At 70.1% G+C, this 113259-nt stretch carries 110 protein-coding genes and 1 riboswitch; of the genes, 52 read left to right on the top strand and 58 right to left on the bottom strand.

The features are described from left to right. Positions 1-774: 774 nt before the first annotated feature. Positions 775-1524: a DNA-methyltransferase gene (locus tag NGF19_RS07670; RefSeq protein WP_252423322.1), complete on the bottom strand. Its 750-nt coding sequence runs from the start codon at positions 1522-1524 to the stop codon at positions 775-777. Between the two features lie 641 nt (positions 1525-2165). Between NGF19_RS07670 and NGF19_RS07675 the strand changes: the two genes are divergently transcribed. The 29 genes from NGF19_RS07675 to NGF19_RS07815 all read left to right on the top strand — a co-directional run bounded on the left by NGF19_RS07675 (position 2166) and on the right by NGF19_RS07815 (position 28571). Continuing rightward, positions 2166-3287, top strand: coding sequence for a C40 family peptidase (locus tag NGF19_RS07675; protein ID WP_252423332.1), 1122 nt, complete (start codon positions 2166-2168; stop codon positions 3285-3287). Positions 3288-3359: 72 nt separating this feature from the next. Next, positions 3360-3668, top strand: a complete 309-nt coding sequence (locus tag NGF19_RS07680; RefSeq protein WP_252423334.1) for a DUF6112 family protein — start codon at positions 3360-3362, stop codon at positions 3666-3668. Beyond that, positions 3668-4354, top strand: coding sequence for a hypothetical protein (locus NGF19_RS07685; protein WP_252423336.1), 687 nt, complete (start codon positions 3668-3670; stop codon positions 4352-4354). Before NGF19_RS07680 ends, NGF19_RS07685 begins: the two co-directional genes overlap by 1 nt. 31 nt (positions 4355-4385) lie before the next feature. Next, positions 4386-5837, top strand: coding sequence for an SCO6881 family protein (locus tag NGF19_RS07690; RefSeq protein ID WP_252423338.1), 1452 nt, complete (start codon positions 4386-4388; stop codon positions 5835-5837). 90 nt (positions 5838-5927) lie between these two features. Next, positions 5928-7397: an SCO6880 family protein gene (locus NGF19_RS07695; protein ID WP_252423341.1), complete on the top strand. Its 1470-nt coding sequence runs from the start codon at positions 5928-5930 to the stop codon at positions 7395-7397. A gap of 43 nt (positions 7398-7440) precedes the next feature. Then, complete coding sequence (locus NGF19_RS07700; RefSeq protein ID WP_252423343.1) at positions 7441-7896, top strand: DUF6238 family protein; 456 nt, start codon at positions 7441-7443, stop codon at positions 7894-7896. A gap of 19 nt (positions 7897-7915) precedes the next feature. Next, positions 7916-9421 carry a putative type IV secretion/conjugal transfer ATPase gene (locus tag NGF19_RS07705; RefSeq protein WP_252423346.1) on the top strand — a complete coding sequence of 502 codons (1506 nt, stop codon included), beginning with the start codon at positions 7916-7918 and terminating at the stop codon, positions 9419-9421. A 329-nt stretch (positions 9422-9750) separates the two neighbouring features. Then, positions 9751-10527, top strand: a complete 777-nt coding sequence (locus NGF19_RS07710; protein ID WP_252423348.1) for a hypothetical protein — start codon at positions 9751-9753, stop codon at positions 10525-10527. A 40-nt stretch (positions 10528-10567) separates the two neighbouring features. Further along, positions 10568-10726 carry a hypothetical protein gene (locus NGF19_RS07715; protein WP_252423350.1) on the top strand — a complete coding sequence of 53 codons (159 nt, stop codon included), beginning with the start codon at positions 10568-10570 and terminating at the stop codon, positions 10724-10726. A 24-nt stretch (positions 10727-10750) separates the two neighbouring features. Beyond that, positions 10751-11947: a tyrosine-type recombinase/integrase gene (locus tag NGF19_RS07720; RefSeq protein ID WP_252423352.1), complete on the top strand. Its 1197-nt coding sequence runs from the start codon at positions 10751-10753 to the stop codon at positions 11945-11947. After that, complete coding sequence (locus NGF19_RS07725; protein ID WP_252423354.1) at positions 11940-14390, top strand: tyrosine-type recombinase/integrase; 2451 nt, start codon at positions 11940-11942, stop codon at positions 14388-14390. Before NGF19_RS07720 ends, NGF19_RS07725 begins: the two co-directional genes overlap by 8 nt. 50 nt (positions 14391-14440) lie before the next feature. Continuing rightward, positions 14441-14974 carry a GNAT family N-acetyltransferase gene (locus NGF19_RS07730; protein WP_252423356.1) on the top strand — a complete coding sequence of 178 codons (534 nt, stop codon included), beginning with the start codon at positions 14441-14443 and terminating at the stop codon, positions 14972-14974. A 204-nt stretch (positions 14975-15178) separates the two neighbouring features. Next, a complete protein-coding gene (locus NGF19_RS07735; RefSeq protein WP_252423358.1) occupies positions 15179-15598 on the top strand; it encodes a hypothetical protein in 420 nt (139 codons plus the stop codon). Positions 15599-15612: 14 nt separating this feature from the next. Beyond that, positions 15613-16320: a hypothetical protein gene (locus tag NGF19_RS07740; protein WP_252423360.1), complete on the top strand. Its 708-nt coding sequence runs from the start codon at positions 15613-15615 to the stop codon at positions 16318-16320. A 165-nt stretch (positions 16321-16485) separates the two neighbouring features. Next, entirely contained in the window at positions 16486-18279 is a 1794-nt protein-coding gene (locus NGF19_RS07745; protein ID WP_252423371.1) for a type IV secretory system conjugative DNA transfer family protein, read from the top strand. Between the two features lie 100 nt (positions 18280-18379). After that, positions 18380-18610 carry a hypothetical protein gene (locus tag NGF19_RS07750; protein WP_252423373.1) on the top strand — a complete coding sequence of 77 codons (231 nt, stop codon included), beginning with the start codon at positions 18380-18382 and terminating at the stop codon, positions 18608-18610. After that, positions 18607-19785 carry a DnaB-like helicase N-terminal domain-containing protein gene (locus tag NGF19_RS07755; RefSeq protein WP_252423376.1) on the top strand — a complete coding sequence of 393 codons (1179 nt, stop codon included), beginning with the start codon at positions 18607-18609 and terminating at the stop codon, positions 19783-19785. The genes NGF19_RS07750 and NGF19_RS07755 overlap by 4 nt, the downstream gene beginning before the upstream one ends. After that, the gene (locus NGF19_RS07760; protein ID WP_252423378.1) at positions 19782-20237 is read left to right on the top strand and encodes a DNA cytosine methyltransferase; all 456 of its coding nucleotides are present in this window, start codon (positions 19782-19784) and stop codon (positions 20235-20237) included. Before NGF19_RS07755 ends, NGF19_RS07760 begins: the two co-directional genes overlap by 4 nt. After that, positions 20230-21138, top strand: a complete 909-nt coding sequence (locus NGF19_RS07765) for a DNA cytosine methyltransferase (RefSeq protein ID WP_252423856.1) — start codon at positions 20230-20232, stop codon at positions 21136-21138. The genes NGF19_RS07760 and NGF19_RS07765 overlap by 8 nt, the downstream gene beginning before the upstream one ends. Before the next feature lie 94 nt (positions 21139-21232). After that, the gene (locus NGF19_RS07770) at positions 21233-21841 is read left to right on the top strand and encodes a DUF4913 domain-containing protein (RefSeq protein WP_252423380.1); all 609 of its coding nucleotides are present in this window, start codon (positions 21233-21235) and stop codon (positions 21839-21841) included. Position 21842: 1 nt separating this feature from the next. Next, the gene (locus NGF19_RS07775; protein WP_252423382.1) at positions 21843-22040 is read left to right on the top strand and encodes a hypothetical protein; all 198 of its coding nucleotides are present in this window, start codon (positions 21843-21845) and stop codon (positions 22038-22040) included. Beyond that, positions 22037-22510, top strand: a complete 474-nt coding sequence (locus NGF19_RS07780) for a type II toxin-antitoxin system RelE family toxin (protein WP_252423384.1) — start codon at positions 22037-22039, stop codon at positions 22508-22510. The genes NGF19_RS07775 and NGF19_RS07780 overlap by 4 nt, the downstream gene beginning before the upstream one ends. Positions 22511-22551: 41 nt before the next feature. Then, the gene (locus NGF19_RS07785; RefSeq protein WP_252423386.1) at positions 22552-23412 is read left to right on the top strand and encodes an SPDY domain-containing protein; all 861 of its coding nucleotides are present in this window, start codon (positions 22552-22554) and stop codon (positions 23410-23412) included. Between the two features lie 30 nt (positions 23413-23442). After that, positions 23443-24318, top strand: coding sequence for an SPDY domain-containing protein (locus tag NGF19_RS07790; RefSeq protein ID WP_252423388.1), 876 nt, complete (start codon positions 23443-23445; stop codon positions 24316-24318). A 395-nt stretch (positions 24319-24713) separates the two neighbouring features. Beyond that, complete coding sequence (locus NGF19_RS07795) at positions 24714-25088, top strand: SPDY domain-containing protein (RefSeq protein WP_252423390.1); 375 nt, start codon at positions 24714-24716, stop codon at positions 25086-25088. A gap of 42 nt (positions 25089-25130) precedes the next feature. Then, the gene (locus NGF19_RS07800; protein ID WP_252423391.1) at positions 25131-25355 is read left to right on the top strand and encodes a hypothetical protein; all 225 of its coding nucleotides are present in this window, start codon (positions 25131-25133) and stop codon (positions 25353-25355) included. 122 nt (positions 25356-25477) lie between these two features. After that, on the top strand, positions 25478-25777 hold the full coding sequence (locus NGF19_RS07805) for an esterase (RefSeq protein ID WP_252423393.1): 300 nt from the start codon (positions 25478-25480) through the stop codon (positions 25775-25777). Positions 25778-26535: 758 nt separating this feature from the next. Then, the gene (locus tag NGF19_RS07810) at positions 26536-27312 is read left to right on the top strand and encodes a RodZ family helix-turn-helix domain-containing protein (RefSeq protein ID WP_252423395.1); all 777 of its coding nucleotides are present in this window, start codon (positions 26536-26538) and stop codon (positions 27310-27312) included. After that, positions 27309-28571 carry a hypothetical protein gene (locus NGF19_RS07815; RefSeq protein WP_252423397.1) on the top strand — a complete coding sequence of 421 codons (1263 nt, stop codon included), beginning with the start codon at positions 27309-27311 and terminating at the stop codon, positions 28569-28571. Before NGF19_RS07810 ends, NGF19_RS07815 begins: the two co-directional genes overlap by 4 nt. Positions 28572-28647: 76 nt before the next feature. On the opposite strand, the gene NGF19_RS07820 is transcribed toward NGF19_RS07815, so the two are convergent. The 10 genes from NGF19_RS07820 to NGF19_RS07865 form a co-directional block, all read right to left on the bottom strand. Beyond that, the gene (locus NGF19_RS07820) at positions 28648-29589 is read right to left on the bottom strand and encodes an SMI1/KNR4 family protein (RefSeq protein WP_252423408.1); all 942 of its coding nucleotides are present in this window, start codon (positions 29587-29589) and stop codon (positions 28648-28650) included. A 253-nt stretch (positions 29590-29842) separates the two neighbouring features. Beyond that, entirely contained in the window at positions 29843-30241 is a 399-nt protein-coding gene (locus tag NGF19_RS07825) for a hypothetical protein (RefSeq protein ID WP_252423409.1), read from the bottom strand. A 77-nt stretch (positions 30242-30318) separates the two neighbouring features. After that, complete coding sequence (locus tag NGF19_RS07830) at positions 30319-32067, bottom strand: relaxase/mobilization nuclease domain-containing protein (protein WP_252423411.1); 1749 nt, start codon at positions 32065-32067, stop codon at positions 30319-30321. Positions 32068-32071: 4 nt separating this feature from the next. Then, positions 32072-32524, bottom strand: coding sequence for a plasmid mobilization protein (locus NGF19_RS07835; protein ID WP_252423413.1), 453 nt, complete (start codon positions 32522-32524; stop codon positions 32072-32074). A gap of 167 nt (positions 32525-32691) precedes the next feature. Beyond that, positions 32692-32916: a hypothetical protein gene (locus NGF19_RS07840; RefSeq protein ID WP_252423415.1), complete on the bottom strand. Its 225-nt coding sequence runs from the start codon at positions 32914-32916 to the stop codon at positions 32692-32694. A 103-nt stretch (positions 32917-33019) separates the two neighbouring features. Beyond that, positions 33020-34057, bottom strand: coding sequence for a DUF2637 domain-containing protein (locus tag NGF19_RS07845; RefSeq protein WP_252423417.1), 1038 nt, complete (start codon positions 34055-34057; stop codon positions 33020-33022). Next, complete coding sequence (locus NGF19_RS07850; protein ID WP_252423419.1) at positions 34054-34638, bottom strand: WhiB family transcriptional regulator; 585 nt, start codon at positions 34636-34638, stop codon at positions 34054-34056. Before NGF19_RS07850 ends, NGF19_RS07845 begins: the two co-directional genes overlap by 4 nt. Positions 34639-34737: 99 nt before the next feature. Next, entirely contained in the window at positions 34738-35451 is a 714-nt protein-coding gene (locus tag NGF19_RS07855) for an ATP-binding protein (protein WP_252423422.1), read from the bottom strand. Next, positions 35451-36389: a hypothetical protein gene (locus tag NGF19_RS07860; protein WP_252423425.1), complete on the bottom strand. Its 939-nt coding sequence runs from the start codon at positions 36387-36389 to the stop codon at positions 35451-35453. Before NGF19_RS07860 ends, NGF19_RS07855 begins: the two co-directional genes overlap by 1 nt. Before the next feature lie 2 nt (positions 36390-36391). After that, entirely contained in the window at positions 36392-36751 is a 360-nt protein-coding gene (locus tag NGF19_RS07865; RefSeq protein WP_252423427.1) for a hypothetical protein, read from the bottom strand. A 382-nt stretch (positions 36752-37133) separates the two neighbouring features. Between NGF19_RS07865 and NGF19_RS07870 the strand changes: the two genes are divergently transcribed. The 4 genes from NGF19_RS07870 (at position 37134) to NGF19_RS30925 (ending at position 40186) form a co-directional block, all read left to right on the top strand. Then, positions 37134-37574: a helix-turn-helix domain-containing protein gene (locus NGF19_RS07870; RefSeq protein ID WP_252423435.1), complete on the top strand. Its 441-nt coding sequence runs from the start codon at positions 37134-37136 to the stop codon at positions 37572-37574. Between the two features lie 294 nt (positions 37575-37868). Then, positions 37869-38405: a hypothetical protein gene (locus NGF19_RS07875; RefSeq protein WP_252423437.1), complete on the top strand. Its 537-nt coding sequence runs from the start codon at positions 37869-37871 to the stop codon at positions 38403-38405. Between the two features lie 12 nt (positions 38406-38417). Continuing rightward, positions 38418-39611 (top strand): MAB_1171c family putative transporter, encoded by a 1194-nt coding sequence (locus NGF19_RS07880; RefSeq protein WP_252423439.1) that lies wholly within the window; start codon positions 38418-38420, stop codon positions 39609-39611. Next, entirely contained in the window at positions 39608-40186 is a 579-nt protein-coding gene (locus NGF19_RS30925) for a phosphatase PAP2 family protein (RefSeq protein ID WP_252423441.1), read from the top strand. The genes NGF19_RS07880 and NGF19_RS30925 overlap by 4 nt, the downstream gene beginning before the upstream one ends. A 102-nt stretch (positions 40187-40288) precedes the next feature. Here the strand turns inward: NGF19_RS30925 and NGF19_RS07890 are convergent, their stop codons facing one another. Both NGF19_RS07890 and NGF19_RS07895 read right to left on the bottom strand, forming a co-directional pair. Then, positions 40289-40552, bottom strand: coding sequence for a DUF397 domain-containing protein (locus NGF19_RS07890; protein ID WP_252423443.1), 264 nt, complete (start codon positions 40550-40552; stop codon positions 40289-40291). Continuing rightward, positions 40549-41376, bottom strand: a complete 828-nt coding sequence (locus tag NGF19_RS07895; protein ID WP_289734507.1) for a helix-turn-helix domain-containing protein — start codon at positions 41374-41376, stop codon at positions 40549-40551. Before NGF19_RS07895 ends, NGF19_RS07890 begins: the two co-directional genes overlap by 4 nt. Positions 41377-41789: 413 nt before the next feature. On the opposite strand from NGF19_RS07895, the gene NGF19_RS07900 reads away from it, so the two are divergent. Both NGF19_RS07900 and NGF19_RS07905 read left to right on the top strand, forming a co-directional pair. Continuing rightward, a complete protein-coding gene (locus tag NGF19_RS07900) occupies positions 41790-42239 on the top strand; it encodes an ATP-binding protein (RefSeq protein ID WP_252423447.1) in 450 nt (149 codons plus the stop codon). Further along, entirely contained in the window at positions 42236-42721 is a 486-nt protein-coding gene (locus NGF19_RS07905) for a DUF6415 family natural product biosynthesis protein (RefSeq protein WP_252423448.1), read from the top strand. The genes NGF19_RS07900 and NGF19_RS07905 overlap by 4 nt, the downstream gene beginning before the upstream one ends. 115 nt (positions 42722-42836) lie before the next feature. Here the strand turns inward: NGF19_RS07905 and NGF19_RS07910 are convergent, their stop codons facing one another. Both NGF19_RS07910 and NGF19_RS07915 read right to left on the bottom strand, forming a co-directional pair. Next, entirely contained in the window at positions 42837-43994 is a 1158-nt protein-coding gene (locus NGF19_RS07910; protein ID WP_252423449.1) for a helix-turn-helix domain-containing protein, read from the bottom strand. A gap of 12 nt (positions 43995-44006) precedes the next feature. Further along, positions 44007-44480 (bottom strand): NUDIX hydrolase, encoded by a 474-nt coding sequence (locus NGF19_RS07915; RefSeq protein WP_252423450.1) that lies wholly within the window; start codon positions 44478-44480, stop codon positions 44007-44009. A 168-nt stretch (positions 44481-44648) separates the two neighbouring features. Between NGF19_RS07915 and NGF19_RS07920 the strand changes: the two genes are divergently transcribed. The 7 genes from NGF19_RS07920 to NGF19_RS30930 all read left to right on the top strand — a co-directional run bounded on the left by NGF19_RS07920 (position 44649) and on the right by NGF19_RS30930 (position 54419). Beyond that, positions 44649-45446 carry a TauD/TfdA family dioxygenase gene (locus NGF19_RS07920; protein ID WP_252423451.1) on the top strand — a complete coding sequence of 266 codons (798 nt, stop codon included), beginning with the start codon at positions 44649-44651 and terminating at the stop codon, positions 45444-45446. A 468-nt stretch (positions 45447-45914) separates the two neighbouring features. Next, positions 45915-46208 (top strand): hypothetical protein, encoded by a 294-nt coding sequence (locus tag NGF19_RS07925; protein ID WP_252423452.1) that lies wholly within the window; start codon positions 45915-45917, stop codon positions 46206-46208. A 139-nt stretch (positions 46209-46347) separates the two neighbouring features. After that, positions 46348-47571: a methyltransferase, FxLD system gene (fxlM, locus tag NGF19_RS07930; protein WP_252423453.1), complete on the top strand. Its 1224-nt coding sequence runs from the start codon at positions 46348-46350 to the stop codon at positions 47569-47571. Positions 47572-47625: 54 nt separating this feature from the next. Next, positions 47626-47814: an FxLD family lanthipeptide gene (locus NGF19_RS07935; RefSeq protein ID WP_252423455.1), complete on the top strand. Its 189-nt coding sequence runs from the start codon at positions 47626-47628 to the stop codon at positions 47812-47814. 96 nt (positions 47815-47910) lie between these two features. Further along, positions 47911-50988 carry a lantibiotic dehydratase gene (locus tag NGF19_RS07940; RefSeq protein WP_252423457.1) on the top strand — a complete coding sequence of 1026 codons (3078 nt, stop codon included), beginning with the start codon at positions 47911-47913 and terminating at the stop codon, positions 50986-50988. A gap of 3 nt (positions 50989-50991) precedes the next feature. Then, positions 50992-52227 carry a lanthionine synthetase C family protein gene (locus NGF19_RS07945; protein WP_252423459.1) on the top strand — a complete coding sequence of 412 codons (1236 nt, stop codon included), beginning with the start codon at positions 50992-50994 and terminating at the stop codon, positions 52225-52227. Then, the gene (locus NGF19_RS30930) at positions 52209-54419 is read left to right on the top strand and encodes a thiopeptide-type bacteriocin biosynthesis protein (protein WP_308288460.1); all 2211 of its coding nucleotides are present in this window, start codon (positions 52209-52211) and stop codon (positions 54417-54419) included. Before NGF19_RS07945 ends, NGF19_RS30930 begins: the two co-directional genes overlap by 19 nt. A gap of 193 nt (positions 54420-54612) precedes the next feature. On the opposite strand, the gene NGF19_RS07955 is transcribed toward NGF19_RS30930, so the two are convergent. Beyond that, positions 54613-55344, bottom strand: a complete 732-nt coding sequence (locus tag NGF19_RS07955) for a PA0049 C-terminal domain-containing protein (protein WP_252423461.1) — start codon at positions 55342-55344, stop codon at positions 54613-54615. 108 nt (positions 55345-55452) lie between these two features. Between NGF19_RS07955 and NGF19_RS07960 the strand changes: the two genes are divergently transcribed. Next, a complete protein-coding gene (locus NGF19_RS07960; protein WP_252423463.1) occupies positions 55453-56595 on the top strand; it encodes a tyrosine-type recombinase/integrase in 1143 nt (380 codons plus the stop codon). Here the strand turns inward: NGF19_RS07960 and NGF19_RS07965 are convergent. Continuing rightward, on the bottom strand, positions 56543-57919 hold the full coding sequence (locus NGF19_RS07965; RefSeq protein WP_252423466.1) for a C39 family peptidase: 1377 nt from the start codon (positions 57917-57919) through the stop codon (positions 56543-56545). The genes NGF19_RS07960 and NGF19_RS07965 overlap by 53 nt on opposite strands. Positions 57920-58125: 206 nt before the next feature. Here NGF19_RS07965 and NGF19_RS07970 point away from each other — a divergent pair, with 206 nt between their 5' ends. Both NGF19_RS07970 and NGF19_RS07975 read left to right on the top strand, forming a co-directional pair. Continuing rightward, positions 58126-58746 (top strand): uridine kinase family protein, encoded by a 621-nt coding sequence (locus NGF19_RS07970; protein WP_252423858.1) that lies wholly within the window; start codon positions 58126-58128, stop codon positions 58744-58746. A gap of 432 nt (positions 58747-59178) precedes the next feature. Continuing rightward, the gene (locus NGF19_RS07975; protein WP_252423477.1) at positions 59179-61044 is read left to right on the top strand and encodes an AAA family ATPase; all 1866 of its coding nucleotides are present in this window, start codon (positions 59179-59181) and stop codon (positions 61042-61044) included. A gap of 126 nt (positions 61045-61170) precedes the next feature. Here NGF19_RS07975 and NGF19_RS07980 read toward each other — a convergent pair whose 3' ends face one another. The 9 genes from NGF19_RS07980 to NGF19_RS08020 form a co-directional block, all read right to left on the bottom strand. Continuing rightward, positions 61171-62289, bottom strand: a complete 1119-nt coding sequence (locus NGF19_RS07980) for a hemolysin family protein (RefSeq protein WP_252423487.1) — start codon at positions 62287-62289, stop codon at positions 61171-61173. Continuing rightward, positions 62286-63623 carry a hemolysin family protein gene (locus NGF19_RS07985; RefSeq protein ID WP_252423489.1) on the bottom strand — a complete coding sequence of 446 codons (1338 nt, stop codon included), beginning with the start codon at positions 63621-63623 and terminating at the stop codon, positions 62286-62288. Before NGF19_RS07985 ends, NGF19_RS07980 begins: the two co-directional genes overlap by 4 nt. A 243-nt stretch (positions 63624-63866) precedes the next feature. Next, positions 63867-64322, bottom strand: coding sequence for a PH domain-containing protein (locus NGF19_RS07990; protein WP_252423492.1), 456 nt, complete (start codon positions 64320-64322; stop codon positions 63867-63869). Positions 64323-64344: 22 nt separating this feature from the next. Then, positions 64345-65193, bottom strand: coding sequence for an ATP phosphoribosyltransferase (gene hisG / locus NGF19_RS07995; protein WP_252423493.1), 849 nt, complete (start codon positions 65191-65193; stop codon positions 64345-64347). A 56-nt stretch (positions 65194-65249) separates the two neighbouring features. Beyond that, a complete protein-coding gene (locus NGF19_RS08000) occupies positions 65250-65522 on the bottom strand; it encodes a phosphoribosyl-ATP diphosphatase (protein WP_252423494.1) in 273 nt (90 codons plus the stop codon). 33 nt (positions 65523-65555) lie between these two features. Next, positions 65556-66041 carry a 6,7-dimethyl-8-ribityllumazine synthase gene (ribH, locus tag NGF19_RS08005; protein ID WP_252423498.1) on the bottom strand — a complete coding sequence of 162 codons (486 nt, stop codon included), beginning with the start codon at positions 66039-66041 and terminating at the stop codon, positions 65556-65558. A 60-nt stretch (positions 66042-66101) separates the two neighbouring features. Next, on the bottom strand, positions 66102-67391 hold the full coding sequence (locus tag NGF19_RS08010; protein ID WP_252423499.1) for a bifunctional 3,4-dihydroxy-2-butanone-4-phosphate synthase/GTP cyclohydrolase II: 1290 nt from the start codon (positions 67389-67391) through the stop codon (positions 66102-66104). Further along, positions 67388-68035, bottom strand: a complete 648-nt coding sequence (locus NGF19_RS08015; protein WP_252423500.1) for a nicotinamide mononucleotide transporter family protein — start codon at positions 68033-68035, stop codon at positions 67388-67390. The genes NGF19_RS08010 and NGF19_RS08015 overlap by 4 nt, the downstream gene beginning before the upstream one ends. Then, positions 68032-68634 (bottom strand): riboflavin synthase, encoded by a 603-nt coding sequence (locus tag NGF19_RS08020; RefSeq protein ID WP_252423502.1) that lies wholly within the window; start codon positions 68632-68634, stop codon positions 68032-68034. Before NGF19_RS08020 ends, NGF19_RS08015 begins: the two co-directional genes overlap by 4 nt. Positions 68635-68779: 145 nt before the next feature. Next, positions 68780-68910, bottom strand: a riboswitch (FMN riboswitch). Positions 68911-69180: 270 nt separating this feature from the next. Here NGF19_RS08020 and NGF19_RS08025 point away from each other — a divergent pair. The 4 genes from NGF19_RS08025 (at position 69181) to NGF19_RS08040 (ending at position 73961) form a co-directional block, all read left to right on the top strand. Continuing rightward, positions 69181-70395, top strand: a complete 1215-nt coding sequence (locus tag NGF19_RS08025) for an MFS transporter (protein WP_252423507.1) — start codon at positions 69181-69183, stop codon at positions 70393-70395. Positions 70396-70594: 199 nt separating this feature from the next. Further along, complete coding sequence (locus NGF19_RS08030; RefSeq protein ID WP_252423510.1) at positions 70595-72052, top strand: uracil-xanthine permease family protein; 1458 nt, start codon at positions 70595-70597, stop codon at positions 72050-72052. Between the two features lie 135 nt (positions 72053-72187). Beyond that, complete coding sequence (locus NGF19_RS08035; protein WP_252423511.1) at positions 72188-72889, top strand: DUF5995 family protein; 702 nt, start codon at positions 72188-72190, stop codon at positions 72887-72889. Between the two features lie 142 nt (positions 72890-73031). Continuing rightward, positions 73032-73961, top strand: a complete 930-nt coding sequence (locus NGF19_RS08040) for an LLM class F420-dependent oxidoreductase (RefSeq protein ID WP_252423512.1) — start codon at positions 73032-73034, stop codon at positions 73959-73961. 19 nt (positions 73962-73980) lie between these two features. Here NGF19_RS08040 and NGF19_RS08045 read toward each other — a convergent pair whose 3' ends face one another. From NGF19_RS08045 to NGF19_RS08060, 4 genes are all read right to left on the bottom strand, one after another. Further along, positions 73981-75678 (bottom strand): flavin monoamine oxidase family protein, encoded by a 1698-nt coding sequence (locus NGF19_RS08045; RefSeq protein WP_252423514.1) that lies wholly within the window; start codon positions 75676-75678, stop codon positions 73981-73983. A gap of 110 nt (positions 75679-75788) precedes the next feature. Beyond that, entirely contained in the window at positions 75789-76577 is a 789-nt protein-coding gene (locus NGF19_RS08050; RefSeq protein WP_252423515.1) for a carbon-nitrogen hydrolase family protein, read from the bottom strand. 157 nt (positions 76578-76734) lie between these two features. Then, positions 76735-77172, bottom strand: a complete 438-nt coding sequence (locus NGF19_RS08055; protein ID WP_252423516.1) for an Lrp/AsnC family transcriptional regulator — start codon at positions 77170-77172, stop codon at positions 76735-76737. Between the two features lie 208 nt (positions 77173-77380). Further along, complete coding sequence (locus NGF19_RS08060; protein ID WP_252423517.1) at positions 77381-78823, bottom strand: GuaB1 family IMP dehydrogenase-related protein; 1443 nt, start codon at positions 78821-78823, stop codon at positions 77381-77383. 227 nt (positions 78824-79050) lie between these two features. On the opposite strand from NGF19_RS08060, the gene NGF19_RS08065 reads away from it, so the two are divergent. Continuing rightward, the gene (locus tag NGF19_RS08065) at positions 79051-80034 is read left to right on the top strand and encodes an SDR family oxidoreductase (protein ID WP_252423519.1); all 984 of its coding nucleotides are present in this window, start codon (positions 79051-79053) and stop codon (positions 80032-80034) included. Here the strand turns inward: NGF19_RS08065 and NGF19_RS08070 are convergent. The 5 genes from NGF19_RS08070 to fmt all read right to left on the bottom strand — a co-directional run bounded on the left by NGF19_RS08070 (position 80025) and on the right by fmt (position 85678). After that, a complete protein-coding gene (locus NGF19_RS08070) occupies positions 80025-81083 on the bottom strand; it encodes a helix-turn-helix transcriptional regulator (RefSeq protein WP_252423520.1) in 1059 nt (352 codons plus the stop codon). The two genes, NGF19_RS08065 and NGF19_RS08070, sit on opposite strands and share 10 nt — an antisense overlap. A 204-nt stretch (positions 81084-81287) precedes the next feature. Beyond that, positions 81288-82331: a sugar-binding transcriptional regulator gene (locus tag NGF19_RS08075; protein ID WP_252423860.1), complete on the bottom strand. Its 1044-nt coding sequence runs from the start codon at positions 82329-82331 to the stop codon at positions 81288-81290. A 78-nt stretch (positions 82332-82409) separates the two neighbouring features. After that, positions 82410-83096, bottom strand: a complete 687-nt coding sequence (gene rpe, locus NGF19_RS08080) for a ribulose-phosphate 3-epimerase (protein ID WP_252423521.1) — start codon at positions 83094-83096, stop codon at positions 82410-82412. Positions 83097-83227: 131 nt separating this feature from the next. Next, complete coding sequence (locus NGF19_RS08085) at positions 83228-84646, bottom strand: RsmB/NOP family class I SAM-dependent RNA methyltransferase (RefSeq protein WP_252423522.1); 1419 nt, start codon at positions 84644-84646, stop codon at positions 83228-83230. A 99-nt stretch (positions 84647-84745) separates the two neighbouring features. After that, entirely contained in the window at positions 84746-85678 is a 933-nt protein-coding gene (fmt, locus tag NGF19_RS08090) for a methionyl-tRNA formyltransferase (protein ID WP_252423523.1), read from the bottom strand. A gap of 298 nt (positions 85679-85976) precedes the next feature. On the opposite strand from fmt, the gene NGF19_RS08095 reads away from it, so the two are divergent. Further along, positions 85977-86510 (top strand): hypothetical protein, encoded by a 534-nt coding sequence (locus NGF19_RS08095; protein WP_252423527.1) that lies wholly within the window; start codon positions 85977-85979, stop codon positions 86508-86510. Between the two features lie 81 nt (positions 86511-86591). Here the strand turns inward: NGF19_RS08095 and NGF19_RS08100 are convergent, their stop codons facing one another. The 14 genes from NGF19_RS08100 to pyrR all read right to left on the bottom strand — a co-directional run bounded on the left by NGF19_RS08100 (position 86592) and on the right by pyrR (position 103329). Further along, a complete protein-coding gene (locus NGF19_RS08100) occupies positions 86592-88751 on the bottom strand; it encodes a primosomal protein N' (RefSeq protein ID WP_252423529.1) in 2160 nt (719 codons plus the stop codon). Between the two features lie 118 nt (positions 88752-88869). After that, positions 88870-90078, bottom strand: coding sequence for a methionine adenosyltransferase (gene metK / locus NGF19_RS08105; protein ID WP_252423530.1), 1209 nt, complete (start codon positions 90076-90078; stop codon positions 88870-88872). Between the two features lie 242 nt (positions 90079-90320). Next, positions 90321-91523 carry a bifunctional phosphopantothenoylcysteine decarboxylase/phosphopantothenate--cysteine ligase CoaBC gene (gene coaBC / locus NGF19_RS08110; RefSeq protein ID WP_252423532.1) on the bottom strand — a complete coding sequence of 401 codons (1203 nt, stop codon included), beginning with the start codon at positions 91521-91523 and terminating at the stop codon, positions 90321-90323. Between the two features lie 224 nt (positions 91524-91747). Then, positions 91748-92020, bottom strand: a complete 273-nt coding sequence (gene rpoZ, locus NGF19_RS08115) for a DNA-directed RNA polymerase subunit omega (RefSeq protein ID WP_003970369.1) — start codon at positions 92018-92020, stop codon at positions 91748-91750. Positions 92021-92071: 51 nt separating this feature from the next. Further along, on the bottom strand, positions 92072-92629 hold the full coding sequence (gmk, locus tag NGF19_RS08120; protein WP_252423534.1) for a guanylate kinase: 558 nt from the start codon (positions 92627-92629) through the stop codon (positions 92072-92074). A gap of 37 nt (positions 92630-92666) precedes the next feature. Next, positions 92667-92990 (bottom strand): integration host factor, encoded by a 324-nt coding sequence (locus NGF19_RS08125; RefSeq protein WP_055492888.1) that lies wholly within the window; start codon positions 92988-92990, stop codon positions 92667-92669. A gap of 310 nt (positions 92991-93300) precedes the next feature. Continuing rightward, on the bottom strand, positions 93301-94158 hold the full coding sequence (gene pyrF, locus NGF19_RS08130) for an orotidine-5'-phosphate decarboxylase (protein WP_252423539.1): 858 nt from the start codon (positions 94156-94158) through the stop codon (positions 93301-93303). Next, entirely contained in the window at positions 94155-95261 is a 1107-nt protein-coding gene (locus NGF19_RS08135; protein WP_252423541.1) for a quinone-dependent dihydroorotate dehydrogenase, read from the bottom strand. The genes pyrF and NGF19_RS08135 overlap by 4 nt, the downstream gene beginning before the upstream one ends. A 55-nt stretch (positions 95262-95316) precedes the next feature. Next, positions 95317-98625: a carbamoyl-phosphate synthase large subunit gene (gene carB, locus NGF19_RS08140; RefSeq protein WP_252423549.1), complete on the bottom strand. Its 3309-nt coding sequence runs from the start codon at positions 98623-98625 to the stop codon at positions 95317-95319. Next, positions 98618-99760 (bottom strand): glutamine-hydrolyzing carbamoyl-phosphate synthase small subunit, encoded by a 1143-nt coding sequence (gene carA / locus NGF19_RS08145; RefSeq protein WP_252423550.1) that lies wholly within the window; start codon positions 99758-99760, stop codon positions 98618-98620. Before carA ends, carB begins: the two co-directional genes overlap by 8 nt. Beyond that, the gene (locus tag NGF19_RS08150) at positions 99757-100317 is read right to left on the bottom strand and encodes a PH-like domain-containing protein (protein WP_252423552.1); all 561 of its coding nucleotides are present in this window, start codon (positions 100315-100317) and stop codon (positions 99757-99759) included. The genes carA and NGF19_RS08150 overlap by 4 nt, the downstream gene beginning before the upstream one ends. Continuing rightward, complete coding sequence (locus NGF19_RS08155) at positions 100314-101600, bottom strand: dihydroorotase (protein ID WP_252423554.1); 1287 nt, start codon at positions 101598-101600, stop codon at positions 100314-100316. The genes NGF19_RS08150 and NGF19_RS08155 overlap by 4 nt, the downstream gene beginning before the upstream one ends. A gap of 5 nt (positions 101601-101605) precedes the next feature. Continuing rightward, entirely contained in the window at positions 101606-102619 is a 1014-nt protein-coding gene (locus NGF19_RS08160) for an aspartate carbamoyltransferase catalytic subunit (RefSeq protein ID WP_252423556.1), read from the bottom strand. A 137-nt stretch (positions 102620-102756) separates the two neighbouring features. After that, complete coding sequence (gene pyrR / locus NGF19_RS08165) at positions 102757-103329, bottom strand: bifunctional pyr operon transcriptional regulator/uracil phosphoribosyltransferase PyrR (protein WP_252423558.1); 573 nt, start codon at positions 103327-103329, stop codon at positions 102757-102759. A 267-nt stretch (positions 103330-103596) separates the two neighbouring features. Here pyrR and bldD point away from each other — a divergent pair, with 267 nt between their 5' ends. Beyond that, on the top strand, positions 103597-104097 hold the full coding sequence (gene bldD / locus NGF19_RS08170; RefSeq protein WP_071364425.1) for a transcriptional regulator BldD: 501 nt from the start codon (positions 103597-103599) through the stop codon (positions 104095-104097). A 177-nt stretch (positions 104098-104274) separates the two neighbouring features. Here bldD and nusB read toward each other — a convergent pair whose 3' ends face one another. From nusB to mltG, 9 genes are all read right to left on the bottom strand, one after another. Then, a complete protein-coding gene (nusB, locus tag NGF19_RS08175) occupies positions 104275-104709 on the bottom strand; it encodes a transcription antitermination factor NusB (RefSeq protein ID WP_252423560.1) in 435 nt (144 codons plus the stop codon). Between the two features lie 2 nt (positions 104710-104711). Further along, complete coding sequence (gene efp / locus NGF19_RS08180; RefSeq protein ID WP_252423562.1) at positions 104712-105278, bottom strand: elongation factor P; 567 nt, start codon at positions 105276-105278, stop codon at positions 104712-104714. Positions 105279-105322: 44 nt separating this feature from the next. Then, positions 105323-106429 carry an aminopeptidase P family protein gene (locus NGF19_RS08185; protein WP_252423564.1) on the bottom strand — a complete coding sequence of 369 codons (1107 nt, stop codon included), beginning with the start codon at positions 106427-106429 and terminating at the stop codon, positions 105323-105325. 136 nt (positions 106430-106565) lie between these two features. After that, complete coding sequence (locus NGF19_RS08190) at positions 106566-107423, bottom strand: Pro-rich N-terminal domain-containing protein (RefSeq protein WP_252423566.1); 858 nt, start codon at positions 107421-107423, stop codon at positions 106566-106568. A gap of 206 nt (positions 107424-107629) precedes the next feature. Then, positions 107630-108721 (bottom strand): 3-dehydroquinate synthase, encoded by a 1092-nt coding sequence (gene aroB, locus NGF19_RS08195; protein WP_252423567.1) that lies wholly within the window; start codon positions 108719-108721, stop codon positions 107630-107632. Then, a complete protein-coding gene (locus NGF19_RS08200; RefSeq protein ID WP_252423862.1) occupies positions 108718-109200 on the bottom strand; it encodes a shikimate kinase in 483 nt (160 codons plus the stop codon). Before NGF19_RS08200 ends, aroB begins: the two co-directional genes overlap by 4 nt. A 29-nt stretch (positions 109201-109229) precedes the next feature. After that, positions 109230-110414, bottom strand: coding sequence for a chorismate synthase (gene aroC, locus NGF19_RS08205; RefSeq protein WP_252423569.1), 1185 nt, complete (start codon positions 110412-110414; stop codon positions 109230-109232). A 176-nt stretch (positions 110415-110590) separates the two neighbouring features. Continuing rightward, positions 110591-111427, bottom strand: coding sequence for a shikimate dehydrogenase (locus NGF19_RS08210; protein ID WP_252423570.1), 837 nt, complete (start codon positions 111425-111427; stop codon positions 110591-110593). Further along, a complete protein-coding gene (gene mltG, locus NGF19_RS08215; RefSeq protein WP_252423572.1) occupies positions 111424-113184 on the bottom strand; it encodes an endolytic transglycosylase MltG in 1761 nt (586 codons plus the stop codon). The genes NGF19_RS08210 and mltG overlap by 4 nt, the downstream gene beginning before the upstream one ends. Positions 113185-113259: the final 75 nt, after the last annotated feature.

Raw genomic sequence — 113259 nt, forward strand, 5'->3', positions numbered from 1 at the left:
AGGCCACCAAGGCGTCGGCGGCCACCAGTACATCTCCCACGTACTGCCAGCTCGAATCCCCGATTGACAGGCACACTCAGTAGCCTTGTGCCAGCTCGGGGACCTGCCGCATGGAAGGGGTTGCGATCGCGACACGTACCTGGCTGGCTGTCGTTCCGAGCCGTCCTTCCAGAACTGCTGGTCTTCGAGGTCCTTGAAGCGCGGGGAGAAGCGGTAGCGTCAGCTCACCTGTCTCGTACCGCCACAACGAATCGAGTGACCGGGCAGGCGGGCAGCCCGGAAGTACTTGCGTATCGGCTGCTCCCCGCGCCCGCGGGGATGGTCCCGCCTCGGGGTCGGCGTCTCCCTCGAACCACTCCTGTTCCCCGCGCCGCGGGGATGGTCCTTGGATCGACGGACGCTTCTCCTCGGTCAACGGCTGCTCCCCGCGCCCGCGGGGATGGTCCCCAGCGGGTGACCACGGCGTCCATGCCCGCAGGGGACGGACGGTCCCTGAGCAACGCACCCGAATTCTCGCCGACAACCGGGGGCTACCGTCAGCGTCCGCCCTGGGCTTTGTTCGACGTCACTGAGAGCGTGGTGGTGAACCGTGCTTTGGTTCTGCCTCGGAGGTGTGCGGTGCCGTCGTGAGGACCTCGTGCGGGTTACCGATCTCATTCAGCGAAGCATCGATGCTGGGTAACTTCCCGTACGTGAGAAGGGCGGTTGTTCCACACTGTGGTGGAACAACCGCCCTTCTCTGCGTTCTGCGCCCGCTGTGCGGGGTGCTCGCCCTCACTCCTCAGGTCCGGCGAGTTCGAAGTCGTCCTGGGTCAGCGCGCTTCGCAGCCGCTGCTCGGCGATGTCGGCGTAGTGCTCGGAGAGTTCGACGCCGATGAACCTGCGGCCTTCGCGCAGGGCGGCGACGCCGGTCGTGCCGGAGCCGGCGAAGGGGTCGAGGACCGTGCCGCCCGGTGGGCAGATCTTCACCAGCTCCTGCATCACTTCCACGGGCTTCTGCGTGATGTGCATGCGGCCCTTCCTCGGCTGGCTCGCGGTGTAGAGACCAGGCAGGTAGACGGGGTTCCGGTCGGAGTCGACCAGGCCCTTGGTGCCCCAGACGATGTACTCGCAGGACTGCTTGAGCCGTCCCTTCTGCGGTCGTGAGACCGGCTTGTGCCACGCTGCGACACCGCGCCAGGTCCAGCCTGCGGCCTGCAATGCGTCTGTTGTGGTGGGCAGTTGCCTCCAGTCGGTGAAGACGAGCGCTGCGCCCGACTCGACGGTTGCCCGGTAGGACTCCGTGAGAAGGAGGGTCAGCCAGTAGCCGTACGAACGCTGGTCACGGTTCTCGCCGGGGAAGTTGGCGAGGTCGTGTTCGGTGTCGCCCGAGGTGTACTTCGCGCGGGCGCTGCGGCCTGTTCGTTCGCTGCTGGTTCGGCCGCCGCTGTTGTAGGGCGGGTCGGTGATGACGGCATCCACGCTGTTGTCGGGTATGTCGGCGAGGGCGGTCAGCGCGTCGCCTCGGTGAAGGGTGAACGGCATTGTGCGGTTCTCTCTTTCCGCGGGGATGGTCGTGCGCCTTATTCCGTACTCGCGGAATTCTGCACACGTCGGCGTGAGTCGCTCCCGGAGGCCGCAGAAGCAACCTCCTGGGGAGAGCGACGGGTTGGAGGGTAACCGCCTTTTCCGGCCGCACCTACTGATGCACGGCCTCCATGTGACGGGGCCCGACTGTCAGGCAAGGTGTCGTTTGGTGTGGCCGGAGTTCGTCTCTACAGTCTCGCCGTGTTCGACGGACGGGACTCAGCTCCTGCGCTGTTGAGCTGTGCTGATGCGCGTTGCCTCGTCCAAGTGGCGGCGCGGGCAGCACTCGTGAAGCTGCCTGACATTTCGGCCGGTGAGATTTTCTGTGTGGCGTGTGAGATTACGAGCGCGGCTGGCTGCCGTTCTCCGTTAACGGGGTTCTCAGAGGTCGGGAGTTAGTCGCTCCCGACCTCTGGACCCTCCATTCCGTGATCTCGGGTGATGTGAATTCCCGACCAATGCGGTTCCAGTGACCTTTTCGACGAGAACGCTGGTGCTGCACTGCCTACGAGTAAGGAGCTGCTGATGCAGCATGCCCAGGCGCGCCCTTCCCCGGAGTCCGGCTCCTGCACCCGCCGCACGGCGGACGGCTCGCGACCGTGAAGGTGGGGGCGGCGATAGTCGGCGCCGTGGCTCTAGGCCCGCTGCTGCTGATCGCCCCACTGGCAGTAGCTCTGGCTGGTGCGAGCAGCGCCCAGGCTGCCTGCACGGGCAGCGAGGCGGTGGATTACGCAGCGGTCGCCGAGCAGGTCGAGTCGATCTTCGAGGGCGGCAGCAAAGCCACGGTGTCGGTCCCAGAGCTGGGCGATCCCGCGGAACAGATCCCGAACGCCATGACGATCCAGGCCACCGGCGTCGCGATGAAGGTGCCGGCTCGGGGACAGATCGTTGCTCTGGCCACGGCCCTGCAGGAGTCGGGGCTGCGGAATCTGGACTACGGCGACCGGGACTCGCTCGGTCTCTTCCAGCAGCGACCCAGCCAGGGCTGGGGAACGTCCCAGCAAATCCGTGATCCGGTGCACGCCTCGACGACGTTCTACGAGGCGCTGCTGAAGGTATCGGGCTGGCAGTCCATGACCGTCGCGCAGGCCGCGCAGGCGGTCCAGAAGAGCGGCTTCCCCGACGCCTACGCCAAGTGGGAGTCGCTGGCCACAGCTCTCCAGAAGGCCCTCGCCGAGTCACTGTCACCGGAGTCGAGTTTCAGCAAGAGCGACAAGGGTGAGCAGACGGATTCGTCGCCTGGCGGGTGTGCCACGGGTGAGGACGGGGCCAAGTTCGGTCCGATTCCCGTCGGCTCCGTCCCCAGGGGCTACGAGATCCCGGTCGATGCGCCCAAGTCGATCCGTACGGCGATCCGTTGGGGTCTCGGTCAGCTCGGCACTCCGTATCAGTGGGGTGGCGCGTGCGCCGATCCGCACGGCCAGGACCCGATGGGCCGCTGTGACTGCTCGTCGCTGATGCAGGCGTCGTACAAGGCTGGTGGCATCTCGATCTCCCGGACCACGTACACGCAGGTCAAGGAGGGCAAGGCAGTCAGTGTCGATGCTCTCAAGCCGGGCGATCTCCTCTTCACTCGCGGCACGGCCGAAGTCCCGGAGCACGTCGGGATGTTCATCGGTGACGGCCTGATCCTGCATGCGCCGCGTACCGGTGACGTGGTCAAGATCTCGACCCTCGCCGAGTGGCGTCCGAACGTCGTCGCCGCCCGCCGGATCGTCTGACCGGCTTTTCCGCTCCCCTACCGCTCCGCCTCTTCCGGGCCTTCACTGGCCCAAAATCACACAGGAGTCCCAGTGAAACTCGTTCAGCACGCCCAGATCCTGGCGTACAACCCCGGCATCACGCCGAGCGAGGGCGGCCTGCCCGGCCTCGACGTCCTCAAGAAGGTCATGGGCAGCATCAACCTGTTCGGCATCATCGCCGCGGTCGGTGCCCTCGCCGTCTCCGCCCTCGTTTGGGCCTGGGGCCACCACAGCGGCGGCCACCAGGCGGAGGCGAACGGTAAGAAGGGCACGGTCGTCGCCGCTGGCTGCGCTCTGTTGCTCGGCGCGGCCAACGGCATCGTCGCGTTCTTCTCGGCGATGGGGACGCAGGTTCACTGATGCCGAAACAACGTTTCCCTTCCGCCAGGGAGCGGACGTACCGGGCCCCGTCCTCTGTTCTGCGTCGCGCCTTGATCGGGGGCATCGTCCTCGCTGTTCTGCTGGCCGTCGCCGGTCTGGTCGCGTATTTCACTCGTACGGAGAACCCGGCCCCGGCGAAGGCCGCCCCCGCGCCAGCGTCCTCCTCGGCGTCTCCCTCCCCGGCTGCTGAAGCTCACGCCAGGGAGGCCGTGGCCGCGCCGCCCAGGACGTCCGATCCGATCGAGTTCGCCAAGGCCGCCACCAAGGTCCTGTGGACCTACGACACCCGGTCCTTCTCACAGGCCGAGCACCTGGCCGGCCTCAAGCGATGGATGACCGAGGAGAAGAAGTACGCCGACTGGAAGTCGGTCACGGACCAGGTGCCCAGCGCGGTGCTGTGGTCACGGATGCGCGACAACGGGCAGCACGCCAGCGCCACAGTCGGTGAGGGCCACTTCCCACAGGCGTTCAAGACCGCCCTGGCCCAGGACCCCGGCGCGATCACCGAGGCATACGCCTACGCCGTCACGGTCACCGGCAAGCAGTCCATCACCTGGAAGGGCTCGGGCGCCGGAGCAGAGTCGCGCTCCACGACCCTCGCCGTCCAGTGCCGCCCCCACCGCGACTGCGCCCTCGTCGGCGTGCTGCCGAACGTGGCGCCGTGATCACCACCAACTCCCGAAAGGAGGTGCCCTCATGGGGGCTTGCGACCTGCCTGTGATGCAGACGGTCTGTAACACCATCGGTGGCGTCGTCGGGTCCACCGGCGAGGCGGTCACCGACGGCATCGGCGCCTGGATCGCCAAATCGATGGGCGAGTTGGCCCAGGCCGCGGCGGATCTGGCCTCGAAGGCCGTCGACAAGACCACGGCCATCGACCTGAACGCCGAATGGTTCCGGAGCAACTACGAACTGATCCTGCCCATCGGACTCGTCCTCACCGTCGGCACCTTCTGTCTGCAGCTCACCCGCGCCGCTTGGCGCCGGGACGAACGCGCTCTCGTTCAGGCGCTGTACGGCACCGTGGCCGGGGTCCTGTTCGCCTTCGCCGCCATCGCCTGCACCACCGTCGCGCTGACCGTGGTCGACGCGCTCAGTGCCGGCTTGTTCAAGGCGGCGAACAGTTCGGTGGACGACGCCGTCCGCCGCATCATCGAGGTCAACAGCCTGGGTCCGATGTACGCGTTGGGCTGGACGATCCCCGCCATGGTCGGCCTCGGCTGCGCTGTCGGGGCGTTCCTGTACTGGGCTGTGATGGTCGCCCGCAAGGTCGGCATCCTGATCCTGGTGACGCTGGCCGTGTTCGCCGGGGCCGGTGGCGGCTGGGAGGTTGCCCGGCGCTGGCGGCGTGGCTGGATCGAGGCGACTGCGACCCTGGTCGTCAGCAAGCTGTTGATGACGATCGTGTTCCTGCTGGGCGTTTCGGCCATGGGCAAGACCGACGCTTCCGACGGGCTCAGCGCTCTGGCGGATGCCATGGCGGGCATCGTCGTGATGGTGCTGGTGATGCTGTGCCCGTACGCGACCTACCGGTTCGTGCACTGGGCTGCCGACGGATCGGGCCATGGCGACCTGCACCGTACGGGCGTTGCGGGGATGGCGGTGACGGCCGGTGCGGCGAAGACAGCGGGACAGCTGGCGGTCCAGGCCGGCACGGGGATGCGGGCTCCGCAGGGGCCGGCGAAGGTGCCGGGCCAGGGCTGGGGCGGCGTCGCCTCCGGGATCGATCCGACCGGCGGATCCGGCGGTGATGCCAAGCCGAAGCAGACCCACTTCCGCTTCGGCGAGGACCCGGGCGCGACCGGTGACAAGGGGCGGGCGTTGATCCGTCGTCCTCCGACAGACGGCGACCGCGGAGTCCCGCTCATCCGACGCCCCAGCGAGAGCCAGGGGGCCGACTCGGCGCCGGCGGTCTCCGAGCCGACGTCACAGGGCGCCTCGGTCGCGCCGCCGCAGGTCACGCACCTGGACCCGCCGGCACCGCGGCGGAGCGGTCCGCCTCCACAGGGCAAGGGCGCCTCGGTCTCACCCCCGCAGGCAACGCACCTGGGGCCGCCGACACGACAGCGCAGCGGTCCGCCTCCACAGGGCGGTGCCACCCCGCAGCGGTTGGTCTATCCCGGAACAGCGGATCGATCGGGCTCGTAGCCCGCAGCTGACGGGGCGGGCCGAGACCCCGCCCGACCTGCCCCGTCTATCTCTTCTTCCTTCTCTTCACGCTCCAAGGACGGCTTCGCCATGCTCTCCGACACTCCGCACCCCGATGGTCCGCCCACCGTCAGGTTCCCTCACCGCTCGCGCCGGGGCGTGCTGCTCGGTCTCTCGACCCCTCAACTGATCGTCGTCGCTGTCTGCGGCCTGCTCCTGCTCGGGGTGTTGCTCACCTCCGGCGTGAGCGGAGCGCTCAAGCTCGTACCGTTGTGGGCCCTTGTCCTCGCGGCTGTCCTCGTCCGTCACCGCGGGCGCGCGCTGGCCGACTGGGCGCCGATCGCAGCCCGATACGCGCTCCGGCGCTTCCGGGGCCAGCTGATCTGGCTCGCCCGGCCGTCCACCCGGCCGCAGCGGGAGGGCCTGCTCCACTTGCCCGGCACGGGCGCGTCCCTGCGGGTGATCACCTCGCCGGACGGCCGCCTCGGCGCGGTACACGATCCGCACCACGGCACCCTCACCGCCGTGGTGAAGGTCTCCTCGCGTGCCTTCGCCCTGCTCGACCCCGTCACCCAGAGCGGCAACGTCTCCGGCTGGGGTCGCACCCTGGCCGCGCTCTCGCGCACCGGGCACATCGCCCGCGTCCAGGTCCTGGAGCGCACCATCCCCGACTCCGGCGACGCTCTCAACCGCTACTGGCACGAGCACGGCAACACCCAGACCGCGCTCGCCGGACCGCTCTACAGCGATCTGCTGGCAGCCGCCGGACCGGCCGCCGCACCCCACGAGGCGTACGTCGCCCTCGCTCTCGATCTCAAGGCGGCCCGGCGCCTGATCAACCAGGCGGGCGGCGGGCTCACGGGAGCCTTCGCCGTCCTGGCCCAGCTCGCCTCGACCTTCGACCAGTCCGCCCGTACTTCCGGCCTCATGCCTGGTGGTTGGCTGTCCGCGCGTGAGATCGCCGCCGTGGTCCGCACCGCCTACGACCCCAAGGCGTCGGCCGCCCTCGACCGGTGGTCCGACTCGGACCGTCCGCAGGCCGATCCCGCTGCCGCCGGGCCGGTCGTCCTGGTCGAGAAGGCGGACCGTATCCAGACCGACTCGGCCCATCACGCCACGTTCTGGATCGAGAACTGGCCGCGCATCGAGACCAACCCCGGCTTCCTCCACCAGCTCCTGTTCACCGCCGGCGTGCGCCGCACCCTCTCGCTGACCTACGAACCCAAGGGACTGGACGCCGCCCTCAAGGACGTACAGCGCAAGAAGGCCACCGTGATCGCGGACGCCACCGAGCGGGCCCGCAAGGGCCAGGTCGACTCCGAGGAGGACTCGGTCGAGTACGCCGACATCAAGCAGCGCGAGCGCCAGCTCATCGCCGGGCACTCCGACGTCGCACTCACCGGACTGCTCACCGTGAGCGCGGACACCAGCGAGGACCTCAACGCCGCCTGCGCCGCCATCGAGACCGCGGCCGTCGCCGCCCTCGTCGACCTGCGTCTGCTGACCTGGCAGCAGGCCGAAGCCTTCACCAACGCCGCTCTGCCGCTCGCCCGCCCGTAGCGCAGCCCAGCACCACCGACCGCGCTCTACCGAAGGGCACCCCATGCCAACCGAGCCCCTTCCCGAACTGGCCACGGACTTCGTCCCGTTCGCCACCGCCGCGCTCGACTTCCACCGGGCCATCAACATGCCCGTCGCCCCGGTCGCCGCGAGCCGCACCGAACTGGACACCCTGCACGCCCACCTGGTCGCCCTGTACGGGCTGCTGGACGCGCACACCGCGCGTACCTCCCCCGTGGCCACCGTCGAAGGCGACCGCCTGAGGGCCTGCCGCGTCCGGCTGTGGCAGGCAGCCGAGCAACTCCACGCCGCGTACCACGCCGCCCCGCAGCGACTCACCGGCCGCCTCCCTTCCCGTGAGGAGTGCCGGGCCCGTCTTCCCGAGGGCGCCCCCGACCTCACCGTGTGCCAGCGCCACCTCGCCACCGCCGCCCGCGTCCGCCGTGACCACACCCCGGCCGACCTGCGCGACCCCTTCACCGGCCTCACCCGCCACTGACCACCGGAGCACCACCGCCATGCCCACCCGAACCACCCGCGCCAGCGCCAGCCCGCTGTTCGTCCCCCGCAAGACCGACCACCGCACCGCCCGCACCGCACGCGACCAGTTCGCCGCCGCCCGCAACAAGGCCCGCCACGCGGCCCGGCCAGAAGCCCGCGGTGCCGAGACCGGCATCGACCGCGAGTTGCGCGCCACCTACCCGTCCACCGGGCGCCCCGGTCCTGCCTCCGCCCGTGGCGGCCGTCTCAAGCTCCCCGCCCACCGGATGACCACCGCCACCGCGTCCGGCGCCTACCCCTTCCTCGCCGAGGGCGGCCTGGGCGCCCAGGGCATCTACGTGGGCCGCGACGTGCACGCGGAGGCCGCCTTCACCTACGACCCGTTCGCGCTGTACGGGCGGCTCGACGGCTTCACGAACCCGAACATCCTGCTCGCCGGGATCATCGGCATGGGCAAGTCCGCCCTGGCCAAGTCGCTCGCCGTGCGCGCCGTGGCCTTCGGCTACCGCATCTACGTGCCCTGCGACCCCAAGGGCGAATGGACCGTCGTAGCCCAGGCGTTGGGCGGGCAGACCATCGCCCTCGGTCCCGGCCTTCCCGGTCGGTTGAACCCTCTGGATGCCCCCGCCAGGCCGTTCGGCGTCAGCGAGGAGGACTGGGCGGGCGAGGTCCGCAAGCGGCGCCTGCTTCTGCTCGGCTCGCTCGCGAAGACGGTTCTGCGGCGTGACCTGCACCCGATGGAGCACACCGCCCTGGACGTGGCACTCGACCAGGCAGTCGTACGCGCCGAAGCAGCCGGGACCACCCCGCTGCTCGGTGACGTGGCGTACGTGCTGGGCTCCCCCGAGCGGCTCGACGCCGCACTCGGTGACCTGTCCGGACGCCTGGGCCTTGCGGCCGAGGACCTGGCCCACGCGCTGCGGCGCCTCGTGCACGGCGACCTGGCTGACATGTTCGACGCTTCGAGCACCGTGGCCTTCGATCCGGCCGCGCCGATGCTCTCCATCGACCTGTCCAGGCTCGGCGGTGCCGGCGACGACACCGCACTCGTCCTTGCGATGACCTGCGCCTCCGCGTGGATGGAGTCCGCGCTCGCCGACCCCACCGGCGGACGGCGCTGGGTGATCTACGACGAGGCATGGCGCGTGATGCGGCACGTCGCTCTGCTGGAACGCATGCAGAGCCAGTGGAAGCTCAGCCGAGGGCTCGGCATCGCCAACATGATGGTCATCCACCGCCTCAGCGACCTGCTCACCGCGGGCGACGCCGGCTCCCGGGGCCGCGCACTGGCCGAGGGCCTGCTCACCGACTGCTCCACCCGCATCATCTACCGCCAGGAAGCCGACCAACTCGCTTCCGCGACTGCCCTGCTGGGCCTCACCGGAGTCGAGACCCAGGCCGTCTCCGCCCTCACCAAGGGGCGCGGTCTGTGGAAGGTCGCAGGCCGGTCGTTCATCACTCAACATCTGCTCCACCCGGACGAGCACGAGCTGTTCGATACCGACGCCCGGATGCATGCCTGAGTGGTCCGTTCGCGATCAAGGCCCTCCTGGGGAGCCGACGCATCGTCTCGACTCCCCGTCTCCGCCCCCATACAGGAAGTCACGTCCATGCACATGAAGCGCATGATCCGCCGCAGCCTGCGCCGCCTCGCCCAGCTCTATGCCGACACCGCCCAGGCCAACACCGCACACGGCCAAACCCACATGGTTACAGACCCGTTCGGTACACCGGAGGCGAGCCGACGAGTGTCGGCGCGACATCCCGCCGCCGCAGTCGAGTACCGCCCAGTTCCCACCACCCCGCAGCCGGTCCACGCCTGCTCAACCGCACACACCAAGGAGCCCTCGCGATGACTCTGCAAGTCGAACCGGACGTCACCTTCGGAATGCACCCCGACTTCGGGGTGGCCGCCGCCGTCGCGGACGACCGCCCGTTCCTGGACGAAGTCCTGCGCAAGCACCACTTCCGCCACAGCCGGCACCTCGACGTCTACCTGCTGCCAGTCGGCACTCCTCACAACACGGCGGTGCGTACCGTGGCCAGCGCGACCCGCGAATTCCACGATGCCGGTTACTCCGTCGCAGCCGATCCCAGGATCATGATTCCGCCACCGGTCCCGACTCCGAACGGAGTCCCGGCGCGGGCGCCCCAACCCGGCCAGTCTTTGACCGCGTTGACCGGGCAACTGCACGATCTGCGCCGCGCGGCGGACGTCTCCGAGGTCCTGGGCGAGATCCTCGACGAACACCACGGTGTCGTGCCCGACCTGGAGGAGTTCATCGACACGGCCGCCGCCTGGTGCGAGCAGCTTGGCACGTCCAATGGTCACGAGCTGGGCCTTCACCTGCGCAACATCGCTCATCACGTCGCCTTTCTCGGTGACCAACTCGACGGCGCCCAGGTCGAACTGGCCGTAATGCCGGAGGCGACTCCCGAGAACGCCCCGCCCCTGGCCGAGGTGTCGTTGCGGGATCGGCAGGAGTGGCTCCGGGTCACGAACACCGCACGAGCGCGCGTCGCCGTGGCGTCGTCCCCCAACCGCCCGGCTACCTCCCCGAAGCATCAGGGCAACGACGCAGTGCCGCGTCCCCAGGACGCCTCAGCCAGCCCAAGTCGCACCCGCTGATCCCCCTTTCCTCGACGCTCAAGGAGTCCGTCGCATCGCTGTGAAGAAGCTCTGGACCATCGACCACGCCTGTGGCCACACCAACGAAGCCGACCTCTCCGACCGTCCCGCCGACCGGCGTGCCGGGTACGCCCGCTGGCTCGCCGACCGTGACTGCTCTGTTAACTGCACCATCCTCGCCTCGTTGGTCACTGCGTAACAGGCCGCGATCAAGGAGCAAGTGATGGGTGTACGCGATGAGTTGATGGAGGGCCGCGGGGCCATCCCTCGCCTTGGACGAGTGGTGGAGGTGAACCGGGCACATCCGCCGTACGCGATGCTCGATGCGACGGGGGCCGAGGTCGAGCCGGTCACCGCGTTTCTGCGGGACCTGGCGCTTGGGGATTCCAGCCCGCTGACCTGCCGCAGCTACGGCTACGGGATGCTGCGGTGGTTCCGCCTGCTGTGGCTGCTGGGCACCGGGTGGGAGCGGGCGACGGAGTCGGAGGTCGCGGTGCTGACGGGTTGGCTGCGCTCGGCCGCCAACCCGCAGCGTCAGCGGCACCGGGCCGATGCTCCGGTGGCCGGGACGGTCAATCTCCGCACGGGCAAGGCATCCCTGGGCGCCGGGTACGCGCCACGCACCATCAATCACGCTCTGACGGTGATCAGCGGGTTCTACGAGTTCCACGCGCATCAGGGCCGCGGCCCGGTCGTCAACCCGGTGCCGCACTCGGCTCAGCGGCGCCGCGCGCTGGGGCACCGCAGTCCGCTGGAACCTACGCCGGTGGTGGGCCGGGCCCGGCTGCGGCAGCGAGTGTCCGACCGGTCGCCGCGGTCGATTCCCGACCGGCTGTGGGACGAACTGTTCACCGCGATGAACTGCGACCGGGACCGGGCACTGCTGGAGATCTTCGTCGCCAGCGGCGCACGCGCCAAGGAACTCCTCGGCATCACCGTCGGCGACATCGACTGGTCCGGCCAGCGGATCTATGTGATCACCAAGGGCACCCGGGCCAGGGAAGCGGTCCCGGTCTCCCCGCAGGGCCTGTTCCGCCTGGCCCTCTACCTCGACGCGGCCGGCACACCCGCCGATGGCGGACCCCTCTGGAGGGCCCGCCGAGGCCCCGACCGTCCGCTGACCTACTGGGCCATGCGCCGAGTCATGCAGCGGGCGAACACCCTGCTGGGAACGAACTGGTCCCTGCACGATCTACGGCACACCGCCGCCTACCGCATGGCCAACGGCGGGAAACTCACGCTCCCCGAGGTCCAGACGATCATGCGGCACGCCGACATCCAGACCACCAACCGCTATCTGTCCGTCCACATCGAGGAACTCTTCGACAAACTCACCGAGCACTACGCCACGCCCCGACCGGCCCGGCACTACCCCGCGGACTACGCCGCAGCGGACATCGAGGCGGTGTTCGGTGCCTGACCTCGCCCGTCCCACCACCGGAGTCAGCCGCCGCCACACCCACACCGGCGACGAACCGGCCTCCGCCTCCAGCCAGATCGAGGCCCAACCGGCCTTGGCGACCACCGTGCCGCGCCCCTTCGGGGATCTGTCCACCGCCACGCCACTGCTCATCGGCCAGCTCGCGCACGACGCCTCGCCGGCAGCCTCCGCGCGGACCGCCGAACAGCACCGGGCCTCCACCCGGCGCGTCCTGGCCTACCTGGGCGGGTTCGAGGGCAACACCTGGCAACAGCGCTGGGATGCCAGCCCGCTGGGCCGCGGCGAGATCACCGCCGCTGACCTGGGCACCAACCGGACCGGGCAGAAGTACAGCGTCGGCGTCAGGGCTCTGTTCTGCCTCCGCATCGTCCAGCCGACGCTGTTGGTGATGAAGAAGCACAACTTCAACGGATTCCCCGCCCAGTTCATCGCTGCCCAGAACGACCCCCTGCTGGAGAAGTACGCCGCCCAGGTCGCTCACCATGACTTCTCCTGGCCCCACAAGCGCGAAGCGCTCTTCGACGTGTGTTGCCTGCTCGCGGTCCAGGGCATCGGCTTCGCCGACCTCACCCCGGCGGCCCTGCTCCACCACGCCCACGCCTCACGCACGGCAAAGGCTGTTCTGCGGCCCGGCAAGAAGGACGCCAACGTGTTCGCCGGGCATGCTGCCTGGAACGTCCTGCACGCCATGGGCCACTTCGCACCCAGCACACCCGCCACCCTGCGTCAGGCCCTACACCGCGGCCAGCTCACTCTCGAGGAACTCGTCGACCGCCACACCATCCGCAACCAGAGCGTCCGCCGGCTCCTGCTCGACTACTTCCACCGCCGCAAGTCCGACACCGACTACGCCTCCCTGGTCCACCTCGTCCGCAACGTCGCCCACCACTTCTGGGTCCGCATCGAGGAGATCAACCCCGGGCAAGCCGACCTGCACATTCCGGCCGACCTCTACAGCGCCTGGCGCCGGCAGATCGCCGTCCGCCTCGACGGCAAGCCCCGTATCGGTGTCGACACCATCGTCATCGCCGTCCGCAGCTTCTACTACGACCTGCACACCTGGGCCGCCGACGAACCCGAACGCTGGGCTCCCTGGGTCGCCTCATGCCCTGTCCCGCCCAGCGAACTACGCGGACTGGCCAAGCGCCGCCGCCGGATCAACGAGCGGTCCGCCGACCGAACCCGTCTGCGCCAACCACTCCTACCTATCCTCGTCCGACACGTCGAGGAGCGCTACGACCACACCCGCACCCTCCTGGAACACGCCTCAGCAGCCGCCACCGACACGCCCTTCACCCACGGAGGCCGCACCTACCGCCGCGTCCTGACCGAAGAAGACCGCACACTCGCCCGCGGCGGCCACCGCACACCCGTCCGCGTCCGGGACGACACCGGGCAGCTGGTCCAGATCGAAGCAGAAGAAGAGACAGCCTTCTGGGACTGGGCCGCAGTCGAAACCCTGCGTCACTCAGGTGCCCGCATCGAGGAGATGTGCGAGGTCAGCCACCTCAGCATCCGCCACTACCAGCGCAACAACGGCGAGATGGTCGCCCTCCTGGTCATCAGCCCGTCCAAGACCGACCGCGAGCGCGTCATCCCGATGTCCGCCGAACTGTTCCACGTCATCGCGTCCGTCATCCGACGGCACACTCGCGACGGCAGCCCGGTCCCGATCCTGCGGCGCTTCGACCCGCACGACAAGGTCTGGAGCCCGCCGATGCCGTTCCTGTTCCAGCGCAAGATCGGCTCCACCCGCAGCGTGATCAGTCCCGTGACGGTCCTCCACATACTCGCACGACGCTGCACGGACCTCGCTGAACACCATCGCGCGTTCCGCTCAGTCAAGTTCACCCCGCACGACTTCCGCCGCATCTTCACCACCGAGCTCGTCAACAGCGGACTGCCCATCCACATCGGCGCCACCCTGCTCGGCCACCTCAACATCCAGACCACCCGCGGCTACGTCGCTGTGTTCGACGAAGACGTCATCCGCCACTACCTCGCCCACCTCAACGAACGCCGCCAGCTCCGCCCCGACCACGAATACCGCGACGTCACCAGCGACGAGTGGGACGAGTTCGAAGAGCACTTCGACAAGCGCAAGGTCGAACTCGGCGCATGCGGGCGCCCTTACGGCACCCCCTGCCAGCATGAACACGCGTGCATCCGCTGTCCGATGCTCCAGGTCAGCCCGAAGATGATCAGCCGGCTTGACGACCTGGAAGCCGACCTCATCACCCGCAGAGCCCGCGCCCAAGCCGAGGGCTGGGCCGGTGAGCTCGAAGGGCTCGACCTCACCCTCCAGCTCCTCCGCGCCAAGCGCGACGACACCCAACGCCGAACCCAACGCCCCACCGTCGACCTCGGGATCCCCACCCCACGCACCGCAGGAGCCCTGGCCGACAAGGCCGTCACCAACTGAACCAGGGCGCCGCACAGGAGGGGCCACCCGACGACCAGCATGATGTCGTCATGGACACGCATCCCCTCCGGCTCTTCACTGACGGCCTGTTGCTTCGTGAATGGACAAGTGACGATCTCGCCGTCATGCAAGAGCTGTTTGACGACCCCGATGTCGCATACCGGACCCCTTTAGAGTCACCGTTCGACCAGGCCGCCGCAGTGCGATACCTGCACAGCGCACAACGAGCTCGGCGGGACAACAACCGGATCCACCTGGCCATCACCACCGATGGACGCCAGGCACTGGGAGAAATCCTGCTCAATCGGACTACCGGCGGCATCGGCTACATCGTCGGCGCCACTCACCGCGGTCAAGGGCTCGCAGCACGCTCTCTCCGAATGATGACCGACTTCGCCCACACAACTGCCGGTCTGCCGAGAGTGACCCTGGAGATCGAACTGGACAATCACCCCAGCATCGCCGTCGCACGATCTGCTGGCTTCCGCCAATCTAACTCGCCCCACGAGACCGTCACTGACAAGGGCCGGACCTACGACCTGCTCACCTGGGAACACAACCTGATCCCAGCCGACCGAGATTGAGACCGGCTCTCATCATGCTCGGGCCCGCGGACCCGACCGATGCGCATGCTCGCGTCCCCTCGCGCTGCGGCAGCCCTGACGGGCTGCCGCAGCCGCCCAGTGACATCAATTCTTATCGACGTTGATCACGACAAGGCGCCTTGAGTGACTCCCGAACTCACGTCGAAACGACATCCGCGGAGACTGACGCAGCCAGGGAGCCCCATGACCACGCCGATACGCACCCATCCGAGTGAAGTGCAGATAAGCACCGACTGCTGGCGGGCCTCCCGTGAGGAAGACACCGAGGCCAAGGCTGAATGGCTCGCGAAGCAGAGGGCGACCGAGCAGGCCGAGGCCGAGGCGTGGTCCGAGCAGTACCGCATGCCCCCGCTGGACGGCGCCGACCGCGCGGTCGCCTGGGCCACGCGCTGTCGCCACCAGCTCGTCTCCGCCGCATACACCGCGCTCGTCGTCGAAGGAACGACGAGCGAGGCGGAGTGGGCGGCCGTCGAAGACTCCGCCCGGCCCCTGACCCGTGCCGGCTGGTGGATCGACCAGCGCGACGCCGACCCAGCGGACCTGCCCGAACTGCTGGAGGCCGCATCCGCGGGCGACCGGCCGACCGAGAACCCCCACTTCTGAACGGAACCCCCACGATGCCCACCCCGCCCGACGTCGTCATCACACGCCACCCGACCGGCGATGTCACCGCCGAAGGCGGAGACGAACTCGCCGTCGCTCTCCTCAAGCGGGCGGGCTTCGTCATCGAGACGACGCCCCTATCCTTCTGGTACCGCCTGCCCTGGGACATGGGCGAGGTCTGCGAAAACCAGATGGCCAGTCAGGCAGCCCATATGCTCACCACCGCCGGCTACCGCGTCGGCCTCGGCCCCGATCTGCGCGTCGGCGCTCTCACCACGCCCTCCGACCCCCAGGGCAAGCACGCCCAGGGCCAGCAGATCCTGCAGCTGACCGACGAACTCAACGGCGCCGAGACGTATGAGACCGCCGCCGATCTCACCCAGCACGTCCTCGATCCCAACGACGGCGTGCTCGTCCGCCTCAGCGAGTTCTTCGAAGCCGCCGCCGAGCAGGCCAAGGCATCCGAGACCGACGCCGGTTGGGACCTTTCGTACGACTTCGCGGAAGCCGCCGCTACGCTCACCTCCCTCGGCGAGGACCTCCGCGAAGCCTCCGGCCAGCTACGGGAACTCGATCGGCCGACGAAGCCGAGCTGGCAAACACAGGTCGCCAACTACTACGCGACCGCCCCAGCCACCAGGCGCACGGGAACGACCACCACCACGCCCGAGGCGTCCACTGCCGTTCCGCCGCCCACGCCCAGGCCGAACCGGACGCGCTGACCACCACCCCACCCCCACCGGCGTACCCGGACAACGCGGCCCGGCCGTGCCCTCAGCTCCCCTCCTCTTCCACCCGCCACAGCCGCCAGGAGGCCCACTCGTGATCGCCAGAAGAACCCGCCCTCAGCACACCGTCCAGCTCGCACCATGTAACGGGACCGCGCTTTGTCTCCTGCACGTACCAGCACACCCTCGACCACCACCGGCACCGACTTCCTGCTGTACCTGATGCTGTCCGTCGCCGCCCTCGGCATGGGTGCCGGGACTTTGGCTTGGCTGTTTGCCAACAGCGCCAACGCCCTCATCAACTCCGGCCCTTGGGCCCCATACGGGCCGACCACGGCGCTGCAGCATCCCCGTGAAGTCTGGCCGCACCTCCCGCAGCCCGTCCTCGTCGGCGCCTGCTACGTCCTGCCCGCACTCGTCCTTCTGGCCGCCGCGCTGATCGGTGTGAAGGTGTGGCTGCGTCTGCGCGGCAACCTCAAGGGGCTGGCCGACCAGCGCGATCTGGCCGACCTGATGCCGAAGAAGATCGCGGCCAAGGCGACCGACCTGCGCCCCAGCCTCAAGGGCACCAAGCCCAAGAACGTCGCACCCGACGACCGCGGCGTTCTGCTCGGCACGCTCTCGCCCGGCGCACGCGAGGTCCGCTCCTCGTGGGAGGACGTGATCCTGGCGATCATGGCGCCCCGGTCCGGCAAGACCTCCGGTCTGGCGATCCCGGCGATCCTGCGCGCGCCCGGACCCGTGCTGCTGACCTCCAACAAGGCTGCGCGTGACGCCTACACCGCCACGCTCGCAGCCCGCGGCGAGGCCGGCACGGTGTGGACGCTCGATCCGCAGCAGATCGCCCACGCACCCCGGACGATGTGGTGGGACATCCTGGCCGACGCCCGCGATCTCGCCGGGGCCCGCCGCTTGGCCGGGCACTTCGTGACCGCCTCCGTGGACGTGTCGAACGCGGGCGACTTCTGGTCCACCGCCGCCGCGAATACACTCACCGCACTGTTCCTCGCCGCCGCCCGCGACCGGCGGCCGATCACCGACGTCCTGGCCTGGCTCGCCTCCCCGGCCGACCGCACTCCCATCGACGTGCTCCAGGACGCCGGACTCGACGCGGTTGCCGCCCAGCTCCAGGGCACCGTGGCCGGCGCTGTCGAGACCCGCGACGGCATCTTCGAGACCGCCCGCCAGTACGCCAGCTGCCTGCTCGATCCGGCGATCGCCGCCTGGGTCACGCCGCCCAGCGGCCTCGGCAAGATCCGCGAGTTCAAGCCGGAGACGTTCGCCACCAGCAAGGACACCCTGTTCCTGCTGTCGAAGGATGGTGGAGGCTCGGCCTCGGCGATCATCGCCGCCGCTGCTGACGCGGTGATGCGCGCGGCTGTCATCCAGGCGGAGCGCGACGGCGGGCGGCTCGACGCTCCGCTGCTCGCGATCCTCGACGAGGCCGCCAACGTGTGCAAGATCGCCGATCTGCCGGATCTGTACTCGCACCTCGGCTCCCGGGGCGTCATCCCGATCACGATCCTGCAGTCCTACCGCCAGGGCGTCCGGGTCTGGGGCGAGGCCGGGATGGACGCCCTGTGGTCCGCCGCGACGATCAAGCTCATCGGCTCGGGCATCGACGACGCCGACTTCGCGGACAAGCTCAGCCGCCTGGTGGGCGATCACGACGTCCGCACGGTCTCGGTGTCCACCAGCGAGTCAGGCAAGTCCACGTCGGTCTCCATGCGTCAGGAACGCGTGCTGCCGGCTGACGCGATCCGCGCTCTGCCCAAGGGCTCCGCCCTCCTGTTGGCCACCGGCATCCGCCCCGCACTCCTCGACCTCAAGCCCTGGTACAAGGAGCCGGACGCCGACCGGCATGCTGCCGCGTCCGCCAAGGAGACCGCGGCGATCACCAAGCGAGCGCTAGCCAAGAACCTGTGTCGCGACGACTTCGGTCCGGCCGCATGACCCAGGTGCCGCCAGACCCCCGGCTGACGAGACGCGATAAAGCACGCCCCATCCGCCTCGTATTCCCGGGCCTTCGCCCTCGTCTTCTTGAGGTACTCCCATGTCCCACCCCGCCCCGTCCTGGGCCTTGGTCCGCCGTTCCGAACGCCTCGCCGACGCACCCGTCGTACGGCGCGGCACCGACTGGTGGCTCGTGTCCGCATCCGGGTCCGTGCCCGCCTCGGACCCCGTCTTCACAGATGAGCTGGACCGCTTCGCAACCGACCTGGCCGCAGCCGACCGTGTCGTCGCCGAGATCCGCGCCCAGAGCAAGGCCGAGGCACGACAGTGAACCCACTCGTCCACGCCGAGCAGGCCGTACTGGGCGCGATCTTCCTGGAGCCCCGCCAGCTCGACCGGCTCTCACCCTGGCTGCGACCTGAGCACTTCTCCGGTCCCGCGCACGCGGCGATCTACGCCACGATGCTCAAGCTCAAAGCCGACGGTCACCCAGCGGCGGCCACGACGGCCGGCGACCCGGTCCCGCTCGCCTGGGTGAACGACACCCTGCGGGAGGCAAGTACGCGGACCCGCGGGCTCACCGCCTCGCATCTGCACACCCTCGTATCGGCGTGCCCGCGCCCCGACCACGCCCCGGTGTACGGACGGATGGTGCTGGAAGGGGCAATCCACCGCAGCGTCGCCCAACACGCCGCCCGCCTCCACCAGGCCGCGCTCAACGACGGCCGGACCGGCGCGGCGGAAGAGACGCTGCACCACGCTCAAGTCCTGACGGACGTACTCGCCGAACTGGCCCGCGGCTGGGGCGCCGACGCTCGGCCCGTGAAGCCGCCTGCCGCGTACGCGCCCCAGGCCGAGCACCCTCAGCCGGTGGGCGAGCAGGTCCACGCCGACGAGGAACTCCTGCTCGGCCGTCTCGCTTCCCGCCCCGAGCAGTTGCTCGACCTGGTGCGATGGCTTCGCCCCGGTGACTTCGCCGACCCGGGCCACCAGCAGATCTACCGTGCGCTGGGGTCCCTGCACCATCGCGGCGAGCCGATCGACGAGCTGACCGTGCTCTGGGAAGTCCAGCGTCGCGGTGCTCTGGTCGACGGGACGCTCGACGCCGAGCGCGTACGACGGGTGTGCGATCCGCTCGTGGGCCTGGCCGCCGATCACTTCGGCGAGCAGGTCGTCCAAGCCTCTCTCGTCCGGACGGCCGCCCAGGCGGCCCGACAGGTAGAAGCCCTGGCCGACCGCGACGCGCTCGCACCCGGCCAGCTCATCGGCTACGCCCTACACGCGCTCGGCCCGCTGGACGACGTACGCCGCCGCCTGCGCCTCGCCCACGAAACAGAACCCACGCCGCGGCAGCCGACCAGCCGATCCGGTGCGACACCACCCGCCGCCCGCATCGACGCCGCCCGAGCCCGCAGCCGCCTCGCGGCCACAGCGACCCCCTCGGCACCGGTCCCGGCCTCCTGCGCCCCACTTCCCGACCGACACAACCATCGGAGTCCTTCATGACCGACCACACCGGCCACGCGGTCCCGGAGAAGGACGAGCTGTACGCAGAAGCCCGAGAGTTCGAGAAGCCCCGCTCCGACATGGACCGTCTCGGCGGCACCCCACCTCGCGTCCTCGCCGCACTGAGCCACTCGGCACGCCCATCGAATTCGATCTACGACGTCCCGGCCAAGGCCAGGCTCCCCGCGCCCGAGCCGTCGATCGGGAGTCTGTGCTCCGGGTACGGCGGTCTGGATCTCGGTGTCCAGGCCGTCCTCGGCGGAACGGTCACCTGGCATGCCGAGGTCGATCCGGGTCCGGCCCGGATCCTGTCCCGACACTGGCCGGGCGTGCCGAACCTCGGCGACATCACGGCCGTGAACTGGGCCGATGTCCCGGAGGTGTGTGTCTTGACGGCCGGGTTCCCCTGTCAAAGACGTCTCGGTCGCCGGTCGTCGCGCCGGACTGGCTGATGGCACCCAGTCCGGCCTGTGGTTGCACATCGTCCGCGCCATCGAATCCCTCAATCCATGCATGGTGGTCATCGAGAATGTCCGAGGACTCCTCACCTCCCCCGCCGGTTCCCCTGGCGACGTGGAACCCTGCCCGTGGTGTCTGGGAGACACCGCAGGCCAGCCTGCTGTGCGCGCACTCGGTGCCGTACTCGGCTCCCTGGCCGACCTCGGGTTCGATGCGCGCTGGTGTGTGCTTCGCGCCTCTGATGTCGGAGCCCCGCACCGCCGCGAGCGGGTCTTCCTCGCCGCCTGGCCCTCCTGGCGGACCGCCGCTGCTGAAAACGCCGACGAGCAACCTGGCGACGAACGGCGGCAGTCAGCATCCGGTCAAGCGGAAGGCTGGCGGGCACGGCCCGAACCTGGCGGACGAGGTGGAGTGGCTGCTGCCGACGCCGAAGGCGTCCGACGGGCCCAAGGGATCCCCGAACCAACGCCACGGCAACGGGGACTTGACCTTGCCCTCGGCGGCAGCCCGCTTGCGGCATGCCCCGGACACGGAGTCCGCGCCCACGACCGGACGGCACACGGTGGCCCGCTCCAGGACGCGTACGACGCCGGCACCGGCGCTGTTCGAGGCGGACGGCCCCAGACGTGGGGTCCTTACGCGGCGGCCATCTCCCGGTGGGAGCGGGTCACGGGCCCGGCACCCCTGCCCACCGACGAGGCGGGGCGTCTCAGTCCGCTGTTCGTGGAGTGGATGCAGGGACTTGATCCCGGCTGGGTGACGGCGACGCCGGGACTGGGTCGTCCCGCCCAACTGGCTGCTTTGGGCAACGGTGTTGTGCCGCAGCAGGCCGCTCAAGCACTGGAGATCCTCGCTCCTCCCGTCCCGCTCTGCTGCCATCACCGTTCGCGGTGAACGGCGGTTCCTACACCGGATTCCCGGCCGGGCCAAACCCGGATTTCTCCGGATCCTCGCCACCCCAACCACCCGATCCTGCGAAGGGGCAGCGATGACCGAATCAGCTCAGGGGAGCGAGCCGATACGCGTGCCGGACCACGATCTGGACGACCTGGTCTCCACGGTCGCGAGGCTGGTCACGGAGAGCCGCAAACAGGGCGAGACGCTCGCCCGGCTCACCGACGATCTCCCGCCTTCGGATGAGGACGAGGGTACCGGGGTCGAGCACGGTGACGACGAGGGCTCGGTCGCCGCATCGGCGGAGGCCGAGCCGGACGGCTCGCCGCAAGGTCCCGCTTCGATCTTCATCCTGGCGCTCGCCGGCAAGGCATACGTCGAGGAGGTTGCGGCGCTGACGGGTTGGGTGCACGACCTGCTGCTTCCGGTCTACGGGCGGGAGATCACCACCGGACGCCCCTGGTGCCGGCAGTGGCAAGAGCACCCCGAGGCCGTCGCCCGCCTGCATGCCCTGTGGCTGGCCTGGCAACAGCTCACCGACGTCGAGGCCGGGCTCACCGGCCCCTCGACGTGGCACCGCGACCACCTCGACCCGACCCTGCTCCAACTCCGATCTCCCGACGGCCCCTTCGGCGCATGCACCACCAGCCCGACCCGCCCCAGCCACCGGCTCCTGGCCTCGCCCGAGCCCGCGGGAGCCTGACATGGCCGACACGTACGAACCTCCGATGCCGGACTACCGGCTCGACGGCTTCGAAGCAGCCACCGAGGCGGTCGAGCGGCGCTCAGGCTGCCCGCACCCGCTCGCCGGAACCACCGGCCTCGCGGTCCCCGCAGCGCCTGTCGTCGCTCCTCGCCCCGTACTCCTCGCCGTACCGCGCCCTCGCCTGGGTGCGCGGTGAGCCGGGCGCGCTACGCCTTCGCGGCGCACCCCGAGGCCCTGGCCGACCTGCGCTCGGTCCCGGAGAGCATCCGCGACCTGGCCCTGCTGGAGCTGCAGCACCTGGTCCACGGCAACGAACGCGGCGCGGCGCTGACCCGCGAGCTCGCGGGTTGCCACAAGATCTACGTCGATCCGGAGACCTGCTGGCGCATGGTCGTCCAGTACCGCGACGCTCCGTCATCCTCACAGCACCGCCGGGAGATCTATCTCCTGGCGGTCGGCGAACGCCAGGACCAGAGCGCGTACCGCACCGCGGCTCGTCGGCTGGACCGCGAACGCGAGGCATCCGCCAAGACCACGCCGCTGCACGGCCGTCGCGCCCAGACGGCACGGTCCCGGTCCCCGCACGGGAGCGCAGCTCCGGCACACACCAGTTCGCCCGCCCCCGCCACCTCCACGGCTCCGCCACGAGCACGCCGCCGGCCGTGACGCCCAGCCCCTCATCCGCCACCGCCCGGAGGTACCTCCCCATGCCACCTCTCGACCTCGGCGAACTCACCCCGACCACCGAGGTCCTCGTTGCACCAGTTCACCTCGCAGGTCCCGGAACGAGGGAGGCCGTCTTCAGCATCCTCGACAACGCTGCCGGGTGGTCGAAGGCCGTCGCCTTCGGCGTGGACGCGTACTACGCCAGCCCGTGCCAGCGAGTCCGTATCGCCAACCCCGTGGAGAGCCAGTACGGCGGATGGACGATCACCTACGCCGAGGACCCGCTCGGCGTACCGGACTGGATCACCACCTTCGACCGCAATACGCCCCAGGAGATCGTCGCGGCCTTCACCGAGACGCTCGTCCACAGCCTGCCCAACCACTTCCGGGACTATCTCAGCGGCGGCAAGCACCACACCGACCTCAGCCCTGAAGGCGTACTGCGTCGCAGCAACTGGCAGCCGGCTCACGGAAGTCGGCCGCATCGGATCGTCTCGCCCGACAACCGCGCAGTCCTACGCACGCGCAGTGGGTGGCTCCACGAGTACACCGAGCTGCTGACGCCGGAGAAGTCCATGTGGCGGCTGTCCGGAGGCGTCGATCCCGTCCACGTGCCGAGTTGGAGGGCTTTCTTCAGCGGCAGCACCCCACAGCACCTGCGCACCGCTGCTGCGGTTGCTCTCACCAGCTCGGACCCCGTGCCGCGTCTCGTCGGCGACATCCCCGACCGCCACCGCGACTTGGTGCACGTGCGCCTCGCCAAGCCGACCGACGTCGTCCCCAGGGCCCAGGCGGCCCTGGCGCGTCGGCCGCGCGCCGCCCACGTGCCCGTTCCCAGGGCGGAGGCGACAACCCCGCCCGCATCACTTGTCACACACGGTCGTTCACGCCGTCAGCGCTGACGGCCCGCCGCTCGCCCCAGGAGATCCCGCATGCCCTCGCACACGCACGACGGCGACGTCTACATAACCCCCCTGCACCTCGCCGGTTCCACCGCCATCGGCGACCCGGCGCTACAACCACTCGTCGACCACGGTTTCACGCTGCAGAGCGACGAACTGGCGAACGCCTACGTCACCTCCCCCGACCAGCATGTACGACTCGGATTCCTCCCCGAAGGCGTGGACAGCACCTTGTGGAAGGTCGCCGCCCACAGCGACCCGTTCGGGCCGCCCGACTGGCTGGCGACCTTCGACGCCAACACGCCAACAGAGTTGGTGACCGCCTTCACCTCCGCCCTCGCCACCAGCTACGCCAAGGATCCGGACGCCGTCCCGACCGGCCCTCGCGGCCCAGCCGAGGAAGGCTTTCGTCCCCTGGACGACGCCGGATGGAAGCGGGGGAACTGGCAGCTCACCACCCTCTTCACCGCGCCCGACGGACTCGCCGGCCTCACCTACAGTGGCCGAGCCCTGAACCAACAGGCCGAACTCCGCGGCGACCAGTACCGCTGGCTCCTCTGGGGTGGCCAGGACGGCTTCAGCTCACGCTGGTACGCCACGTTCACCTCCGCAGTCCCCGTCGATCTGATCGCGGCAACCACCGCCCGCTTGGCCGACCCCAACCCTGTGCTCCGCTACGAGCTCGAGGTTCCGGAGCGAAACCGCAGTGCCGCACGCATACGCCCTGTGTCTCCCCCAGTGCCGACTCCGCTGGACGTCCGGCGTGCCGCAGCCGCACGCGCGCGTTCCCACGGAGGTCGCCTCGTCAGCCGCGCCCCCGCAGCGTCCGCGACCTCGGGCAGTCCCAGTGCCGTCCTGCCGGTCCGCCCCGCCAACAACAGGCGTGTTGCGGCGGCACGCTCATGACGAGAGTCGCCGTAGGCTTCCGTCCGCCCTATGACGCTCCTGGCTGGGTTCCCGCGCGGCGCCCACCGCCAAGGCCAGCTCCTCCACGCTCAGCTCGATCCGTCTGCCATCTGCCATGCGGGATCGGCCCAGGGCCGCCGCCACGTCGTCCACGGCCTCGTCGTACGCACGCATCGCCCTGTCCAGCACGCCGTCCTTCCCTCTCCTATCGGTTGCCCCGGGAACAGCTCTCGGGGTGACCGATCCATTCCCCTGCGGCTCGCCAGCGGTAGCCGCCGCAGCCAGTTCGCCCACGGCAGACGCTCATCCCCGGAAAGGACTGGAGACCTGTCCGCCGACCATGTCAACGTACGACCGCTTCGAAAAACCCCAGGTCAACGAAGGGTCTTCTACTCGTGACGCTTACCGCCACCACGCCGCTCCAGGTCCCCGCCGAACCTCTGCACGGCCCGCTCGGCAACCGCGAGTGGCTGCTCGACTGCCACTGCGCGGGCCCGGTCGTCGACCTCCTCCAAGGTCAGGGTTGGGACGTCATCTCCGACCCGTACGCCAACGTCCACTGCTCCAGCCCCGACCAGCGTGTGTACGTCGGGTTCCTCCCCGAGACCGAGGAGGCCGCGCGCGGCGAACTGTGGCGCATCGAGGTCAGAAATGCAGAGGGCGAAGTGGCGTGGAGCCAGACCTTCGGGTTCGGTGTCCCGGCCCAAGCCGTGGCCGGATTCCTCGCCGCGCTCATCGCCTTCCCCAACCGCTACTGCGCCTGCGTCTGACCCATGCCGACCGCCTTGCTCCACCAGCTAAGGAGTTCTCTCTTGTCACACGAGACCACTGTTCGCCAGCTGATCCACCAGCTCCAGGCAGTCGATCCGAATCTGCCCGCGTACTTCGCCGTCAACCCGGACTGGCCCCAGGCCCACCGCGTCGGCCGCGTCATCGAGATAAGCGGCCCGGACGGCGCCGTCTACCTCGCTGAGAACGGCCAAGAGGGCGTACTGCCGCCCGAGGTCCGCGCTCAGCTCGACTGGGCCGACGTGTGAACCGCCGGTCACGCTCGCCACTCGCGACGGACACGAAACCCCCTCCGTACCCGCCTCTGATCCTCGGCGATCTGGCCCAACACCCCATGCCTCGTGGCGTACGTGGTACGGTCGTCCGCTCCGTGCTCCGGTACGCCACCGAGCCGATTTCCACGACCTGGGTGTCCGTCCAAGACCGCACTCCCCTTTCTCCGGGCTCCGTTCTGCTGCGCTGGGAAAAAACCGCCGCTTCCGGCGGGATGGACGTCACCGCCCGCCTCAGCCTGGCTTCGACGGACGTCACCCTCGCCACATGGCCGAATCTCCACGGAGACTGGACGCCGGTCGTCCACCCCACGCTGCTGGAGACCATCGGTCTGCACGCCGCGCTGTCCGTGGCCGTCGACGCACTTCACCTCGCCAACCACCTCGCCAACGTCTGACGCCACGACGAGTCTCGAACAACACCAAGGGCTGTCCCAACCGGGACAGCCCCTTGGTGTGTGCTCCCACAGGCCGGAAGCAGCAGCCGCATAGGCCGCCACTTGCGAGATCGGCTAACACCTCACCATCAAGGCGAGAAAGGGATCGCAGAGGTTCGCGCCAGACGGTATGGCCTCCCCTGAACTGACAATGAATGGCTGACATATCTCCTTACGGAGAGACCTCAATGCGATTGAACCCATTCGGACAACCCTCACCCATTCGACCCAGATACAAGACTTCACAAAGTCGACAGATTACTGAAAGGCTCATATTTGACGACGTCTTCCGAAGGTCGTGCCGCGCAGACCCGTCGGCGACTTCCCGATCGACTTCACCGTCTTGCCCACCCAGAGAACTTCCTCAAACCGACACTCTTCGCGATTCCATCCGAATAAGGAAAGAACATGAAGGAGCGTGAAGGTGCTGTCGTTTGAGGGTTGTTTGGCGACCTTCACAGGGCCTCCACCAGGGCGTTATTGAACCGCCGCCTGCCGCGTACAACCCTGACTAAACCGTGTTGATCACCACTTCCCTATTGGCCTGGTTAACTAATTTGCCCGATTGGTCCCGTGTTCTTTAATGCTCGGTCGACGTAGGAATACCTACAGCGACATCGCATGCATGTCGCAATCGATAACCAACCAGCCAAGCCCGCCCTGCAGAACACGGGTGGGCTGGGGCGAGAGGACCAATCAGCTTGTCTGCAAGAACAAGAATGAAACGCATCCTCTCCCGTATTGCCATCGGAACGGCGCTGCTTACCGCGGCCCCATTCGCCATGGTGAGCGGGGCCGCCGCACAAGACGCCACGATGAACTCTTTAGCCGTGCCGCTGAACACCGAGGCAGCTACCGCATCACATGCAGCCTTCACCCCGAACCCTGACCCGAACGCCGCGCCGTCGGCGAGGCCCGCGGCTGGTCCGGAGAAGACAACCCTGGCGGCGGCAAGCCGCCCGGTGTCGGGCAAGAACCCGTCAGCCGGCCCGCAGTTCGTCAAGAGCGGCAGCACCTGGAACGTCGTCTCCCCCGATGTCGTGCTGCAAAATACGGTCACTGACGCCGACGGCAACAAGAGCACTCTGACCTTCGAGGTCTGGACGACCAACGCCGACGGCACGCCGAAGGCTCAGGTCAACGTCAACGACAACAACGCCTACGGGGTCATCGTCTCCGAGTTCGTGCCCTCCGGCGGGCTCGCCAAAGTCTCCGTCCCGTACGGAAAGCTGAAGCTCGGCGTCACCTACACCTTCCACACCTCCGGCTTCAATGGCAGCCTGTATGAGACCACTTGGTCCCCGTGGGCGAACTTCAAGATCAACCCCTACGTGACCTTCCCAGCCCCGCAGGCGTCGTCGACCATCGACCCGGTGGCGCAGAAGGAGACGGAGTTCTCCCGCAGCAACCCGGGCGCATCCTTGGCCCGCGACGCGGACGGCACACAAAACTGTCCAAGGTCGATACGCAGGGGCGCAAGCTGTGCATCAGGGTGAGGCCGCCGACCGACGAGGAGAAGAAGCAGGCTGCCTCCTCTGCCTCGATCCATGCGGCCGGGGACGACCTGGTGCCCTGGTGCCAAACCAAGGCCAGCGGACATGGCTACATGAACCGCACCGAGGCGTGCCTGAAGGACCTCGGCAGCGCCGATCTGATCTTCCTGTCCGCTGACCCGGACGACCCACCGCTTGGCATCGCCACGTTCTACTTCGAGCAGCGGATCAAGGCGTACCCGACGAAGGCCGAAAGCGGCAGCGATTTCGCCGAGTTCGACCAGCAGTTGATCGTCACCCCGAGTCACATCGACTCGGCTCTACAGGGCGTCAACCTCTACTGGAAACTTGGCACCAGTTGCTCCACGACCTGCGACGTCAGCCCGGTGCGCTGGGAGCACTTCGGTGGTGGCATCGACGATGGGCGGTGGGCGTCGGGCGAGGAAGGCGCCACGGCCACACAGACCGCGAACTCCACCGTCAGGTGGACGGGGACCGGCAAGGAGACAATCGACCTGAGCTGGTCCGTCACCGGCGAGGTGGACGTCAGTGAGCTGAGGGCAAGCGCCGACTTCGGCAACAGCGGCGTGGAGTCCGTCCGCGAACTCGCCCCTCGCTGCGACAACATCGTCAAGGGCTCGGCGCCGGGCTGTGTACTGCCGTTCTTCAAGCCGGACTATACGGTGGACACCAACCTGTACCCGGCCGCTGGGGCGTACTACTGGTACATGCAGCAGGTGATGCCCGATCACGCTGGCTCAAAGCGGTGGGACTCACTGATGCACTACCTGGGCCCAGACACCCCGCTGAAGAACAGCTCCGGCGGTACGTGGACGTCGACAAACAGCCGTGATCGCGTGTGTGACAGCACCTGGAGCGTGCACCCCTCCGATGCGTCGGTGGGGTCGGTCGACTGCGACGAGTACGCAATGGCCTCGACGCACGAGTCCGGCGGCTACCCGAACAGCGTGAACCTGGTGACGTCAGGCAGCGAGTGTGCCCAGTTGCTCACCGACAAGATGGGCGACGGCTCAGCGAACTTCGGCATCCTCGCGGATACGCGCACGGCGACGAAGGGGCCGAGCGGTAAGGAGCGGTGCGGGCGTGCCGCGATCCCGAGCACTCAGAACCAGGAAGCGTTCCACCTGTTCCCAGCCCCGAGGTGGCGGATGCTGGACGGTGACGGATTCTTCGTTACCCTTCCGGGATTCGAGCATTGCACGTCGACCGCGACGACCTGCGCGTGGCGCAAGATCGGCTGACGTGACCTGAACGGCAGCAGGTGAAGCAGGAAGGGGGGCCAGCCCAAGTGTTGGCCCCCCTCTCTCTTGTGTACGGTCAGCTGACCAGGGGCCGCCACCGATCTTCCTGCGAGGGGTCGAGCCTGCTGAGCCACACCAACGCCCCACCGACCAGGCCGGGCTTGTCCCGCGTGGCCAGGGCTGGGGCTTCGAGCATGTCGGCAGCCTCTTCCAGGTAGGTGACCAGGGTGTCGAGTTCGTCGCTGGGGCCTTCGTGGTAACGGGACCAGCGGCCCAGGTAGCCGGTCGTGGCGTCCAGGTACAGGCCCGAGGTGCGATCAGCCGCGCCGTGCGAGACCACCGGAATCCAGGTGGGCTTCCATACGGTGATCCGGTCGTATTCGGGGCGGTGGGCGTTGAGGGTGTCCTGGCGGGCTTGGGAGTCCATCCGCTGCCGGTAAAAGGCGGCTACGGCGTCCAGTGTCATCAGAGCCTCATTACCCGGAAGGCATCCCCAGCCCCAGCCGTTGACCCCGTCGTCGCCCGCGGCCAGAAACCACAGGGCACGCAGGTCGGCGGGTATCTGGATGCTGAGGTCCTGTTCCAGGGCCGTGATGGTCTCGGGGCTCGCACCAGCGTGGAGCGCAGCGTGGGAGTGGGGGGCGTTGTGCTGAAGCCAGAGGGTGATGCGATGCCAGGCGTCCGTGATCTCCCGTCCAGTGACCGCATCGGCGGCACGGTCGGCAGGCTGGTCCCGCTTCCGGTCCCGGGTGTCTGCGGCAGGCTCGGCGGAAAAGGCCAGGTTCACGTACCGGATCTCGATCCGGTCGGCCTCGTGGATGTAGCCGATGACCAGGGCGGGGCAGTCCTCGAACAGGTCACCATCTACCGTCACGGTGAGGATGCCGGGCACCCCCGAGGGCCGGCCCATGTCCGGGTCGTCAGCCAGTCGACCAGCCAGGGCCTTCAGAGCGTATGGAACGCCGGCCCCGAGCAGGGTGGCGGTGTCGCGTACATGCGGGGAGATCTCGACGTTCACAGCCTGGTGCTCCTTGCAGGTCGGATGCGCTGCCGCTCACACAGTAGGACGCCCGCGCTCGCGGCGGGCTGGCTACCTGAGGGTCGTACATGCGCGGCGTCCTTGCCCGAGCACCTTGGACATCCATCGCCAGACCACTCAGAGCACCGATCGCCGCACCCATGACCGCGGCCACGCTTGCGTCGATGAGTGGGCATCAGACCGCAACGGTCCTCGTCCAGCCAGAGGGCGTCGATGCCGCCGACACGGGCTTCTAGCCTGGCCTCGGCTCCGACAGATAGGTGCCGGCGAGCGTGCCGTCGTACCCTACGGCCTGGGCGGCGGCCTCCAGGCTCGGGTAGTCCTGGCCGCCGACGTCGATCATCACCTCGTAGTCCGCGCGCGTCAGTTCGGGCTCGACCCACTGGTGCGCGCACCGACATCGGATGCTGATCTCGCTGCGGTCGCAGATGACCATCCAGTCACGCCGGGCTCCGCAGTTCGGGCACATGACCAGGATGCCGCCGATGCGGATTTCCTCGGGGTGGGTGGTGGCGCGGAGACGGACGTTGCCGTCGCCGAGCCGCGTCTCCTTCTTGAGCCTCAGCAAGGGGTCGTCGACTGCCGTCTCCGGCAGCACGGTTCTCCGGGTCCGCAGGTCTTCGGTGCGCATCGGCGTTGTCTCCTTGTCCTGTTGTTGACCAGCCGTAACAGCGCAAGCCGTGGACGTCCAGCCCTTTGAGGTGCTGGTCAGCGCCGTGGGCCCGGCCTGCGGGAGCTGTTCGTGTCGGTGCGAACCGTGGACTCGACTGCCTGCGGCTTCGGAGGCCGGGGCTGCGGAGGAAGTATCCGCCGGTGCACTCGCGTGCGGGGCAGGTCTGCTGTGGCGGGCAGCTTCCCGATGCGCCGCAGGCGCCAGACGAGTACGTCCGTGACGCTGTCGGCGGTCTCCAACTCGCGCCAGTTGACCGCCTGCTGGAGCAAGGCGTCGGGGTCGTGTCCCGCTCGTTCGGCTTGGGCGAGGGTGGCGGTGAGCGCGTCCCAGCCTGGCTCTCGCAGGATGTGGTCGGCCTGCCCAGGCAGTGTGGCTTCCACGGTGTGGGCGTAGCAATCGCGTACGGGAGCGGGGAGTTGGCGTCCTTGCTCGCGCATCGCCTTCATAGGGGTGGCTGCTGCGGACCGGTAGGCGGCACGCAGGTGTTGTGCGGCTTGTCGAGCGGCGGCGGCCTGCTGGGCGTGGCCGCGGGCGGAATGCCAGCGGATGGCGGCGATCGTGACGAGGATCATCGTGGACAGGAGCATCGCCGTGGTGCCGCCGTCCTCGCCTTTGCCGAGGGCGTTGCCAGTCCGGACGATGCCGCGCGCGGCGGAGCGGAGGGCGCGGTGGTCGGTGTGCTCGGCGCGGATGTGGGAACGGGTGGCGCGTTCGAAGGCGCGGGCGGCCTTGGCGAGTTCCCTGCGCGTGGAGGCTGGGGCGGTCTGGGCGACGGCGTCGAGGAGTTCGCCGAGGCCGACGAGTTGGGCGGCACCTGCCGCGTCGTCGTCCCCGGCAAGTACGGTGACAGCCTCCTCGGCGACACGCGTGGCGTCGCGACGTGCGCTGGCCGGGCGAGCTGCCCGTTGGGCGGGGCCTGCGGCAGACGTCGGCTCGTCCTCGGGCGGTCCGGCCGCGAGGCGTTGGCGGATCCTGGGGAGGGAGAGGTCGGGGGCGAGCCGGGAGCCGGGGAACCAGATGGGCTCGCCGTCACGGTTGCGGTCGCCCGGCAGGGCGACCTTGTAGCCGAGGACATCCCCGGACGGGGCGAGGCGCTTTTCGAGGCGGAGCCCGGCTTCGATGAGGCGGCGGAAGAACTCGTCCTCGTCGGCGGCGCCGGCCAGTGCCTGGCGGACGTGTTCACGCAGCGTTTCGCGGGGCGGCTCGTCCCGGCCGGTGCGCTCCGCCTTTGCGCGTTCGGCGCTGGTGGGGCGCTGCGCGGCGGTGCCGTCGCCCTCGTTGAGGATCTGCAGTCCCCACTCCTTTTCGATCTTGCGGCATTCGGCCTGGGCGCGAATGCCGTCCTCGTGGCGGCGGGGGCTTCGTCCGTCTTCGCGCTTGAGCGTGGCGACGATGTGGATGTGGTCGTCGGCGTGGCGTACGGCGATCCAGCGGCACGCTTTGTCGTCGCCTTCCTCGGCGATGCCGGTGGCGTGGACGATGCGGCGGGCGACCTCGGCCCATTCGGCGTCGGTGAGGTGCCGGTCGCCCGGGGCGGTGCGGACAGGGCAGTGCCAGACGTGCTGGGCCGGGCGGCGGTCCTTCGGGAGGGCGAGGACGGGGAGGTCGAGCCGGTCGGCGAGTTGCTTGAGGGTGGTGGTCGGGTCGCGCCCTGGGTCGGGTGCGAGTTCCGGTGTCCAGGCGGCGACAAGGTGCGGGTCGGTGTGTTCGTCCCGGCGGCCTGGCCCGTAGAGGTAGGCGAGGAGTCCGTACGTGCGGCTGCCGGTGGAGATGTCCGGGACCACGGTGTCAGCGCCTCGCCATCTCGATGGCGGCGGCCTCGACCCTGGCGGCGGCGCGCAGGACGCGGGCGACGGCGTCGTCGGCGTACTCGGCCTGGCCGCCGGAGTTGAGGACGCGGGCCACCTGGTTGAGGTTGTTGCCGACGCGGGCGAGCTGGGCGCTGGCGGACATCAGCTCCTCGACGCGTCCCCGCTGGTCCAACAGCAGTGCCTTGGCGCCGCCTTGGGATTGGGCGACCGCGACCGCGGCGTCGGCGAGGAACCCGGCGGTCTTCAGACCGACGGCTTCGGCGGCGCGCTTGACGATGTCGAGTTCGGCGCGGGTCAGGCGGACGCTGCGGACTTGGTCGCGGTGCACGCTCTGGCGCAGGCGTGGGCGCGTACGCGGCGCGGGATGCGCGGCTTCTTCTCCCTCCGGCTGCGATCCGCCCTCGGTCGCGGCCCCAGAGTCAGGCGCCACCTGGTGCCGGGCCTCCCCTGCCCCCTCGGGGGTGGGGGCATGCGCTTCCGAAACTCCTCCGCGGCCCGTGGCTGCGGAGGAGTTTCGGAAGCTACAGCTTGCTCGGCCTCGCGCCGTGCAGTGGCCTTCGCCCAGATCAGTGGATGCGCCGAGCGGATCGGGGAGCTTCATCGGGGCAGTCCGGGAACGTCGCGGCGTACGTCGCGCAGGACTTCGGCGACGAAGTCGAGGGCGAGGACGGGGTGGTGGAGGGTTCGGGGTGTGCTTGTGACTGTTCGCTGGACGGTCCAGGCTCCGTCGGGGCCGGGTTCGGCGTGATGGAGGTGTCCGTACCGGCTGAGCACGGTGATCCAGGCGTCGGCTTCGGCTCGGGTGGCCGAGGTGGTGCGCATGGTGGCGGCTCCGATGCGTGTGCGGGGTGGGAGGGGGCGTGTGCTTGGTGGGCGCACCGGACCGGGTATCCGGGCCGGAGCGCCCACCGAGGAGGCTGTCCGGTCAGCCGGTCTGGGTGTCCGGGGTGTCCGGAGCTTGTTCCGCCTCTTTGCGGAGGTGCTGCATCAGGACGGTCAGCCGGTCATTGCCGAGGCCGTGTCCGTGACCGCGGATGGCGTCGGCGACGACCTTCCGGGTGAGGTCACCGGCCTCGGTGACCGCCTGGCGGGCGATCACGAGAAGCTGCTCGTCGGTGACCGGGGTCGGCTTGCGGGCGCCGGTGTCCGGACGGGCGGTGGGGCTGATCTCCCGGGCCGCGACCGAAGTGGTGTCCGGACGCTTGGCCGGTTCGGGGCGGGTGACCGGGCGGTGTCTGAGGGCGGGGTGTCCACCCTGGTCAGCGTCGCGGCCACCGTGCTCGGGCTCCGGCTCCGGCTCGACCAGCTTCTCCTGCTGTCCGGACGGGGTGTCCGAGGTGTGGGTCGCCGAGGTGTCCGGCCCCTTGGTGACCGCGGGGCGGCCAGTGTCCGGGCTGGGCAACTCGGCCCGGTGTCCGACGGTGACCGGGACTGGACCTCCTCCGCCCCGCGTCGGGTAAGTGTCCGGACGGTCACCGGTGACCCGGTCCGTCCGGACGCTCTCCGGATGTCCGGACGGACCCGCCTCGGTGGCCCGGCGGGCGATCAGGATGTACAGGTGGACAGCTCCGGCCAGGGCGAGCGGAGCCAGGGTGGACAGGACGCCGACGGTGAGGTCGCCGAGCCGGAGGCCCGCACCGTCGTGCTGCTGCTGGTTGAGACGTACGGCGTGCAGGGCGTTGGCCCAGATGCTGGCGGCGGTCGCAGTGCCGAACAGCGTCCACACGTAGCAGCGAGCGGCCAGCGGGGCTGTGCGCAGGACCAGGAGGGCTCGCACCCCGTAGGCGATGAACCCGTCGATGACCAGGGGAAAGACGAAGGTCAGGAGTCCTCGGACGTGGATCGCGGTGGCCATCTGCTGCAGGGCGTCGTACGAGAGGGCGCATCCCGCGCCGCCGAGGGCGACGACGGCGGCCCGGTCCCAGCCGTTGATCCGCGCCGGTATCGGCGCGAAATGGCTCATGCCGCCGTCCCGAGGTCGTCGCGGCCGGGGAGCTTGGCCGTGGGGTTCTTCAGCGTGTGGGGCCGGTTCCTTGGCGTCTTCTCGGCCTTCTCCTGCTGTTCGACGGCCCGGTTGCGGATCTCGCGACGGGTTCGCCTGTAGAGCTTCCCGGCATGCTCCTCGCTGATCTTCAACAGCCAGGCGAGCCGTGAGGCGGGCAGCTCGGCCTGGTAAGCCGCGCGGGCGACGGCGCGGCGCTCGGCCTTGGTGAGGTGGATGTCGCGTCCGGCCAGGACCTCGTTGACGCGGCCGTAGTCGAAACGGTGCTCCAGTTTCCTGTGCAGGGGCTCACGCTCCTCTTCGGTCATCCCGCCCCGGATACCGGCGCTGTCGCCGTTCTCGAGGGCGGCGTCGAGGCAGACCCTGCGCACGGGGCACTGGGCGCACAGGGCCTTGGCCGCACGGATGCGGTCGATCTCGTCGGGCTCGGGGAAGAAGAGTTCGGGGTCGACCTGGTGGTAGGGCGTCGAGCGGCAGGCGGCCCGGTCGCGCCAGGAGTGGTCGCCGAGGGTGCGGGGCTGCGGGGTGTTGGTGCGGTGCATGGGGATGTCTCCGTATCCCCCCGGGCTCATTCGGGCAGGAGCGGCCAGGGGGTTGGTGCGGGAGGAAGGCAGGCCGGTGTCGGCCGCCGTGGGGCAGGGTCAGGCGCGGGAAGCGGCGAGTGCGCGACGTTCGGCCGCGAGGGCTCGTCTGCGGTCGGGGCCGTCGAGGATGACGCGGTCGGTCATCTCGGTGAGCCGGGAGGCGACGCGGTCGCCGATGTGGGCCCGCAGGTCGGCCATGCCGAGGTTGGTGGTGATCAGCGTTGGGAGCATCGCGTTGTAGCGGCGGTTGATGAGCCGCATCGTGATCTCCTCGGTCCACTCACTGCTCTTCGCGGCACCGAGGTCGTCGATGATCAGCAGCGAGCAGCGGGCCAGGTCCATCAGTTCGCGTTCGCCGTCGTGGCCGGGACGGGGGCGGAGTTCCGCGTACAGGTCGGCGGCCGTGATCGCCTTCCAGCGCAGCCGGACCCCGGCGATCAGGAGCGAGCGGACCGCTCCGTACGCCTGGTACGTCTTGCCGGTCCCGGTGGTGCCGACGATCAGCAGCGAGCGTCCCTCGGCGAGTCCCGGGGAGCCCTCGGGCCCGGGGCGCCCGCCCTGGGCAACCTCGCGGACCCAGGCGGCGACGGCCGGATGGTCGGCGACGGCGGCTCGGTAGCGGGCCGGGATTCGGGACTGTGCCGCTTGGAGGGCGGGGATGGGCTCGACGGGGTCCGTGATCCTGGTGTTCGGGTCGATGCCCCGGGAGGTGAGAATGTGGGCCAGGCGGCTAGCGATGCCGCCGACGGGCTGGGCGTCGTAGTCGCGCATCACAGCTCCTCGGCGTAGGCGGCGGCAGGGTCGGCCGGGTTCGCCCAGGCCCGGTGGGCAGGCACGTTAGGCCGGGATTCCGGCCGGACCAAACCGGCGCGGGTGGCGTTCATCGCCTCGTGGACGAGGCTCGGCAGGGTGCTGGGATGCAGGCCCTTGGCGCGGTGAAGGGCCAGCCCGGAGCGGATGTGGCCGGGCTCGATGCCCTCTGCGAGGAGCCTGGCCGTCTCGCGGCCGAGGTGACCGAGGACGCCGCTGGGCGGGCGGTGTGCGCAGGCGGCGGCGTACTCGGCAATGAGCTGCTGGGCCGAGGTGGTCTCCGGCACGCGGGCGCTTGCGCCCCCCGAAGGGGAAGTTCCTTGATCCAGGTTCCTAGGTCCAAGATCCAGTGCGTGAGGGCTCATCGAGGGCTCAGCGCCCCCTCCGTGAGTGCTCACTGAGGACTCACTGAATGCCTTGTGACCTGCGGTTTCGTGCACTTCGGAGGATGCGGGGAATGTTCGCGCATCCTCAGTGAACCCTCCGTGAGCCTTCGCTGAGGGTTCCGCGATGTCTCCGTGAGCCTGCGTCGCATCCGCCTTCGGCGTAGCCGCTCCGTGCTTCGGGCACTCCGGAAGTCGGCTACGGCTCGCACGGTTGATCTTCTGGTGCTGATGCCAGGTGACGACGTGCAGGTACCGCTTACCTCCGTCGTCCTCGTAGCGGCAGATCAGGTTGGCGGCAGCGAGCTGGATCAGGTCGTCCTCCACGTCAACCGGCGTGCGCCCGCCGCGCACGGCCCAGAGCTCCCCGCAGAGTGCGGCCGGCTGGTCGCGGACGCGACCGTGATCGTCGGCTCGGCTGATCAGGCCGAAGAAGGTCCGCTCCGCGTAGACGCTCACCTGCGCCAGAGACTCGGAGCTGAAGGTCTCGGGCTTGAAGGTTCGGATCCTCGCCACGGTCAGCGCCTCCCGTCCGCAGCCGCGTGCGCCTCGACAGCGGGACGCAGAACGCCGGTGGCGAGGTCGAGGTCGTGTGCCTCACTCCAGTTGGCCCAGGCGTGGACGCGCATCACCCAGCGTGCGGCCGTCAGCCCCTGGGCCCGGTTGAGGGCGACAACCCGCCCCTGCGCGTTGTAGGCGCGGGCGTACGGGCTGGGCCAGGTCCGGTCGGGTTCATGCTGAGAGACGCGGATGGTGCGGGCGCTGGGCACCATGTCCGCGAGGCGGGTGGCCAGGCGCCGCTGGCGGGAGCCGGTAGCAGGGTCGAGGGCCTGAACGGGCTTGGCGGTGTACGCGCTTCCGTTCCCGGACTCGGGCATGCGAGAATTCCTCACTCGTAGGTGGAGTGGGTCGGCCGTTCTCGTCGAAAAGGTCAGCCGATCCGCCCCAGTTATGAATCCGCGCCCCTCGTGGCGGCGGGACTGGCGCCTGGAAGCTGCTACTTCCGGGCGCCGTTTTCGTTTGCTGCTCGCCTGCGGCCTCACGGCCCTCTGAGTGGCGGCGTTCGCACCCGCTCCCCCTTCCACCTCGCTTGGCCCGGAGGCCACAGCCCAGCTCATTCACATCAGTTGATGCCGACGCGACGACACTAGACCAGCAAAGATGGATCACGTCAACTGACGAGAACGGGCTGCCTCACTCAGGCCGTGTATCGTTCACACCAGTCGATACGACCAGACCGAGCGAGCAACGAAGGACGACATGAGCGAAGGAGCGCCCGCCGAGCAGCGCACCCTCGCGCAGAAGCTCGACCACCTCTTCACAACAGTCCACCCGAAGAACCGCGGCCCATACAGCTACGAAGAGGTGGCATCAGGCATCGAGCACTCCGGGGGACCCACGATCTCGGCGAGTTACATCTGGAGCTTGCGGACGGGCAAGAAGGACAACCCGACCATGAAGCACCTGGAAGCCCTCGCCGGCTTCTTCGGCGTTTCTCCCGCCTACTTCTTCAACGACGAGTCCGCCGATCGGATCGCCGCCGAGTTGTCGCTGCTCGCCTCCATGCGGGACAACCAGGTAAGGGATGTTGCCCTCAGAGCCTCAGGGCTCTCGACGGAGACGCTTCAGACGATCAAGGGATTCATCGAGCGGGCCCGCACCCTGGAAGGACTCCAGGACGGCGGCGAATCCGACAGATAGGCGGCAAATCCTCACTGTCGGCGCGACTTCAACCTCGCCGCGATTGTGGCGTGGCACACAAACCCCGCGGCTCGAACTCACACCCTCACAGCAACACCATTCCACCAAGAGGCTGTTGCACGCCCTTGATAGAGCCATGATCAATTGACGCGGAATCAGTCTTAGCGCTTGATCATTGACGATCCGGGCTCATGACCGACAAATACCTCCATGATGCTTGTCGTATCTTTGCGGGGCCGGAATGCGATCTTCCGGCTACCTCACAACAGCGACACCTGCAGAGCGGAGTTGGTCTTGCGTAGCCGGCGCGAGCAACCTGGAACCGGCCGTGACGGCCGACCGGACCTCGAGAACCTGCTCGCTTCGCTCGATATCCCAGAGCCATTCGACGTTCAGGTCCTCTGCAACCGGATCGCGGCGCAGCGTGGACGCGCGCTGCACTTGCACAGCGTCCCAGGGATCTCCGGCACCGACGCCCCCTGCGGCGTCTGGATCGCGACGGAAAAAGCGGACCACATCTTCCACGAAGCAGCGACCAGTCCGATGCACAGGGACCACATCGTCCTGCACGAGATCGGTCACATGATCCTGGGCCACACATCGATCATCGACGGCGTCCAGCCAGGGAGCGGAGGTCTGTTCGCCGAAATCGACCCCGCCACCGTCGTCAGCTTCCTCACCAGAGCCAGCTACGGAACCGAGGACGAACGGGACGCCGAGCGGTTCGCAGGCCTGATCGCCAGCAAGGCCGCCGCCTCTTCCTCCCGCAACAGCAAAACCGCACGCAGCAGCGTCCTCCAGCGCCTGGATGACGCGCTCAGCGACTCGTAGGAACCCCGTTCGATGATCAACATAATTCCCGCGGCCATGCTGTGGCTGGTCACCGCGTGGCGCGCACCGGCGGCATGGCGGGACCCCGGCAAAAGGGTCCTGTGGACCGCCTTCCTCGCCCTGGCTGTCGCGATGACGATCAGGCCGCACTTCGTCGCCGTCCCCATGGACGCCCACCTCCACCTCAACAACCTCAGCGCCCTGTGCAAGCACCTGAGTGGAATCATGGCCGCGCACTCGGTGCTGACCTTTGTGCACAGAATGGCGGAGGAGAAGACGGAAGGGCTCAAGTCGTCCCGCCTCCATGTCCTCTTCCCTGTCACCGCCGCAGCCCTGATGGTGGGATTCTTCTTCGCCGCTCCTCAGCCGCGCGAAGCGGAAGACCTGCTCACCGACTACGCCACCGACTGGCGCATCGTTGCCTATGGAGTGGTCTTCACGGCATACCTTGGGACTGCGTTGTTCAGTGCCTCACGCCTGTGCTGGCGTTGGGGCAGGCAGCCCGACACCGGTCTTCTCGGCCGTGGCCTGCGCCTGACGGGAGTCGGCACCATTACCGGTATCGCCTACGCCGCACATCGCATCCTCACCTTGATCCTGCGCTCCCTGGGCCACAGCCCCGTCGCGGCCAACACGAGCGAGACGGTCAGTAGTCTTCTGCTCTTCAGCGCCTTGGTCTTCATCGTGAGTGGCAGCACGCTGCCAGCCCTCGGACGACTGCACCGCTGGCGTGGCGAACTACGCGACCTGCGGCAGCTGTACCCACTCTGGCTCAGCCTCACGGAGGCCGTACCCGCCGTCCGCCTCGACCCGCCCCGTGGCAGGGCTTCCGAAATCCTCCACCCTCGCCACGTCAACGACCGGCTGTACCGCCGGACGATAGAGATCCGGGACGCTGTACTCGCCCTCAGCGAGCACGCCTCCGCCAGCCTGCGGGACCAGGCCCGTGCCCATGTCGCGGCATCCGGTCTTATCGGCGCCCAGGCCGACGTCGCCGCAGAAGCCTGCTGGATCATCGGCGCCAAGAAGTCCCGCCAGCACAACGAGCCCTCGTCCGGCGAGCCTCTGCCACCAGCCAGCGGTGGCCGGGACCTGCCCAGCGAGATCCTCGCACTGAAACAACTCGCCAGGGCCTACAACTCCGACCTCACCCGTACCTTCGCCGCCAAGCTCGACCGTGCCCGAACGCTGGAGACGACACAGTGACCCCCTCCCGCACCGCCCGCCTCATCACCGACACCCTCGCGCCAGCCAACCTCGTCATCGGGATACTTCTGATCATCGGCTGGCACAGCACAAGCAGCGTCACCGGACTCGGATGGGGTGTGCTGGCAGCCCTGTTCTGCGGCGGTATCCCGTTCGCCGTCATCATGCTCGGCGTGAAGCGCGGCAACTGGACCGACAAGCACGTACGAGTCCGCGAGCAGCGAGCCGTCCCTCTGCTCGCCACGGCGGCATCGGTGCTCGTCGGCATCTCGCTTCTTGTCGCCTTCCGTGCTCCGCGTGAGGTCTTCGCTCTGGTCGTCGCCATGCTCGTCGGCCTCATCATGACCATGATCGTGACCGTCTGGTGGAAGGTCTCGGTGCATACCGCCGTTGCCAGCGGGGTGGTCGTGATCTTGTTGCTCGCGTACGGCGCACACCTGGTGCCGCTGGTGTTGGGGATCGCAGCCATCGGCTGGTCCCGCGTCGCCCTGCGCGATCACACCCCCGCCCAGACCGTCGTTGGTGCCTTGCTCGGCGGGCTGGCCGCAGCCGTTGTGTTCAGCCTCTTGCGCTGAAGCAGCCGCCTGCCGTGGAGCTGTCGAACGTATGCATAAGGGCAGGGCAAGAGAGGTGGCCCTCCGCACGCGCCTGCGGGGGACCACCTCTCGTGTAGGTAATCAGCCAGCAGCAACGCCGGAGTCGAGAGTGCCGGAGCGGACGGTCTCGACGAATGCCGAGAACGCAGATACGGGGAAGACCAGAGCAGGCCCGCCCTTCTGCTTGGAGTCGCGCACTCCGACCAGCCCGGACTTGCTGACGGACACTGACCGAACGGTGGTCTCGACGCAGTTGCCGTTGTCCTGCGAGCTGTAGGAGGACTTCGTCCAATCCCCCTCGGGCGCCAGGTCTGTGGAGACGGGGAAGTGCTTGTGATGAGTCATGTCCATAGTTTCTTCTCGAGGGCCTGCAGGATGTGCGGCGTCTGGTTCGGGCCCGGAGCCGTCTTGACCATGGCGTCGAACTGCCGTTGGTACTGCCCCACGTCCGATGCCTTCGACCACATGGTGGTGGCCTTGGCACTGTCGCTCTGGACCACTGGAGCGAGGTCCACGAACTCCAGAACCGTGAAGTTGAACGCTGCTCGGTAGGTAGGCAGATCTTCGGGGATGATCTGCACCTCGACGTTGTCCAGCTCGTTGAGCCGGATGATCTCCGCGTACTGTGCCCGCATCACCTCAGGCGATCCGACGAGCGTGCGCAGCGTGTTCTCCGTCAGGACTATGTGCACCTCGGCGCTGCCTGACGAGATGAGTTCCTTGCGATCCATCCGCATACGAACCCCTTGCTCGACGAAGTCGGTGGTCCGCTCCTCGACGACCTTCGCGGACATGCCGAGCGCCTTCGCGTAGGACTCCTCCTGGAGAAGTCCGTGAACCACGTTGTTCTCGTACCCGCGAACCCTGGTCGCGTCGCGCTCCAGCCCGAGATACATGGGGAGCCCCGACGGCAGCAGATTGCGGTACGACGTGAAGGGCTCCTTGCTCAAGGAGTCGCGCTGCATCTTCAACAGCTCGGCGCGATCGTCCGGGTCTTCGACCTCGTAGTAGTCCATCAGCTTCTCGAGGTCCGCGAGCTTGGGCAGCGGGATGTCGCCGGCCTCGACTCGGCTGATCTTGGAGCGTGAGAAGCCGAGAGCCGTGGAGACTCCCTCGGCGGTGCGACCAGGCACTCTTTCGCGTAGCGCCCGAAGCTCCTTGCCGAGCATGACTCGCAGGTATGTAGGTCCTCGTCGTGCGGCCACCTGTCCCCTCACTTCGGTGTGCTGTTCGTCGAATCGAGGTCCCAGCCCGGCAACACAGGGTAGCTGCCCGTCAGCCGGCGGGTTCAGTCCGGAGTCTGACACGGTCTGCCTTCCGTGCAACACCCTCTGTCGGGTAATTGGCACTTGCCAATGTGGGCACGCGAGTCTCACTCATGCGTGCACTCCCTTGAATGTTAATTAGCGTGTGCGCGAAGCTGGTTGAGCCGCAGAGCCGCTTCTTCGAAGGGGTGCGTTGCGCGGTGAATCCGAGTGCGCGCGCTGCGCCGTCCTGTGATGGGCCGCCCCCTTGGCCTGGAGCGTAGCGCGCGCACCCGGTGAAGAGTCCCGAGCTGCCGACCGTGAACAGGTGCAGGCCGATGACGAAGACAACCGAGCGAGCGAACAAGCTCCGTACCATTTCCTCGGAGTTCGATGGACGTCAGTTCAAGGTGGAACTGACTGTTACTCCGGAACAGTTCGGGCGCATACGTCGCATCGTCACGGCTCATGTCCGTTGTTGGGGGCACGATCGGATCATCGACTCAGCTGTCGTCTGTGCGACCGAAATGATGACCAACGTCCATAAGCACGCGGATGGTAGGTGCGTGTTCCTGCTGTCGGAAACGACCAGAGGCGTCCGGATCGTCGTCAGCGACCACAACCCGGTGCTGCCGACCGTGACGCAGCCGGACTGGGACTCCGAAAGCGGCCGGGGAATGTGGCTGCTCAGCAGCATCGCCCAGGACTGGGGCGTTGTGGCTACTCCTGATGGCAAGGACATCTGGGCGGAACTCAGCTCGGGCGAGCCCAAGACGGATGCGACATGAAGGCCGCCCAAACTCGCTTAACCAAGGTCGAGTTCGGAGCAGCGTGGAATGCCATCAACACGCTGAGCAACGCTTTCCTCCACGACGAGGAACTGGCGAACGATCTCGACGCGATTCTCGGTGATCCAGCGGGCCCGGTGGGCTTGGCAGGTACGCCGAGCCATCGCCGGCGTGGGTTGTTCCGCTTCGGTTCATCGAAGCGGAGTCAGAGAGCGGTGGCTGAGTTAGGTGGAGCTGTCCTCCGACTGGACCAGATACTCGAACGTCTCGTGAACGTCGCGCAGGACAGAGAATGGAAGCCACCATATCCGAACGTCGCGGACGCCATCGCGCGTGCCAAGCGCGTGCGGGCTCAGCGGCCCCTGATTGTTGGGGAGTTCAAGGCCGATCGCGGCCAGCTTCGTCGGCTGGCGATGGCGGCCGACGATCTTCTCGGCCGACTGACCGGCGATGGGGAGGCGACGTATGACTCTGACGGGTAGGTCCGGGAACCGAGCCGCTCTGGAGATGGGCGCCTCATGGGTTCCGCTGCTTGCCGGATACACCGCAGATGCCCATCAGGCCGACGTTCACGCAGTACGCGAGTCGGAATGGTCGCTACGCCGCCATCTCGCGACGCAGTTGATCGAGCGCGGCTTCCGCTCTACCGCGGGTGCCGGGCAGGTGCCCGTCGGCGGCGCGGATGACGCGCTGAAGCTGGTGAGGCAGGCGCTGGGCGAGCGATTCGGTGATGGCGGAGTCGAGGGCTTCGGCCGCGCCACCGCGATCCGTGCCGAGAAGCCGCACCTTCGCCACGGTGATCAGTCCGATGACGCGCCACTGCGGGGCCACGGCGGTGGTCACGGCAGGACTGCGATCGGCGAGTTGTATGGCCAGTTCGGTCCGCCCGGTGGCCACGAGGCCGCGCAGTCGGATCTCGTGGAGTGCGAACGGATTGAAGAGCGAGGTGTGTTCAACGGTGTCGAGGAGACTGTCGGCCTCGCGAACGCTGGAGTCGAAGAGCTCGGCATTGCCGATCGCTCCAACGGCTCTTGCGTACAAGGGAAGCACGGCCGCCCTCGTAGTGAGGTCCGGCGCCAGTTCGGCCGCGTGGCGCAGTCGTTCGACGGCTGCGCCGAGCAGCCTGGCCTTGCGGAGCTCGTTGCCGTGCATGCGCAGCACGTACGAGGTGAAGGCGGGGTCGCCGAAGTACTGGGCGATCTGGAGGCTCTTGGCCGTCCAACGGGCCGCGGTGGCGAGGCGTTCCTCGGGCAGGACGTTGCCGAGGGCGACGCCCAAGCCGACACGAGCGCGGGCGAGCAGGTTCAGGACATCGCGTTCGCTGTGCCCGTCGTCCACGCGGGCTTCCAAGCGGGCGACGAGCGGCCAGAGTTCGGCGACGGCTTCGGAGGCGTGGCCGCTTTGGCGGGCGATCTCGGCGAGCCGCACGGTGGAATCGCCGAACTGGAGCATGGTCCGGTGGTCGGCGTCGGAGAGGTCGGTGACTCCGAGGACGTGCGGCGGCAGCCCCAGCTGTGCGCAGACACGGCGCCGGGAGGCGATGTCGTCGAGGGTGCGCTTGCCGAGTTCGAGGGCGGATACGTACGTCTTGTCGTAGCCGAGAAGTGCACCGAGGTCGGTCTGGGTCAGGCTGTGGACCGTGCGGACGAACCGCAGGATCTGCCCGAGATCGCCGGTGCTCAGGACGGTGTGGGCCTGCGGGGTCGCCCAGTGCCAGGAAGCATGACGGGTGAGCGGCCCGCCCGGCGAGCTCATGACCATGGGCGGTTACACCCGCTCGGTGTCGGCCGCGTCGAGGGCCGTGCGCATCCTGCCGTACCAGGCATGGATGGACTGCTTGTAGCCGTCCGGCATCCGGAGTGCGTCGACCTCCGCCTCGGTGAACACGCCGATCTGCTTGTGCTCATGGCTGATGACCGGCGGCCGGTCGGGGGTGAGCACGGTGCAGCCGTAGGTGACAATCAGGACGCGACGGCCGGGAATCGGCTCGTAGATCCACACCCCGGCGTCGATGAGAGGCCCGCACTTCACCTCCCAGCCGCTCTCCTCGCGCAGCTCGCGCTCGACCGCCGTCTCTGGTGTGACATCCGGCAGCTGGGCGTCGGTGCCGGCTCCGATCTCCAGACGGCCGCCGGGCAGCTCCCACTCTTCGCGTTCGTTCTTCAGCAGCAGGACGCGCTGCTGTGCGTCGAGGGCGACGCCTTTCACGGAGACAGGCCAGAGCGAGGGTGTGTACGTCATCGAGGTCCTCGTCATGCGCGGTACGCCAGGTCTTTGCGGAACGTAGCACGTCCCCGCCAACACGATTGCACCTCGGGCGAGTTGTCCGATTCGACAATCTGTCGCTTTACCTCCCCGCACCGCGCTCCGAACAGTGGGTTCACCACATCCGAGTCAAAGGAGTACGTGATGCTCGACGCCGCTGCGAGCGGTGCCTTCCGCCGCCATCTGGTCGATCCGCGCGCTCCCCGTGCTCTGGACGACATCGGTGCGCTCCTGCGCGAGACCGGACTGGTCACGGTGGAAGGGCTCCGTTCCCGCACCGAGGTTCTCTCCTTCGCGAAACGGGTCATGGACCTGGTCGAGCACCGTGACAGTGACTCCGACCGGCTCACCACCATCCGCCACGTCGAAGGCCGCGGGCACAGGGACGGGTACGCGGGATTCGGTACCAGGGAACTGGCTCTGCATACGGAACGCTCCGGTGTCCCGACACCGCCCCGACTCATGATGCTCGTCTGCGGCACGGTCGCGGACAGCGGTGGAGAGAGCCTGCTGGCTGATGGGCGCGCTGTCCATGCTGCGTTGTCCAACGCTTCGCCGGACGCCGTGGAAGTCTTGTCACAGCCGCGCACCGCCTTCTTCGGGAACGGCGACGGACACGCAACCCAGGTCTTCACCCGCCACCACGACGGCCGCGTCTCGATCCGGCTACGGACCGACGCCCTCGCCCGCTGGAACCCTCTGGCCCTGCCGCACCTTCCCCTCCTCCAGGCGGCGTTGGCGGAACATCAGGTCGTCCTTCCCCTGGAGCCCGGCCAGGGGTACCTGATCGACAACACCCGCTGGTTGCACGCCCGGCGCGCCTTCACCGGAGGCCGACTGTGCTGGCGGGCTCTCGGGGCTCCCCGTAGCCGCCTGCCCTCGGGCTTTCAGCCCGCCATCGTCAGCACGGCTGCCCACCCTCGCGTGCTGGAGGCGCGATGAGCATCACGCCGAGCACCGTCGTGGACGGTGCGGTGTCACCACGTGGCTACCGGTGCTACCGCGATGTCCAGGGCTCGCCCGCAGACGGCCCGCAACCGGGCGGTACGACGGTGCTCACCCCGCGCGCCGCCCTCGACTGGGTTCGGGACGACGTCCGTAGGATCGCTCCCTCCCTCGACCGGAACAGGTTCGACGCCTTGTGGGCCTGGCTCGGCGACCACCACGGTCTCGAGCGCGCCATTCAGGAACTGCGGCGCGGGCACCAGTACACCTACGTCGTCGATACCGGCACATGTACCTGGACGTGGACCGTACGACCGGCGCCTGAAGCTCCCCGCGCCCATGCCTTCGGTCTTGAGCCCGCTCCCACTGCCAGCGTCGGTACTTCGGCTGATGCACCGACTGCCTGGGGCACAGGCTCTCTCCGTATCGAGCCCTTAACCTCCCTTCCGCCAAGAGGAGTCATCTGTGGAACGACCCCAGACGACCGCACTCACCGTCACCGTGGGCGATGTACGCACGGAGGACGTGATCGCAGTGGGCGGGATCCTGCGCACCGTGGTCGACATGCGCGACATCGTCGGCGACCGGAAGAAGCTCGAATTCGACGACCGTAACTTCCTGATCCTTCCGCGCAACCTGCCCATCGCCGTCACCCGGCGCATCCCCCGCTCCCCCGCACCAGCGCGACGACACGCCAGATCAGTACGCGCAGCGACGACCGCTGCCCGCTTCGTCAACTACCGCGCCTCCGCTCGTTAGGCCTGCGCGCCCGCCAAGGCCTCCACCTGGCCATCCCAGATGGGCCCGGGGGTGCGTATGCCGTCCTGGAGGCGGCTCTCTCGACCAGCTAAGTCAGCACCCCGCCACCACTGGGTGCACTGCAAGGAAGGGACACTTCATGATCCAAGCGACCGTCGACCCTGGTCGCGCTGCAGAGCTGCGCGACCAGGTCGTCGACCAGCTCGTCGCGGACGGCACGATCGTCTCGAAGGACGTCGAGGCCGCGATGCGCAAGGTCCAGCGGCACCTGTTCACTCCGGGCATCCCGCTGGACGCGGCGTACGACACGTACGCGGCTGTCATCACGAAGTCGGATGAGCACGGGGTCCAACTCAGCTCCGTCTCCGCGCCGCAGATCCAGGCACTGATGTTGGAACAGGCCAAGATCACGCCGGGTATGCACGTACTGGAGATCGGCTCCGGAGGCCTGAACGCCGCATACCTCGCCGAACTGGTGGGACCTGACGGCGCGGTGACCACCGTCGACATCGACTCGGAGGTCACCGACCGCGCTGCCCGTCTCCTCGAAGAGACCGGCTACAGGAGTGTCCGCGTGGTCTGCGCGGACGCCGCGGGGCCCATCCCTGATCTCGGTGAAGTCGATGTCGTCATGGTCACCGCCGGCGCTTGGGACATCCCTCCGACATGGATCGACCAGCTCAAGCCGGACGGCCGCCTGGTGGTCCCGCTGCGGATGCGCGGCCTGACCCGGTCCGCCGCTTTCGCTCGCGTCGGGGATCATCTGGAGAGCGAGTCGGCGAAGATCTGCGGGTTCGTGCCGATGCAGGGCTCCACCGCGCACCGTGAGGAGCTGCTGCTCGTCACGGGCGAACCGGAGATCGCGCTGCGGTTCGATGACGGGCTGCCGGCTGATCCGAGCCAGCTCGACAACGCGGTGCGCACTCCGCGGGTGGAGCTGTGGACCGGGGTCACGATCGGTCTCAGCGAGCTCATGGACACCCTCCAGATGCACATGGCGATCGCGCTGCCCGGCTTCTGCGTCATGACCGTCGACCCTGACCTGGACACCGGCATCGTCGCGCCCGTCAACAGGAGTTGGTCCCTCGCGGCTGTGGAGGGCCCGAACTTCGCCTACCTCGCCCACCGCCGCACCGACGATGGCAAGCACATCGAGTTCGCGGTACACACCCTCGGTCCGGACGCACAGGCGTTCGCGGAGACGATCGTCCGGCACCTGCGTGACTGGGAGCGCGAACGGCGCGGCGGCCCCGGCCCGGTCATCCGGGTCTATCCGGCTGGCACCCCCGACGACCAGGTCCTTGGAGACCGGGTGATCGACAAGGTGCACAGCCGGATCTCACTCTCCTGGCCTCCGGCGTAATCGTCGGAGGCCAGGACGTCCTGCACCACTCCAACGAGTAAGGAGAGGGAACGTATGACGAACACCGCCACGTTGCTGGCCGAACGGTCGGCGGTCGAGGACGACTTCGCCCCGCTCGACATCCGCATCGTCGTCGCCACGCACCCCCACGGCAAGCTGATGTGCTCCACGGGGGACGGCTGCGGCAACACGTGCGCTAACGGCGCCTCCGCATGCGGCTCGTTCATCGAGGACCCGGCCTGATCGAGGCCACCCTCCAGGTGTGCCGGGCGTCGCAGTGCGCCCGGCACACCGCCACCGTGCCCCACCCGTGCGCCGAACCGAAGGGAAGAGCTGCCCGTGGCATCCAGAGCAGTCGTCAGCTACCAGTGGCAGGGCGCCGCGATGCTGCGCGCCACCACCAGCCCCGGCCCTGCCGACGTGCCCCGCACCCTCGACCTCGACGACCCCACCGCCACCCGGGGGTGGCTGGCGAGAGTGTGGCAGCGCGAGGAGGTCCGCGAGGCTCTGCGCGTGGCCAGCCCGGTTCTGTGCCAGTCGATCGATGCCGTGGTACGCGGTGCGCAGACGCGTCCGCGGCAGGTACGCCGGACGGCGCTGTCGGTCGCCTCCTACTTGCTGCGCTGGCAGCACCGCCCCACCCCGTTCGGCCTCTTCTCCGGAACAGCCCCTGTAACGGTCGGCCCGGTGCCGCGCGTGAGATGGGATGCCAAGCACCGTGCCCTGGTGAGGGCTGACGCCGAGTGGATCACCGACATCATCCAGCGCCTGCAGCAGATCCCTGCGCTGCTGGAACAACTGCGGCTGGTCGCCAACAACGCCGCTCGCAAGCGTGGTGACCGTCTCGTCGTCCCAGGACCACCCGCGGACGGCCACGCCCTGCTCATGGCCCCGGTCGAGGTATCCGTACGGCTCACGCGACCCGTGCAAGCAGCCATGCGCGCGGCACAGGAGCCCATCTCCTACCGCGATCTACGCAACCACCTTCGCACTCTGTTCCCGAAGGCCGACAGCGGACAGGTCGACGCGCTGCTGGGCGACCTCAACGTGCAGAACCTGCTGATCACCAGCCTGTGGGCGCCGATGACCACCGTGGACGCCCTCGGCCACCTGTGTGCCGAACTGGAGAAGACCGTAGCCCAGGCGTCACCGGACGTCGACGAGATGCTGCGAGCGCTGAACGGGGTACGCAACGACCTCACCGCTCACGGACCCACACTGTCCACTTCCTCCCTGAGCGATGTCACCACACGGATGCTCACGCTGTCGCCGGTCACGCCGTTGCCGTTGCTCATCGACACCGTGTTGGACTGCGACGTGGAGATCCCTGAAACAGTGGTGACGGAGGCAAAAGCGGCGGTCACGGCGCTGTACCGGGTCAGTCCGCAGCCCTACGGCTACCAGCCCTGGCGCGACTACCACCGTCGCTTCCGTGCCCGCTACGGCGTCGGCGCGGTGGTGCCCGTCCTGGACCTGGTGGCTGACAGCGGGCTGGGACTGCCCGCCGGGTACGTCGGGTCGGAGCGCGGCCGAGCGCCGAGAATGCTGACCGACCGCGACGATGCGGTCCTTGCCCTGGTCCAGCAGGCCCTCGTGGAGGGCCGTGACGAGATCGTGCTGACCGACGCGGTGATCGCCGACCTCACCGCTGGCGTAGAGGATCCGCTGTTCGTCCCACGCGTGGAGGTCGCCTTCGAAATCCATGCTGTCTCGTCCGAGGCACTGGCCCGTGGGACCTTTCAGCTCCTGCTCACCGGCGTGCCCCGGCCCGGCAGCAGCATGGCCGGACGGTTCATCCACCTGCTTCCCTCTGAGCAGCAGGAGGCGTGGGCCCGTAGCTACCGGAGCACCCGACCGGACGCGATCACCGCACAGCTGAGCTTCGTGCCACGCCGTCGACGCAACGAGAACGTCGCCCGTACTCCGCGCCTGCTCCCGCATGTCATCGAGGTGTCCGAGCACCGGGCTACCGGCGGTGGGGGGATCCCTTTGGAGGACATCGCGATCACTGCGGACGCCCGCCAGTTCCACGTCCTCCGACAGTCCAGCGGACAGCCCATCGACATCCGTGTCCTCCACGCACTGGAGGCCGGTGTCCAGACGCCGCCCCTGGCCCGATTCCTGGCCGAGATCGCCACGGCTCGGTGCGCCGTCTACCAGCCGTTCGCTTTCGGCGCCGCGGCTCGCCTGCCGTACCTGCCACGCGTGCGCTATCGAAGGACCATCCTCGCCCCGGCCCGCTGGCTGCTGACAGCCCAAGACCTCCCCGGCCACGCCGCGTCCACGCCGGACTGGGAGCAGGCGTTCAACGCCTGGCGTACCCGGCTGCGTGTCCCGAACCACGTCGCCGTGGTCCAGATCGATCAGCGCCTTCCCATCGATCTGGCCCACCCCGTCCACCGCCGTCTGCTGCGCTCCCGTCTCGATGACGCCCGGCGCCTGGAACTGCGCGAAGTGGCGGACTCCGACGTGCACGGATGGATCGGGCGCGCCCACGAAGTCCTCCTTCCCCTCATCCGCACCCACCCGGAAGAGAACCATGCCCTGCCCACGCCGCATCACGTGACCGCCATGAGTGGTGACAACGCGCAACTACCTGGAGCGGGAGTCGTGCTGCACGCCCAGCTGCATGCCCACCCCCAGCGTTACAGCGAGGTCCTGGACCGGCATCTGCCCGCGCTCCTCGCCGAACTCGGCGATGTGCCACCACTGTGGTGGTTCACCCGGCACCGCGAACTCTCCCGTCCCGAGACCGATCAGCACCTCGCCCTGTATGTACGTCTGCCCGAGCCCGGCGCGTACGGCCAGGCAGCCAAGCAGGTTGCCGCCTGGGTAAACGACCTACGTCGCCAGAATCTGGCCTCCCACCTGGAGTTGGCCACCTACGAACCTCAAACGGGGCGCTACGGTCACGGGCCAGCCACGGACGCCGCGCACGCTGTGTTCGCCGCGGACTCGTTAGCGGCCCTCGCCCAGCACCGTATGGCGGACCACGCCGGAATATCCGCACAGGCCCTCGCAGCGGCCAGCGTGGGCGACCTGGCCTCCCACTTCGCCGCCTCCGCTGAACAGGGACTCCAGTGGCTGGTTGAACATCTGCCCCAGGAGCACGGCTCGTTGGAGCGAGCCCTCCGCGATCAGGCCCTCGACCTCGCCGATCCGCGTGACGAACGGGCCACCCTGCGATCCCAGCCCGGTGGCGCGGCGGTGGTCGCTGCATGGCAGGCGCGCGCCGTAGCCCTTGCCGACTATCGCGAGCATCTGACCAGCCAGCGTGAGCCGGTCACCGTCATGCGCTCCCTCATCCACCTTCACCACGTGCGTGCGCTCGGCGTCGACCCGGACGGAGAACGCATCACAAACCGCCTTGCACGAGCCTGCGCGCTGCGACACGTCGTCCACCGGCAGGAGACCTGAGTGATGAACGCCCCGACCGGTCATCGCGCCGACGTCACCGGAGCAGTAGCGCGGTTCGCCCAGCAGCTTGCCCAACCCGAAACCCCGTCCCCGGACGAACCCTGGATGGCGCAGTCACTGGGCAAGGGTGCACCCGGAGTCGCCTTGTTGCACATCGAACGCGCCCACACAGGGCACGGCACGTGGCAGCAGGCTCATGCCTGGATCGCTGCCGCGGTCGCCAGCGAGATCAGCGCCGCCGACACCGCCGGCTTGTACCTGGGCGCGCCCGCGATCGCCTTCGTCCTGCACGCCGCCAACGCCAGCAGCGACGCACGGTACCGCGACGCCCTGAAACCGGTAGATGCGCACGTTGCCGCGCTCGCACACCGCCGCACCGATGCGGCCATGGCCCGAATCCAACGTGGCGAACTATCCACCTTCCGGGAGTACGACCTCCTCTACGGGTTGACCGGAATCGGCACGTACCTGCTCCGCAGCGATCCGCAAGGCAGCGCCCTGGAGCGCATCCTGGACTATCTCGTCGCTCTGACCCGGCCGCTGCGGGCTGACGGCCGAGAGCTGCCCGGATGGTGGGTCGGCCACGACCCGCACTTCGCGGTCTCGCCTCACTTCCCCGGCGGACACGGCAACTTGGGCACGGCGCACGGCATCACCGGGCCCCTGCTGCTGTTGAGCCAGGCGATGCGACGCGGGATCACCGTGGAAGGCCAGCACGAAGCCATCGAGGTCATCTGCGCCTGGCTCGGCGCCTGGCGGCAGGACGGTGACAGCGGCCCGTGGTGGCCAGAACACGTCACCCTGGCCGGGCACCGGACCGGACGAACCCGCCAGACCGGTCCCACACGCCCGAGCTGGTGCTACGACACCCCTGGTATCGCCCGCGCCGGGCAACTCGCCGGCATCGCAACCGACAACTTGTCCCGCCAACGGAGCTTCGAGTACGCGCTTCACCGATGCCTGACCGACCCGGCACAAGTTGCCCTCATCACCGACGACGGCCTCTGCCACGGCCGAGCGGGCGTACTCCAGACCGCCTGGCGCGCCGCCCGCGACGCCGTCACACCAATCCTGGGCGAGGTGCTGCCGCACCTGGTCGAGGCCCTGGTCCACCATGCCGAGCCCGGAACAGACCACGGATTCCTCGAAGGCAATGCGGGCGTCGCCCTCGCCCTGACCACCGCTGCGGCCGATGCCGCGCCGACCTCTGGATGGGACACATGTCTTCTGATCGACTGAGCCCCGACCACAGCGCTCTTCAGCCCGCGGATATCTCACCGGACAAGGCGGAACAAGCAGTACTGGGTGTCCTGGCCGGTATCCCGCCGCACCAATGCGCCGACCACGCCGGCATGGAGCCCACCGAACTGGCCACGGCCGTAGAGGTCTACCAGCACGCCGGGCGGCAGGCGCTGGAAGTGCGAACTACCGCCGAAGGCTGGTGGCAGCTGTACGTCCGGTTCGCCGACTGGACAGCCGCCGAGGAGATCGCCGCTGACCACCTCGCACCGCTGCTGCACCGCGCTGAGGCAGACGGTGCCGTGTCCGCGTGGTGGTTCATCCGCAAGCACCCTTGCTGGCGGATGCGCCTGCGAATCCCAGCGCATAGCCAAGACGTTCAAGACAGGATCGGTGCCGCACTGGACGACCTCAGCAGCGCAGGCCACATCCGACGCTGGTGGACGGGCATCTACGAGTCGGAGACCGCCGCGTTCGGCAATGCCACCGGCATGAGGCTCGCGCACGAGCTGTTCACGGCGGACAGCCGTGCCGTCCTGGACCTACGCCATCACCGTGAAAGCCCCCTTGGCCGCCGCGAACTGTCCATCCTCCTGTGCAGCACCCTGATGCGCGCCGCGGCCCTGGAGTGGTACGAGCAGGGCGACGTGTGGGATCTCGTTGCCCGGCAGCGACCATTGCCCGACGACGCTCCGCCAGATCGACTTCGAGAACTGTCCGCGGGCTTGCGGAAGTTGATGCTCGCCGATACCGCACCAGACGGACCGCTGATGGGCGGCGACGGGCCGTTGACTTTCGCCGCAGACTGGGCCAACGCCTTCCACCAGGCAGGACAGAGCCTTGGGGTCGCAGCCCGAGCCGGAACACTGGACCGAGGCCTGCGCCAAGTCCTCGCCTATCACGTGATCTTCCACTGGAACCGCCTTGGATTGCCCACACGGAAGCAGAGTGTCCTCGCGTCGGCGGCACGCGCGGCCATCCTGGGCCACCCCGCCTCGCGGGTGCACTCGGGCCTGGTGAGGCAGCCCCTGCCGAAAGCCCCCGCGTCAGCAGTCGCGGACCGAGTGGCATCCCGATTCCCGCTCGTGTGCCGCCCCCACCTGACCTGCCCAGATCTCGAAGCCCGGATCGCGGAAGCCCGCGGGTATGCACGCGCCTCCCAAGGACAGGTCGAACAGGAAGCCCAGGTCGAACGAGCCTGTGCAGCATGGAACTTAGCCGCACTGATCGCGGCGGACTGCGGTATGCCGGGCCTCGCCGCAGACCTGTGCACACACCAGTTCCGAATCCTCCAAGCCGCGTGGCCGGTCTCCGGCCGCACGGCCATCGCCTCGCTCCAGCCGCTGGTCAACCTTGCCCGTCTCACCCACCGAGCCGGAGATGCCGAGGGCGCGTACCAGGCTCTGCACTCGTTGGACCACGCCGTGCACCACGGCGGAGATGCGTTCGTTCACGGCACCTCCCTCTCCTTCGACAACTTCGTGGAGAGCGGCGCGGACCGACGCGAGGCCGCCAGATGGCTGCGAGCGCTTCTACGCGAAGACAGCACGCGGCTCCTGGTTGCCACCGGTCAGTGGGCGAAAGCCGCCTCACACGCCGCGATGTACGACGACTCCGGAGAACGCCTGCACGAGGCCCGCCAAACACGGATCATCGCCCACCTACAGGACGATCAAGCAGACTCAGCACTCACGCTCCTCGAAGCCAGCACCATCACGGAACCATGGGAGCAGGCAGTCGCAGCCGTACTCCGCTGCTACATCGACCAGCGGACCCATCGCCGAACGACCGAAGGCGCTACGACCGCACTGGCTGCGGTACGACACGCTCGGGAGTCACGAGACCCGGACACCGCCCTCTTCCTGCTCCGGCTCGCACTGATCGCGGCCGACCTCACCGCCGGCACATCACCGGGAGACGCTGCGGCCCTGCGCACCGAACTGATCCACGACACTGCCGAGTCCGAAGACGCCTTCGCCGCCAGAGAGCTCCTTCGCCACAAGGACACTCGCACGCAGATGACGCGGACAGACGAACAGACGCTGAACATACTCGTACGCAAAGCCGGCCTCGGCCGCGGGGCGATTCCAACGACGCTGCTCTCCGACTTGGTAGGAGCTGCCGAGGCTGCTGAGACCACCCTTGTTCGGATCCTTGGCCCGCATCGGGCGTTCCCCAAGCACGGACGATGACAGCGGTAACGGCTCCGACTCCGGAGACGGATAACCCACACCGCATCCAGGACAACCTCTAGGAATCAGCAGGATTTCAGTCTGACCTGTGGGTTTCACCGGGTGGCGGGAGTGCTGCGGGGCTGGAGGCGCCAGGCCAGAACGGCCCGAGTCACTGCGCCCCGCGTCGCGGCTCTGCCCGGTCTGGCTCTGGTCAGGGCGCAGGTGCTGGCGTTCCGGATGCGTGGCTCAGCGGGGTGTGAGGGGTGCCCAGGGCAGTAGTGAGCAGGGCGCGGGTTTGAGCGAGGACGGCGTCTCGGTAGCGTTCGAGGACGGGATCAGTGATGCGGCCGGTGGACGGGTCGTTGTTGTCCTTGTCGAAGAAGAGGATCGGTGTGTGCAGGTGGCCGCCGGGTGCGTTCAGGTGGCAGGCGTCGCGCAGGAAGGTGGCGCGATAGCCGATCTCGTTGGAGAGGTAGTCCCCGCCACCGCCCCCACGGGCGAGGGAGTGGGGGGTGGGGCCGTCGTCACGTTCGACGGGATCGGTGGAGTCGGCGGGAATCTCTTTGACGCCGGTGTGGTCGTGGACGGGGAACGGACCGCCTGCCTGGCTGGTGGGCAGCGTGGTGACCGTCCACTGCGGCTGCGGGTGCACGGTGGGGACGTCGGAGGCGATGGGGACGGGACCGGGGGCCCGCTGGTTGACGTTGTCCCACATCACTCCGCGCCAGGCACCGTTGGTGTGTTCGAGGTCGAACTGATCAGCACGGCCCTGGCTGATGGTGGTGAAGAGGTCCACCCTGCCTGGTCCGGGCTGGAAATAGGGGTCCAGGGCACGCTCGACGATGCCGCGGGCGAAGGCGTTCCAGCGCAGCGGGAAGATCATCGTGGTGATGTGTGCCGGGCCTGCGTCGGTGTCCAGCGTGCTTGCGACCCAAGGGGACACGGATCGTCAAATCTTCACTTACCCAGGAATTTGGCGCGGCCGGAAATATCGTCTACAACATCACCCACACCGAAAAAGCATGGTCATAGGCCATGAGAGCAGAGATGGGTGAACACATTGGCCAAAATCGTCGACAAGGGTCCTGCTGCTTCGGGTAAGCGATGGACCGTCCGATACCGGGAGCCGGGCGGACGCACCGGGCGTCAGCGGGAGAAGTCGTTCTCCCGGAAGAAGGATGCGGTCGACTTCGCCACCAAGGTGGAAGGAGACAAGCGCGAGAACATCTACGTCGACCCCGACGCCGGCAAGGTGTCGCTACGCCTGTACGCGGACGACTGGCTCGCGAAGAAGACCGCGTCCGCCGGCACTCTCGAGTCGTACGAGCGCATCTTCCGCCTCCACGTAGTCCCCCACCTGGGGAGCAAGACGCTCTCGCAGGTCACCGCAGCGGACATCGAAGGTCTGTACGCACGTTGGCGCCGGGAGGGGGCGGCCCTCAATACCATCGAGTCCCGCCACATAGCCCTCTCCGCCTTGTTCTCCCATGCTGTACGTCACAGGCGGATCCCCGGGAATCCAGTGGCACAGGCCGAGAAACTGGAGAACCCTGTCATCCCTGTCGACGATAGGAATCTCCCCAGCTTTGAGGAGATAACCGCCATCGCCAAGGCGATCGGCCCTCGACTGTCTCCGGCGATATGGCTCATGACGTGCTGCGGACTTCGGATAGGGGAATCTCTGGGAGTCTTCCCAGAAGACATACATGACGGCATCTTGAGGATTCGGAGGCAGGTGATTCGCTATAAAGACGCCTCCGGCAGGTACACGCCGAAATATGCCCCGTTGAAGCATCGGAAGGAAGGCGAGTGGCGCGATATACCCGTACCGGCTTCCCTCGAACCGTTCGTCGATCGACTGCCGATCCGCAACGCAAACGGCGGATTGCCGTACCCCGATCTCTTGCGCAAGTCGTGGGATCGCGCCATCAGGCGGCTCGGCCTACCTGAATACAATCCGCACGACTTGCGACACAAATGGACCACCGTGACCCTGACGAGCGGTGTATCCATCCACGAGGTGTCTCGCTGGCTCGGACATCGCTCGATCAAGGTCACGGTGGACCGGTACGGCCACCTCACGCAGGACGGTCAGGAACGCTGCCGCCAGGTCGTCGAGACGGCCGTGAGGCCGCACATGCTCACACCAGGCCGAGCGACCGCAGCGCGCGGTGCTGGTTCGGTGCTGGATTAGTGGGCCAGTAGATGTAGCAGACACCCCCCGAACCGCTTCTGACCTTGCCGTTTGCGTCGTACCGCTTGGTGCGCAGCCAGATGTTCTCCCATTCGCGACGGCGGTAGACACGGCGCACCGCCTCGTCGCCGGGCGAGGCCGGGTCGTTGGCGATCACATCGCCCTCGGGGGTGAAGCCGATCACGGTCATCAGATGGCCCGAGGTGCCGTACCCGGCGCCCGTCAGCTCCTCCTTCAGGAACGACTGGGACGTTATGGCCGGGATGCCCGCCGCGATCAGCGTCTCCAGGTCGGTGAGCGAGGACAGCCGCGTGACCACGCCCTGGAGGTCCTCGAAGGTCGCCGCGTAGGCCGCGTTGAACGGCCAGTTGCCGCAGCCCTCGTACTGGTAGTCGTAGGTGAAGCGGGCCGCGTGGCAGACCTGCGGGTCGGCGTACGAGGGGTCGACCCAGGACAGTTGCTCGGGGGTGAGCTTCCGGCCCCAGTACTCGACGATCATCTGCGAGGAGGTGGGGCTGCACCAGGCCTCGCCGCCGTTGTCGTACTCCGGGTACTGGCCCTTGTGGATCTCCTGCGAGTAGCGCGGGACGGTCAGCTCGCGGGCGAGGCCGGGGGTGGAGGCCGGGACGGTGAAGCGGTCGGGGATGTCGGAGCCCATGGCGCCGAGCCGCCACACGGTCGGCGTGCGCTGGGTGCCGGGCTTGCGGTAGAGGGTCAGGCGCAGGTGGTACGAGACCAGGCGCAGGCCCGAGGCGGCGTCGGCGATGGCGAAGGTGTCGGTCCAGACATTGCTCTTGCCGTCGGACTGACCGTCGACCGAGGTCCGCCGGATGTCCTGGTCACCGGCCGCCCAGCGGCCCATCACGTACCAGGGCGTGTCCGTCCCGTCGGAGTAGGTGCCCTTCAGCTCCACCTGGATCCAGGTGCCCGCCGGGGTGTCGGCGTTCCAGGACGCGATGACCTCGGTGGCGGGGACGGCGAGGCGGTGCGCCGGGGCCGTCCAGGTGGCGTACTCCCAGGTGGCGGTCCTGCCGGTGTGCGGATCGGTGTAGTCGACACGGCCGGCCGGGGTGGCGATCACCACGCCGGGGCGGCGGCCGGACACGGCGCGGACACCGTGCGCGGTGCCGGAACGCCAGTCGGGGTACGAGGTCCAGGCGCGGTTGTCCACGAGGCTCGGGGCTGCTTTCGTCGACCGGGCGGCCGAGGAGGCCGCGGTAGCCGAGGAGGCCGCGGCGGCCGGGCCCGCGGCGCCGGCCACGGTGGCCGCGGCGACCGCCGCGGCGAGGACGGTTCTGCGGGACGGCTCTGAAGCTCTGGTCATCGGTGGTGACCCCCAGGTATCCGGAAGCGGCGGCTCAGACGTCACGGTGTCCGCCAACTATGGCCGCTGTACCGGGACTTCTGCCAGCACTTCGTCGCCCGGCGCGTCCACCAATATTGGTCGAGACCACTGACCACGTGTCCTTTCCGACCGCGTACCCTTTCCATGAGACTCGCGCCCGTCCCCCTCTCCCCCAGGACATCACCATCCACCACCTCGCGTCCCATCTGCGGCATCTGCCCCCGTCGTGCGGCCCGGTCCGCCTCGTCGGGGTCGACGGGCACGCCGGGTCCGGGAAGTCCACGTTCGCCGGGCGGTCGGCGGCGGCGCTCGGCGGCGCGCCCGTGCTGCGTCTCGACGACATCGCCACCCACGAGGAGCTGTTCGCCTGGACGGAGCGGCTGCTGCGCGAGGTGATCGAGCCCCTCGGGCGCGGCGAGACCGCGCACTACCGCCCCTACGACTGGCGCACCCGGCGCTTCGGCACCGCCCGCGCGCTCGCGCCCGCTCCCGTGCTCCTGATCGAGGGGGTCGGCGCCGGCCGCCGGGCCCTGCGGCCCTATCTGGCACGGCTGTTGTGGATGGACCTGCCGCGCGAGGAGGCCTGGCGGCGCGGCCGGGACCGCGACGGCGAGGAGCAACGCGCCTTCTGGGACGGCTGGGTCGAGGCGGAGCGCGCGCACTTCGCCGAGGATCCGTCCCGGCCCTTCGCCGACCTTCTGGTACGCCAGGGACCCATGGGGTACGAGGTGCTGCCGGGGCCTGCCGGGACGGTTGATCCGAACCAGGATTTCACTCACCGTGACGGATCATCGGCGGTGTGCTGAACGTGTGAAGACCCTTGCGGGGGAACTTCCTTGAGTACTTCAACTCCGCTTGACCCAGGGGCCGTACAGGACTTACGTTCTCAATGTGCGGTTTCTGAAGCCGCCCACAGACACGAAGCCCCCGGTTGTTCCCCCGTGATCGGGGGCTTCGTTCTGCTCAAGTCGCCTTCCACGGGCGCCGACCGGCCTGATTCGTTCACCCTCGGTCACCACACGCCGCGCGCGCCGCCCGCCCCGCTCTCGCCGATCAGCCCGTGCCGCACCCTACGGCGCACCCCTCTCCCGCAGGTACGATGCCTCTCGGTGCGGCCTTCGGACGACTGCTCTGCGCACCGTAGCAACTCCGTTCCACGGCACGGCGGTTCGAACATTCCGGTCGGCGGGTGAGGACCCGGCGGTGAACCAACGGGGTCACGGTTTGTGGGGGACGTGATGGACTTCGGCACGCAGGGCCCCGAGGCCCCGGCCGACCTCGCCTGGCTGCGAGGGGTCGACGCCTACACGATGGGCGCCTATCCGCAGGCGGAGGAGGAGTTCCGCGCGGCGGTCCGGCTGGATCCCGGGATGGCCGACGGCTGGCTCGGACTGCACGCGCTGCGCGTGGACACGACGACCGCGCTGCTGCGGATGTTCCGCCACCGCGACCGCTTCGGGGAGCAGCGCGCCCGCCATCGGCGCGCCTTCAACTCCTGGTACTGGCTGGGCTGGTGGGTGCAGCCGGTGCTGGAGAGCCCGCGCGATCTGCTGCTTGCCCACGCCTCGCACTGGCTGGACGGCCGCCATGTCCCCGAACTGGACCGGGCGCTCGCCGGACTGCCGCCCGTGGACACCGACCCCCAGGTCCGCTTCCTGCACGCCTGCCGAGCCTATCTGGTCAAGGACTGGGAGCAGTTGGTCCGGCACACCGACCCGCTGGTCGACGACACCCTGCTGGGCATCGAGGTCGGGCTGTTCGGCGGGATGGCCCGGGTCCGCCTCGAGATGTACGGGCAGGCCGAGCCGCTGCTCTCCGCCGCCCTGATGCGCTGCCGCAGCGAACAGCCCCAACGCAAGGAACTGCGCTACTGGTTGGCGCGCGCCCACGAGGGCACGGGCCGCTCGGCCGCCGCCCTGCCCCTCTACCGTGCGGTGCACCGCGTCGACCCGGCGTTCATGGACACCTCCGCACGGCTCGCGGCGATCGCCGAGGGCGACGGGTACGACGAGTCCGCCGACCTCACGGCAATGGCGTTCGCCGGTGGCGGGGACGTCCTGGACGGGCCCGACGGTCTCGATCCGCTCTTCGGCTCCGAGGGGCGGGAGGTGAAGCTCTCCGAGCCCGAACCCGAGCCACCGCCGCCGGGCGCGCTGCCCGCGCAGAGCGACGCCGTGCGCGCGAAGGACGTACCACCGGCGCAGCCCCTGCCCGCCGGGCCGACCGACGCGGCCCTGCTGGAGGAGGCGCTGGCCGAGCTGGAGCGCATGGTCGGCCTGGAGCCGGTGAAGCGCCAAGTCCGGGCGCTGTCGGCCCAGTTGAACATGGCGCGGCTGCGGGCGGAGCAGGGGCTGCCCGTGCAGCCGCCCAAGCGCCACTTCGTCTTCTCGGGCCCCTCAGGCACCGGCAAGACCACGGTGGCGCGCATTCTGGGCCGGGTCTTCTACGCACTCGGCCTGCTCGGCGGCGACCATCTCGTGGAGGCCCAACGGGCCGATCTGGTCGGCGAGTACCTGGGGCAGACCGCGGTGAAGGCCAACGAGCTGATCGACTCGGCGATCGGCGGTGTGCTGTTCGTGGACGAGGCCTACTCGCTGTCCAACTCCGGCTACGGCAAGGGCGACGCGTACGGCGACGAGGCCCTCCAGGTGCTGCTGAAGCGGGCGGAGGACAACCGCGACCATCTGGTGGTGATCCTCGCGGGCTACCCCGAGGGGATGGACCGGCTGCTGGCCGCCAACCCCGGGCTGTCCTCGCGCTTCACCACCCGGGTCGACTTCCCCTCGTACCGCCCGCTGGAACTGACCTCGATCGGCGAGGTGCTGGCGGCGGAGAACGGGGACGTCTGGGACGAGGAGGCCCTGGAGGAGCTGCGCTCGATCGCCGGGCATGTGGTGGACCAGGGCTGGATCGACGAGCTGGGCAACGGGCGGTTCCTGCGGACGCTGTACGAGAAGAGCTGCGCGTACCGGGATCTGCGGCTGACGGGGTATCCCCACACGCCGTCCCGGGACGACCTGTCGACACTGCGGCTGCCGGATCTGATGCAGGCGTACGGCGAGGTGCTCTCGGGGCGCGGGCCGCAGGATCCGCCGGGCTGGTGAGCGCTCCGTAGGACGTCGTAAGACGCCGTGAGACGCCGTGAGACGCCGCGGGGTCCTCCGCGCCTGCGGTGAGGCGCGGAGGACCCCGGTCGGTCAACCGATCGATCGACCAGCCGAATCAGCCGGTCAGCTCGGTACCGGTGCTTCCTTCGGTTCCTGCTGCGCGGGCTGCTGCGGTTGCCCCGGCTGTTCCGGCTGCTCCGGCATCCGCGGCTGCGGCGGGACCTCCCTGTGGGCCGGGTCGCTGACCTCGCCGACCAGGAGTTCCAGTACGTCCTCCAGGGCGACCAAGCCGAGCACCCGCCCGGAGGCGTCCGCGACCTGCGCCAGATGGGTGGCCGCCCGGCGCATCACGGTCAGCGCGTCGTCCGCCGGCATCTCGGCGGAGAGCGTGGTCATCGGCCACCACAACTGCGGCGGCACCGCCCGCTCGGAGTCCTCCATGTCGAGGACGTCCTTCACATGGAGGTAGCCCTTGAAGGCTCCGTTCGGGGCGACCACGGGGAACCGGGAGTACCCGGTGCGCGCGGTGAGCGCCACCACCTGGGCGGGGGTCACCGTGGGATCCACCGTCACCAGCAGATCCCGGTCCAGCAGGACGTCCGTCACCGGGCGCGAGCCCAGCTCCAGCGCGTCCTCCAGCCGCTCCTGCTCCTCGGGGTCGAGCAGCCCCGCCTGGCCGGAGTCCTCCACCAGTCGGTTGAGCTGTTCGCTGGTGAAGACCGCCTCGACCTCGTCCTTCGGCTCCACCCGGAACAGCTTGAGGACCACCCGGGCGCAGGCGCTCAGCGCGACCGTCACCGGCCGGCACAGCCGCGCGAACGCCACAAGGCCCGGGCTCAGCCACAGGGAGACCTTCTCCGGCGCCGCCATCGCCAGGTTCTTCGGCACCATCTCGCCGATCACCAGATGGAAGAACACGACCGCGGCGAGCGCGATCACGTACCCGAGCGGGTGAACCATCTTGTCGGGGACGCGCGCGGCGGCGAACAGCGGCTCCAGCAGGTGCGCCACGGTCGGCTCGGCGACCGCGCCCAGTGTCAGGGAGCACACGGTGATGCCGAACTGGGCGGCGGCCATCATCTGCGGCAGCCGCTCCAGGCCGTAGAGCACCTGCCGCGCTCGCGCGGTCCCGAGGGGCTCGATCTGGCTGCGGCGTACGGACACGAGCGCGAACTCGGCGCCGACGAAGAATCCGTTGACGAGCACCAGCAGCGCGGCGAACAGGAGTTGCAAGAGGCTCATCGGGCCGCCTCCACGGCCGGTGCGGTGATCTCCGCGAGCTTGACGAGCCTGACCCGCTCGGCGCGGTAGTGCCCGACCTCGTACACCGTGAGGCGCCAGCCGGGCAGTTCGACGCGGTCCCCGCGGGCGGGGATCCGGCCGAGCAGATCGGCGACGAGTCCGGCCACGGTCTCGTACGGGCCTTCCGGGACGTCCAGGCCTATGCGGCGCAGGATGTCGACCCGGCAACTGCCGTCGGCGTCCCACGCGGGCCGCCCGTCCTCGGGCGGCGCGACGGCGAGTTCGGGCAGGTCGAGACCGTCGTGCTCGTCGCGCACCTCGCCCACCAGTTCCTCGACGATGTCCTCCAGGGTGACGACGCCCGCGGTGCCGCCGTACTCGTCGACGACGACGGCGATGGGCTGCTCGCTGCGCAGCCGCTCCAGCAAGGGCTGCACGGGCAGGGTCTCCGGGACGAGCAGCGGTGCCTGGGCGATCCGGACGACGGGGGTGCGCAGGCGTTCCTGCGAGGGCACCGCGAGGGCGTTCTTGAGGTACACCATGCCGATCACTTCGTCGATCTTCTCCCGGTAGACGGGGAAGCGGGACAGACCGGTGGCGCGGGTGAGGTTGACCACGTCCTCCGCGGTGGCGGAGGACTGGAGCGCGCTCACCTTCACGCGCGGGGTCATCACATGCTGGGCGGTCAGCTCGGCCAGGGACAGCGTGCGGACGAACAGGTCGGCCGTGTCCTGCTCCAGCGCTCCGGCCCGTGCCGAGTGCCGGGCGAGCGAGACCAGTTCGCCGGGGGTGCGGGCGGAGGCGAGTTCCTCGGCGGGCTCCACGCCCAGGGCGCGCACCAGCCGGTCGGCGACCGCGTTGAGCGCCGCGATCACGGGCCGGAACAGGCGCGCGAACAGGTGCTGCGGCCCCGCGACGAAGCGGGCCACCTGGAGGGGCCGGGACACCGCCCAGTTCTTGGGCACGAGTTCACCGATCACCATCTGGGCGGCCGACGCGAACAGCATGCCGACGACGACGGCGAGGCCCGAGACGGCGCCCTCGGGGACGCCGATCGCGAGGAAGGGTCCGCGCAGCAGGCCTTCGAGCGCCGGTTCGGCGAGCATGCCGACGACCAGTGAGGTGATGGTGATGCCGAGCTGGGTGCCGGAGAGCTGGAAGGACAGCTCCTTGAGCGAGGCGACGACCGTACGGGCCCGTCGGTCGCCCGCGGCGGCGGCCTTCTCGGCGTCGGCCCGCTCGACCGTGATGAGTCCGAACTCGGCCGCGACGAAGAAGCCGTTGGCCAGGATCAGCAGGAACGCTGCACCGAGGAGCAGCAAGAGGGTGGTCATGATGCCGCCGCCTCCGCGTGATCGCGGACCGCTGCCGGTGAGGGCAGCGGGTCCGCGGTATGTCGGCAGGGGGCGGCGCAGGTACTACAGGACGATCCGTCCATCGCCGGAGGGAGTCACTCCTCGGGTAGCAGGAACCCCTGAGCACCGGGCGGAGCAGCAGGGGTGGAGGCCCAACGGAGGTGCCTCCTTCTCCAGATTAATCAAGACATCGGGATGTGCGGCAGGGTGGACGGCCCTGAGTCATCCCTGATGCCGCTCGGGCTCGGCCGTGGAGCGGGCCTCGGCCAGGTCACGGAGCGCGCGGGCGTCCTGTATGGCGCGCTGCTTGGCGATGCCCGGCTGGATGCCCAGGGCGGGCAGGCTGGTGCCGTCGCTGAGGTTGAGGAACACCCAGGGGTCACCCGGACGCAGGTTCACCTGGATGATCTCCGCCCAGTCCAGACGGCGGTGGCTGGTGATGTTCACCACGGTGACCCCGCTCTCGTCGGCGACGACCTTGGGCCGGGCCAGCAGGAGCAGCACAGCGGCGAAGAGGGCCGCCGTGAAGACGAAGCTGAGGCGCTCTCCGGCGCTGAGCCCCTCCAGCAGCATCGCGATGGTCGTGATGGACACGAACGTCGCGAGGCCGACGGTGAGGAGCACGACGCGGGTGCGTCCCGGCCGGAAGGTGACGGGGAGGCTGGGCAGATCGGGCATCGGTACGGTCTCTCGGGAGCTCTCAGAGGCGGCAGGCGTGGATGGCCGTGGTCAGGATGGCTCGCGCGCCGATCTCGTACAGGTCGTCCATGATCCGCTGGGCTTCCCGGGCCGGGACCATCGCCCGGACGGCGACCCAGCCCTCGTTGTGCAGCGGCGAGACGGTCGGGGACTCCAGGCCCGGGGTGAGCCCGACGGCCTTCTCCAACTGCTCGACCCGGCAGTCGTAGTCCATCATCACGTACGTACGGGCCACCAGGACGCCCTGGAGGCGGCGCAGGAACTGCTGCACCTTGGGGTCCTCGGTGTCGGCGCCGGTACGGCGGATGACGATCGCCTCGGACTTCATGATCGGTTCGCCGAAGACCTCGAGGCCCGCGTTGCGCAGCGAGGTACCGGTCTCCACGACGTCCGCGATGACCTCGGCGACCCCCAGCTCGATGGCCGTCTCCACGGCGCCGTCGAGGTGGACGACGGAGGCGTCGATGCCCTCGTCCGCGAGGTGCTTGGCGACGATGCCCTCGTAGGACGTCGCGACGGTCCTGCCCGCGAGGTCCTCGATGCCGTGCGCGGTGCCGGGCTTGGCGGCGAAGCGGAAGGTGGAGCGGGCGAAGCCGAGGGAGAGGATCTCCTCGGCGCCGGCGCCGGAGTCGATCAGCAGGTCCCGGCCGGTGATGCCGATGTCGAGGCGGCCGGAGGAGACGTAGATCGCGATGTCGCGGGGGCGGAGGTAGAAGAACTCGACCTCGTTGACCGGGTCGACGATCCGCAGCTCCTTGGACTCCCGGCGCTGCTGGTAGCCCGCCTCATGCAGCATCTCCGCCGCAGGGCCGGACAGTGAACCCTTGTTGGGGACCGCGATGCGCAGCATGAGGGGGGCTTCCTTCGTGTCGGTGCGTGAGGGGGTTGAGGTGGGCGTGGTGCGGCTCAGAGATGGGCGTAGACGTCGTCCAGGGAGATGCCGCGGGCGACCATCATCACCTGAACGTGGTACAGGAGCTGGGAGATCTCCTCCGCGGCGGCTTCCTCGCCCTCGTGCTCGGCGGCCATCCACACCTCGGCGGCCTCCTCGACGATCTTCTTGCCGATGGCATGGACGCCCTTGCCGACCAGCTCTGCGGTGCGGGAAGTGGCGGGATCGCCGTGGGCGGCCTTGTGCTGGAGCTCGGTGAACAGCTCCTCGAACGACTTCTTCGACATGGTGGTCTAACCCTACGCGCTCTCGTCCTCGTCTCAGTGCCAGGGTTCGGATACCGAGCGGAGCGTGGCGGCGGTCGCCACGGCCGCGGTCACCGCCTCGTGCCCCTTGTCCTCGGACGATCCCGGAAGACCCGCGCGGTCCAGGGCCTGCTCCTCCGTGTCGCAGGTGAGCACGCCGAAGCCGACGGGGACACCGGACTCGACGGACACCTGGGTCAGGCCCTGGGTGACGCCCTGGCAGACGTAGTCGAAGTGGGGGGTGCCGCCGCGGATGACGACCCCGAGGGCGACGATCGCGTGGTAGCCGCGGGCCGCGAGGACCTTGGCGGCGACCGGGAGCTCGAAGCTGCCGGGGACCCGCAGCAGGGTCGGCTCGTCGATGCCCAGTTCACCGAGGGCGCGCAGGGCTCCGTCGACCAGGCCGTCCATCACCTTCTCGTGCCACTGCGCCGCGACGACGGCGACCCTCAGATCGCTCGCGTTGCGGACGGACAACTCCGGTGCACCCTTGCCGCTCACGTGTCTCCTCCGTGTTCTCTTGCTGAGCTTCTGTCACTGGCTCACTGGTCGGCTACTGGCTTACTGGTCCGCGCGGGCGGACACGGCGGTCGTGTCCAGCCAGGGCAGGTCGTGGCCCATCCGGTCCCGCTTGGTGCGCAGGTAGCGGAGGTTGTGTTCGCCCGCCTGTACGGGCATGGGCTCCCGGCCGGTGATCTTGAGGCCGTGGTGGCGCAGGGCGTCGGTCTTGTCGGGGTTGTTGGTCAGCAGCCGCACCCCGCGTACGCCGAGATCGCGAAGGATCAGGGCGCCCGCCGCGTAGTCGCGGGCGTCGGCGGGCAGGCCGAGCGCCAGGTTGGCGTCCAGCGTGTCGTGGCCGCGTTCCTGGAGTTCGTACGCCCGCAGCTTGGACAGCAGCCCGATGCCGCGGCCCTCGTGGCCGCGCAGATAGACGACCGCGCCCCGGCCCTCGGCCTGGATCCGCCGCAGGGAGGCCTCCAGTTGGGGGCCGCAGTCGCAGCGCAGGGAGTGGAAGACATCGCCGGTGAGGCATTCGGAGTGGACGCGGACCAGGAGGTCCTCGCCGTCGCCGATCTCCCCGTGGACGAGGGCGATGTGCTCGACTCCGTCGCGGGTGGAGCGATAGCCGTACGCCGTGAACTCACCGAAGGCGGTGGGGAGTCGGACCTCCGCCTCGCGGCGCACGAGAGGCTCGGTGGCCCGGCGGTGGGCGATCAGGTCCGCGATGGAGATGATCGTCAGGCCGTGCTCGCGGGCGAAGGGGATCAGCTCGGGCAGGCGCAGCATGCGGCCGTCGGCGCCCGCGATCTCCACGATCGCTCCGGCCGGGCGCAGTCCGGCGAGCCGCGCGAGGTCGACGGCGGCCTCGGTGTGGCCGTCGCGGACGAGGACGCCGCCGGGCCGGGCGCGCAGCGGGAAGACGTGGCCGGGGCGGACGAAGTCGCCGGGACCCGCCGTCCCTCCGGCGAGCAGCCGCAGGGTGGTGGCGCGGTCGGCCGCGGAGATACCGGTGCTCACGCCGTGGGCGCCGGTCGCGTCGACGGACACGGTGAACGCGGTGCGCATCGACTCGGTGTTGTGCTCGACCATCTGCGGGAGCTGGAGGCGGTCGAGTTCGTCGCCCTCCATGGGGGCGCAGATCAGGCCGCGGCACTCGCTCATCATGAAGGCGACGATCTCGGGGGTCGCCTTCTCGGCGGCGATGACGAGGTCGCCCTCGTTCTCGCGGTCCTCGTCGTCGACGACCACGACCGGTCGGCCGGCCGCGATGTCGGCGACGGCCTGCTCGACGGGGTCGAGTGCGTAGTCGTCGAGGGGGTCGGTGCGGTACAGAACCGGCGCCGTTGTCATGCCGGGACTCCTTCCAGGGCGGGCTGCTGCTCCGCCGTGCGCGAGCGCAGCCACCAGTCGCGCATGCCCCACAGGACGAGTGCGCCGTAGACGATGTAGACGAAGCCGGAGAAGGCGAAGCCGTTGGCGAAGTTGAGGGGGACGCCGACGGCGTCGACCAGGAGCCAGGCGACCCAGAACTCGACCATGCCGCGCGCCTGGGCGTACATGGCGACGATGGTGCCGACGAATATGTACGCGTCGGGCCAGGGGTCCCAGGACAGGGTGGGGATCGCGGTGAACAGGCCCGCGACGGCGAGCGTGCCGAGGGCCGCGGCGCCCGCGAGGATGCCGCGCTCGCGCCAGGTGGCGAACCGTACGGCGATCTGGCCGTCCTTCGCGCGCCCCGTGCCGCGGCTCCACTGCCACCAGCCGTAGACGGCCACGGCCATGACGACGACCTGCTTGCCGGCGCTGCCGGAGAGGTGGGCCGAGGCGAAGGCGGTGAAGAGGACGACACCGGACAGGAACTGCACCGGCCAGCTCCACAGGGAGCGGCGCCAGCCGAACGCGAGGCCGGCCAGTCCGATCACGTTGCCGATCATGTCCGACCACTTGATGTGCTGGCCGAACAGAGTGAAGGCTTCGGAGTCGAGCCAGCTCACCGGGTGGCTCCCTCGCTGGTCAGCAGCCGCTCGACGTACTTGGCGATGATGTCGACCTCGAGGTTGACCGGGTCGCCGGGCTGTTTGACGCCGAGTGTGGTCAGCGCGAGGGTCGTGGGGATGAGGCTGATGGTGAAGCGGTCGGCTGCGGCTTCCACGACGGTGAGGCTGACGCCGTCGACGGTGATGGAGCCCTTCTCGACCACATAGCGCGAGAGGTCCGCGGGGAGCGAGACGGTGACGAGGTCCCAGTGCTCGGAGGGCTCGCGCGCGAGGATCGTGCCGGTGCCGTCGACATGGCCCTGCACGATGTGTCCGCCGAGGCGCGCGCCGACGGCCGTGGGGCGTTCGAGGTTGACCCGGGAGCCGACGGCGAGCGCGCCGAGGCTGGAGCGGTTCAGGGTCTCCGCCATGACGTCGGCGGTGAACTCGTCGCCCTCGTGCTCCACGACCGTGAGACACACGCCGTTGACGGCGATGGAGTCACCGTGGCGCGCGCCTTCGGTGACGACGGGTCCGCGGAGTCGGAAGCGGAAGGAGTCGCCGAGGTTCTCGGCGGCGGTGATCTCACCCAGCTCTTCGACGATTCCGGTGAACACTTCCCGGGTCCTCCTGCCTCTTCGGGCACGACTCCGGGGCCTGTCGATGACGACAGATCAGAGCAAGCGAGGACACCGGGCGACGCCGAACAGAGCCCGTCCGAACGGACGGGCCGATACGGCGGCGCGCACGAATGCCCGCCCGCCGCGCACTGCCTCCCATCCGGACTTTAACCGTCGGTCCAGGAATTTCACCTGGTCAACCGGTCGCTGGAGGCGACCGGGTCGCGGACTGTAACCGCCGGTTCGGACTTTCACCGACCCCGGAGTGCGCTGCTTCTGGTACACGGTCAGTGTGCCACGCCGCCAGACGGCCATGCGAGTGAGGGGGTGTGGCGTACCTCACGCGTACGGGCACTGGACATCACCGGCCTCATCTGTCCAGCAGCTCTCGCCGACGGGTCCGACTCCCGCTCCTCGCAGGGCAGATGACACCCGGTCCGGGTGCCGCGCGGAACTCGACCGGCAGCGGTCCTCCCCTGTCCGGCACCACGCCGTAGTCTGCGTGCGCGGAGCGGGGTGGACATCGAGGGGAGGAGCCCGAGGATGAGCGAGAGGGGCACACAGGGCCGCGGAGTGCGCGAGGTGAGGCGCGCCCGGTACGCCGTGGCCGCGGTGTTCGCCGTGCACGGCTCCGTCACCGGCTCGTTCGCGACCCGCGTCCCGTGGATCCAGGACCATGCGCAGCTCGGCGCCGGGCAGTTGGGCATCGCCCTCGCCTTCCCCGCGTTCGGCGCGTCCCTCGCCATGCCGCTCGCGGGCCGGATCAGCCACCGCCTGGGCGCGCGCACGGCGCTGCGCCTCCTGCTCTCGCTGTGGACGCTGTCCCTGGTCCTGCCGTCCCTCGCGCCGAACCTGCCGACGCTGTGCCTGGCGCTGTTCGCGTTCGGCGCCGCGTCCGGCATGTCGGACGTGGCGATGAACGCGCTGGGCGTGGAGATCGAGAACCGGCTGGGCCGGTCGATCATGTCCGGGCTGCACGGCATGTGGAGCACGGGCGCGGTGGTGGGCTCGGCGGCGGGCACGCTCGCCGCCCATCTGGGCTCGGACGCCCGGCTGCACCACGCGCTGGCGGCCGGGGCCCTGACCCTGCTCGGCCTCGTGGCCTGCACCTGGGTCCTCGACCGCCGGGCCACCGAGGACGCGGAGCCGCCGCCCCGGTTCGCACTGCCGCCGAGGTCCGCGCTGCTCATCGGCGCGGTCGGCTTCTGCGCGGTGTTCGCGGAGGGCGCGAGTCTGGACTGGTCGGCGGTCTATCTACGGGACCGGGTGGGCAGTTCGGCCGGTCTCGCCGCCGCGTGCACCACGGGCTTCACGCTCACCATGGCGGTCGTACGGCTCGCGGGCGACCGGGCGGTGGACCTCTACGGCGCCGTGCGCACCGTCCGCGTGGGCGGGGTGCTCGCCGCGCTCGGCGGTCTGCTCATCGTCGTCGCGAGCGCCCCGGCGGTGGCCATCGCCGGATTCGCCCTGATGGGGCTCGGTATCGCCGTCGTCGTACCGCTGTGCTTCGCGGCGGCGGGGCACAGCGGCCCGAACCCCGGTCAGGCCATCGCGGGCGTCGCGACGATCACGTACACCTCGGGGCTGATCGCGCCGAGCGCGGTCGGCGGGCTGGCCCAGATGACCGACCTGACGGTGTCGTTCGGTCTGGTGACGGTGCTGGCGTGCGGGCTCGCGGTGTTCGCGGGGGTGCTGCGCGCGGGCGACCGTGCCAAGGTCGCTCCGCCGAGCACGGTGGTGCCCGATCCGCGGACCTGAGACGAACGGGACGTGAACGACGAACAGGACGTGAACATGGTCACAGCCGCGAGGACATGACCGGACGCGGGCGGGCGCCGTCCGACGCTTCGTACCTGTTGAGACCCAGCTCACGAGGGGTCTTGGGTACAGAGGACCCCCTGGTGACCGCGACAATGGGCGGGACAGTTGTTCGGGTAAGAGAAAGCGAAGCCTCACCATGGACCTCGGCGTGCGCTGGAAGCTGCACGGTGACGGGCGCACGCCCGCGCCGGGGGCGGTCGTCCGCCCCGATGAACGGCTCTCCTGGCCCCGCACGGTAGGACTCGGCGCCCAGCACGTGGTGGCCATGTTCGGGGCGAGCTTCGTGGCTCCCGTGCTGATGGGGCTCGACCCCAACCTCGCGATCATGATGTCCGGTGTCGCGACCGTGATCTTCCTGCTGGCGACCCGCGGCCGGGTGCCCAGCTACCTCGGCTGCTCGCTCTCCTTCGTGGGCGTCGCCGCGGTGATCCGGGCGCAGGGCGGCACCAGCGCCACGGTGACCGGCGCGGTGTTCGTCGTGGGTGTGGTGCTGTTCCTCGTGGGCCTCGCGGTCCAGCGGTTCGGGGCGCGGATCATCCACGCGGCGATGCCGCCGATCGTGACCGGCGCGGTCGTCATGCTGATCGGGTTCAACCTCGCGCCCGTGACCGCGTCGACCTACTGGCCGCAGGACCAGTGGACCGCGCTGCTGGTCATGCTCTTCACGGGGCTGGCCGTGGTGTGTCTGCGCGGCTTCTGGTCCAGGGTCGCGATCTTCCTCGGGCTGATCTTCGGCTACGGGATCTCCTGGGCGTTCGACCGCGTCTTCGGCAAGATCCACTCGGTGGACGGGAGCGGCAAGGTCACCGATCACTGGCGGCTGGACCTCTCGGGCGTCGGCCACGCGGACTGGATCGGTCTGCCCTCCTTCCACGGCCCGTCCTTCCAGTGGTCCGCGATCCTGGTCGCGCTGCCCGTGGTGATCGCGCTGGTCGCGGAGAACGCGGGGCACGTCAAGGCCGTCGGTGAGATGACCGGCGACACCCTGGACGACAAGCTGGGTACGGCGATCTCCGCTGACGGTGTCGCCTCCATGCTCTCGACCGCGGTCGGCGGCCCGCCCAACACGACGTACTCCGAGAACATCGGCGTGATGGCCGCCACCCGTGTCTACTCGACCGCCGCGTACTGGGCGGCGGCCGGGTTCGCGCTTCTCTTCGGCATCTGCCCGAAGTTCGGCGCGGTCGTGGCCGCGATCCCCGGCGGTGTGCTCGGCGGTATCACCGTCATCCTGTACGGCATGATCGGCCTGCTCGGCGCGCAGATCTGGATCAAGTCCAAGGTGGATCTGCGGAATCCGCTGAACCTGGTGCCGGCCGCGGCGGGCATCATCATCGGCGTCGGCAACGTCACGATGAAGTTCACCGACACGTTCACCCTGAGCGGTATCGCGCTGGGCACGCTGGTCGTCATCACCGGGTACCACGCGCTGCGGGCGATGGCCCCCGCGCATCTGAAGGCGCAGGAGCCGCTGCTGGACTCGGGCACGTCCTCGTACAACGAGGACGCCGAGGGCACTGAGGACGCCGAGTACGCCGCAGTCGGCAAGAGCGCGGAGGGCGCTCGCGACACGGACCGGCGCGCCGACGCGTAGGCATGTGCCCCGTGGGGAGCGCCCGCCCGTGAGGGCTGACGCTCCCCCGTCCGGCCCAGCGCCGTGTTCCCCCGTTCCGGGGAAGCCTTCGGGCTGGAGCCCTCCCGCCCGGCCCAGGGCTGCCACCCTTCCCGCATGGCGCGGTCGGAGCAGGTGGAACACGTAGACCAAGTGGCACGGTTCACCACCGGAGTGGACACGGTCGTCTCACGGATGCGCGCGCTCGACGCCGCATGGCCGCCCGGTGACGGTGTCGCGGTGTTCAACCGTGTCTACCTCGCCGTCACCGAGGAGGTCAGGCGCGCTCCGGACGCCGGACGCTTCCCGGACCGGCGGGCCGGGACCACGCTGGACGTGCGGTTCGCCGAGCTGTATCTGACGGTGGCCGAGCGGGCCGAACCGCCCGCCTGCTGGCGCCCGTTGTTCCGGTCACGGCACCATCCCGGCGTTCTCCCGGTGCAGTTCGCGCTCGCCGGTGTCAACGCGCACATCGGGCACGATCTCGCGCTGGCCGTCGTGGCCACCTGTCGCTCCCTCGGCTGTCAACCGGCCGATCTGCAGGACGAGTTCGACGACGTGGGCGACATCCTCGACTCGCTGGGGGAACGCATCCTCGACGAGCTGACGCCCTCCCCCGATCTGCTCCATGTCGCCGATCCGCTCACTCATCTGATCAGCGCGTGGAGCCTGGAGCGGGCGCGCGAGGCCGCCTGGGCCGCGGCGCGTGCCCTGTGGGCGCTCAGCGAACTGCCGGAGATCGCCGAGGAGTTCACCCGGCGCCTGAACTGGACCGTCGGCTTCGCGAGCCGGATGCTGCTCACGCCCCTTCGCCGTTGACCCGTTACCACGCCTCGCCGTCGACCCGGTACCACGCCGGAACCGTACGCGCCGAAACCGCCACGATCGCCCGAGGTTCTCGTAACTGCCTTGCCGTCCCGGTACGTTGACCACCGACCCGCGATCACGAAGGAGCAGCACCATGACGATCCGTCTGGGACTCGGCCTCCCGCAGATGCGGCAGTACGACCTCGGCAAGGACGTGCCCGACGTGGCACGCGACCTGGAGCGCGTCGGCTACGACAGCCTGTGGGTGTTCGAGCGGGCCCTGTTCCCCGAACCGGCCACGCAGGGGCTGTACGGCATCGAGGGACTGCCCTGGCCGGACTCCTACCGCCATGTCGCGGACCCACTGGTGACGCTCACCCTCGCGGCGGCGGCCACCGAGCGGGTCGAACTGGGCAGCAGCGTGCTCGTGGCGCCGCTGCACCTTCCGTTCCAGCTCGCCAAGGCCCTCGCGTCGCTGGACGCGGCCAGCGGCGGGCGAGTGATCGCGGGCTTCGGCACGGGCTGGTCGCTGGACGAGTACGCGGCCACGGGCGTGCGGCCGATCAAGGAGCGCGGCCGGGTCCTGGACGAGGTGATCGACGTCTGCCGGGCCGTGTGGGGTCCGGACCCGGTGCGCTACACCGGGCGGATCACGACCGTCGAGTCGGCCGCGGTCGGCCCCAAACCGGCCCGGCCGATCCCGATCATGCTGGCCGCCACCTCGCGCCGGGCGCAGGAGCGACTGGTCGATCGTGCCGACGGCTGGCTGCCGGTGGGCGCGGGCGTGGAGCAGATCGCGAGCCAGTGGCGGGCGGTGCGGGAGCTGGCCGCCGAGCGCGGCCGTACGGAGCCGATCCGGACGGTGCTGCGGGCCAACGCCCGGCTCACGACGAAGCCGGTCGAGGACACCGGCCGGGCCGCGTTCCACGGCAGCACCGACCAGCTCGTCGAGGACCTGCTCGCCCACGCGGAGATCGGCATGGAGGAGATCTGCGTGGACCTCCAGTCGAGCGCGCGGAACGCCCAGGAACTGAAGGACATCGCCGCGGAGCTGTACGAGAAGGCGCGGGCGGCCGGGGTCTGACCCGCCCGCGCGGTCGGTCTCAGTCCTCGGGCAGCTCGACCGGTGCGAGTTCGTCGTAGAGGTCGCCGGGGCCGGGGTTGGTCGGGTCGGTCGTGCCGCCGAAGTAGTGCATGACGCCCCACACGGCGTTGAGCGCGGTCTGTACGGCGCCCTCGGCCCAGCCGGCCGTCCAGGAGATGTCGTCGCCCGCGAGGAAGATCCCTCGCTGGTCGGCGGGCAGCCGGTCCTGCATGAAGTGGGTGAACAGGCGCCGCTGGTAGCGGTAGTGGCCGGGCAGGTTCGCCTTGAACGCGCCCATGAAGCAGGGCTCGTTCTCCCAGGAGACCGTCACCGGGCTGCCGATGATGTGCTTCCTGATGTCGACGTCCGGGTAGATCTCGCCGAGCGAGGTCAGCATGACCTCCATCCGCTCGTTCGCGGACAGCGGCAGCCACTTCAGGCTGTCGTCGCACCAGGTGTACGACAGGCAGATCACGGCGGGCTTGTCCGGGCCGTCGTCCAGCAGATAGGTGCCGCGGGTCATCCGGTCGGTGAGCGTCATCGACATGACGTCACGGCCCGTGCGCGCGTCCTTGTCCCGCCAGAACGGCCGGTCCACGGGCACGAAGAGCTTGCTCGACTCCATGTAGTGCGTGCGCTCGATCGCCGTCCAGTGGTCGATCGGGAAGAGCGCTTCGTCGCAGGCGATCTTGGAGAGCAGCATCCAGGACTGGGCGGTGAAGACGGCCGCCTGGTACGTACGGATGTCGCCGCTCGCGTCGGTGACGGTGATCCGGTTGCCCGCGGTGCGGTGCAGCCGGGTCACCGCGGGGCGCGGTGCGCCGTGCGCGTGCAGGGACTTCAGCGACGTGCCGTACGCCCAGTGCACGATCTTCTCCGGCTCCCGCTCCCACAGCCGCAGCGGCAGTTGCTGGGAGCCGCCCACGATGCCGCGGTGGTGGTCGTCCGCCTCGGTGTAGACGACGCGCAGGATCTCCAGGATGGAGTTCGGGAAGTCGGTGTCCCAGCCGCCGGTGCCGAAGCCGACCTGGCCGAAGATCTCGCGGTGCCGGAAGGAGCGGAAGGCCTCGGAGTCGCAGAGGAAGCCGTAGAACGTCTGGTTGTCGAGCTTCTCGACCAGCCTCGACCAGATCGCGCGGATGCGCGGCACGTCCCGCTCGCGCAGGGCGCGGTTCATCGCGGAGAAGTCGGCGCCCTCCTCCAGGCAGGCGTTCCAGGCGGCTGCCACATCGCGGTAGACCTGCGGCAGATCGTCGAGGGTCTCGGCGTAGTGGGTCTCGCCCTTGAGGTCGACGACGGTCGACGGGGTCGCCTCGGCCAGCGGGTTGGGGAACGGCCTGGTCTCAAGGCCGACCAGGTCGATGTAGTGCTGGAGGGCCGTGGAGGACGGCGGGAAGCGCATGGCGCCCATCTCGGCGGTCAGCGAGGGGTCGCAGCCCTCGAAGCCGACGGTCCGCAGTCGGCCACCGATCTGGTCGGCCTCGTACACGACGGGCTTCAGGCCCATCTTCATCAGCTCGTACGCGGCCACGATGCCGGACAGGCCACCGCCGATGACCGCGACCTCGGAGCCGTGCGCGGTCGCGGGTATCTGCCCGAGGCCCGCCGGGTGGGCGAGGTAGTCGTCGTAGGCGTAGGGGAAGTCCGGCCCGAACATGGTGATCGGCGGCTGCTGCCCGTCGGTGTGCGGGACGGCGGTGGGCACCGTGGAGGTCATGAGGGTGCGAACTCCTTGCGGGAAACGAACTCTTGGAACGAGCCGAAGGGCCGGGCTCGATCGAGGGATCGGGCTCGACAGGCCGGGCTCGAGGGATCGTGCTTGCGGGATCAGACGAGGGCGGCGTAGAAGCCGGGGCGGCGGTCCGCCAGATACGGGTTCGCCGCGCGGGAGGCGGCGAGACGGCCGGGGTCGACGTCGGCGACGACGAGTTCCTCGGCGCGGCCCGCGCGTGCCCGGACGACTCCGTCGGGCCCGGCGAGGGCGGACAGCCCGGTGAACTCGAACTCCCCTTCACGGCCGACCCGGTTGGCGTACGCGACGTACATCTGGTTCTCGAAGGCGCGCACCGGGACGACGGATTCGGCGACGAACTGGTACGGGTGCATCAGGGCCGTCGGCACCACGAGGAGGTCGGTCCCGGCCAGGGCGTGGGCGCGGGCGTTCTCCGGGAACTCGACGTCGTAGCAGATCATCAGCCCGACCCGCAGGCCGTTCAACTCGGCCTGGGCGACCGGCTGTTCACCGGGCGTGAAGTGGTCGCGTTCGAAGCCGCCGTAGAGATGGGTCTTGCGGTAGCCGAGGAGGCGGGCGCCGTCGGCGGAGATCAACTGGGCGGAGTTGAAGACGCGTTCGCCGTCCCGCTCCGGGTAGCCGTAGGCGATCGCGAGCCCCCGCCGCGAGGCGATCTCGGCGACCGCGTCGGCCTGTTCGCCGTCGGCCGCGTCGGCGAGCCGTCCGACGGCATCACCGATCGCGTACCCGGTGAGGAACATCTCCGGCGCGATGAGCAGCCCGGCGCCGAGGGCGGCGGCACGGCCCGCGGCCTCGTCGAGCACCGCGAGGTTCTCGGCGACGGAACCGGGCGTGCCGGAGCTCTGGAGCAGGGCGGTGCGCATGCGTGTTCTCCACCGGAGGAAGGAAGTCGGGAGGTGAGGAAGACGCTACGGTCGGCGCGCCGGGCCGGACAAGCAGGACCCGTTGCGCGCCGACGCGCTGTTCGTTGCGTCCGTACGCGGCCCGGCGGCGATTCGTTGCGTGCCGCCCGGCGGGGCGTTACGAGAACCGGCGCAGCAGCGGGGAGAGGACCAGCACGGACTTGGTGCGCTCCACGAACGGCTCCCCGGCGATCCGTTCCAGTACGCGCTCGAAGTGGCGCATGTCGGAGGCGAAGACCTGGACGATCGCGTCCGCCTCGCCGGTGACGGTGGAGGCCGCCACGACCTCCTGGTAGCGCTCCAGGCCTCGCTGGATGGTCTCGGGCGAGGTGTTGCGGCGGCAGTAGATCTCGACGTACCCCTCGGTCTGCCAGCCGAGTGCTCCCGGGTCCAGCCGGACGGTGAAGCCGGTGATGGCGCCGGTGGCGCGCAGCCGGTCCACGCGCCGCTTCACTGCGGGTGCGGACAGGCCGACCTGTTGGCCGATGTCCGCGTAGGAGCGGCGGGCGTCCTCGGCAAGGGCGTGCACGATGCGTTCGTCGAGATCGTTCAGCAAGGCGGGTGGTTCACTTCTCTGCGTATGTCATGCGGTGCCGTACGGTCCGCGGCGGCGGACGACGGCGGCCGACCGGGAACGCCGGTGGCCCACAGAAGTAGAACACCTGCCCCGCGGCCCTCCCCCTCCGGCCACCGCCTCACCTCGTACGACGGCCCCCTCCCGTCGGTGACGAGAAGGGGACCGTCGTACGAGCGGGGAGCCCGGCTCAGCTCCAACTGGCGTGCAGCGGCTTGCCCTCCGCGTAGCCCGCGGCGCTCTGGATGCCGACGATGGCCCGCTCCGCGAACTCCTCGAGGGAGTCGGCGCCCGCGTAGGTGCAGGACGAGCGGACGCCCGCGATGATCGAGTCGATCAGGTCCTCGACGCCCGGCCGGGCCATGTCGAGGAACATCCGGGAGGTCGAGATGCCCTCCTCGAACAGGCCCTTGCGGGCGCGCTCGTACGGCGACTCCTCCGAGGTGCGGTTGAGGACCGCGCGCGCCGACGCCATGCCGTACGACTCCTTGTAGAAGCGGCCGTCCGCGTCCTGCTGGAGGTCGCCCGGGGACTCGTAGGTGCCCGCGAACCAGGAGCCGACCATCACGTTGGACGCGCCGGCCGCCAGCGCCATCGCGACATCGCGGGGGTGCCGGACACCGCCGTCGGCCCACACGTGCTTGCCGTACTTCCTGGCCTCGGCGGCGCACTCCAGGACCGCCGAGAACTGCGGGCGGCCGACGCCGGTCATCATGCGCGTGGTGCACATGGCGCCGGGGCCCACGCCGACCTTGACGATGTCCGCGCCCGCCTCGATCAGATCGCGCACACCCTCGGCGGCGACCACGTTGCCGGCCACGAGCGGCACCTGGGGGTCGAGCGCGCGCACGGTCCGTACGGCGCTGATCATCGACTCCTGGTGGCCGTGCGCGGTGTCGACGACGAGCGTGTCGACGCCCGCTTCGAGCAATTGCTTGGCCTTGCCCGCGACGTCGCCGTTGATGCCGACGGCCGCGGCGATCCGCAGCCTGCCGTCGGCGTCGGTGGCGGGCGTGTAGAGCGTGGCCCGCAGCGCGCCCTTGCGGGTGAGGATGCCGGCGAGCTTGCCGTCCTCGTCCACGGCCGGGGCGTAGCGGCGGTTGGCGCCGTCGAGGACGTTGAAGGCCTCGCGCGGGTCGATGGCGGCGTCGAGCAGCAGCAGGTCCTTCGACATCACCACTTCGAGCTGGGTGAAGCGGTCCACGCCGGACAGGTCGGCCTCGGTGACGACACCGATCGGCCGGTGCTCGGCGTCCACGACGACACCGGCGTTGTGCGCGCGCTTCGGCAGCAGCACGAGCGCGTCGGCGACCGTCTGGTGCGGGGCGAGCACGATCGGGGTGTCGAGGACCAGATGGCGTTCCTTGACCCAGGAGACGACCTCGGTGACCACGTCGATCGGGATGTCCTGGGGGATCACGACGAGTCCGCCGCGGCGGGCGACCGTCTCGGCCATACGGCGGCCGGCGATCGCGGTCATGTTGGCGACGACCAGCGGGATCGTCGTCCCCGAGCCGTCCGGGGAGGAGAGGTCCACACCGTGGCGGGAGCCCACCGAGGAGCGGCTCGGCACCATGAAGACGTCGTCGTACGTCAGGTCGTACGCGGGCTGGATGTCATTGAGGAAACGCACGTGCTGCACATCCCGGTGGATCAGAGGTGGCCCCCTGACGGGTCAGCCAGGGGGAAAAGCACGTACTTCATTCTCCCATGGCGAGGGGCGAGCGATACCCGGACGGATCGTCCAGGCAGGTCAGCGGGGTCTTCGGGGGATCCTCCAAGAGGGCACGCGCGGACCTCGCGGGAACGGCGCGGAAACGGTGACGTGGACTGTCACCTTTGGCGTGCACCGTGAGGGGCATGGAGAACTTCACCGACACCCGCACCCCGTCCCCCTCCCCCTCCCCCTCCCCCTCCGAGGACAGTCCGCTCACCGGCCGGATCGCACTCGTCGCCGGGGCCACCCGCGGCGCCGGGCGCGCCCTCGCCGTCGAACTCGGCCGCGCGGGCGCCACCGTCTACGTCACCGGCCGCACCACCCGCGAGCACACCAGCGAGGTCGGCCGGGCCACGGAGACCATCGAGGAGACCGGGGAGCTGGTCACGGCGGCGGGCGGTACCGGCATCGCCGTCCCGACCGACCATCTGGACCCGGACCGGGTGACCGCCCTGGTCGAGCGGATCGACCGCGAGCGGGGGCGGCTCGACATCCTCGTCAACGACCTCTGGGGCGGCGAGCAGTTGCTCGTCGACTCCGTCTTCGGCAAGAAGAGCTGGCAGACGCCGCTCGCCGCGGGCCTGCGCATCCTGGAGCTCGGGGTGCGCTCGCACGTCATCACCGCGGCGCTCGCCCTGCCGCTCCTCATCCGCTCGGACGCACCACTGCATGTGGAGGTCACCGACGGCACCGCGTCGTTCAACCGCCGCTACCGCGAGAACATGTACTACGACCTCGCCAAGAACGCCCCGATCCGGATGGCCTTCGGGCTGGGCGAGGAGCTGGCGGAGTACGGGGGCACGGCCCTCGCCGTCACGCCGGGCTTCCTGCGCTCGGAGCAGATGCTCGCCCATTTCGGCGTGACGGAGGAGAACTGGCGCGACGCCATCGCCCAGGAGCCGTACTTCGCCATCGCCGAGTCGCCGTACTACCTCGCCCGCGGGGTCGCCGCGCTCGCCGCCGACCCGGACCGGGCCGCGCGCTGGAACGGCAGGTCCGTCTCCAGCGCGGACCTCGCCCGGGCCTACGACGTACGGGACGTGGACGGCAGCCGGCCGGACTCCTTCGCGTACATCGAGGACGCCCGGTACGCCGGGAAGGACTGCTCGGTGGACGACTACCGCTGACGCTCCGGCTCCGCGCCGTACAGGGCGGCCAGGGCCCGCGCGTGCGCGCGGAAGCGAGCGCGCAGGCCCGCCGGGGCCAGCACCTCCACGTCCGCGCCCAGCCCGGTCAACTGGGCGAAGGCGATGTCCTCCGACTCCACCGGCAGGTCGAGCGTGACCTGCCCGGTGGCGTCCGGCGCGGTCGTGGCGGCCGGGGTCGCGCCGCTGACACTGGCGGACTCCAGCACGTCGGGCAGGCGGCGCAGGCCGCGCTCGGTCAGGCGCACGGTGACGGTCGTCCGCAGCAGCGCCCGCGCGAAGGCGTCGGCCCGGTCCCGCCAGTGTGCGGCCAGGTCGAAGGACGGGTCGCGCACGAAGGGGTCCTCGGCGCCGGGCGCGGGGCCGAGGGCGGTGACGCGGTCGACGCGGTAGGTGCGCCAGGCGTCCCGGCCCGTGCGTTCCCCGGGAACACGGCCCGTCGGCTCCCCCGGGACGCGGCCCACCAGGTACCAGACCCCCGCCTTGAGCACGAGCCCGTACGGCTCCAGGACGCGGCTGACCACGCGGTGCGGCGCGCCGTCCCGGCCCGGTCGCGCGTAGGACAGCTCGACGGTGCGGTCGGACCAGACGGCGCGGGCCAGGTCCGGCAGCAGCTCCGGGGCCGACGGCTCGCGGAACCAGGCCGGGGCGTCGAGGTGGAAGCGGCGTACGGACGACTCGGCCGCCGCGCGCAGCGAGGGGAGCAGGGTGGCCGACAGCTTCAGCCGGGCCGTGTCCGCCGCGTCCGAGAGCCCGAGGTCCCGCAGGGCGGTGGGCAGTCCGGAGAGGTAGAGCGTCTCGGCCTCGGTGGGGTGCAGCGTGGTGAGCCGGGTGCGGTGGCCGGGCGCCAGGTGGTAGCCGCCCGCCCGGCCGCGCTCGGCCCGGATGGGCACGCCCGCCTCTTGGAGCGCCTGGGCGTCGCGGATCACCGTGCGCCGGGAGATGTCCAGCTCACGGGCGAGGGCCTCGGCGGTCAGGCCGGGGCTCGACTGGACGAGGAGCGCCATGCGGAGCAGGCGGGCGGCACGCATGGCTCAAGGATCGTGGACCCGGTGTCCCGGTCGCGCCACGGGGGTCGGGTTTCGGCCGTGGCCCGGGAGCGCGGCCACCGAGAACGGGGACGGCCGCGGCGGCATGTGTCGATGCCGCCGCGGCCAGTCCCCGTTCTCCGATGATCGGACTTCTCCGATGCCCTGGCTTCTCCGATGACCAGGCTTCTCCTGCGAGCCGGGCGATCAGGAACCGTCGGGGTCCGCGCGGTTCAGGGCCGGCTTCGGCGGCTGCCCCGCCGTCATCAGATAGTCGGCCGCCGCCGTGTCCGTGACCAGGCTGGTGACGAGCCCGGACCGCAGCACCGCGTCGATGGCCGCCGCCTTGCGCTGGCCGCCCGCGATCGCGACGACCTCGGGGACGCGGCGGAGCTGGTCCGCCTTGACGGTGATGCACCGCTCCCCCAGGTCCCGTCCGATCCGGCGCCCCTCGGCGTCGAAGAGGTGCGCGGACATCTCGGCGGCGACACCGAGCGAGGCGTAGTGGGCGCGCTCCTCCTCGCTGAGCATGTCGTGCACCGTCGAGATGCCCGGCGCCCAGGAGCCGATGGAGACGCAGGCGACCGTCACCTTGTCGAAGTACTCGTAGGCGCGGGCGATCCCCGTCTGGTTGCGCAGCGCCGCCGCGGTCGCCTCGTCCGGCAGCAGCATCGGCGCGTAGATCGGGTGGGCGTCCCCGCCCGAGACCTGTGCGGCACGGCGGACGGCCTCCACCGATCCGCGCTCGGCGGTCCCGGCGTCGTACACGCCCGTGAGCTGCACCACCGTGCACGGGGGCAGCCGGTTCAAGGCGGCTGCCATGTTGATGGTGGAGCGGCCCCAGGCCAGTCCCAGCACATCGCCCTCGGTCACCAGTTCGCCGAGCAGATCGGCGGCGACCTCACCGAGGTTCTCGGGGTCGGGCGACTCCTCGGCCTCGGCCGGGGACTCGACCACCACGGCGTGCCTGAGGCCGTAGCGGGCGCGCAGGGCGTCGGAGCGCTCGGCGTCCAGTTCGGCCGGCACCCGGATCTCGATCCGCACGAGATCCCGTTCGAGGGCGGTCTCCAGGACCCGGGCCACCTTGAAGCGGCTGACGCCGAACTCCTCCGCGATCTGGATCTTGGACTTGCCCTCGAGGTAGAAGCGACGGGCCATGGCCGCCGCCTGCACCAGCTCAGCGGGTCCCATCCGCATGGCTGACCGGCCCGCCGTCATACCCGACACAGCCATCTCCTCACTGCTCTTCACACTGTGCATACGCTGTTCATCCTTGCAGATTCGGCGGGACCGATCTGCCCGGACGTTCGGCGTTCAGGTTCTGTTGGCTCAGTGGTCGCATGCCCAGGAGGCCTGGGCCGTCGCCCGCTGTGCCTGGTCACGCAGGGCGTGGACCGCCGCGGAGGGGTCGGCCGCGCCGTACACCGCGGAACCGGCGACGAAGACATCCGCGCCCGCCTCGGCGCACCGCTCGATGGTGGAAGCCGAGACTCCGCCGTCGACCTGGAGCCAGAGTTCGAGGCCGTGCTTGCTGATCAGCTCACGGGTGCGGCGGATCTTCGGGAGCATGATGTCGAGGAACGCCTGCCCGCCGAAGCCGGGCTCCACCGTCATGATGAGCAGCATGTCCAGCTCGGGCAGCAGGTCCTCGTACGGCTCGATGGGGGTCGCGGGCTTGAGGGCCATGGAGGCGCGGGCACCCTTGGCGCGGATCTCGCGGGCGAGCCGGACCGGCGCGGCGGCGGCCTCCGCATGGAAGGTGACCGATCCGGCGCCCGCCTCGACGTACTGCGGCGCCCACCGGTCGGCGTCCTCGATCATCAGATGGCAGTCCAGCGGGGTGTCCGTGGCGCGGGCCAGGGACTCCACGATCGGCACGCCGAGCGTCAGGTTCGGGACGAAGTGGTTGTCCATGACATCGACGTGGAGCCAGTCGGCGCCGTCGACGGCCTTCGCCTCCTCGGCGAGGCGCGCGAAGTCGGCGGACAGGATGCTGGGGTTGATCTGCACGGCCATGACCCAAGCCTGCCATGCCCAGGACGCGTCGCTCGCGCCGGTCCCGGCGGGTCCCGGCCGGAACCCGCCGCTCCGGACCGGGCCGGTCCCCGGGAGCCGTCACGAGCGTCCCCGGGGACCGTCGAGCGGCGTCAGCCCGTGCGCCGGATGATCGCCAGGTACATCGCGTCGGTGCCGTGCAGATGCGGCCACAACTGGACGTCGGGGCCGTCACCGAGCGCCGGTACGCCGGGCAGCAGCGGCCGGGCGTCGATCAGCTCGGCGTCCCCGTACTGCCGCAGCACGTCGTCGACGACGGCGCGGGTCTCGGCGAGATGGGGCGAGCAGGTGGCGTAGCCGACGACGCCTCCCACGCGTACGGACTCCAGGGCCGTGCGCAGCAGGCCGCGCTGGAGCGGCGCGAACCCGTCGAGATCCTCCGGCCTGCGCCGCCAGCGGGCCTCGGGGCGGCGGCGCAGCGCGCCGAGTCCGGTGCAGGGCACGTCCATCAGGACGCGGTCGAAGGAGCCGGGGCGCCACGGCGGCCGGGTCCCGTCGGCGGCGATGACCTGGTACGGGCCGGGGTTCCCGGCGAGCGCCTTGGCCACGAGTCCGGCGCGGTGCGGCTGCTTCTCGGAGGCGAGCAGGACGGCTCCGCGCTCGGCGGCCAGGGCGGCGAGCAGGGCGGCCTTGCCGCCGGGGCCCGCGCAGCCGTCGAGCCAGGCGCGGTCGGGTCCGCCGAGGGGGGCGTTCGCGAGGGCGAGCGCGACGAGCTGGCTGCCCTCGTCCTGCACGCCCGCGCGGCCTTCCCGCACCGCCTCCACGGCACCGGGCTCGCCGCCCTCGGTGAGCCGGACGGCGTACGGCGACCAGCGGCCCGGCACCGCGGCCTCCTCGCGCAGCAGCTCGTCGGGGGTGGAGCGGCCGGGACGGGCGACGAGCGTGACCTCGGGCCGCTCGTTGTCGGCCTCCAGCAGGTCCTCGATCCCGGCGCGCGGTCCGCCGAGGGAGTCCCACAGGGCGGAGACGATCCAGCGGGGGTGGGAGTGCACGACGGCCAGGTGGTCCTCGGGGTCCTCGTCGTACGGCGGGGCGACCCGCTCCAGCCAGCCGTCGAGGTCGTGCTGGGTGACCTTGCGCAGCACGGCGTTGACGAACTTGGCCCGCCCGTCGCCGAGCACGACCCGGGCCAGCTCGACCGTGGCGGACACGGCGGCGTGGCTGGGGATGCGCGTCCCGAGCAATTGGTGCACCCCGAGGCTCAGCACGTCGAGCACGGGCGGGTCGACCTCGCGCAGCGGCCGGTCCACGCAGGCCGCGATGATCGCGTCGTACGTCCCCTGGCGGCGCAGCGTCCCGTACACCAGCTCGGTGGCCAGCGCCGCGTCCCGGCCGTCGAAGCCGTCTTTCTCGCGCGCCTTGCGCAGCAGCGGCGGCAGGACGAGGTTCGCGTACGCGTCCCGCTCGTCGACGGCCCTGAGCGCGTCGAAGGCGAGGATGCGGACGGGGTCCTTCTGGGGCCGGCGGTAGGGCTTGCCCGGCTTGCGGGGACGACGGGACTGGTCGCTCACGAAAAGGTGCTCCGGATGTGGGGTGGGATGCGGCTCCCAGCCTACGTCCGCCGGGGGCGGGAAGGCCGGGAGGGTCCACGGGGGTCCGCGGGCGGACGGTCAGCCGCCGAGCGTCTCCGTGTCGGCGATCCGCGCCCCGCGCGCCCAGTCCGCGGCCCGCATCGGCTTCTTGCCCTGGGCCTGCACCCACAGCAGCTCGACGGCGTACGATCCGGTGCCCACGTGCACGCTGTTCTTGCCGACGGCGAGCTGCCCCGGCGCGAGGTCCGTCCGCTCGGGCACGGGTGTGACCTGGATCAGCTTGAGCCGCTCGCCGCGGAAGGTGGTCCAGGCGCCGGGCGCGGGCGTGCAGGCGCGCACCACGCGGTCGGCGCGGAGCGCGGGGACGGACCAGTCGACGTGCGCGTCCTCGACGGTGATCTTCGGTGCGAGCGTGATGCCCTCGGCGGGCTGCGGTACGGCCTTGAGGGTGCCGTCCTCGATGCCGTCCATGGTGGCGGCGAGCAGTCCGGAACCGGCGAAGGCGAGCCGGGTGAGCAGGTCGCCGCTGGTGTCGGTGCGGCGGATCTCCTCGGTCACGGTGCCGTAGACGGGCCCGGAGTCGAGCCCTTCCTCGATGAGGAAGGTGGTGGCGCCGGTGATCTCGTCGCCCGCCAGCAGGGAGTGCTGCACGGGGGCGGCGCCGCGCCAGGCGGGGAGCAGGGAGAAGTGCAGGTTGACCCAGCCGTGGACGGGGATGTCGAGGGCGACGCGCGGCAGGAGCGCACCGTAGGCGACGACGGGGCAGCAGTCGGGCGCGATCTCGCGCAGCCGGGCGAGGAAGTCCTCGTCGCGGGGCCGCTCGGGCTTGAGGATCTCGATCCCGGCCTCCTCGGCGCGCTGGGCCACGGGGCTGGCGACGAGCCTGCGCCCGCGCCCGGCCGGTGCGTCGGGCCGGGTGACGACGGCCACCACCTCGTGCCGCTCGGACGCGATCAGCGCGTCCAGTGCGGGAACGGCGACCTCGGGGGTACCTGCGAACACAAGCCTCATGGGTGAAGGACGGCCTCTCGGGCGGGAGTGTGACGGGCCCTCACGCCTGCGGCTGCGCCAAGGCGTACGGGCAGCGCACCAGTGTATGGGGGCGGGCGACCCGGCGGTGCGACGGCCGTCCCGGCCCGGCGGACCGTGCGCTGCGCGGCGCGCATCGCCACCCAGGGGCGTGGGCATATGCCCTTGCGCCCCCGCACCGTGACCACAAGCCCGGATACGCGTTGTCAAGAGAGAGTTGACCTAAACGGGCCGTGACCACGGCCCGGTCCCTTGCAACGCCGGTTCGAGAGGCTTGTTCATGGCCGACCACGCAACCCACGACGCCCAGGCTCGGGCCAGCCTGCACTTGCTGGTGCGGGACATCGAGCGGGTCCGCCGGCAGGTGGACGCACTGCGCACGCTCACCGCCCAGTTGGGCAACGTCTACCGTCCGCGCCGCTCCGGCCCGTCGACGGGGTTCGTCGTCTACGGGCGCGCGCCCGCCCCGACCGTCCGTCTCGCCCAGGAGCTGCGGGACAGCGTCGAGACCCTGGTGACGGCCGCCGTGGACTTCGACCGCTCGCTCGGCTTCTCGTGGGACGCCGTCGGCTCCGCGCTGGGCGTCACCAAGCAGGCCGTGCACCGCCGTTACGGCGCCCGCCGGGCCACGGCCCAGGCCGCCGCCGAGGCCGAGCGCGCACCGGAGCCGTCGGGCACGCGCACGCTCAACGTGGGCGCGGGCATCTCCACGGTCCCCACGGCCCGCTCGATGCCGGCCCAGCCGACGGCAAGCGGCCCCGCCCTGCGCGACGACCCGAGGCCGACGGCCTTCCCAGGCCCGCGAAACGGCTGACCACCCTCCTGCCCGCCTCCCGGACGCCGAACCGGGAGGCGGTCGCCCGTCCACCCCAGGGCACACGTCCCCTACCCTGCATCACCCGATGTCCAGCGGATCGATCCGGATCCGTACCGTCTCCCCGCCCCCGCTGCCGCCGCGTGCCGTTCGGGTCGCCAGCGCGGTCTTCAGCGCCGCGGCCAGTGCCGCCCCACTGCCGGGTGGTACTCGGACGAGTGCCCGTTCCCAGGGTTCACCCGGCGGCGGCCCACCGGGCCGTCGGGGGCGCCCGGCCTCGCTCGACGGTGCCGGGATCGGTCCCAACACCTCGGCGTCCGGCGGCAGTTCGACAGCGCGGAGGAAGCTCGCCAGCGCGTCGGCCGGTCCGGTCACGGCGGCCATGCGCGACACCGGCGGGAACCCCAGCTCGGCCCGCTCGGACAGTTCCCGCACCGCGTGCCCGACGGGATCCCAACGGACCAGCGCCTGCACGGGCCGCAGCGTCGCCTCGGCCACGATCACGACCGTGCCCCCCGCCGACTGCGGCCGGACGAGCGCGCTCGCACCGATCCACCGCCGCAGCGCCTCCTCGCCCGCCCTGAGGTCGGGCCGCCCGAGCATGGCCCAGCCGTCGAGGAGCAGCGCCGCCGCGTAGCCGCCCTCGGCGACGGGCTCGGCGCCCGGGGTGCTCACCACGAGCGCGGGCGCCGCGGGCACCGTGTCCAGCACCTGCTCGCGCCCCGACGTCCGCACAGGGACGGCCGGGAACGCGCGCCCCAGCTCCTCGGCCGTGCGCCGCGCCCCCACGATCTGCGCCCGCAGCCGGAACCCGCCGCACTCCGGGCAGTGCCAGGAGGCCTCCTCCCGCCCGCACCAGCCGCAGCGCAGCTCCCCCGCGTCCTGCGCGGCCAGCGGCCCGGCGCAGTGGCGGCACCGCGCGGGCGCCCGGCAGCGCGCGCAGGCCAGCTTGGGCACATAGCCGCGTCGAGGCACCTGCACCAGCACGGGGCCGTGCCGCAGCCCCTCCCGCGCCACCTGCCAGGCGAGCGACGGCAGCCGTGCCGCGCGCGCCGCCTCGTCCCGCGCGAGATCCCCGTCCCCCACGGTCCGTACGAGGGGCGCCGCGGCCCGTACCCGCTCGCGGTCGGCGACGAGCGGCGCGGCCCAGCCGCTCTCCACGAGCTGGGCGGCCTCCACGGTGCAGCTCCGACTCCCCAGCAGGAAGGCGCACTTGTCGCGGGTGGCCCGCAACTCCAGCACCTCGCGGACATGCGGGTACGGGGCGTTGTCGGCGCTGTGCCCGGCGTCCCCGTCGTCCCAGACGACGACGAGCCCCAGATCACGGACCGGCGCGAACATGGCGGCCCGGGTCCCGACGACGGCCCGTACGGCCCCGCGCCGTACGGCGAGCCACTCCCGGTAGCGCCGCTCCTGACCGGCGTCGGCCGTCAGCAGGGCATGCTGCCCCTCCCCGATCAGCTCCCGCAGCGCCGCGTCGACCCGGGCGGCGGGCCGCCCCGCGGGCAGGACGACCAGCGCCCCCCGGCCGGAGGCGAGGGTGGCCTGCACGGCCCGAGCGATCTCCTCGGCCCACTCGGGTCCGGGCAGAGCGGTCCACACGGCTCGCGGCGCGCCGCCACGGGCCAGCGACCGCAGGAAGTCCACCCCGTGCCCGTACCGCAGCCAGGACCCTGGAGCGGGCGCCGCGGGCGGAGCGGGCGGCGGGCCCGTCGTCGCGGCCTCGGCGCGCGCATGCCGTGGCGGCACGGCGAGTTGGAGCACATCGGCGAGGCTGCCCGCGTACCGGTCGGCGACGGCGCGGGCGAGGTCCAGCAGTTCGGGCGAGAGCACCGGCTCGGGCGACACGACCTGGGCGAGCGCGGCGAGGGGTCCGCGGTAGTCCGACTCGGCCACGCGCTCGACGAGGAACCCGTCGATGAGCCCGCCGCCCTCGCGCCGCCCCTCGCGCACCGTGCGCCCACCGGCCCCGAACCGCACCCGCACCCGCACCCCGGGCTGCGCCACGGCGTCGAGTTCCTCCGGGACCGCGTAGTCGAAGTACCGGTCCAGATGCAGCACGCCCTTGTCGACCACGACCCGCGCGACGGGCCGGTCCTTGGCCAGCGCGGCCCCGCGCCAGGTCCGCGGCTTGGCCTTGGGTGTCTTGGCCTTCCGTACGGCGTCGCGTATCAGCGCAAGCTGCTCGGGCGGCGCGGCCTCTCCCCCGCCCGCCGACTGCTGCCCGTTCCCGCTGCTCACGCTTGCATTCTTACCAAACGCCACTGACACCGCCGCCCGCTCGCCGACGGCGCTCACGCCGAAGCCCGGCGCCCCGCGTCGAGCGGGGGCGCCGGGCTTCGCCGACGACAGAGCGGTCCTACAGGCCCGCGGCCTTGCGCAGCGCCTCCACCCGGTCGGTGCGCTCCCAGGTGAAGTCGGGCAGCTCGCGGCCGAAGTGGCCGTAGGCCGCCGTCTGGGCGTAGATCGGGCGGAGCAGGTCGAGGTCGCGGATGATCGCGGCCGGGCGCAGGTCGAAGACCTCGCTGATCGCGGCCTCGATCTTGTCGGTGTCGACCTTGGCCGTGCCGAAGGTCTCGACGAACAGGCCCACCGGCTCGGCCTTGCCGATCGCGTACGCCACCTGGACCTCGCAGCGGGAGGCCAGGCCCGCGGCGACCACGTTCTTGGCGACCCAGCGCATCGCGTACGCCGCCGAGCGGTCGACCTTGGACGGGTCCTTGCCGGAGAAGGCGCCGCCACCGTGGCGGGCCATACCGCCGTAGGTGTCGATGATGATCTTGCGGCCGGTCAGGCCCGCGTCACCCATCGGGCCGCCGATCTCGAAGCGGCCGGTGGGGTTGACGAGCAGCCGGTAGCCGTCCGTCTCCAGCTTGATGCCCTCGTCCAGGAGCGCCTTCAGCTCGGGCTCCACGACGAACTCGCGGATGTCGGGGGCGAGCAGGGACTCCAGGTCGATGTCGCTCGCGTGCTGCGAGGAGATGACCACCGTGTCCAGGCGGACCGCCTTGTCGCCGTCGTACTCGATGGTGACCTGGGTCTTGCCGTCCGGGCGCAGGTAGGGGATCGTGCCGTTCTTGCGGACGTCGGACAGCCGCTTGGACAGGCGGTGCGCCAGGAAGATCGGCAGCGGCATCAGCGTCGGGGTCTCGTCCGAGGCGTAGCCGAACATCAGGCCCTGGTCGCCCGCGCCCTGCCGGTCCAGCTCGTCCTCATCGCCTTCGACGCGGGTCTCGTACGCCGTGTCCACACCCTGCGCGATGTCCGGGGACTGCGCGCCGATCGAGACCGAGACACCGCAGGAGGCGCCGTCGAAGCCCTTCTTCGACGAGTCGTAGCCGATGCCGAGGATCGTGTTGCGGACCAGCGTCGCGATGTCCGCGTAGGCCTTGGTCGTGACCTCACCGGCCACATGCACCAGGCCGGTCGTGATCAGCGTCTCCACGGCGACCCGGGACGTCGGGTCCTCCCGCAGAAGCGCGTCGAGAATGGCGTCGCTGATCTGGTCAGCGATCTTGTCGGGGTGGCCCTCGGTCACGGACTCCGAGGTGAACAGGCGACGGGACACAACGCTCCCTGTGGTTGCAGCGGCTGCTGGCTGATCATTGACCGGACGGACAGGGGCTGCGCCCAGGCGTCGTCCGAGGGACAGTTTATCGGTCGCGCTCGGCCACCGGCCCACCTGTCTCGCCTCTCGGGAACCCTGTGACCTGCGGCACGGGCATTCTGCCCAATGCCAGGCGCTGTTTACCAGGGTCGCCACGCGTGAATGTCCGGGGATCGGCCGGGCCGCGAAGTGAAATGAATCATTCAGGCCAGGCGGCGCACGACGAGATCCCAGACCGTCTCGGCCAGCGCTTCCTTGGGCCCGTACGGCACAGGAGTCTCACTGCCGTCGGCGCCCAGCACGACCGCCTCGTTCTCCTCGGTGCCGAAGGTCTTCGCCTCCCCCACCTCGTTCACCACGAGCAGGTCACAGCCCTTGCGGGCCAGCTTCGCGCGGCCGTTGACCAGCACGTCGTCGGTCTCCGCGGCGAAGCCGACGACCACCTGGCCCGGCCGGGCGCGATCGGCGGACAGCTCCGCGAGAATGTCCGGATTCCTGACCAGGGTGATCGGCTCCGGCTCCTGCCCGTCCTTCTTCTTGATCTTCCCCAGCGCGTACACGGCGGGCCGGAAGTCCGCGACGGCCGCCGCCATCACGACGACGTCCGCGTCGGCGGCGGCCTTCAGGGCCGCCTCGCGCAACTGGACCGCGGTGCCCACCGGTATGACGTCCACGCCCGCCGGATCGGGCAGGCCGGTGTTCGCGGCGATCAGGGTGACGCGGGCGCCGCGGGCCGCCGCCGTGCGCGCGAGGGCGTAGCCCTGCTTGCCGGAGGAGCGGTTGCCGAGGAAGCGGACGGGGTCGAGGGGCTCACGGGTGCCGCCCGCGCTGACGACGACATGACGGCCCGCGAGGTCCGGCTCGCGGACGCCTCGCGCGAGCACGCGTCGGCAGATCTCGAAGATCTCGGTGGGGTCGGGCAGTCGGCCCTTGCCCGTGTCGACACCGGTCAGCCGGCCCACCGCGGGCTCGATCACCACGGCGCCGCGCCGCCGCAGCGTCGCCACGTTCTCCTGGGTGGCCGGGTGCTCCCACATCTCGGTGTGCATGGCCGGGGCGAAGACGACCGGACAGCGGGCCGTGAGCAGCGTGTTCGTCAGCAGGTCGTCGGCGAGGCCGTGGGCCGCCTTGGCGAGCATGTCGGCCGTCGCGGGGGCCACGACCACCAGATCGGCGTGCTGTCCGATCCGGACGTGGGGCACCTCGTGGACGTCGTCCCAGACCTCGGTCGAGACCGGCTTGCCGGACAGCGCGGACCAGGTGGCGGCGCCGACGAAGTGCAGGGCGGAGGCGGTGGGGACGACCCGTACGTCGTGGCCCGACTCCGTCAGCCGGCGCAGCAGCTCGCACGCCTTGTACGCGGCGATGCCACCGCTGACCCCCAGAACGACCTTCGGCTTGCCCACCGGGCCTCCCCGCACTCGTGAATCCGTGACACCGCGGCTTGCCGGGCGTACGCGCCCGTCTCAGGCGTACGCGTCTATGACGCACCCGTCTATGACACACCGCAGGCCCGGCAGTCGCTCCCCCAGCCGATGCTGGAAGTGCCCCTCTGCCGGGCCTGCGGAAGGCCTGTTGCAAGCCGCGGATCTGACATGTCGCTCGCCGCGTGCTGACGCCGCGCGCGTTGTTACTGCGCCGGGCCCTCGATGGCCTCGGACGTGAGCAGACCCGCGTTGATCTCGCGCAGGGCGATCGACAGCGGCTTCTCGTGGACGTGGGTGTCCACGAGCGGACCGACGTACTCGAGGAGGCCCTCACCGAGCTGCGAGTAGTACGCGTTGATCTGGCGGGCCCGCTTGGCCGCGTAGATCACGAGGCTGTACTTCGAGTCGGTAGCCTCGAGGAGCTCGTCGATCGGCGGGTTGATGATGCCCTCGGGCGTGGTGATGGAAGAGGACACGCTCTACCTTCCGAAGATGGGGAAAGATCAGACCTGATCACACAACCCTGATCACACAACGTTCATCAAGGCTAGCAGCTCGCGCGCCACGTCCTCGACGGAGGTGTTGACCAGGGTGACGTCGAACTCCGGCTCGGCCGCCAGCTCGACCCGGGCCGCCGCCAGCCGACGCTCGATGACCTCGGGCGACTCGGTGCCGCGGCCGGTGAGCCTGCGCACCAGCTCCTCCCAGGAGGGGGGAGCCAGGAACACGAGCTGGGCCTCGGGCATCGACTCGCGCACCTGCCGGGCGCCCTGGAGGTCGATCTCCAGCAGCACCGGTACACCGGCCTCCAGATGCTCCAGCACGGCGGCCCGTGGTGTGCCGTAGCGGTTGCCGGCGAACTCGGCCCACTCCAGCAGCTCGCCGTTGGCGATCAGCTTGTCCATCTCCTCGTCGCTGACGAAGAAGTAGTGGACTCCGTGCTGCTCCCCGGGACGGGGGCTGCGGGTCGTCGCCGACACCGAGAGCCAGACCCCGGGGTATTCCTTGCGCATATGGGCGACGACCGTGCTCTTGCCGACCCCGGAGGGGCCGGAGAGCACGGTCAGCCGCGGACGTTCACTCATGCAGCGATTATTCCAGCAAATCCGGGGTGCCCCGGACTCAGCTGGCGGCACCGCCGAACTCGCGCTCCAGGGAGGCGATCTGGTTGGAACCAAGGCCACGCACACGACGGCTCTCGGAGATCCCGAGTCGCTCCATGATCTGCTTGGCGCGGACCTTGCCCACGCCGGGCAGGGACTCGAGCAGGGCGGAGACCTTCATCTTGCCGATGACGTCGTTCTCCTGGCCCTGCTTGATGACCTCGTGAAGAGAGGCGCCGGAGTGCTTGAGTCGATTCTTGACCTCGGCCCGCTCCCGGCGAGCCGCGGCGGCCTTTTCGAGCGCGGCTGCGCGCTGTTCGGGGGTAAGGGGCGGAAGAGCCACGCCTACGTCACCTCGGATGTTGAACTGTCGGATACGGACCGGTGAGGAACCTAGTCGCCCCACACCTGGGGGGCCACGAGCAACACGCTTGCCCGTTCTCCCCCACTGCCTCAAGGGCGTGGGAGGTGCCCCCACTCGTCGGAGACTAGCGGGCAAGTCCGCCGGAGTCAGCGAGAACAGCGGAAAAGTCCTGGTCAGCCTCTGTCGAGACGGACTTTTGGGACATACTGCCCCGGATTCGCGGGTGGATCCACCCTCCAGCCCGCCCCGAAGCACCCGGCGCGGGGGCCTCGCGTGACTCCTGCGCGGGCTAGGCCGCCGCCACCGCCGCCCGGATCTCCTCGGCGAAACGGTCCGCCGCCTCGCGCAGCGCGAGGACGTCGGGGCCGTACCGCAGCACCCCCCGGCTCACGTTCGGCACCACGTTGCGGACCGCCGAGCCGAAGACCGCGGGAAGGTCGGCCGCGGTGGCTCCCTGGGCGCCGATGCCGGGCGCGAGGAGGGGGCCGTTGATGTCGAGGTCGTACGAGGACAGGTCGCCGAGGGTGGCGCCGACCACCGCGCCGAAGGAGCCGAGGGGCGCCTCGCCCGCGTTCTCGGCGGCGAGATGGGCGAGCATCGTCGCCGCGACGCTGCGGCCGTCGGCGCGCACCGCGTGCTGCACCTCGCCGCCCTCCGGGTTGGAGGTCAGCGCGAGGACGAAGAGCCCGGCGCCGTTCTCGCGCGCCAGCTCCACGGCCGGGGCCAGCGAGCCGTAGCCGAGGTAGGGCGAGACGGTCAGCGCGTCGGAGAACAGCGGGGCGTCCCGGTGCAGGAAGGACTCGGCGTACGCGGCCATGGTCGAGCCGATGTCACCGCGCTTGGCGTCCATGACGACCAGCGCCCCGGCCTCCCGCGCCTCCTGCACGGCCGTCTCCAGGACCGCGAGGCCGCGTGACCCGAAGCGCTCGAAGAACGCGCTCTGCGGCTTGAGGACGGCGACCCGCTCGGCCACGGCCTCGACGACCGTGCGGCTGAACCGCTCCAGGCCCGCCACGTCGTCGTCCAGCCCCCACTCGGCGAGCAGGGAGGCGTGCGGGTCGATGCCGACGCACAGGGGGCCGCGCTCGTCCATGGCCCGGCGCAGGCGCGCGCCGAAGGGTTCCGGAGCCGTGCGGTCTTCCGTCATGCGGTCTTCCTCACATCGGCGCCGACCGCGTCGGCGAGGGTGGCGTACGGGCTCGTGCGCAGGCGCGCGGCGAGCCCCTTGTGGAGGGCACGGGCCCAACAGGGTCCCTCGTAGATGAAGGCGCTGTAGCCCTGGACCAGCGTGGCGCCGGCCAGGATGCGCTGCCAGGCGTCCTCGGCGTTCTCGATGCCGCCGACGCCCACGAGGGTGATGCGGTCGCCCACGCGCGCGTAGAGGCGGCGCAGCACCTCCAGGGAGCGTGCCTTCAGCGGCGCGCCCGACAGACCGCCGGTCTCCTTCACCAGGGCGGGGTCGGAGGTCAGGCCGAGGCCGTCGCGCGCGATGGTGGTGTTCGTGGCGATGATCCCGTCCAGGCCCAGCTCCACGGCGAGGTCGGCGACGGCGTCGATGTCCTCGTCGGCCAGGTCGGGGGCGATCTTCACGAGGAGCGGGACGCGCCGTGCGGTGACCGCGCGGTCGGCGGCCTCGCGGACGGCGCTCAGCAGCGGTCGCAGCGCCTCGGTGGCCTGGAGGTCGCGCAGCCCCGGGGTGTTCGGCGAGGAGACGTTGACGACCAGGTAGTCGGCGTACGGCGCGAGGCGCGCGGCGGACTTCACGTAGTCCGCGACGGCCTCGGCCTCCGGGACGACCTTGGTCTTGCCGATGTTGACGCCGACGACGGTCTTGAAGACGGGCCTGCGGGACGCCAGACGCGCGGCGACCGCCTGCGAGCCCTCGTTGTTGAAGCCCATCCGGTTGATCAGCGCCCGGTCCGGGACGAGCCGGAACAACCGCTTCTTCGGATTGCCCGGCTGCGGCTCTCCGGTCACCGTGCCGATCTCGACATGGTCGAAGCCGAGCATCGACATGCCGTCGACAGCGACCGCGTTCTTGTCGAAGCCGGCCGCGAGCCCGAAGGGGCCGTGCATCCGCAGCCCGAAGGCCTCGGTGCGCAACTCCTTGTGGCGGGGCGCCAGGAAGGCGGCGGCGAAGGTGCGCAGGACCGGAACGCGGGCGGCCAGGCGGATCCAGCGGAAGGCCAGGTGGTGGGCGTTCTCCGGGTCCATCCGGGTGAAGACGAGACGGAAGAAGAGTCTGTACATGGAGGTGTCCTCACGACGAGGGGGACACCGTTTCCGATGTCCCCCTGGTCGGCTGCTAGTCGCGGGCCGCGGTCAGGTGTTCCGCGTGTTCCTGGAGCGAGCAGACGCTCACGTCGCCGTGGGTGAGGGCGTCGATGCCCTGCACCGCCGCGGCGAGCGCCTGGACCGTCGTCAGACACGGCACGGACCGTGCCACGGCCGCCGTACGGATCTCGTAGCCGTCGAGGCGGCCTCCGGTGCCGTACGGGGTGTTGACGATGAGGTCGACCTCGCCGTCGTGGATGAGCTGGACGATGGTCTTCTCACCGTCGGGACCGGTGCCCTCGGACTGCTTGCGCACGACCGTCGCGTGGATGCCGTTGCGCCGGAGCACCTCGGCCGTGCCGGAGGTGGCGAGCAGCTCGAAGCCGTGGGCGACAAGTTCCCTCGCGGGGAAGATCATCGAGCGCTTGTCGCGGTTCGCGACCGAGATGAAGGCGCGGCCCTTGGTCGGCAGCGGACCGTAGGCGCCCGCCTGCGACTTGGCGTACGCCGTGCCGAAGACGGTGTCGATGCCCATGACCTCGCCGGTGGAGCGCATCTCCGGGCCCAGCACCGTGTCGACGCCGCGGCCGTGGATGTCGCGGAAGCGCGACCAGGGCATGACGGCTTCCTTGACGGAGATCGGCGCGTCCAGCGGCAGGGTGCCCCCGTCGCCGTGCTTCGGCAGCAGGCCCTCCGCGCGCAGTTCGGCGACGGTGGCGCCCAGCGAGATCCGGGCGGCGGCCTTCGCGAGCGGCACCGCGGTCGCCTTCGAGGTGAAGGGGACCGTACGGGACGCGCGCGGGTTGGCTTCCAGGACGTAGAGGATGTCGCCGGCCATCGCGAACTGGATGTTGATCAGGCCGCGGACGCCGACGCCGCGGGCGATGGCCTCCGTGGAGGCGCGCAGCCGCTTGATGTCGAAGCCGCCCAGCGTGATCGGGGGCAGCGCGCACGCCGAGTCGCCGGAGTGGATGCCGGCCTCCTCGATGTGCTCCATGACGCCGCCGAGGTACAGCTCCTCGCCGTCGTACAGGGCGTCGACGTCGATCTCGATCGCGTCGTCGAGGAAGCGGTCGACCAGCACCGGCCGGGAGGGGCTGATCTCGGTCGACTCGGCGATGTAGGAGGCGAGGCGGGCCTCCTCGTACACGATCTCCATGCCGCGCCCGCCGAGCACGTAGGAGGGCCGGACGAGGACCGGGTAGCCGATCTCGTCCGCGATGGCCTTGGCCTCCTCGAACGTGGTGGCGGTGCCGTGCTTGGGGGCGGGCAGGCCCGCCTCCGCCAGCACGCGGCCGAACGCGCCGCGGTCCTCGGCGGCGTGGATGGCCTCGGGCGGGGTGCCGACGATCGGCACGCCGTTGTCCTTCAGCGCCTGCGCGAGGCCGAGCGGCGTCTGGCCGCCGAGCTGCACCACGACGCCCGCGACCGGTCCGGCCTGCTGCTCGGCGTGGACGATCTCCAGCACATCCTCGAGCGTCAGCGGCTCGAAGTACAGGCGGTCGGAGGTGTCGTAGTCCGTGGAGACCGTCTCGGGGTTGCAGTTGACCATCACGGTCTCGTACCCGGCGGCGGACAGCGCGAAGGAGGCGTGGACGCAGGAGTAGTCGAACTCGATGCCCTGGCCGATGCGGTTCGGGCCGGAGCCCAGGATGATGACCGCGGGCTTCTCGCGGGCCGCGACCTCGCTTTCCTCGTCGTAGGAGGAGTAGAAGTACGGCGTCCTGGCCGCGAACTCGGCGGCGCAGGTGTCGACCGTCTTGTAGACCGGGCGTACGCCCAGCGCGTGCCGCACCTCGCGCACGATGTCCTCGCGCAGCCCGCGGATCTCGCCGATCTGGTGGTCGGAGAAGCCGTGGCGCTTGGCCTCGGCCAGCAGCTCGGGGGTCAGCTCGGGCGCCTCGGCCAGCTCGTCGGCGATCTCCTTGATCAGGAAGAGCTGGTCGACGAACCACGGGTCGATCTTGGTGGCCTCGAAGACCTCGTCCGGCGTGGCGCCCGCGCGGATGGCCTCCATGACCGTGTTGATCCGGCCGTCGGTGGGGCGCACGGCGGCGCGCAGCAGCTCCGCCTTGTCCCCGGTCTCGCCGACGAAGGTGAACTGGCTGCCCTTCTTCTCCAGCGAGCGCAGCGCCTTCTGGAACGCCTCGGTGAAGTTACGGCCGATCGCCATGGCCTCACCGACCGACTTCATGGTCGTGGTCAGCGTGCTGTCGGCGCTCGGGAACTTCTCGAAGGCGAACCGCGGGGCCTTGACGACGACGTAGTCCAGGGTCGGCTCGAAGGAGGCCGGGGTCTCCTGGGTGATGTCGTTCGGGATCTCGTCGAGCGTGTAGCCGACGGCGAGCTTGGCCGCGATCTTGGCGATCGGGAAGCCGGTCGCCTTGGAGGCGAGGGCGGACGAACGCGACACGCGCGGGTTCATCTCGATGACGATCACGCGACCGTCCTCGGGGTTCACCGCGAACTGGATGTTGCAGCCGCCGGTGTCGACGCCGACCTCGCGGATGACGGCGATGCCGATGTCGCGCAGGATCTGGTACTCGCGGTCGGTCAGGGTCATCGCCGGGGCGACGGTGATCGAGTCACCGGTGTGCACGCCCATCGGGTCGAAGTTCTCGATGGAGCAGACGACCACGACGTTGTCGTGCTTGTCGCGCATCAGCTCCAGCTCGTACTCCTTCCAGCCGAGGATGGACTCCTCCAGGAGCACCTCGGTGGTGGGCGAGAGGGTGAGGCCCTGTCCGGCGATGCGGCGCAGCTCCTCCTCGTCGTGCGCGAAGCCGGAGCCGGCGCCGCCCATGGTGAAGGAGGGGCGGACGACGACGGGGTAGCCGCCGAGCTGCTCGACGCCCGCGAGCACCTCGTCCATGGTGTGGCAGATCACCGAGCGGGCGGACTCGCCGTGCCCGATCCTGGCCCGGACCGCCTCGACGACCTCCTTGAACAGGTCGCGGTCCTCGCCCTTGTGGATCGCCTCGACGTTGGCGCCGATCAGTTCGACGCCGTACTTCGCGAGGACGCCGTTCTCGTGCAGCGAGATCGCGGTGTTGAGCGCTGTCTGGCCGCCCAGGGTGGGCAGCAGCGCGTCGGGCCGCTCCTTGGCGATGATCTTCTCGACGAACTCGGGGGTGATCGGCTCGACGTAGGTGGCGTCGGCGATCTCCGGGTCGGTCATGATCGTCGCCGGGTTGGAGTTCACCAGGACGACGCGAAGGCCCTCGGACCTCAGGACGCGGCACGCCTGGGTGCCGGAGTAGTCGAACTCCGCGGCCTGACCGATGACGATCGGGCCGGAGCCGATGACCAGGACGGACTGGATATCGGTGCGCTTAGGCACGCTGGCCCTCCATCAGGGATACGAAGCGGTCGAACAGGTAGGCGGCGTCGTGGGGGCCCGCTGCCGCTTCGGGGTGGTACTGGACGCTGAAGGCCGGGCGGTCGAGCAGGTGGAGGCCCTCCACCACGTTGTCGTTGAGGCAGACGTGGGAGACCTCGGCGCGGCCGTAGGGGGTGTCGGACACCTGGTCGAGAGGGGCGTCGACGGCGAAGCCGTGGTTGTGCGCGGTGACCTCGACCTTGCCGGTCGTACGGTCCTGCACCGGCTGGTTGATGCCGCGGTGGCCGTACTTCAGCTTGTAGGTGCCGAAGCCGAGCGCGCGGCCGAGGATCTGGTTGCCGAAGCAGATGCCGAACAGGGGCGTGCGGCGCTCTAGGACGGCCCGCATCACGGCGACGGGGTGGTCGGCGGTGGCCGGGTCGCCGGGGCCGTTGGAGAAGAACACCCCGTCCGGGTTGACGGCGTAGACGTCCTCGGCGGTCGCGGTCGCGGGCAGGACGTGCACCTCGATGCCGCGCTCGGCCATGCGGTGCGGGGTCATGCCCTTGATGCCGAGGTCGACGGCGGCGACGGTGAACTTCTTCTCGCCGATCGCCGCGACGACGTACGGCTCCTGGGTGGCGACCTCGGCGGAGAGGTCGGCGCCCGTCATCTCGGGGGCCTGGCGCACCTCGGCGAGCATGGTGCCCTCGTCGGGCAGCGCGTTGCCGGAGAAGATGCCGACGCGCATGGCGCCGCGCTCGCGCAGATGGCGGGTGAGCGCCCGGGTGTCGATGCCGCTGATGCCGACGACGCCCTGGTGGCGCAGCTCGTCCTCCAGCGACCGCCGGGCGCGCCAGTTGGAGGGCACGCGCGCGGGGTCGCGCACCACGTAACCGGCGACCCAGATCCGCTGCGACTCGGGGTCCTCGTCGTTGACGCCGGTGTTGCCGACGTGCGGGGCGGTCATCACCACGACCTGGCGGTGGTACGACGGGTCGGTGAGGGTCTCCTGGTAGCCGGTCATGCCGGTGGAGAACACGGCTTCGCCGAAGGTCACCCCCACGGCCCCGTAGGCACGGCCGCGGAAGATCCGGCCGTCCTCCAGGACGAGTACGGCGGGAACCTTGGAAGTTCCCCGGGTGGAGGTCGTCATCGTGCGCCTTCCGTCTTGTTGATCATCTGGTTCAGGGTGTCGACCCATGCGGGGTGCTCGGCCGCGTGGTCGGAGCGGAAGCCGGAGTCGATCAGCTTGCCGCCGTGCTCCCAGGTCACGATCAGCAGGCCGCCCTCGGTGAGGACCTTGCCCGCGATGCCCTTGTCGAGCCGGGCCTCGCGCAGTCGCTCGGCGGGGACGAAGAAGTCGCTCGCGCCGGGGCGTACGACGTCCAGGCCCGCGTCCGTCAGCGTCAGCTCGACCCGGCTGCGGGTGCCGAGGCCATGGGCCACGATGCGGTCCAGCCACTGCCCGGCCGTGGTGGAGCCGTGGTAGCGGCCCCTCATGGTCAGTCTGGCCTCGCCGGGGCTGTCGGGCGCGCCGGGCAGTTCCGGCAGGTCGCTCTGGAGCGTGCCGCGCCACTTCCAGCCTTCGCGCATCAGCCAGTAGACGAGGGCGACGAACAGGGCGAGGCCGACGAGCCAGCCGATACGGGCGGGCCAGTTGGTCACGTCCGCCGAGGTCTTCTCGGCGGCCAGCAGGTAGAGAGATGTCACGCGAGCTTCCCGTCGACGAGGGTGGCCTTGCCCCGGAGCCAGGTGTGCGTGACACGGCCCGGCAGCTCACGGCCCTCGTAGGGGGTGTTGCGGCTGCGCGAGGCGAAGCCCGCGGGGTCCACCTGCCCACGGTATGCCGTGTCGACGAGGGTGAGGTTCGCGGGCTCGCCTGCCGAGACGGGGCGGCCGTGGCCCGCGGCCCTGCCGATCCGCGCGGGGGTGAAGGACATCCGGTCGGCGACGCCCGCCCAGTCGAGCAGCCCGGTGTCGACCATCGTCTGCTGGACCACGGACAGCGCGGTCTCCAGGCCGACCATGCCCATGGCCGCGGCGGCCCACTCGCAGTCCTTGTCCTCGTGCGGGTGCGGGGCGTGGTCGGTGGCGACGATGTCGATCGTGCCGTCGGCGAGGGCCTCGCGCAGCGCCGTCACATCGCGCTCGGTGCGCAGCGGCGGGTTGACCTTGTAGACCGGGTTGTAGGTGCGCACCAGTTCGTCGGTGAGCAGGAGGTGGTGCGGGGTGACCTCGGCGGTGACGTCGATGCCGCGGGACTTGGCCCAGCGCACGATCTCGACCGAGCCGGCGGTGGAGAGATGGCAGATGTGGACGCGGGAGCCGACGTGCTCGGCGAGCAGGACGTCGCGGGCGATGATCGACTCCTCGGCGACCGCCGGCCAGCCCCCGAGGCCCAGCTCGGCGGAGACGACGCCCTCGTTCATCTGGGCGCCCTCGGTCAGCCGCGGCTCCTGGGCGTGCTGGGCGACGACGCCGCCGAAGGCCTTCACGTACTCCAGCGCCCGGCGCATGATCACCGCGTCGTGCACGCACTTGCCGTCGTCGGAGAAGACCGTGACGCCCGCCGCGGACTCGTGCATGGCGCCCAGCTCGGCGAGGTTACGGCCTTCCAGGCCCACGGTGACGGCGCCGATGGGCTGCACGTCGCAGTAGCCGTGCTCGCGGCCCAGGCGCCAGACCTGCTCGACGACTCCGGCGGTGTCGGCGACCGGGAAGGTGTTGGCCATGGCGAACACGGCCGTGAAGCCGCCGGACGCCGCCGCGCGCGTGCCGGTGAGGACCGTCTCGGAGTCCTCGCGGCCGGGCTCGCGCAGATGGGTGTGCAGGTCGACCAGGCCCGGCAGGAGCACCTTGCCGTCGGCCTCGACGATCTCGGCGCCCTCGGCCGCGAGGCCGTTGCCGACGGCCTCGATGGTCTCTCCGTCGATCAGGACGTCCTGCGGCGCGCCGCCGAGCACCTTCGCACCACGGATCAGGGTCTTGCTCATGGGGGTCACTTCTCCTCGGTACGGGGGTGGGCGGCGGCGGGCGCGGTGGTGGCGTCGGGGGCGGTCTTCGGGTCGAACACGGCGCCGCCGAGCAGCAGGTAGAGGACCGCCATCCGGATGGAGACGCCGTTGGCGACCTGCTCGACGGCGGTGCAGCGCGGCGAGTCGGCGACCTCGGCGGTGATCTCCATGCCGCGGACCATCGGGCCGGGGTGCATCACGATCGCGTGCTCGGGCATCTTCGCCATGCGGTCGCCGTCCAGGCCGTACCGGCGCGCGTACTCGCGCTCGGTGGGGAAGAACGCCGCGTTCATGCGCTCACGCTGGACACGCAGCATCATCACCGCGTCCGACTTGGGCAGCGCGGAGTCGAGGTCGTAGGCGATCTCGCAGGGCCAGGAGTGCGCGCCGACCGGCAGCAGGGTGGGCGGGGCGACGAGGGTGACCTCGGCGCCGAGGGTGTGCAGCAGGTCCACGTTGGAGCGGGCGACCCGGCTGTGCAGCACGTCGCCGACGAGCGTGATGCGCTTGCCGGCCAGGTCGCGGCCGAGCCCGGTGTCCCGGCCGACCAGGCGGCGGCGCATGGTGAAGGCGTCGAGCAGGGCCTGGGTGGGGTGCTGGTGGGTGCCGTCGCCCGCGTTGACGACGGCGGCGTCGATCCAGCCGGAGGTGGCGAGGCGGTAGGGGGCCCCGGAGGCGCCGTGCCGGATGACGACGGCGTCGACGCCCATGGCCTCCAGCGTCTGGGCGGTGTCCTTGAGGGACTCGCCCTTGGACACGCTCGACCCCTTCGCGGAGAAGTTGATCACGTCCGCGGACAGCCGCTTCTCGGCGGCCTCGAAGGAGATCCGGGTGCGGGTGGAATCCTCGAAGAAGAGGTTGACGACGGTGCGACCGCGCAGGGTCGGCAGCTTCTTGATCGGCCGGTCGGCGACCCGGGCCATCTCCTCGGCGGTGTCGAGGATCAGGACGGCGTCGTCGCGGGTGAGGTCGGCGGCCGAGATGAGATGACGCTGCATCTTTCAGGCTCCGTAAGGCAGTTCATGGGGAGGCGGGGGTCTTGAGGTCCCGCGGAAGGCAGGCGGAGGACAGGGCTGGGCAGACGGGCGCGCCTGGGCGCACGCACGGGGCGTGGGTCGACGGCCTGCGCCGGGTGCTACCGCTGTGCGCCCTGGGGGGTCTGCTTCACTCCGAGCAGGACGGTGTCGCGACCGTCCTCCTCGGCGAGGTGGACCTTGACCGTCTCCCGCAGCGACGTGGGGAGGTTCTTGCCGACGTAGTCGGCGCGGATCGGAAGTTCACGGTGGCCGCGGTCGACGAGGACCGCGAGCTGGACCGCGCGCGGACGCCCGATGTCGTTCAGGGCGTCGAGGGCGGCGCGGATGGTGCGGCCCGAGAAGAGCACGTCGTCGACGAGGACGACGAGACGGCCGTCGATGCCGTCACCGGGGATCTCCGTGCGGGCCAGCGCACGCGGCGGCTGCAGGCGCAGGTCGTCGCGGTACATGGTGATGTCGAGGGAGCCGACCGGCACGGCGCGGCCGGTCACCTGCTCCAGCTTGACGGCGAGCCGTCGGGCGAGGAATACGCCTCGGGTCGGGATGCCGAGGAGCACCACGTCGTCGGCGCCTTTGGCGCGCTCGACGATCTCATGGGCGATACGGGTCAACACCCGTGCGATGTCGGGGCCTTCGAGAACGGCCCGCGCATCGGAATGCTGCGTGTCCATACGAAACGGACCTCCTTCTCCGCCTCACGGGACGGACCTTAAAGGACGTCGGATTTGCGCCATCTACGCTACCAGCTCGCCGAGAGCGAGCCGACTCACCCCCCTGGCTCCCCACGTCACCCCCCTGGCGTCATGGCACACCGCCTTCCGCGGAAGAGTCGGTCCGGACCATTCGGCTTGACGGGGGAGAGTAACGCTGCGTAACCTCACAGTGAGTTACCAGCCGCGCGGCCGAGCCGCACGTCGACACCGTGTCCGGGGAGCTATATGTCCAGCGAATACGCCAAGCAGCTCGGGGCCAAGCTCCGGGCCATCCGCACCCAGCAGGGCCTTTCCCTCCACGGTGTGGAGGAGAAGTCCCAGGGACGCTGGAAGGCGGTCGTGGTCGGCTCGTACGAGCGTGGGGACCGCGCCGTCACCGTGCAGCGCCTCGCCGAGCTGGCGGACTTCTACGGGGTTCCGGTCCAGGAACTGCTGCCCGGTACGACGCCGGGCGGTGCCGCCGAGCCGCCGCCGAAGCTCGTCCTCGACCTGGAGCGACTGGCCACCGTGCCGGCCGAGAAGGCGGGCCCGCTCCAGCGCTACGCGGCGACGATCCAGTCGCAGCGCGGTGACTACAACGGCAAGGTGCTGTCGATCCGCCAGGACGACCTGCGCACGCTCGCGGTCATCTACGACCAGTCGCCCTCCGTCCTGACCGAGCAGCTCATCAGCTGGGGAGTCCTGGACGCGGACGCGCGCCGCGCGGTCTCCCACGAGGAGAGCTGACCCTCAGCCCAGGCCTCAGCCCAGCAGAAACGTGCCGTCGGGGTGGCCGGAATCGTATGGTTCCGGCCACCCCGACGGCGTTCTCGCGCACCCGGCCACGCCTGGCCCACTCCCCCACCCACGAGAACGCCGTGGGGCCCCAGCACGGATGCTGGGGCCCCACGGCGTCGACGCGTCTCAGCTCTCGTCGCGGCGCAGCGACGGCTTCAGGTCCTTCAGGCGGCCGAGCAGGCCGTTGATGAACGCGGGCGACTCGTCCGTGGAGAACTCCTTGGCGAGCTGCACCATCTCGTCGAGCACCACGGCGTCCGGGGTCTCGTCGACCCAGATCAGCTCATAGGCGCCTAGGCGCAGGATGTTGCGGTCGACGACCGGCATCCGGTCGAGCGTCCAGCCGACGGCGTACTGAGCGATCAGCTCGTCGATGCGCCGCGCGTGCTCCGCGTAGCCCTCGACCAACTGCATCGTGTACTCGCTCACCGGCGGCTGCCGGGTGTCGGACCGCGAGTGCCGGACCCAGTCCGCGAGGACCGTGAGGACGTCGGCCCCGCGCTGGTCACCCTCGAAGAGGATCTGGAAGGCGCGCTTACGGGCCGTGTTACGGGCAGCCACGGTTAGCTGTTCACCCGGCCGAGGTAGTCGCTCGTGCGGGTGTCGACCTTGATCTTCTCACCGGTGGTGATGAAGAGCGGGACCTGGATCTGGTGGCCGGTCTCCAGCTTGGCGGGCTTGGTGCCACCGGTGGAGCGGTCGCCCTGGACGCCCGGCTCGGTCTCGGCGACCACCAGCTCGACGGCGGCCGGGAGCTCGACGAAGAGCACCTCGCCCTCGTGCTGCGCGACGGTGGCCTCGAAGCCCTCGATCAGGAAGTTGGCGGCGTTGCCCACGGCCTTGCGGTCCACGTGGAGCTGGTCGTAGGTCTCCATGTCCATGAAGACGAAGTAGTCGCCGTCCATGTACGAGAACTGCATGTCGCGCTTGTCGACAGTGGCCGTCTCGACCTTGACGCCGGCGTTGAAGGTCTTGTCGACGACCTTGCCGGAGAGCACGTTCTTGAGCTTGGTGCGCACGAAAGCCGGGCCCTTGCCGGGCTTGACGTGCTGGAACTCGACGACGGACCAGAGCTGGCCGCCTTCGAGCTTGAGCACCATGCCGTTCTTGAGGTCGTTCGTGGAAGCCACGGTTGCGGAATCTCCTGGACAGACGTACGACCCCGGGGCACGCGCTACAGCGCGAGCAGCTCCTTGGTCGTGATGGTGAGTAGCTCGGGTCCGCCGTCCGCCTCGGGGCGTACGACGAGCGTGTCATCGATCCGGACACCACCCCGGCCGGGGAGGTGGACCCCCGGTTCGACAGTGACCGGCACGCAAGCGTCCAGTTTACCCATGGCGGAGGGGGCCAGCCGAGGGTCCTCGTCGATTTCGAGTCCCACTCCGTGCCCGGTCGTCGGCGCAAGCCCCTCACTGTACCCCGCGGAGTCCAGCACCTGACGGGCGGCCCGGTCCACCTCGCGGCAGGCGGCGCCGGGCACCAGGGCCTGCCGTCCGGCGCGCTGGGCCGCGAAGACGAGGTCGTACAGCTCGACCTGCCAGTCGGCGGGCGAGGTGCCGATGACGAAGGTACGGCCGATCTCGCAGCGGTAGCCGCGGTAGGCGGCGCCCAGGCAGACGGAGAGGAAGTCGCCCTCCTCCACCCGCCGGTCCGTGGGGCGGTGGCCGCGACGGCCCGCGTTCGGGCCGGTGGCGACCGAGGTGGTGAAGGCGGGCCCGTCGGCGCCGTGGTCGACGAGGCGGCGCTCCAGTTCGAGGGCGAGATGGCGCTCGGTGCGGCCCACGAGGATGGATTCGAGCAGCTCGCTCAGGGCCTGGTCCGCGATCTCCGCGCCGATCCTCAGCAGGGAGATCTCCTCCTCGTCCTTGATCAGGCGCAACTGCTCGACCGCGGTGCCGAGGTCGCCGAGTCGCAGTCGGGGCGCGACCGAGCCCAGGGCGCGGTGCCGGGCGACCGTGAGGTGGTGTTCCTCCACCGCGAGCGACTCGGCGCCCTGCGCGGCGGCGAGTCCGGCTGCCGCGACGGCGCAGTCGCCGCCGGGCGCGGGCAGCGTCTGCACACGCAGCGCCTGGTCGGGCCGCGCGTCGGCGGACTGTTCGTCCAGTGGGTCGGCGCACACCAGTACGTCCTCGTCCATGCCCAGCAGCAGCACGGCGCCGTGGGGCACGGCGCCCGCGAGATAGCGGACATTGGCGGGGCGGGAGACCAGCGCCGTCGCACTGCCGCCCGCGCTGGAGCGTTCCCTCAGCCGCTCGCGGCGGGCCGCGTACACCTCTGACATGACCCGAGCCTACGAGGCGTGGCCGAATATCGCCGTTCCAGCGGGGCCGGACGGGCGGCGGGTCGCCCTGGCGCCGGGAGCGTGCGCCGCCCCGGCTCCGGGCGTGTGCGGTGGGTCCCCGGGGCGTCCCCGGGGCTCACCACTGCGGCGGGCTCGCGATCGCGCGGGTCAGGATCTCGTCGAGGACCTGGGCCGTCCCCGCCACATCGAGCTGGGAGTTGTCGATGATCGGCAGCCCGGCGCCGTACCATCCGGCCATCCGGCCGTGGATACGGGCGACCTCCTCGTCGGACAGTCGGCGGTTGCCCGTGCGCTGCGCGTTGCGCTCCAGCACGATCTCCAGTCCGGGCAGGAGGACGACCGGGAGCAGTCCTGGGCCCACATGCCTCTTCCAGCCACCGAGGCCGACGACCGGGCGGTCCGGGAAGACGGCGTCGTCGAGGATGCACGAGATGCCGTTGGCCAGGAAGTTACGGGCCGCGAAGCCGCAGGTGCGGCGGGCGAGGCGGTACTGCGCCTCCGAGTTGTCGTTCCACCCCGACTGGGGGTCGGCGAAGCCGGAGCGCACCCATTCGCGGACGTCGTCGAGGCTGATGTGGGCGGTCGGGACCCGGCGGTGGTCGGCCCAGTACTTGGCGACGCTGGTCTTGCCCGCGCCCGCGGGGCCGATGAGCAGCACCGCCAGCGTGATCGACGTGGGGTCGGGCGCGCCCGCGGCCGACGGCGCGCTCGGCATCCCGACCAGGTTGCCCGCCGGGAGCCGCATATGGCCCGTGATGTCCGACGTGGGTGGAGCGGGGGCGTGCTGCTGCGGGGCCTGGGGCTGCGGCGCTCCGGGCGGCACCGGGGGTCCCGCGAAGCCCGGCGCCTTCAGGGGCAGGGTCGGGGTGGGGTCCGCGTGTCCCGGGTGTGGTGCGGCCGATGACCAGGCGACAGCCGGGCCGTGCCCCGGCTGATGGGGCGGCGGCAGCGGGGCTCCCACTGCATGCTGCATCCGGTGCCACTCCGTCTCGTGCAGGCGACTGACGCTGGCGGCGAGGTGGGGCACCTCGCGCCGTACCGAACGGTACCGTCCCCGGCCGTTGTTGTGTGAACGGCCGGGGACGGCGCGAAGTGCCCCTTCGCACAGGCGATTTCGGTCAACCCATGGCAAGAAGGATGAGTCGACCACGGCGTGGCGGGGCCGGGATCCGGGGAGGGTTACTCGGCCACCTCGCCGTAGGCGGCGAGCAGGATCGCCGGGTCGGGGCCCTCGAACACAGTGGGCTTGGCCAGGCCGTCCAGCACGATGAAGCGGAGCAGGTCGCCGCGGGACTTCTTGTCGACCTTCATGGTCTGCAGCAGCTTGGGCCACTGGTCGTAGCGGTACTGCAGGGGCAGCCCGACCGACTCCAGGACCGAGCGGTGCCGGTCGGCGGTCGCGTCGTCCAACCGCCCGGCCAGGCGCGCGAGTTCGGCCGCGAAGTGCATACCGACGGCGACGGCCGCGCCATGGCGCCACTTGTAGCGCTCGTTCTTCTCGATCGCATGGGCCAGCGTATGGCCGTAGTTGAGGATCTCGCGCAGGCCCGACTCCTTCAGGTCGCTGGAGACGACCTCGGCCTTGACCCTGATGGAGCGCTCGATCAGCTCGGCGGTGTGCGGACCGGCCGGGGTGCGGGCGGCCTGCGGGTCCTCCTCGATCAGATCGAGGATCACCGGGTCGGCGATGAAGCCGGCCTTGATGACCTCCGCGAGTCCGGAGACGTAGTCGTTGACCGGGAGGGAGTCGAGGGCGGCGAGGTCGCACAGGACGCCCGCGGGCGGATGGAAGGCGCCCACCAGGTTCTTGCCCTCGGCGGTGTTGATGCCGGTCTTGCCGCCGACCGCCGCGTCCACCATGGCCAGGACGGTGGTGGGGATCGCGATCCAGCGGACTCCGCGCAGCCAGGTCGCGGCCACGAACCCTGCCAGGTCGGTGGTCGCACCGCCGCCCACGCCCACGATGACATCGGTGCGGGTGAAGCCGGACTGGCCGAGCGCCTTCCAGCAGTAGGCGGCGACCTCGGCGGTCTTGGCCTCCTCCGCGTTCGGTACCTGGATGGCGATCGCCTCGAAGCCCTGCTCGGCGAGGTCGGCGCGCAGCGCCTCCCCCGTCTCGGCCAGCGCCTCGGGGTGCACGATCGCGACCCGCTTGGCCTTCTGACCGATCAACCCGCCCAGTTCACCCAGGAGTTGACGGCCGACCAGGACCTCGTAGGGATCGGTGCCCTCCGTGCCGCCGACCCGGATCCGCGTCACAGCCTCGCTCATGCTTCGTTCAACTCCAGTGCGTCCAGGACGGCTTGGGCAACCTCTTCGGCGGTACGGCCATCGGTGGACACGACCGTGCGGGCGACCTCGGTGTACAGATGACGGCGGGCCTCCATCAACTCGCGCCACTGGCGGCGCGGGTTGACCGCGAGCAGCGGGCGGGCCACGTTCAGCCCGGTGCGCCGGACGGCCTCCTCGACGTCCATCGAGAGATACGCCACCCGGTGCGCGGCCAGCAGGGCGCGGGTGTCGGCGTCGAGGATCGCGCCCCCGCCCAGGGCGAGCACGCCCGGGTGCTCGTCGAGAGCCCTGCGGACCGCGTCCTTCTCCAGGGCGCGGAAGGCCGGCTCGCCGTCGTCCACGAAGATGTCGGCGATGGTACGGCCCTGTTCGGCCGTGATGTCGTCGTCCGTGTCGCGGTAGCCGACGCCGAGCCGCTCGGCGATCAGCCGCCCGACGGTGGACTTGCCGACGCCCATCGGTCCGATCAGGACGACCAGGGGCGCGCTCACCGGATCGCCAGGTTCTCGAGGTACGAGCGGACGTTGCGACGGGTCTCGGTGACGCTGTCGCCGCCGAACTTCTCCGCCACCGCGTCGGCGAGGACCAGGGCCACCATGGCCTCCGCGACGATCCCGGCGGCCGGGACCGCGCACACGTCCGAGCGCTGGTGGTGCGCCTGCGCGGGCTCGCCCGTGACGACGTCCACGGTCTTCAGCGCGCGGGGCACGGTCGCGATCGGCTTCATCGCGGCCCGCACGCGCAGCAGTTCACCGGTGGACAGACCGCCCTCGGTGCCGCCGGAGCGGCCCGTGGCGCGCTTGATGCCCTCGGGCGTGGTGACGATCTCGTCATGCGCCTTCGAACCCGGCACCCGCGCCAGGTCGAAGCCGTCGCCGACCTCGACGCCCTTGATCGCCTGGATGCCCATGAGCGCCGCCGCGAGCCGGGCGTCCAGCCGCCGGTCCCAGTGCACATGCGAGCCGAGGCCCACCGGCACGCCGTAGGCGAGGACCTCGACCACGCCGCCGAGGGTGTCACCGTCCTTGTGCGCCTGGTCGATCTCCGCGACCATCGCCTTCGACGCGTCCGCGTCCAGGCAGCGCACGGGGTCGGCGTCGAGCTTCGCCACGTCCGCGGGCGTCGGCAGGACCCCGTAGGGCGCCTTCGCCGCGGCCAGTTCGACCACGTGCGAGACGACCTCGATGCCCGCCGTCTCCTTCAGGTACGACCGCGCCACCGCGCCGAGCGCGACACGGGCCGCGGTCTCCCGGGCCGAGGCGCGCTCCAGGATCGGCCGGGCCTCGTCGAACCCGTACTTCTGCATGCCCGCGAGGTCGGCGTGGCCGGGGCGCGGCCGGGTCAGCGGGGCGCTGCGGGCCAGCCCGTCCAGGACCTCCGGGTCCACCGGGTCGGCCGCCATCACCTGTTCCCACTTGGGCCACTCGGTGTTGCCGACCATGATCGCCACCGGGGAGCCGAGGGTGCGGCCGTGCCGGACTCCGCCGAGGAAGGTGACCTGGTCACGCTCGAACTTCATCCGGGCACCGCGCCCATGGCCCAGCCGCCGCCTCGCCAGGTGGTCCGCCACCATCTCCGTGGTGATCGGTACGCCGGCGGGAAGGCCCTCCAGCGTCGCGACAAGTGCGGGACCGTGGGACTCCCCCGCGGTCAGCCAGCGCAACCTGCTCAACGGTGCTCCTCAGTGCTCGCGCCCTGGTCCTCTCATCTGTACGCGCGTCTCGCGTACAGCGACGGCGACCGGGTGCGCGGCCCCGGCCCGCCACCTCCGATCCTCCCACGTCCGTGGGGGGTGGCGGGCCCAAGTCCACAAGGCGGACGTCAGCGGGGTGCGCGGCGGGCCGGCGGCTACCGGGCGGCGAGGGCGTGCTCTCCCGCCCTGCGCATGGCGTCCAGCGGGGCCGGGGAACGGCCCGTCATCCGCTCGACCTGGAGCACCGCCTGGTGCACCAGCAGGTCGAGGCCCCCGACGACGGCGCCCCCGTACGCGGACCAGCGCGCCGCGAGGGCGGTGGGCCAGGGGTCGTAGAGCACGTCGAACAGGGTCGCGGGGCGCTCCGGGACGGCGGCGGCCAGCGCGTCCGTGGTCCCGGCCGGGGTGGTGGCGACGACCAGCGGGGCGCGCAGTGCCTGGTCGGCGTCCGCCCAGTCGGCCGTGCGGACGTCGACGCCGAGCCGCTCGCCCCACTGCCGCATCTCGGCGGCCCGCGCCGCGCTGCGGACGTAGGCGACGACCTCGCCGGTGCAGATCCGGGCCAGTGCGGCGAGCGCGGAGGAGGCGGTGGCGCCGGCGCCGAGGATCGCGGCGGACTCCACCTGCTCGACACCCCGCTCACGCAGGGCGGCCACCATCCCGGGGATGTCGGTGTTGTCACCGATCCGCCGCCCGTCCTCGGTGAACAGGACGGTGTTGACCGCTTCGACCGAGGCCGCCGCGTCACTGATCGAGTCGAGCAGCGGGATGACGGCCCGCTTGAGCGGCATGGTCAGCGACAACCCGGCCCATTCCGGGCCGAGTCGGGCGAAGAACCCGGGCAGGTGCTCCTCGTCGACGTCGAACCGGTCGTAGGACCAGTCGCTCAGCCCCAACTCCGCGTAGGCGGCGCGGTGCAGCACGGGAGAGAGGGAATGCGCGATGGGCGAACCGAGCACGGCGGCCCGGCGCGTGCCGGAGGGGCCGTTCATTGTCCCTGCTTCTGGTCTTCGAGGTACTTCTCGCGGTTGCGGTTCTGCTCCGCGTTGGTCTCGGCGAACACGGTCTTGCCGTTGATCGCGACGAAGTAGTACCAGTTGCCCTTGGCCGGGTGGAGGGCGGCCTTGATCGCGACCTCCCCGGGGTTGTCGATGGGTCCGGGCGGCAGGCCCTTGACCCGGTAGGTGTTGTACGGATCGTCTATCTTCCGCAGGTCGTCGACGGAACCGGTGCCGAGTTTCGACTCTCCGCGCAGGTAGTTGACCGTCGAGTCGAAGTCGAGCAGGCCGTTGGTCTCGGTGTTGTCCGGCTTGAGCCGGTTGTAGACCACCGTCGCTACCTTCTCGAAGTCCCGCTTGGACCGGCCCTCGGCCTGGACGAGACTCGCGACCGTGAGCACCTGCAGCGGGTTCTGCAGGTCGAGGCTGTCGGCCTTCTCCTTGATGCCGTACTCGGTGTACTTCTCGTTGGCCATGCCGACCATCTGCTTGAGGACGTCCTCGGGCTTCATGCCCTTGGAGACCGGATAGCTGGACGGATAGAGGAAGCCCTCCAGCGGGTCCTTGATGTCCTTGTCCGTGTTGGCCCAGTCGGGCAGGCCGAGGCTCTTCCACTTGCTCTCGGCGATTCCCTTGGTGGTGCCCGCCTTCAGCTTCAGCCGCTCGTCGATCGCCTCGTAGATCTTGGCGTTGCGCCAGCCCTCGGCGATGATCAGGTTGTTCTTGCTCTGCGGGCTGAGCATCAACTCGACGGCGCTGGCCGCGGACATGTGCTTGTGCAACGTGTACGTGCCCGCCTGGATGGCGTTGCCGCGCGGGTTCGCCTGCTGCGCCGCCACGAACGCGTCGACGCTCTTGACGACACCGGCCTTCTTCAGCGCCTGCCCGATGGTGGAACCGACGGCGCCCCGTGGGATCGTGACCGTGACCAGCTCGCTCGTGCCCTGGCCCTCGTAGTCGGGCGCCGAGCCGAAGTGGCTTTGGTAGTACTGGTAACCGACATAGCCGATCCCGCCGATACCGCCGCCGAGGATCAGGACGACGATCAGGCAGGCGGACCCGCTGCGCCCCTTCTTCTCCTTCTTCTCCTTGCCGCCGCGCCCTCGCCGAGCGGCGCGGCCCCGGCGGCCGTCCGGCTCGTCGTCGTGGCCGTCGTCCTCGTCGTCGCCCGCGAAGAAGGCGTGTTCGCCCCGGTCGGGGCCGGGATCCCAGTCGGTCTCCGGCTCCGGCTCGGCGCGTCGGCGCTGCGGCTCGGACGGCTGCGGCTCGGACGGCGGGTACGCCTCGGGCGACTGGTAGTAGTCGGACTGCCCGCCGCCGTGGGCACCGGCCTGGGGGCCGCCCTGAGTGCCGTACGGGTCGGCCGGGTCGCCGGGGTAGGGGACATCGCCCTGACCTCCGCCGACCCAGCCGCCGTTGCCCTGGCCCTGGCCCTGCTGCATCTGGGGCGGGTACTGCTGCCCCGGCTGCTGGTAGGGCTGCCCGCCCTGCTGCTGGTAGGGGTCCTGCCCCTGTCCGGGATAGGGGCCCGGGTACTGCTGCGGGTACTGCTGCTGCCCCTGGTCGTAGCCGCCTGACTGGCCGCCTCCCCAGTCACCGTAGTGCTGCTGCTGTTGCTGCGGCTGCTGCGGGTGGCCGCCGTACGGGGACTGAGCCCCGTGGGCCTGCTGTCCTCCCCATCCACCGTCCCCGTACAACGGGTCCTCGGGATGCCACGGTTCGGAGCCGGGGCCCCGGCCATACTCAGTCATCGATCCCCTAGAGCCGCGAGGCGCCGCCGGCTCGGCCCGCGTTCCGCCTCTTTGCTGTGCGGCGGCTGTTCGAAT

It is taken from the genome of Streptomyces macrolidinus (assembly GCF_023887685.1).
GTDB classification, from domain to species: domain Bacteria; phylum Actinomycetota; class Actinomycetes; order Streptomycetales; family Streptomycetaceae; genus Streptomyces; species Streptomyces macrolidinus.

What these genes read in the sequence shown, in the direction of transcription:
- NGF19_RS07670 (WP_252423322.1), bottom strand. Translation starts at nt 1,524, where the DNA reads ATGCCGTTCACCCTTCACCGAGGCGACGCGCTGACCGCCCTCGCCGAC.
- NGF19_RS07685 (WP_252423336.1), top strand. Translation starts at nt 3,668, where the DNA reads ATGCCGAAACAACGTTTCCCTTCCGCCAGGGAGCGGACGTACCGGGCC.
- NGF19_RS07690 (WP_252423338.1), top strand. Translation starts at nt 4,386, where the DNA reads ATGGGGGCTTGCGACCTGCCTGTGATGCAGACGGTCTGTAACACCATC.
- NGF19_RS07695 (WP_252423341.1), top strand. Translation starts at nt 5,928, where the DNA reads ATGCTCTCCGACACTCCGCACCCCGATGGTCCGCCCACCGTCAGGTTC.
- NGF19_RS07700 (WP_252423343.1), top strand. Translation starts at nt 7,441, where the DNA reads ATGCCAACCGAGCCCCTTCCCGAACTGGCCACGGACTTCGTCCCGTTC.
- NGF19_RS07705 (WP_252423346.1), top strand. Translation starts at nt 7,916, where the DNA reads ATGCCCACCCGAACCACCCGCGCCAGCGCCAGCCCGCTGTTCGTCCCC.
- NGF19_RS07710 (WP_252423348.1), top strand. Translation starts at nt 9,751, where the DNA reads ATGACTCTGCAAGTCGAACCGGACGTCACCTTCGGAATGCACCCCGAC.
- NGF19_RS07720 (WP_252423352.1), top strand. Translation starts at nt 10,751, where the DNA reads ATGGGTGTACGCGATGAGTTGATGGAGGGCCGCGGGGCCATCCCTCGC.
- NGF19_RS07730 (WP_252423356.1), top strand. Translation starts at nt 14,441, where the DNA reads ATGGACACGCATCCCCTCCGGCTCTTCACTGACGGCCTGTTGCTTCGT.
- NGF19_RS07735 (WP_252423358.1), top strand. Translation starts at nt 15,179, where the DNA reads ATGACCACGCCGATACGCACCCATCCGAGTGAAGTGCAGATAAGCACC.
- NGF19_RS07740 (WP_252423360.1), top strand. Translation starts at nt 15,613, where the DNA reads ATGCCCACCCCGCCCGACGTCGTCATCACACGCCACCCGACCGGCGAT.
- NGF19_RS07750 (WP_252423373.1), top strand. Translation starts at nt 18,380, where the DNA reads ATGTCCCACCCCGCCCCGTCCTGGGCCTTGGTCCGCCGTTCCGAACGC.
- NGF19_RS07760 (WP_252423378.1), top strand. Translation starts at nt 19,782, where the DNA reads ATGACCGACCACACCGGCCACGCGGTCCCGGAGAAGGACGAGCTGTAC.
- NGF19_RS07770 (WP_252423380.1), top strand. Translation starts at nt 21,233, where the DNA reads ATGACCGAATCAGCTCAGGGGAGCGAGCCGATACGCGTGCCGGACCAC.
- NGF19_RS07775 (WP_252423382.1), top strand. Translation starts at nt 21,843, where the DNA reads ATGGCCGACACGTACGAACCTCCGATGCCGGACTACCGGCTCGACGGC.
- NGF19_RS07785 (WP_252423386.1), top strand. Translation starts at nt 22,552, where the DNA reads ATGCCACCTCTCGACCTCGGCGAACTCACCCCGACCACCGAGGTCCTC.
- NGF19_RS07790 (WP_252423388.1), top strand. Translation starts at nt 23,443, where the DNA reads ATGCCCTCGCACACGCACGACGGCGACGTCTACATAACCCCCCTGCAC.
- NGF19_RS07810 (WP_252423395.1), top strand. Translation starts at nt 26,536, where the DNA reads ATGAAACGCATCCTCTCCCGTATTGCCATCGGAACGGCGCTGCTTACC.
- NGF19_RS07825 (WP_252423409.1), bottom strand. Translation starts at nt 30,241, where the DNA reads ATGCGCACCGAAGACCTGCGGACCCGGAGAACCGTGCTGCCGGAGACG.
- NGF19_RS07840 (WP_252423415.1), bottom strand. Translation starts at nt 32,916, where the DNA reads ATGCGCACCACCTCGGCCACCCGAGCCGAAGCCGACGCCTGGATCACC.
- NGF19_RS07845 (WP_252423417.1), bottom strand. Translation starts at nt 34,057, where the DNA reads ATGAGCCATTTCGCGCCGATACCGGCGCGGATCAACGGCTGGGACCGG.
- NGF19_RS07850 (WP_252423419.1), bottom strand. Translation starts at nt 34,638, where the DNA reads ATGCACCGCACCAACACCCCGCAGCCCCGCACCCTCGGCGACCACTCC.
- NGF19_RS07855 (WP_252423422.1), bottom strand. Translation starts at nt 35,451, where the DNA reads ATGCGCGACTACGACGCCCAGCCCGTCGGCGGCATCGCTAGCCGCCTG.
- NGF19_RS07865 (WP_252423427.1), bottom strand. Translation starts at nt 36,751, where the DNA reads ATGCCCGAGTCCGGGAACGGAAGCGCGTACACCGCCAAGCCCGTTCAG.
- NGF19_RS07870 (WP_252423435.1), top strand. Translation starts at nt 37,134, where the DNA reads ATGAGCGAAGGAGCGCCCGCCGAGCAGCGCACCCTCGCGCAGAAGCTC.
- NGF19_RS07880 (WP_252423439.1), top strand. Translation starts at nt 38,418, where the DNA reads ATGATCAACATAATTCCCGCGGCCATGCTGTGGCTGGTCACCGCGTGG.
- NGF19_RS07890 (WP_252423443.1), bottom strand. Translation starts at nt 40,552, where the DNA reads ATGACTCATCACAAGCACTTCCCCGTCTCCACAGACCTGGCGCCCGAG.
- NGF19_RS07895 (WP_289734507.1), bottom strand. Translation starts at nt 41,376, where the DNA reads ATGCTCGGCAAGGAGCTTCGGGCGCTACGCGAAAGAGTGCCTGGTCGC.
- NGF19_RS07900 (WP_252423447.1), top strand. Translation starts at nt 41,790, where the DNA reads ATGACGAAGACAACCGAGCGAGCGAACAAGCTCCGTACCATTTCCTCG.
- NGF19_RS07905 (WP_252423448.1), top strand. Translation starts at nt 42,236, where the DNA reads ATGAAGGCCGCCCAAACTCGCTTAACCAAGGTCGAGTTCGGAGCAGCG.
- NGF19_RS07910 (WP_252423449.1), bottom strand. Translation starts at nt 43,994, where the DNA reads ATGAGCTCGCCGGGCGGGCCGCTCACCCGTCATGCTTCCTGGCACTGG.
- NGF19_RS07915 (WP_252423450.1), bottom strand. Translation starts at nt 44,480, where the DNA reads ATGACGTACACACCCTCGCTCTGGCCTGTCTCCGTGAAAGGCGTCGCC.
- NGF19_RS07920 (WP_252423451.1), top strand. Translation starts at nt 44,649, where the DNA reads ATGCTCGACGCCGCTGCGAGCGGTGCCTTCCGCCGCCATCTGGTCGAT.
- fxlM (WP_252423453.1), top strand. Translation starts at nt 46,348, where the DNA reads ATGATCCAAGCGACCGTCGACCCTGGTCGCGCTGCAGAGCTGCGCGAC.
- NGF19_RS07935 (WP_252423455.1), top strand. Translation starts at nt 47,626, where the DNA reads ATGACGAACACCGCCACGTTGCTGGCCGAACGGTCGGCGGTCGAGGAC.
- NGF19_RS07945 (WP_252423459.1), top strand. Translation starts at nt 50,992, where the DNA reads ATGAACGCCCCGACCGGTCATCGCGCCGACGTCACCGGAGCAGTAGCG.
- NGF19_RS30930 (WP_308288460.1), top strand. Translation starts at nt 52,209, where the DNA reads ATGTCTTCTGATCGACTGAGCCCCGACCACAGCGCTCTTCAGCCCGCG.
- NGF19_RS07965 (WP_252423466.1), bottom strand. Translation starts at nt 57,919, where the DNA reads ATGACCAGAGCTTCAGAGCCGTCCCGCAGAACCGTCCTCGCCGCGGCG.
- NGF19_RS07975 (WP_252423477.1), top strand. Translation starts at nt 59,179, where the DNA reads ATGGACTTCGGCACGCAGGGCCCCGAGGCCCCGGCCGACCTCGCCTGG.
- NGF19_RS07980 (WP_252423487.1), bottom strand. Translation starts at nt 62,289, where the DNA reads ATGAGCCTCTTGCAACTCCTGTTCGCCGCGCTGCTGGTGCTCGTCAAC.
- NGF19_RS07985 (WP_252423489.1), bottom strand. Translation starts at nt 63,623, where the DNA reads ATGACCACCCTCTTGCTGCTCCTCGGTGCAGCGTTCCTGCTGATCCTG.
- NGF19_RS07990 (WP_252423492.1), bottom strand. Translation starts at nt 64,322, where the DNA reads ATGCCCGATCTGCCCAGCCTCCCCGTCACCTTCCGGCCGGGACGCACC.
- hisG (WP_252423493.1), bottom strand. Translation starts at nt 65,193, where the DNA reads ATGCTGCGCATCGCGGTCCCCAACAAGGGTTCACTGTCCGGCCCTGCG.
- NGF19_RS08000 (WP_252423494.1), bottom strand. Translation starts at nt 65,522, where the DNA reads ATGTCGAAGAAGTCGTTCGAGGAGCTGTTCACCGAGCTCCAGCACAAG.
- NGF19_RS08010 (WP_252423499.1), bottom strand. Translation starts at nt 67,391, where the DNA reads ATGACAACGGCGCCGGTTCTGTACCGCACCGACCCCCTCGACGACTAC.
- NGF19_RS08025 (WP_252423507.1), top strand. Translation starts at nt 69,181, where the DNA reads ATGAGCGAGAGGGGCACACAGGGCCGCGGAGTGCGCGAGGTGAGGCGC.
- NGF19_RS08030 (WP_252423510.1), top strand. Translation starts at nt 70,595, where the DNA reads ATGGACCTCGGCGTGCGCTGGAAGCTGCACGGTGACGGGCGCACGCCC.
- NGF19_RS08035 (WP_252423511.1), top strand. Translation starts at nt 72,188, where the DNA reads ATGGCGCGGTCGGAGCAGGTGGAACACGTAGACCAAGTGGCACGGTTC.
- NGF19_RS08040 (WP_252423512.1), top strand. Translation starts at nt 73,032, where the DNA reads ATGACGATCCGTCTGGGACTCGGCCTCCCGCAGATGCGGCAGTACGAC.
- NGF19_RS08045 (WP_252423514.1), bottom strand. Translation starts at nt 75,678, where the DNA reads ATGACCTCCACGGTGCCCACCGCCGTCCCGCACACCGACGGGCAGCAG.
- NGF19_RS08050 (WP_252423515.1), bottom strand. Translation starts at nt 76,577, where the DNA reads ATGCGCACCGCCCTGCTCCAGAGCTCCGGCACGCCCGGTTCCGTCGCC.
- NGF19_RS08065 (WP_252423519.1), top strand. Translation starts at nt 79,051, where the DNA reads ATGGAGAACTTCACCGACACCCGCACCCCGTCCCCCTCCCCCTCCCCC.
- NGF19_RS08070 (WP_252423520.1), bottom strand. Translation starts at nt 81,083, where the DNA reads ATGCGTGCCGCCCGCCTGCTCCGCATGGCGCTCCTCGTCCAGTCGAGC.
- rpe (WP_252423521.1), bottom strand. Translation starts at nt 83,096, where the DNA reads ATGGCCGTGCAGATCAACCCCAGCATCCTGTCCGCCGACTTCGCGCGC.
- fmt (WP_252423523.1), bottom strand. Translation starts at nt 85,678, where the DNA reads ATGAGGCTTGTGTTCGCAGGTACCCCCGAGGTCGCCGTTCCCGCACTG.
- NGF19_RS08095 (WP_252423527.1), top strand. Translation starts at nt 85,977, where the DNA reads ATGGCCGACCACGCAACCCACGACGCCCAGGCTCGGGCCAGCCTGCAC.
- gmk (WP_252423534.1), bottom strand. Translation starts at nt 92,629, where the DNA reads ATGAGTGAACGTCCGCGGCTGACCGTGCTCTCCGGCCCCTCCGGGGTC.
- pyrF (WP_252423539.1), bottom strand. Translation starts at nt 94,158, where the DNA reads ATGACGGAAGACCGCACGGCTCCGGAACCCTTCGGCGCGCGCCTGCGC.
- NGF19_RS08135 (WP_252423541.1), bottom strand. Translation starts at nt 95,261, where the DNA reads ATGTACAGACTCTTCTTCCGTCTCGTCTTCACCCGGATGGACCCGGAG.
- carA (WP_252423550.1), bottom strand. Translation starts at nt 99,760, where the DNA reads ATGACGACCTCCACCCGGGGAACTTCCAAGGTTCCCGCCGTACTCGTC.
- NGF19_RS08155 (WP_252423554.1), bottom strand. Translation starts at nt 101,600, where the DNA reads ATGAGCAAGACCCTGATCCGTGGTGCGAAGGTGCTCGGCGGCGCGCCG.
- NGF19_RS08160 (WP_252423556.1), bottom strand. Translation starts at nt 102,619, where the DNA reads ATGCAGCGTCATCTCATCTCGGCCGCCGACCTCACCCGCGACGACGCC.
- pyrR (WP_252423558.1), bottom strand. Translation starts at nt 103,329, where the DNA reads ATGGACACGCAGCATTCCGATGCGCGGGCCGTTCTCGAAGGCCCCGAC.
- bldD (WP_071364425.1), top strand. Translation starts at nt 103,597, where the DNA reads ATGTCCAGCGAATACGCCAAGCAGCTCGGGGCCAAGCTCCGGGCCATC.
- NGF19_RS08185 (WP_252423564.1), bottom strand. Translation starts at nt 106,429, where the DNA reads ATGTCAGAGGTGTACGCGGCCCGCCGCGAGCGGCTGAGGGAACGCTCC.
- NGF19_RS08190 (WP_252423566.1), bottom strand. Translation starts at nt 107,423, where the DNA reads ATGCAGCATGCAGTGGGAGCCCCGCTGCCGCCGCCCCATCAGCCGGGG.
- aroB (WP_252423567.1), bottom strand. Translation starts at nt 108,721, where the DNA reads ATGAGCGAGGCTGTGACGCGGATCCGGGTCGGCGGCACGGAGGGCACC.
- NGF19_RS08200 (WP_252423862.1), bottom strand. Translation starts at nt 109,200, where the DNA reads ATGGGCGTCGGCAAGTCCACCGTCGGGCGGCTGATCGCCGAGCGGCTC.
- NGF19_RS08210 (WP_252423570.1), bottom strand. Translation starts at nt 111,427, where the DNA reads ATGAACGGCCCCTCCGGCACGCGCCGGGCCGCCGTGCTCGGTTCGCCC.
- mltG (WP_252423572.1), bottom strand. Translation starts at nt 113,184, where the DNA reads ATGACTGAGTATGGCCGGGGCCCCGGCTCCGAACCGTGGCATCCCGAG.